This window comes from Bacillus sp. FSL M8-0350, assembly GCF_038593345.1.
Classification (GTDB): Bacteria; Bacillota; Bacilli; order Bacillales; family Bacillaceae; genus Bacillus; species Bacillus safensis.
On the sequence record NZ_CP151985.1, the window covers coordinates 228,288 to 343,630 of the forward strand.

The following is a 115,343-nucleotide window of genomic DNA, read 5'->3' on the forward strand; positions in this document are numbered from 1 at the left end:
TTGAAAAAAAGGGGGTTTTTGCATGAGTTATCGTCAATTAGCAGAAGACATTATCAAACACATTGGTACAGAGAAAAACGTTCATTCATTGGTGCATTGCGCCACAAGGCTTCGTTTCACCTTAAATGACAGATCAAAAGCAGATAAAGCGGCCATTGAAAAATTAAATGGCGTCGTTACCGTTATGGAAAGCGGCGGCCAATTTCAAGTGGTCATTGGCAATACCGTACCAGAGGTTTATCGAGAAATTGGAGAGTTTACGAATCTATTAGAGGATTCCGCTGCTTCATCTGCAAAATCAGGTGAAGAGAGCACAAGCCTTTTCGGGAAATTCGTCGACATTGTATCGGGGATTTTCACACCACTTCTCGGTGTCATGGCGGGTGCAGGTATTTTAAAAGGTCTCTTAGGCATCTGTATCAACGCAAAATGGTTATCTCCTGAAGATACGTCGTATCAAATTTTATTTGCTGCATCTGACAGCTTGTTCTACTTCCTGCCATTATTGCTCGCATTCACTTCTGCTAGGAAGTTTAAAGCGAATCCGTTTGTCGCTGTGACGATAGCAGGTGCACTGATTTACCCAACCATTCAAGAATTGTCAAAAGGCGGCGGAGATGTGTCATTCTTCGGGATTCCAGTCGTCTTAATGTCTTATACATCTACGGTCATCCCAATCATTTTGGCAGTGTTTGTCATGGGATATATCGAACGTTTCTTTAACAAAGTCATTCATGAAAGTGTCAAAAACTTTATTACTCCACTGATTTTGCTTGTCACGGTTGTTCCGCTGACACTCATCGTATTTGGACCATTTGGTGTGTATGCAGGGAATGGCATTGCAGCTGTTTTGCTGAAAGTATTCTCCTTTAGTCCTACACTTGCAGGTGCTTTAATTGCGATGGCTTGGCAGATTCTTGTCATCTTCGGTATCCATTGGGGACTTGTGCCAGTGATTTTAAATAATATCGCAGTCCATGGGAAAGATCATATCAAGCCGGCCACTGCGCCAGCTGTATTCTCACAAGCCGGTGCTTCAATCGGTGTTATGCTGAAAACAAAGAATAAAAAACTGAAATCACTGGCTGGATCGACAGCAGTTTCTGCTGTGTTTGGGATCACAGAGCCAGCTGTATACGGGGTCACACTTCGTTTGAAAAAACCATTTATTGCAGCTGTTATCTCTGCTGGGGTCGGCGGTGCGATTATCGGTTATTCACAAAGTATTGCAATTGCGTCAGGCCTTCCAAGTTTACTGACACTGCCGATTTTCTACGGTCAAGGATTTACAGGGTTCATCATCGGTATCTCGGTCTCGTTCGTCCTTTCGATCATCTTAACTTATTTGATTGGATTTAAAGATCCAGTAGATGAAGATGAAACGCCGGCCGCTTCTGCACCGGTAATTGAAAACGAACATGGGGTCAAAGCAGCTCATGTGAAAAGTCCTTTAAAGGGCGAGGTCATCAAGCTGGAGGAAGTGCAGGATAAAGCATTCTCATCTGGTGCATTAGGAAAGGGCGCAGCCATCATTCCATCAGAAGGAAAGCTGTTTGCACCAGTATCAGGAGTTGTGACAACGGTGTTCCCAACAGGCCATGCGTATGGTCTAACTTCTGAAAGCGGAGCAGAAGTACTCATTCACATTGGACTGGATACCGTACAATTAGGTGGAAAGCATTTTACCCCGAAGGTTGTTCAGGGGCAAACCATCACAGAAGGCGAACTGCTTGCTGAGTTTGACATAGAAGCCATCCAAGCTTCAGGCCTGTCAGTCACAACACCCGTTATTATTACCAATTCAGGTGAGTTTAGCGATATTATTGAAACAGAAGAGAAACAAATCACACCAGGGCAATCATTTTTACATCTAGTTTAATCAAAAGGAGGAAGAAATCATGAGATATTCAACACTAGCATCATTTCCAAAAGACTTTTTCTGGGGCGGATCTACTTCCGCCTATCAGGTAGAAGGTGCGTGGAATGAGGATGGCAAGGGGCCTTCTGTCATTGACATGAGAGCAAGTTATCCTGAAGGGACAACGGATTTTAAAGTCGCAAGCGATCACTATCACCGTTATAAAGAGGATGTGAAGATGTTTGCGGAAATGGGCTTGAAGGCTTATCGCTTTTCCATTGCGTGGACACGGATCATTCCAGATGGAGATGGGGAGATCAATCAAAAGGGGATTGAATTCTATCATTCACTCATCGATGAATTGCGCCGCTATGGCATTGAACCAATCGTGACAATGTATCATTTTGATCTGCCTCATGCGCTTCAAGTAAAGGGCGGGTGGTCTAACCGCGGGACAGTGGATGCGTTTGAACGCTATGCAGAGGTGCTATTCAAGGAGTATGGTCAGAAGGTAAAAAATTGGCTGACCATTAATGAACAAAACATGATGATCTTACATGGATCAGCGCTCGGTACACTTGATCCAAATTTAGAAAATCCGAAAAAAGAACTGTATCAGCAGAATCATCATATGCTCGTTGCACAGGCAAAAGCCATGACGCTTTGTCATCAAATGCTGCCTGAAGCGAAAATTGGTCCAGCGCCAAACATTGCGCTCATTTATCCGGCTTCTCCAAAGCCTGAAGATGTGCTTGCTGCGGCGAATTACAATGCGATCCGCAACTGGCTTTATCTTGATATGGCGGTGTTCGGCCGTTATAACAACCTGGCTTGGGCGTACATGAAAGAAAAAGACATTCTTCCTGTCATTGAAGAGGGAGATATGGATATTTTGAAAAGCGCGAAGCCAGACTTCATTGCCTTTAACTACTACACCTCACAAACAGTTGAAGCGAGTAAAGGAGATGGCAACGACGAATTTGCACGCGGCGGAGATCAGCATTTGAAATCAGGTGAAGATGGCGTCTACAAAGGCGGCAACAACCCATTCTTAAGTAAAAATGCGTTTGGCTGGGAGATTGACCCTGTCGGCTTCCGTTCAACGATGCGGGAGATTTATGACCGCTATCAGCTGCCGCTTATTATCACGGAAAATGGATTGGGTGCATTCGACAAGTTAGAAGAAGATGGATCAATTCAGGATGATTATCGAATTGATTATCTAGAAAAACATATCGAGCAAATCAAATGGGCGATCACAGACGGCGTCGAGGTATTCGGATACTGCCCGTGGTCAGCCATCGACTTAATCAGCACACACCAAGGATGCTCCAAGCGCTACGGGTTCATCTACGTCAATCGCGACGAATTTGACCTAAAAGATCTCAAAAGAATTCGCAAAAAGAGCTCTTATTGGTATGAAACATTGATTCAGCAAAATGGAGAGAACATCGGGAAGTAAATGATGAAAAAGCCAATCACCTTATGCGGGTGGTTGGCTTTTTTTCTTCGTTCACTTTATTGGCAAGATCATATTGTTCGAGTTGTTCTAACATGATAGTCTGATGATATATTGTAAAAATTGGATAAAAATCCATTATCAGAAAGGGGTTGTTTATATGATGACGATTTTTTTTATGTTCTTCACATTGTTTTTGATTTTTTATGGTTTGAATTATATAGGACAGAAATTAATTGCGAAGGAATATCCAATGAACCATGGATTGATTGTGACGCTGTCAGCTGTGGAAGGTATTCTTGTTTTCGTCATTGTTGGTGTGAATGCGAAATTTCCGTTTTTATTTACAGTACTTATGTCTGTTCACATCTAACTCTCTACTATCATTATACCCCGAATTTAATCTCATTTATAGACTGTTTCTCGCCCAGATCAGGCCGTATACTGTTATACGCAAGTCAAAAACGATAAGGGGTGTGGCTGTATGAATGACAAGCAAAAGGTGTTAGATCCCGGGCCGTTTTTTCATGGGACAAAAGCGGAATTGAAGATTGGAGATCTGCTTGAATCGCTTTATTTATCCAATTATCAGGATAAAAAATCGAACCATATCTATTTCACCGGAACACTAAACGCGGCCAAATGGGGTGCTGAATTAGCTAGGTCTGATGCGAAAGAAAGAATTTATATTGTAGAACCGTTAGGCGATTTTGAAAATGATCCAAATGTGACTGACAAAAGATTTCCCGGCAACCCAACACGTTCTTATCGATCGAAATCTCCGTTGAAAATAGTCGCAGAATTAGGTTCATGGGAAAGACATTCCGATGAAGAAATCAATCATATGCTGAGCTCCTTAAAAAAATTAAGTGAAGAAGGAAAAAATGTCATCTACGATTGATGACGTTTATCTCAATAACACAAAGGCCGCCTCATGAACTGGGCGGCCTTTTGTTTGATCTTATTGAAATAGCGCATCCATCAGCTCATTAAATGTTTTGGCTTGCTTGAGGGAGTGAATGCGGTCTGGATTGTCTAGTAAATCGACGGCCTGTTCAAAGAATTGGTTCATGCAGGCAGCGTCATCTTTATGAATCGCTAATAAAAAGACAAGTGATACTTGGTCTCCCTGCCAGTCAATTGGCTGTTTTAAGTGTGCGATGGCTACAGAGGAGGTGCCTTCATTTGTGATAAGCGGATGCGGCATTGCAATACCGCTGCCAAGATAGGTAGACGACATTTGCTCACGCTCAAACACCGAGGACCGAAAAGAAGACGATACTAGCTGATGCGCCTCTAAACGGCTGCATAATATATCTAATACCTCATCCTTGCTGCTTAGATCAGTATTCATGAAAGTCAATCGCTCTTGAAAAAACGCCATCAGCTCTTTTGAGGGTGCCCCGTGCCCATTTAATAAATGAATGACTTCATTCACACGCTGTATATCATGATGTTCAAAAAAGGCGCTGACCTGAATGACTGGTTTCCCCTTTGATGTGAGTGGAACGGTTGTGATGATGACGTCACACGGCAAAGAGGTGCTCATGAGATAATCCTGATAGGAATAGAGCTCAACGATGTCAAGCTCGTGCTGAAAGGCTGCCTTCAATTTAATTTCAAGCAGTCTGGCCGTCCCTAAACCAGATCCGCACACGATAATCGCTTTCTTTTTTTGCGAGGTATCGAGCTGACTTCTTTCAAATGAAGCAGCGATATGCAGGGCAACATATGCCGCTTCATCTTCATTTGGCGTCCGCACCAGCCGTAAGGCATTCAGCCCGCTGACAGCCAAATCAAACGGGTATGGATAGGACATTTTGATCTCATGCAAAAGCGGATTTTGTAATGATACGCCATATTGGATGCGATTTAATAACGGCTTCATATGAAGCATCAAGTCTTGCTGCAGGATGCTGTCATCAGCAAAACGATGGCCGCTTGTTTTTTCAATGTGCTGTAGAAAGACTGTAACCGCCTGTTGAACTTCCACTGTCGTCTGATGCTGGGCGGCTTCTTTCCACGTTTGGTTCGCCAATAGATGCATGACTAAGTAATCTGTTTCATCCTCTGATAAGGTCACATAAAAAGTGTCACTCACCTGCTGTATGATTTTTTGTGCAATTCTCATCAAAACGGGTGATCTTTGTGTGCGGACGCTACTGGCGGATATCCGCTGGTTTTTTCGTGTTTGCTGAATCGCAATGGCTAAGTGAATGACTAAATTTTTTAAGGCAATGTCTTTAATGAGCAATGACTCTTGATGCAGGTTCGTCAACACAATAGATCGAATGGTTTCAAGAGATATATCAGGAAAATGGAGCTGCTCCCGCTCGGTGATATGAGAGAGAGCAGGCTCTTCTTCAAGAAGTAAGTCTGCATAGCACGTTCTTTTTTGCAGCTCATCTCCTTCAATCTTTAAGCCAAATCCAGGCTTTGACACAAGGGTCATGCCGTAACGGGCTAACATCTCTCGTCCTTTTTTTAAATCACTGCTGACCGTCATGCGGCTGATAAACAGTTCTTCAGCCAGCTGGTCAATTTTTAAGTAATCTGATTGAAGCAGCAGCTTTCTCATCATAAATCGTACACGCTCTTCTGGCATGACGGGGACAAGAGAACGGGCAGGAAGCTTTTGCTGATGAAGCCAAAGTAAGAAAGCGTCTTGATCACTCGTTAAAAGAGTATATCCCTTTCCTCGGATCGTTTTAATCATAGCCCCGGCTTCCTTTAAATACTCATTTGCTTCCTTGATTAAATTGCGGATAGAGCGGTCAGATAAGCGAAAAGAGGCAGTGAGCTCCTCCAGCTTCACGAACCCCTTCGTTTCAAAAAGCCGCTGAATCAGCTGATAGGTTCGAGGATCTGCCGTCATCATCATTGCGCGGCTCCTTGCGCCTGTAAGGCATCAGTTCCAAGAGCGATGGCGCCCATTAAACCAGATAATCCATCAAAGGATGGTTTTGTGATAATTTCATGTAAAGGCTTTGGCAGCTGCAAATAGCCGCGAAGCCGTTTGTCTGTTTCATCAAGAATAAGCGGCAGCATAGCCGGCTGTTTCATCACACCTCCACCTAGAATGATGCGTTCTGGTGAAAGGGTGAGCAGCAGGTTAGCAGTCATTTGCCCGAGATAGTAAGCATGAAGTGACCAAGCAGGATGATCCTCTGGCAGCATGGGTGCCAGTGTATGATAGCGTCCTTCTATGGCAGGTCCAGATGCCAGTCCCTCTAAACAGTCATGATGTATAGGGCAGCAGCCTCCGTAAGTGTCATGAGGATGCCGCTGAACGGTGATATGACCCATTTCTGGATGCAGCAATCCGTGAATCAGGCGATGTTCAATATAGGCACCGCCGCCTATTCCAGTCCCAACAGTAATATAGACCAAGGAGGCAGGCTTTTCTGCTTCAGTTGAAAAACGGGCTTCTCCGAGTGCTGCACAGTTTACATCGGTATCAAGCTTCATCGGGAGCCCGAGGGCTTGTTTTAAGGTAGAGAGGAAAGGGAATTGGCGCCAGGCTGTTTTTGGTGTGTCTAAAATCGTCCCGTAGCTTGGGCTTTGCTCTTTCACATCGACAGGCCCGAATGCCCCAATTCCAATGGCATCGACACGATGCTTTGTAAAGTAATCGATCACTTGCCGGCATGTTTCATCTGGATTCCCTGTTGCAAAGGAAGTCATGTGTTCAATCGTTCCGTCTGTAGTTCCGTAGCCGCAGACAAATTTCGTTCCGCCTGCTTCAATGCCTCCAATTCGCATGATCAATGCCCTCCATTAAAGAGGGGCGGAATCCATTGGATCCCGCCCCTACATGTTCATTTTTTCTTTACAATGTAGGTTTGTACCTGACAAGGTGTAAGCGGTTCAATGTGTAATGATCCATGTTGTGCTTTGAGTATATGTCCTTCAGGTGTTTCTCCTAAATTCGCTGTTTCTCCGTGTTGTAGAGATGAACTATTGATTGAAGCGGCTGTTTGACGCGTTAAATATGGATTGAAGAGACGAATGACAATGCCTGTTCCGTGCTCTTCTTTTTTCAGAGCGCTTAGAATGGCTCCATCTGTCTCGATGTCAAGCAGGCTATAAGTAGATTGTAAGTCTTCTTTTTCATCTCGGAAAGAGAAAATTAAACGACCGTTTAAAAAGTCTGCCCGCTCGTAGCATTGAACAGGTGTGGTATACCGTTTGGCAAGCTGCGCTAGGTGTCCCTCGCTGACTGCATCCTTGCTATAGTGCATACCAAATGTGAATGACAGTGCACCTTGCAGCTGAGCGTCAGGCGTATCCACAATTTTTTCCCCAGATGCGCGTCCTGGACGGTAAAGAAGGTTTTCTTTCCCCATTTTCCCGAAACAGCGGAAGAGCGTATATGCAATCGTTGTATAGCCTTCTCCTGTGATCTGATATTCTCTCACGCAGTCGGTCAACAGAGCGGCACCATATGCTTCATCACGAAGTGCGACAAAGGATTGCATCGGTTCAATGGTGATCGGTTTTTCTTCCCAATGTTCATTGTTCCACCATTCAAGCTCTTGTGTCAGCTCTGTTGGGCGTTCGATTGTACCAAACTGTTGATCGCTTAGTGATACGTTTGATGCGATGCCTGTATCAAAAAGAACGCGCAGGCGATGATCTAACGCATGGTTGTCCACATCTACATGAAAACGGATGACAGCATCGTCTTTGTTTAATGCCACCTTCGCTGTGATCTGAAGTGAAGTCCCAGCCAATTGCTTAGAGCGCTCCTCTAGGTCGTAAGGGACAGTGAGCTGAAGCTTGATGGTCAGCTCTTGCTGCAGGCCGCTTTTAGCCACTGAGATGTCTGCTGATGAAAGATCCTTGGATGACACATACAGGTCCTCACGAGGGGGTGAATAGTTGTAGGAATCCCCATCATCTCCGTTGTCTTCAAAGATCATTTGCTCAGAGAATGTCCGGCCAGTTTGCTTATCTGTGATGTCCAGTGATCCGTTGTCATTTGCCGCAATGCGGTAATACGTATTTTCAATCACTCGTCCTTCAGTTTGTTCCCATGCCGATTCGCTTGATTCATCGAAGACCATGCTGACCTGTGTATAACCAACTGACGGTAAGTTGATGGCTTCAATCAGCAGAACGGCTTTCCATACTTGCTTTGGCATGTACACTTTTTTACTTGGGTTAAGAGAAATTTGCTGTGCCAGCACATAATCTGTGACATCGGTTTTGCTTTTCACTGTGTACTGAAGCGTTCGTCCATTTGCATCCTTTAGCGTAAATGGACGTTCCGTGATAAAGGTTTCGACTTCAATGACTTCAGAACGTTTTGAAGGCAGTGTATTGAACAACGTGAATGTGATTTCTTGCTCTGTTTGCAGTCGAATAGCGATGAGACGCATGTGCAAGTCCACAAGATTCTCGGCGATTTCCTTTGCCTGCTTGTAGCGGAAGAAGACGTCTTGATTCGTCGTGTCACTATTACAGCCGCCAATGCTGTCATGCGCTGCATTTTCAAACATGAGGTACCAAATATCACGAACCGTATCATGCGGATAGTCGTGTCCAAGCGAATAGCTGATCGTGAGGATGGGCTCCATCACATTCACGAGATAGTTTTCAATTTGGTTGTTTAAGATTTTTAAATCCGCTCGTGTTGAAAAGATAGATTTATGAATCCGCATATGCTTCGCATGAATGAGCTCTCCGTGTAATGTCTCGAAAGATGTCCGCTCTTTTTTTACTGCTGCAATATAATCTTCTAAGCTGCTGATTTGATAGTGGCGCTTGTCAAGTTCATTGGCTTTTTCTAATAAGTCAGGCAGGTTTTTACGGATGGGTGCTTGGTCAAAACCGTTCGGGAAATAGACATTCTTTGTGGTTGCCTTTGCTTGCAGCGCACCAATCTTTTCAGATAAAAAGGCTTGTAAGTCCTCATCCTTCTCAGGGATATTTCCACCGTAGTAGTAGCCGAATGGCAGATTCACAGCAAAGACTTCACTGCCGTCAGCACCGCGCCAATTGAATTCAGTATGGTTCGTCATATGGTCAGAAACGCCGCGCCAAAATGCCGTATCGACAATGCCGAAGCCGCGATAAATTTGAGGCATTTGTGCGGATTGACCGAAGGAATCAGGGACATATCCGACTTTCATCACGTGGCCGAACTGCTGACAGCGTTCAATCCCATATTGCAGGTTCCGCACAATCGATTCACCTGAAATGACGAGCTGGTCGGTTTGGGTATACCATGGGCCGATGATGAGACGTTTCGCTGTGACAAGCTTTTTGATTCGATTCTCATCCTCTGGACGCCATTTCAAATAATCATCTAGTAAGGAAGCCTGGGCATCGAGCATGAAGTAATGGAACCTTTCATCTGTTTCAAGGGTATCTAAGATGTCCATTACGCTTTTCATTAAGTAAATACGGGAGCGGGAGGTGGTGAAATACCATTCCCGGTCCCAGTGAGTATGTGGAATCACATGTACATTGACAGTCATTGATCAACGACACCTTTCTTCGTTCAAATTATCCTTCTAGCACAAGGTCAAAATCGTCTTCTTCTTTCTGCTTCTGATCATGTTCCGGCGTTTTTGGCTCTTTTTTCTCAGAGAAATTCACAAGCAGGTTGGCGCCAATACCGATGACAAGTGCGCCAGTAAGGGCTCCGATTAAATAAGCCCACCAGTTTCCGACTGAGAAGAAGCCGTATAGCCCGCCAATTGGCGGCATGATGTCATGAACTCCTAATAATGCAGCGACCCCGCTTCCAGCAGCACATGCGACAACATTGAGCGGAATCAATTTCAAAGGATTGACGAGGGTAAAAGGGATCGCCCCTTCCGTAATACCGATAATCCCCATGACAAGGCCGCCTCGTCCGGCTTCTCTAAAGGTTGGGGAGAAGTTGCGTTTTCGAATCAATGTCGCAAGCCCGTATCCAAGCGGTGGAATGACAATCGCAATATTGACGAGAATGGCAGGGAGGTAGACACCTGATAGGAAGAGGGCGTTACCAGCCATCCACGCTGATTTATTCACCGGTCCGCCAAGATCGAATCCAATCATCGCCCCTAAAATGAGAGCGAGCGCGAGTGTGCTTGTTCCATCAGCGACCATACCTTTAATCCATTCAATTAATGCCGTGTTCAAAGCGCCTAATGGTCCGCCCAGCAGAACTGACATAAGAAGTCCGGTTAAGCCAACGGTAATGAGCGGCAGGATGAGCAGAGGGACGAGCCCGGCTGCGGAGCCTTGAATTTGAATTTTTCTTTTTACAAAAAGAGCAACATATCCTGCGAAGAAGCCTGCAATGACGGCACCAATAAATCCAGCATTGGTTGAGCTGGCGAGGGCACCGCCGATAAAACCGGCTGCAAGGCCTGATTTATCCGCTAGGGAATAGGCGATAAATCCAGCAAGCAGGACGTTCATTAAGCCAATACCTGTCCAGCCGACCTGCTCCATTAAATAGGCGCCGTGCAGTATGCCGCCAGCATCCTTATAGGGGTTTAAATCTGAAACGCCAAACCCTAATCCGACCAGTTTTGCTAAACCAACGATTAGTGAGGCGCCGATGATTACAGGAAGAATATAAGAAATACCGGTCATAAGATGGCCTTCAATGACTTTTAATTTTGCTTTCATTTTCTTTGCTCCTTTCTATATGGCATTGCTCATGTTTATTGAGATTCAGACTTTTTCTTTTCAACAAGTTCTACAGCTTTGGTGATAATTTGCTCAGCATTTTTTAAGGCACGTCCGATCTCGACACGTACAGTGGGTATGCCTGAGAAGCGTTCCGCATCGTTGATATGCTGATTTGAGGCAATGATGCAGAGGTCTGCCTGCTGCGCTTCCTCTGCTGTAATGCCGTTCACCTGTCCCATAATCCCCTGCTGTTCGATTTTGATCTCGTGTCCGAGCTGTTTACCTGCATTTTCTAACGCTTTGGCTGCCATTGGAGTATGAGCTAACCCTGCTGGACATGAAGTGACACCGACAATTTTCATTGTGTAATCCCCTCTTTCAATTGTTGTTCAATGACGTCGTAATAGTAATCAGCTGTTTGACCTGGTTGAATCTTCTCGATAAAAGCAGGTTCCATTAGACTGGTCGCAATACCTGACAGTAATTTCAGATGTGTGACATTAGCTTCTTCTAGTGGAACGAGCAGTGTAAATAAATAGCTTGTGGGCAAATCGTCGAAGCTTCCCCATTCAATGGGTTGTTCAAGTTCTAAAAAAAGAAGTGAAGCCGTTTGTACAGCGGAGCTTTTTGTATGTGGAATGGCGAAGCCTTGCTGAAGTCCTGTTGAGACTTCGTCTTCGCGTGTCAACAAATCTGCTAATAGCCCCGCCTGATCGTTTGTAATCTGAAGGTCTTCAGCTTTCTCGGAAATGTATTGTAAAATCTCATTCTTTGATCGTCCGTTTACTTGTGTGAAAACATGATCTTTTTGGAACAAGCTGATCCCTTCTCTCTTGTTTGTTAAGCGCTTACAAGTTGATTGTAATGTACTTTTCCGCATGGTTAAATAGCATCATTTTCCGTTTGAAATGGCAAAAAGTTTATGAAGCTATCCGTCTTGCTGACTGAATATCTCAAATCCTAGCTTAAAACGAGTTTAATTATGTAAAAAACAGATTCTACTAAATGTATTTCTGTGATATTCTTCCAAGGTATCATAAAAGATAAGGGGGTCTTTTCATGTTCAAAAAGCAGGTCAAATCCTGTGTGATCGTACTCATGGCCATCATTCTATGTATGGCAGCATTACCTGGATACGAGGCAGCAGCTGCAACTCATGGAACAAGTGTCAATGAAGCCATTGGGTTAAAAAATGGTGAAGTCATCTCAGGTACATTACAGAATGAAAAGGAAGAGTCGTGGTATCAAATCACGCCATCTGCACAAGAGGTGGCAAAACATACCCACATGCAAATTTCTGTGAAAAGTAAACAAGTGCTTTCCGTATCGGTCTATCCAAGTAAGGACAGAGCGATGAAGGATGACACCTATTCAAGGTATCGCGTGGACACAGCAAGCGGAGAAACAGAGATCAACTTCCCGCATGCATGGTCAGGTCCCTATTATGTCAAAGTGCTCTACTTAGGGTCGGAGGAAGACAGCCGTGATGAGGAAGAGGATGCGGCATATACAATCGGATATAAAGGAGCTAACCTTCCGCCTTCTGAACCTGTTTTTCCTGAAGAAGATGAGCCTGAAATCATCATTATTGAGAAAAAATACGGGCGTGAAATTCTTCAATCGATTCGTACAATTGAAGATAAACGATTCAATGAAACGGCAGAAGGTCAAAAGCTTTCGCGTCTGCTCCAAAAGACAAAGCCGTTTCTCAAATCAAAGCTCATCAAACATCAAAAAGAGCAGCAAAAGGTATACAACCATCTGCTCACATTAAAAACACTGCTAAGTGACGTAGAGAAAAATGGTGCATTTAGCGGTCATATCGTAACAGAAAAAGAACAACAGGCGATCGGGTCCCTTTTTGATATGCTCAAAGAAGCAAGTCCGGCATATTTAAAAAAGGAATTAGAAGCCGTCAGTCAAAAAATGGGCATCGATCAGCTTGAAGGAAAGTCAGTTGGTTATGTATTAGAGAAACAAAAGCTTGTAAAAGAAGAGAAGGTTAAAACGAATAAGATCATTTTTAAATTAAAGGATGGCCAAACACTTCAATCTGCGAAAAAGAAAATGAAAAGCTACGGCATCCAAGAAAACCGTGTGACCTCACAGTCAGTTAGTCCTTTATTCAAAGGAATGTATGTCTATGATGTGCCAGCAGGGCAAGAATCAGCTGGAAAGACACTAAAAGCAGGCAAAGCGGTCATCAAAAGCACGGCAAGAAAGCTTTCCAGCATGCCGAATGTTGAATTTGCAGAGCCTGTTCAAACCTATCGTGCGCTAAGCAGCGACGCGCAGTATGGTTATCAGTGGCCGTTGAAAAACAGTGCGCAAAACAGCGGGAAAAAAGGCGCTGACGTCAAATTTGAACAAATGAATACACTGATTGGCACAAGCAAAATGAAGCAGACATTAATTGCTGTTGTGGATACAGGTGTAGACAGCCGTTTGACAGATTTAAACGGGACTGTTCGTACAGACTTAGGTGCGAATCTCATTGGACGAAACAAAGATGCGATTGACGACAATGGACACGGTACGCATGTGGCAGGCATCATTGCCGCAAAATCCGATAATCATTACTCAATGGCAGGCCTTAACCAACATACGGGCATCATTCCGGTGAAGGTGCTGGATGCCTATGGCTTTGGCGATACAGAGCATATTGCACTTGGTATCAAACATGCAGTGGACAAAGGCGCAAAGGTGATCAACATGAGCCTTGGCGGCTATTACAGCAGAGTGATTGAATATGCAATGAAGTATGCTGCACAAAGAAATGTACTAGTGGTCGTGGCAAGTGGAAATGATGGCGTACCAGAAATGGGCTACCCTGCGACGTCAAAATACGCAATGGCGGTTGGCGCAAGCAACCGTATGGATATTGCCGCTGAGTTTTCAAGCTATGGCAAAGGACTGAGCATGTCAGCACCAGGGTCGGATATTCCGAGCCTCATGCCTGATGGGAATGTCTCATACCTTAGCGGGACATCAATGGCGACACCATATGTGGCAGCAGCAGCAGGGTTACTGCTTTCTAAAAATCCATCTTTAAAGCCAAATCAAGTTAGAAATCTTTTGCAAAGTACAGCAGATGACATCTCATTTAAATCGATTGATGGAAAAGACGACGTTTTCTATGATGAAAACGAGGAGCCAATTGTCGATCCGAAAATCCCAGGAATTGATTGGATGACAGGACATGGCAGACTGAATGCATTTGCTGCATTAAGTGCTGTCGAATTGAATGCATCAGTGAACAAAGTGGAAGATCAGCATCAAAAGGTGACAGGTAAAGCAAAAGCCGGTGCTGCTATTTCTGTGTATAGAGGCAAAACGCTGCTTGGAAAAGGCACAGCAGGCAAAAAAGGAACCTTTAGTGTGAAGATTAAGCATCAGAACAAAAACAAGGTCCTTCACATTAAAATGTCAAAAGGAAAGGCCGCTACGACGCTCAAAACCGTCGTAAAAAAAGGCAAAGCACCAGCTAAGCCGAAAGTGAGCAAAGTAACCATTAAAAGTAAAGCGGTCAAAGGGACTGCGGGTGCAGGCTTGACCATTAAAGTGAAAAACAAATCAAAGAAAGTCATCAAAACAGTCAAAACCAATAGCAAGGGCGCATTTACTGCCCAAATAAAACCACAAAAAGCCAAAACGGTTTTATATGTGACCGCATCAGATGTGAGAAAAAGAGAAAGCAAAGCGGTAAAAGTGGTTGTGAAAAAATAAAAAAAGGACTTCCCTTTCTAAAAAAAGGGAAGTTTTTTGTTTTTAACTGGAAAAATACCAATTCCTGTCGATAGTAAAATAGTAGGAAAAAAAAGGAGGATTTATCGATGAAAAAAATCATGTTTGCTTTCGTTCTATCATTGCTTCTCGTATTCCCAAGCTTTGCACATGCTGAAGAAACAGGTGCAGTACCAGCATCAGTAGAAGTAACAAGTGTCACAGCAGCCGATAGTGGAATAGTGAATTACGGCTATGGCAGTAAATATCGCGTGGGTTCTTATTATCCAGCTACGTTTAAAGGGACACTAAAAGATGCAAGCGGAAACCTCATGCCTAATCAGCCGATCAAGCTTTATTTTGAAGCAGCCATCAAATCATATGCTCAAACAGCGACAGGCACAACAGATGAGAATGGACAGTTTTCGCTGACGTTTCAAGTTCCTGCAGGTGCAGGCTACCAATCATACAATAATGCAGGCTGGTCAACACATTACTACGATATCGTTCCAGTGACGTTCACGTCAAACGACATCAAACTATCTTCAAATGTCACAAGTGTGTACCATTTGGCGTATACATCACGTTATTAATTTTATAGAAAAAAAGGATGTCATCAGGTGACATCCTTCAGCGTGTAGACAAACCCTCGCATTCTGTGTCAGGTCTGCGCTCTGGTACTCACGAATGTCAAATTCGCTCCGTTCCAGTGCTCGTCCTTCTTAGACTGCAAAGGTTTTCTATCACGCTGAAAAAAAACAAAGGGCTAAAATGAAAATCATTTTAGCCCTTTGTTTTTTGTTAGCAAACCTGCTGGGCGGCAACCGAAAGAGTCGATAAACAAACACTCATTAGCCGTTCTTCCCAGATTCGATCGAGCGTTTACCTTTTAATCTTGAGCTTTGATAGATAAGAACTTTCACACTTGAACTTTGATCCTTGAACGTTCAGCTTTGAGCTTTTATCAAGGATCATCCTAAGATGATCATCAGATGAGGAGGGAATGACCTTTCCCTCGGAGGTGTTTAGTCCTATCGATTTTCGGCTCACTAACAAAATCAATTAATCAATCTGTATTTTCGTTAGTGTATTGCTTTCAGACAAGGAAAAATCAACTTCCATTTGGAAATCTTCAATTTCTTTCGAAAGCTGTTCAATTTTCACTCGAAGGCGAAGCGGATCGATGATCACCGCCTCATTTTCAGCTAGAAAAGACTTCACGATCTCTTGGTTGGCGGCCGCTTGTGTCTTTCCATCTTTCCCAAACAAGGTCTCTAAATGCTGATCAAGTCTCATTTTCACATCTTCATTCGTTTGTTCAGCTTTGTCGACCAGCTCTTTGTACACCTGTTTCATTTTCCGTAAATAACGAATATCGTAGTCTATCGACGTCTTTCGTTCAATCGCTTCTGCCACCGTCATACGGACACCCGCCACATCAATCATTGTGGTTGCATTTGATACAACGATGGCTGATTTGATGGCATTCCGGCGTTTGATTAAAGCTCGAATCGATTGATCATCAGCCTTTGCCTTTTTTTCAATCTCTTCTTGATTCTGAAATCCGTGCTGTATATGTTTCCCGATCATCAATCCACCGAGTACGGCTTCATCAACGGTTCGGTTGATTCTTTTATCTAACATTTTCAGTTCACTTAATGCTCTTGTAATGGTCATTTCCATATTCACGACAACTCCCTTGGTTCATCCTGAAATCATAGATTCCTATCATATACCAAAGTGTGCTTCTTTTACTAGCAATATCCTTTTTTGTCAGATGAAAAAACCCTGATGTTTATACACCAGGTTTTTCTCGTTTTTTCTGAATCCGAGCTGTCACGTAATAGGCAGCATAGCAGAGCGCAATGAAAGGAATGCCGCAGATGAGGGCAATCCGCTGATTTGGATCAAAGGCAATGCCGATGACAGATGCAAGACATAGGAGGAAGGCTGCAATCGGAACTACTGGATAGAGCGGTGTTCGAAAGGATAAATCATGAAGCTGTCCGCCTTCCTGTAAAAATCTTTTCCGGAACATAAACTGTGAGGCAGCAATCCCCATCCATACAACCACAACGGCCAGTCCAGAGATTGACACAAGGACAAGGTATACCGTTTCTGGTGCGATCACGCTCGATAGCAAAGAAAGAATACCACCGATCATACTTAAAATGAGTGCATTCAAAGGAATGCCTTTTGACGTCAGCTTCGCCAGTTTTTTAGGAAGTGTCCGTTCCTCAGAAAGCGACCAAAGCATACGAGATGATGCGTATAATCCTGAGTTTGCGGCAGATAAGATCGCGGTCAGGATGACAAAATTCATGAAATCTGCGGCATAAGGAATCCCGATACGATCAAATACCACGACAAATGGGCTTTTGATCACCCCGGCTTCTTCTACTGGAATCAAGCCAGCCAACACAACAATCGTTCCAACGAAAAACAGGACGAGACGCAGGACGGTTGTGCGAATTGCTCTTGGAATGGTCTCGTCAGGATTGACGCTTTCACCCGCAGCAATCCCAATCAACTCCGTACCTGAAAAAGCAAAGTTGACCGCAAGCATCGTCATTAAAATTGGTAAAAAGCCGTTTGGGAAAAGTCCGCCTTCGCCAGTGAAATTAGAAAAGAACGGAGCGGCCTCACCGCCCTTTAATGGGATCAAACCAAACATGGCAGCTCCGCCAAGAATAATAAAGAGAATAATAGCCATCACTTTAATACTGGAAAACCAAAACTCTGATTCTGCAAAAAACTTGACTGTAAATGCATTCAGTAAAAAGATGAGAAGAGCAAAAACACCACTCCACATCCAAACTGAAGTGTCTGGAAACCAGCGCTGCATTAATAGTCCTGCGGCTGTAAATTCCGAACCGAGTGCCACTGTCCATGTCAGCCAGTATAGCCAAGCAACCGTATAGCCTGTACCAGGTCCAATGTATTTTGTTGCATACGTATGAAAAGCCCCTGTGACCGGCATTGCGACAGACAGCTCACCTAAACAAAGCATCACGAGGTAGACAATTAAAGCCCCGACAAGATAGGCAAGAATGGTCCCCGCAGGTCCGGCCTGATTGATGGTATACCCAGAGCTTAAAAAGAGCCCTGTTCCAATGACGCCGCCTAGAGAAAGCATGAACAGGTGCCGGCTCGTCATTTTTCGTTGATATTGTTGTGACTGATCTTTTGCTTGTTCCATGTCTTCCCGCCCTTTTGCTTAGAAGTATGTGTGATGATTCATGATGCTACGATGTGGTTCGTTTTAAGATGTCATTGATATCTTCTGGGGTCGTCCGGCAGCAGCCGCCGATGATATGCGCGCCGTCTTTGTACCATTGATGCGCACATTCCCCAAAAGTAAGATGAGACGTATCTCCGTTCCATACTTTTTCTTCAGGATCATATATTTCACCTGAGTTTGGATATACCACAATCGGTTTGCTCGTTCCCTTTTTCATTTCTTGAATAAGAGAAGTAATAAATTGCGGCGGCGTACAGTTCACGCCGACGGCAGCGATTTGTTCATAAGGCTCAAGCGCCTGTACACATTCTCGAATGGAATCACCTTCACTAATGTGCAGGCCATCCTTTGCGCTGAATGTGATCCAAGCAGATACACCGCTGAATTCATCCTGCAGCAGCTTTGCGATGGCAGTTGCTTCAATCAGACAAGGAATCGTTTCGCATGCAAGAATATCTGCACCCGCTTCTACTAATGCCTGAATTCTTGGTCTGTGAAAATCAATAAGAGCCTGCTCTGAGAGTCCATAATTTCCTTTATATTCTGAACCATCAGATAAATAAGCGCCGAATGGCCCCACAGATCCAGCGACAAATGGTTTTGTCCGTCCTTCACGACGCGCTTCATCCTGCCAAAAAAGATCGCGTGCCTCTTTCGCAAGAGTGACAGAGCGTTTCATGAGTTCAATCGCTTCTTCTTTTGTATAGCCTTTTTCAGCAAAGCCTTCAATCGTTGTTTGGTAGCTGGCGGTTGTTGCGCAGTCAGCACCTGCTAGGAAGTAGTCCAAGTGTACTTGCTGAATCAATTGTGGCTGTTCAATAAGTATTTTGGCTGACCATAAACGATCGTTTAAGTTACAGCCCTTTCGTTCAAGCTCTGTTGCTAATGCACCGTCTAAAATCAAAGGTGCGTGAGCCTGTAAACGGCTTTGAATAGGATTCATCGGAATCAAACAGCCTCCTTTTTAGATCGGAAATGATGGATATGATATGAGGCAGTAGTTTAAATGACTAAAGTGTTTTTGTCAAGGAGAGGAAAAAGCATCATAGGGCGGAAAAACCCTGAAAACATGCGGGTTTTGATGCATAAAAATGCAGTCAAAATAATAGAAAACCAAGTCATTGACAGCCTCTGAAAAGAGATATATATTATGGAAAGATTGATTTCAGAAAGCTTCATCAAAAGGCGCCGTCTTTTGATTTTTATGTTGTCCAACGACTGTCTTCTTTCGTGCAGAAAGAGGGTTTTTTATATGCTTAAAAAAGGAGGAAAGAAGAAATTGAAAAAATGTGTAAAAGATATAGCGATGATTCTAGTTGGTTCTTTTTTATTTGCCGCAGCAGTGAACATGTTTGTCATTCCGCTTGAATTTGGTGAAGGCGGCGTAACAGGGCTGTCCATTATTTTTTATTATTTGTTTGAGATTGCACCGTGGCTGACGAACCTCGTGTTTAATGCCATCTTACTGCTTGTCGGCTATAAGTATTTAGACAAGAAGACCACGATTTATACTGTGGTTGCCGTCGCAAGTAACTCTCTATTTTTGCACCTGACCACAACATGGGTCGTGAATGTTCATGAATTGATCATTGGAGCGATTTTTGCAGGAATTATCATCGGAATTGGGATTGGTCTTGTGCTCAGAGCAGGTGGAACAACGGCGGGTTCTGCCATTCTCGGAAGAATTGCCAACAAGTATTTAGACTGGAACGTGAGCTATGCCATTTTGTTCTTTGATCTGATCGTTGTATTTGCTTCCTATTTTATTATTGGTGCGGAAAAATTAATGTTTACCATTGTGATGCTGTACGTGGCGACAAAGGTGATGGACTTCGTGATAGAAGGACTTAACACGAAAAAGGCAGTGACGATTATTTCTTCATGCAAAGATGATATTGCGGAAGAAATCAATCACACCTTAGATCGAGGCGTAACGATTTTAAACGGACGCGGTCATTATTCAAAGGAATCGAAGGAAATTCTTTACGCGGTCATTCAAAAGCAGGAGCTCATGCGCCTTAAGAAAATTATTAAGAAAATAGATCGAGACGCATTCGTTGTTGTCCATGACGTACGCGATGTGTTCGGAGAAGGATTTGTGAATATATAAAAATGAAAAGACCCGAAAAAGGGTCTTTTTTTATTCTCTATACCTCTTGTCACACAATACTATGTAATGTATAGTATAAAGAGTTAGGAGTTGTAAACATGAATGCACAATTAAAAAAAGGATTACTGGAATTTTGTGTACTGGCGGTATTAAAGAAAGGCGATTCCTATGGTTATCAAATCATTAAAGATATGTCCCATTGTATTGAGATTTCAGAATCGACATTGTATCCGATTTTAAAGCGTTTAGAGCAAAACAATTATGTGGAGACCTATTCCCAGGAACATAACAGTCGATTAAGAAAATACTACCGCATGACAGAAAGCGGGCGGGAGCATATGGCGCAGTTTTTAGAGGAATGGGATCAGGTGATGGCGATTTACGACTTTATTTCTGGAGGACAGGGCAATGAATAAAAAAGAATTTTTGAGCAGCCTAAAGAAGCATCTGCATCTTCTAGGCGACAAAGATAGTGATCGGTTTATCGAATACTACGATGAAATGATTGAGGATTATCAGGAAGATGGCTACAGTGAAGAGGAAGCGGTTCATCAAGTCGGGCAGCCTGCTATGATCGCTGAAGGGATTATGAAGGAACAAGGAATAAAAACCGTTCAGGTGCCGACGTTTGGAGAAAAAGCGACGAGACTCTCCATTCTCATTTTAGGCTTTCCGTTATGGGGCAGTATTCTAGCAACAGTCTTCCTGCTGATTCTTTCTGTGTATATGGTGATTTGGTGCATTCCACTCGTGACAGGTGCATTGACGCTTACTGGTCTGCTCGGCGGTTTTTGGAGCATCATTGGTTCTCCATTTATTTTTCAGGACGGTTTGCATGTGGTGGTGACGCAGGTTGGCGTTGGTATTCTTCTATTAGGTGTCGGATTATTAAGCGGCATAGCCACAGCGTATTTGACAAAGCTATTTGTGCAAATGACTATTCAAACCACTAAGGCATTCATGGGAATGTTTAAAAAGAAGGTCGTGAGAGTATGAACGTGAATGATTTAAAAAAGCAATGTATCAAATGGGGGATCATCTTCACCGTTGCCGGAGGAATTGTCATGGCAATTGGTTTTGGACTATCAGGCTTTGATTTAGATGCATATCACAACAATGACGAGAGTAACGTGTTCCGCACCATTAATTGGAGCAAGCCATAATAAATGAAAAAACCCGCTTATGCGGGTCTTTTTTTCGCTCGGGCCACAAAGAAGAAATAACAGCAAAGTGCGCCTAGATCACAAAGCATAATGATTAGACCCATTGGAAAAGCTGTTTGGCTTCCGGCTAGTCCGACAAGAGGGGTCATGCAAGCGCCTAGCAGCATTTGTGCCACACCGATCAGTGCAGCTGCACTTCCTGCATGCGCTCCGTGATGCTGCATCGCAAGAGACGGCGCAGATGTGCCGACAATTCCAACGCTTGAGACAACAAAAAACAGCGGAATCAGAATACCGTACAATCCTGCATCAATTGAGATCATGAAAAATAAAGTGACTCCCCCTAATGCAGCTATCAGCAATCCAATGCGAAGAACTTTCTCTTCACCGATTTTCGCAGCGACTCGGGCAAATACTTGTCCAGCCGTGATAATCCCAAGACTATTTACCGCAAAGGCCGCACTAAATCCTTGTGGAGAAAGGTTAAAAATCTCCTGAAGCACAAACGGTGAACCTGAAATATAGGCAAACATTGCTGCGAAGACAAGACCTTGTGATAGGGCATATCCAACAAAGAGACGATCGCTCGCTAGAATTTTCATCGCACCTAGGATCTGTTTGAAGCCCCCAGTCTGTCTGCGTTCCGCAGGTAAGCTTTCTTTCAATGAAAACATTGATCTTAGGAGCATTAGCGCTCCGAGGATTCCTAGAAGAACAAACACACCCTGCCACGTCGTGAACCGTAACATTTGTCCGCCCACGATAGGTGCCGCTGCCGGAGCAACCCCGTTGACTAACATCAGCAGTGCAAAGAATTTCGTCATTTCTGATCCTTCATAATGATCTCGGACAATGGCTCGTGCAATGACAATGCCAGCTGAACCAGCAAGTCCTTGAATCAATCTAAGAAGAATGAACGTCCAAATCGATGTGACCACTGTACAAAGAAGGGATGCTGCAATAAAAATGATCAATCCAATCATGAGCGGCTTTCTTCTGCCGACTGTATCACTGATTGGACCTGCAATCAGCTGTCCAAGAGCAAGTCCAATCAAACAAGCCATGAGACTTAACTGAGACAGCGCCGTGCTTGCTTCAAAGTCACGGGCGATATTAGGTAAAGCAGGTAAATACATATCCATTGCCAGCGGAGCAAGGGCGGTTAAAGATCCGAGCAATGCGGCAAGGAGAAATCGATTTTTTTTCGATTCTTGGGGATAAGATAAAGAACTCATATGATGACAACACTCCTCGTATACTTCCTCAACACAGCATAATGAATCAAGCGTTCCTTTTCAATGAAAATTTTTCAAAGATGATTTCGTGCAAAATGATTGATCTTTCGAATGAGACTCTTTACATTGAATGAGTAGAGAAAAGAGTAAGGTGATCGCATGCAGTGATTGCATGATACGTATATCCATTAATAGAGAGCAGGAGGTGCTGACATGAAGCAGCAAGAGCTGATCATTCGTCAAGCAGTCAAAGAAGATCATGAGGCTATCACACGCGTGCTGATCAAATCCTATGCACAGTATGAGCCTCAATTTACAGAGGAAGGCTGGCAAAATTATTCTGCCGCGCTTGCAGCAGCTGTAGATAATCCGAACATGGAGCTGATGCTTGTGGCGGAGCTTGGCGGCAAAGTCGTAGGGACGCTTCAAATGTTCCGCTCATCAGAGCAAGCGTATGACAAACCCGAAATGGGCATTACATCAGCCATCGTCCGGTTTTTAGGAGTAGATCCCGATGTGAGGGGAAAAGGCATTGCAGAATCATTGTTGCGTAAAAGTATTGAACTGACGCAATCATGGGGCGAAAATGTCCTGTATCTTCATACATCTGATAAAATGCAGGCTGCCATTCGCCTATATGAAAGAATGGGCTTTGAGCGTGCGCTTGATAAAGAATTTGTGAACCAAAATGGGACACATGTCAAGAGCTATCAATATGTGATCAAGAAAGAACAGCCGGCAGGTTCATCAAATCACGCGTAATAAAAGGAAGAGCAAGTCCTGCACGGGCAGCTCTTCCTTTTTTCAATTTACGCCCACAGTGCCAGCGCCCAATATGATACCCCCCAGGATATTAAACCGAACATGACAAAGAATTTTAACATGCGCTCGTAAGGAGACAGCTTTCGTTCTCTCTTCGTTTTCACCAGCTGCCAATAAAGGACATAGCCGCAAATCATGAGGATGATTTGTCCAAGCTGTGTAAAGTTTTCAAGAATCGTGATTCCGTTCATTTCTTTCACCTCATCATAGGGCTTCCATAAGTAAATGAGGCAATCCTTTATTTCTTCAGAAAAAATCGGTGTATACTGGAAAGAAACGAGATGTTTAGAGGGAGTTGTGACATGTTGTTTTCGCTGCATGCGAATCGTTGGGATGAAGTCATCGAGAGAAAAATCAAATACGATCAGAAAGTTGTGGAACATACCTGTCAGCTGTTAGATGCACAGGGACAGCAGGCTGTGCTGTTTCACAAGATTGAAGACCCATTTACGATGAGGGCAGGTGCTGGTTTTCTGACCATTCCAAAAGGGAGCTATACGACCGCCTATTATTGGAAGGATCGTCCTTATAACATATATTTCTGGAGAGATGATCAAGGAAAGGAACTAGGATCTTATTTGAATATGGTGGGAGATACACAGTTCAACGGGCAGCTGGTCATGTTTGAAGACCTCATTATTGATCTTCTCGTTCTTCCGAATGGTGATGTCTTTGTGCTGGATGAAGATGAATTGCCGGAGAGTTTAGCGGATTTTGAACACGGTACAGTGCGGCGGGCATTAGAGAGCGTGACAGCTTCGTTAGAAAGCATTCTCGATCAAGTGAGGGCAGATGCCGAAGGGAAATATCATCACAGCTTGTTTGAGCCGATGTTGAGATAGAAAAAAACGATTCCTCGCTGAAAGGAATCGTTTTTTCTGTTAGACCTTAATACGGTTTAATCGTTTTTGTAAATTGGTTTTTGTTTTGGAGGCTTTTAGCTGTTTGACAGCGCTTTGAGCCGCTGCTTTTGTTTTCTTTGTTCGTTTGGCTTCCGCTTTTTTGACCTTTTGTTTAGCATCTGTCACTTTCTTTTGATAAGCGACTTGTTTTTTGACTTTGTCAAGCCGGTTTTGCAGGCTTGTTTTTTCTTTGCCTTTGTTTAGTTTTTTGATGGCCGTTTGAGCACTTTTAATAGCGCTCTGTGTTTTGTTCTTTTCGGCTGCTTTGACCTTTGCACGTGCCGAGCGGATATCAATGGCTGCTTGGACTTTCTTCACCCGTTCTGTGAGTGCTGTTTTTTGCTTGCTTGCAGTGAGCCGGCCAATTCTCGTTTTGGCTTGATTGACATCTGCCTGCTTTTTAGATGTTTCGGCTTTTTTGACAGCACTTGCCGCAGCCTTTAAAAAGGTGGATTGCGGCACATATTGCACGCGGCCATAGCCGAATTGCGGATCCTTCCCTTTTGCACCAAGATCCACTGTATAGCTGCGCAATAAAGTGCGAAGCTGTGCATTTGTTTTCTTCGGATGAAGCTGCTTTAACAGTGCCAGCATTCCTGTGACATGCGGTGCAGCTTGTGATGTCCCCGTTGCATACCAATATTCATTTTTTAAATAAGTGCTGATGACGTTCTCGCCAGGGGCAGAAAATTCAATCCCTTTCCCTGTATTCGAGATAGACGCAAGTTTGTCTTTGTCAGTCGTTGCAGAAACGGCAATGACACTATTGTAAGCGGCAGGGTAGCTAATATGATTCTTTTTTCCATCATTTCCGCTTGCAGCAACCACGAGCAGTCCTTTTTTATAGGCTTCATCTACTGCTGAACGCAAGATGGGGATATTGTCTTCAAAGCCTAAACTTAAATTAATAATGTCCATCTTGTTGGTAATCGCCCAATCGATGCCTCGAAGCAGACTATACAGGTCGCCTTCTCCCTTTTTATCTAACACTTTCACAGCATACAGCTTCACACCAGAAGCAACGCCGACTGTTCCATAATCGTTATTAAGCGCACCAATCGTGCCGGCGACATGTGTGCCATGTCCTTCATCATCTTTATAAGAGGATGTGTAGTTCACGAATGATTTACCGCCGGATACCTTTAAATCCTCGTGTGAGAAAATGCCAGTATCTAAAACGGCTACTTTTACATTTTTACCAGTGACGCCTTCTTTTATTGCTTGCTTGATATTTAGTTTTTGCAGATTGTAAGATTTTTGTACCAATGCATCCTGATTAGTAGCAGCGGCTGTTTTCTTCACAGTAGAAGCCGCGAGTTTAACCTTTACGTTTTTTGAGACGTAAGCGATGTTTGGGTCTTTTTTGAGTGAGGTGACCGCTTGTTCATCTGCTGTCACAGCGACAGCGGGAAGATGTATGTACTGTGCGTTCACTTTCTCACTTTCCTCAATCGCTGTTTGTTTTCCTTTTTGATTTTTATAGACGATGATGACATCTGTTTCTTTTGGCGGTGCAGCTGCCTGCGAATGGAAGGGCAAAGCAGTTGTCAACGCAAGAAGAAACGCAATGACGATAAGTAATTTCCTTTTCAATGCGTGGCTCCTCTCATCCGATGATCTCGGTCTTTTTTTCTCTATTATATCGGAGAAAGCAGAGGGATGGGATAGTAGAATTGTCGTCTTGTTCAGAAAGTTATTTTTACAAGTAACCTGAAATTGAAATTCATAGAATTCTAGTAGACAATAGAGACATCATGATAAGAGAAAGAAGGACATGCTGATGAACGTAAAAGAGTATATGACGTATGATGCGGCTGGCTTGGCAGCACTTGTGCAGAATAAGCAGGTAAAGCCCGAGGAGCTTATGCAGGCTGCATTTGATAGATTGAATGAGGTCAATCCAGAACTAAACGCTGTGATACGGACGAGACAAGAACAAGTTTTAAAAGACATCAAGGAGTTACATGAGTATCAGCCATTTGCTGGTGTTCCGTTTGTGCTGAAAAATATATCGCAAGGGATTAAAAATGAATCGCTGACAGCAGGAGCTTTGCTGTTAAAGGATGTAAAAGCAAATTCGGATTCGCACTTTGTTGATCGGTTGAAGCAGGCTGGTTTTCTCATGATCGGACATACAAATACACCGGAATTCGGTTTAAGAAATGTGACAGAGCCTGCTTTACATGGTCCAACGAGAAATCCTTGGAATACGGACTATTCTCCGGGCGGCTCAAGCGGCGGGACAGCAGCAGCTGTTGCAAGCGGCATTGTACCTGCTGGCGGAGCAAGTGATGGCGGTGGTTCCATCCGGATCCCAGCATCCTTTACCGGTTTGTTCGGCCTTAAGCCCACGCGGGGAAGAACGCCGGTAGGCCCAGGCGCAGGAAGGCAGTGGCAAGGGGCTTCCATCGACTTTACACTCACAAAAACAGTACGGGACAGTGCAGCCCTTCTTGATCTACTTCAAGTCATTCAACCTGAAGCTGCTTTCCAAACTCCGTTATACGATGGCAGTTACCAAGAGGATCTGGCGAAACGTACATCTTCTATGCGAATTGCTTACAGCGTAGAATCTCCAGTTGGCACGAAGGTCAGTGAGGAGGCGAAGCGGGCGGTTCAGCAGACAGTGAAATGGTTGAGTGAGCAGGGTCATCAAGTAGAAGAAGCCAAGCCAGAAATTGATGGGGTTCATCTCATGCAGCAATATTACGTGATGAACAGCGGAGAAATGTCTGCGTTATTCACTTCCTTGGCTCGTTCGTTAGGGCGTCCAGTAAAGCCGGAGGAAACGGACATCGTGGCATGGGTGCTGGCGGAGGCTGGCAAGAATGTGACCGCTGCTGCTTATACAGAAAGTCTTGATGCGTGGGATCGGGCTGCTGCACAAATGGCATCATTTCATCAAACCTACGATCTCTATGTGACACCAGCTACTGCCTATTCAGCTCCAAAGGTAGGTGAGCTTATGCATTCAGATCAGGAAACAGCCGCACTTTTACGTGTGTCATCCCTTTCAATGCAAGCACAGCAGGATCTTATTTATGACATGTTCCTCAAGAGCTTGACCTACACCCCATTTACACAGCTTGCCAACTTAACAGGTCAGCCATCAATGAGTGTTCCTGTTCATCTGACTAGCGCGGGCATGCCTTTAGGGGTACAGGTGACAGCACCTAAAGGAAAAGAGGACTGGCTGCTCAGGCTTGCGGCGGAAATGGAGACATCCTCGATTTGGAAAGGAACTAGTCAATTAAATCGATAACGCATGATAAGCGACTTTGGTCTATGGAGGGAAAAGAGTGTCACACGTGAGTACGAAGGACAAAATCATTCAAACGGCAGCACTTCTTTTACGTAAACAGGGATACCATGCGACAGGATTGAATCAAATTATCAGAGAGAGCGGCACACCTAAAGGCTCTCTTTATTATTACTTTCCAAATGGAAAAGAAGAGCTGGCTATTGCATCTGTTGAACACATTAGTCAAAAGGTCATTAATCAAATTGAAGAAGGCTTTGCCTATTCGGATGACCCATATATCGCCATCGATCGTTTTATGACAAAGATCATTCGAGGATTTATGGAGAACGAAAGTGAAAGAGGGATTCCAATTGTCTTGCTGGCGGCAGAGTCCAAGCCTGAAAACGCGCAGCTTCATGCTGCATGCAAACAAGAAATGATCCGCTGGCAGGAGCTTGTAAAAGAAAAGCTAATGAACAGCGGGTATGAAGAAAACAAAGCGGATGAGCTGGCTTCTCTCCTTCACTCAATGGTCATCGGGGGTTTATCGATGACCACTGCACTCAAACAAACGACCCCTTTAGAACACGTAAAAAGGTACCTTAGACATTTATTTATGCGAGAAGAGTAAAATCTCTCGCATATTCTCTATCTATTATATCAATTGGTCTATATAATATAGATAGTCAATTTGTCATGAGGAGTGATGGGATGTCGGAGCAACCGCAATCGATGAAGCAATCCGAAGGTACCTCTTTTTATACCGTGTCTGGTTCCGGAAAGCTGTATGGGCTGGAGAATCAGCTTGTTCATATGCTGGCAGAAGCAAATCAAACGAATCAGCTGTTTGAGCTTGCCTTAATCACAGGGGGGAAAGGAGCTTATTTCCCGCTGCACTGTCATGAGCACTTATTTGAAACTATTTTTGTGCTGGAAGGAAAGCTTGAAGTGATGCTGGACGGTAAAAAATACATGGCCACAGCCTTTGATTATATTCATATCCCGCCCAAAACGATTCATGGCTACAGAATGCATAGTCATAAAACAAGATTTATTTCATATACGCTGGGCGGAAAAATGACAGATGTCTATCAGCAAATTGGAAAGAGGCTTTTTCAGAATGAATGGTCTATGACTCATCATGCTTTCGATGCAGCCAGTTTTCAGCAGGCTGAAAAAGAAAGCGATATCATCCTGATGCATGGAATCAGAGAACTGTCTAATACAACGAGGCCCTCCGTTTTATTTCATAGTCAGCTTCCTCACGAGGTACAGCCTTATGTATTAGAGGCTGGTGAAGGGAAGCAATACATCATTGATGGCCAGATTCATGAGCTGATTGCAACAGTAGAAACAACAGGAGGCGGATTCAGTCATTTTGTGGTTGAAGGAGCGAAGGAGAAATATTTCCCGCCGCATTATCATCAAGTTCATACAGAAGCAATCTATTGTGTTGAAGGGAAGATGAACCTTCATTTGAACGGAGAGGATATTTGCTTGATGCCGGGTGACTTTGCCTATATCCCGCCGGATACGATTCACTCTTATGAATTTGTGTCTCATTCAAATAAAATGTTGGTTTTGCTGCTTCCAGGAGAAATTGAGCAGGTGTATGAACAGTTTGAAGAATCTCCAAGCCCAAGTATATGTCCTTATTTTATTCAAGAAGGGAACTTCATGTTCGATCGGGAGACTTCAACTCAATATGATTTGTTTTTTGTCGAAAAAGATTAACTGTGTAACGCGTTACACAACATCATGAGTCTGTCGAAACAATCGACAGGCTTTTTTTGTTTTTTGCCTCCTCCACATAAATTGCTCATTTGATGAATGAACCATTCATTCAAGGTGAAGCTATGTAAAGATGATTTGAGCTAAAGGAGGAAGTGCATGTGAGAGCTGTTACTTATCAAGGGAAAAATAGCATTGCAGTGAAGAAAGTAGATGCACCGTCGATTCAAGATCGAGAAGATGTGATCATACGTATTACATCAACAGCAATTTGTGGATCAGATTTACATTTGTATCAGGGGAATTTCCCGCTTCCAATCGGCTATGTAATTGGGCATGAACCAATGGGGATTGTGGAGGAAGTTGGCCCGGATGTCACAGCCGTAAAAAAGGGAGACCGTGTCGTCATTCCATTTACAGTTGCATGTGGTAAATGCCAATATTGCGATCATCACTTAGAAAGCCAATGTGACAACTCAAACCCGCACTACGATTCGGGTGGGCTTTTTGGCTATAGTGAGAAATATGGGAACTATCCCGGAGGACAGGCAGAGTATTTACGTGTACCTTTTGGCAACTACACCCCGTTTAAGATTCCAGAGGATTGTGAACTGGAGGATGAACAATTGCTCTTCTTATCAGATGTCCTGCCAACCGCCTATTGGAGCGTAGAGCACGCAGGTGTGAAAAAAGGCGATACGGTCATCGTGCTAGGCTGTGGTCCTGTTGGGTTAATGGCGCAGCAATTTGCTTGGCAAAAAGGGGCAGAACGTGTGATTGCCGTCGATTACATTGATTACCGCCTGCGGCATGCAAAACGAATGAGCGGCGTGGAGGTCTTTGATTTTACAGAAGATCCCGACATGGGAGAAACGTTAAAGGAGCTCACCAAGGGCGGAGCCGATGTTGTGATTGATTGTGTGGGAATGGACGGAAAGAAGTCGCCGCTTGAAAAAATTGAGCAAAAACTCAAGCTGCAAGGCGGAACGATCGGACCCATTCAAATTGCCACAAAAGCCGTTCGCAAATGTGGAACAGTGCAGATGACGGGTGTGTACGGCGGCCTGTACAACATGTTTCCATTAGGCGCTTTTTTCGCAAGAAACGTCACCCTGAAAATGGGCCAAGCCCCGGCGAGAGGATACATGTCAAAGCTCTATCAAAAAGTGACAAGCGGTGAAATTGATCCTAGAGCGATTATTACTCACAAATTGCCATTAGATGAAGCTGCTCATGCGTACCACATCTTCAATGACAAACAGGATGATTGTATAAAGGTCGTTTTAAAGCCATAAAAAAAGAAGGCTTAGGAGTATTCCTAAGCCTTTAATGTGTGCTCGTCCATCATTTTTTCGATTAATTCAAAAAATGTTTTTTTATCTTCCTCTGAAAGGTGGTTGAACAATTGATTCACAAGCAGCTGGCGATTGTCGATCATTTGTTTAGCAATTTGTTCACCCGATTCAGAGAGTTCAATCCACACAGTACGGCGGTCATTATTATTTCGAGAGCGGATGATCAGTCCTTCGTCTTCTAAGTGATTGAGAGCGGTTGTTGTTGCAGAGGGAGATAATGAAACTTCCTGCAGAATATTTTTCACAGTACATGATTGATGGCGGTAGATGATACGTAAAATAAACCCTTTAACATTCGTGACGTTTTTCGGAATATTTTCTTCATCTATTTGTTTCGTCGCTTTTAAATACTTTGTCAGTGCATGGTCTAACAAACTTGCCTCTAGCTCGAAATGTTGCATTCTCCATACCTCTTTTCCTATTGCATTCGCATTTCCGATCAATTACTAGGTCTATCTTATCATAATAATCATCATGATTTAAACCAAAATGGAAGACGGCTATAAAATTACCTATATTATCAATTAATATAAAGAACAATTCCAAAATGAAATGATTTTACTTTCAGCTGTTTTTATTTTAGAATGTGAATGAGATAAAATCTGCCAACCCAATTCGCTGGAAATTGGCTATTGGAAATCAAACGTTTGGAGATGAAGATATTGAATACTTTACAGGCATTACTCAACGACAGAATGGAACGCTCTTCACAAATTGAGGCGGTAACTGGCGGAGGGGTGTCATATACATTTGAAGAATATGCAAAACGCATCGACCAGCTTGCTCATTACTTACATCAAAAAGGGATTCGAAAAGGTGACCGCGTTTGCTTTATTTGTCAAAACCATCATCACTTTTCAACGATTATGCTGGCAGCCATTAAAGCAGGTGCAGTCGCAGTTCCGCTTAGCTGGCAGCTTACTTCTTTTGAGCTGGAAGGTATTTTGAAAAAAGCAGAGCCAAAGGCTTTATTTTTTGACCGAGAATTCCGTGACATGATTGCTGCGGTGAATGTGTCTTTAGACAACTGTCTCATGGTGGAATCTGGTGTAAATGCGAAAACAACGCAGCTGTTTGAAGACATATTGGCTTCAAATGATGGCAGTGATCTTGCGGAAGAGGTAACAGAAGAGGATCTAGCGATGATCTTATTTACCTCTGGGACAACGGGGAATCCAAAAGGCTGTATGGTCGGACATGGACGAATCTATCAATTTTTAACAAGACGCGGGAATCGAGGATTTGACTTGAAAGGGAAACGGTACTTGGCGAGTCACCCTCTCTATCATATGAGTTCAATTAATCATCTGATCGCCGCTGCCATTGAGGGGTATACGCTAGTTTTCTTACATGATGCAACACCGAAGCGCATTTTAGAAACGATCGAAAAAGAAAGAATAACGTTCATGATGGCTTTCCCATCAGCTTATACGTACATGCTGGAAGAAATGAAACGCGGTTCGTATGACCTTTCATCCTTTGAAATTGCGATTTCTGGCGGTACGAAGGTGCCGGTCCGTTTGATTAAGGACTACAAAGAAGCAGGCATTCAGATGATGCATGGCTACGGAAGCACGGAAGCATGGGTTGTCAGTGCGTGGCACCCTGCGATGGGCGAGGATAAAATGGGCTCTGCTGGTAAAGTGGATCCAGATGTAGAAGTGAAAATCGTTCATCCTGAGACTGAGGAAACACTGCCAGCTGGAGAAATTGGCGAAGTCGTCATGAGAAGCCCATTTTATTTCTTAGGCTATTATCATCAGCCTGATGCTACTGCGAAGGTGCTCAAAGATGGCTGGTTCCATATGGGAGATGCAGGCTATCTAGATAAAGACGGGTTTCTATTTATCACAGGCAGATACAAAGATGTGATTTTATACGGTGGAGATAATATCTATCCTGATCAAGTAGAAGAAGTCATTGAACAAATTCCAGGTGTGATTGAATCAGCTGTCATCGGGGTGCCGGACGAATTGTATGGTGAAGTGCCAAGTGCATATATCGTAAAAGACGAATCCGCCGATTTCTGCGAAGAAGATGTGGTGAACTATTGTCAGGAACGTTTGGCAGATTACAAAGTGCCATCCATTCATTTCATCAGTGAGCTGCCAAAAAACAAGCTTGGTAAAATCATGAAGAAAGATTTACGTGAATTGGTTGTGAATGCTTAGTACCTATTCTGCTATAATGAAATTTGAATGATTTTTTGTTTTTCTAACGTTTTGGAGGGAAAGGGTTTGCGACATATTCTTCGTAAGAAACACATTCACGATTTGTTGGAACAGAGCAGACAGCAAAAGGTAAAGAAAACGCTGGGCGGGCTCGATCTCACGCTTCTTGGTATAGGGGCAGTGATTGGTACAGGGGTTATGGTGTTAACTGGTATTACAGCGGCTAAAGATGCAGGACCGGCTGTCATTTTCTCCTTTGCGATTGCAGCCATTGTGTGCAGTTTGGCAGCACTTTGTTATGCAGAAATGGCTTCAGCGCTTCCTGTATTCGGCAGTGCATACATTTATTCATATACGACCATGGGCGAGCTTGTAGGCCATTTGATGGGCTGGACCTTATTATCTGTCTATATGCTGACTGCTTCAGCTGTTGCCAGCGGCTGGTCGAGTTATTTCAACAGCCTGCTCGAGGGATTTGGAATTTCGATTCCGCATCAATTTTTAGCGGGGCCGGAGCAAGGCGGATATATGAATCTGCCGGCGATTATCATTGCTTTACTGATTGCGTGGATCTTATCTAGAGGAACGAAGGAAAGTAAAAAATTTAATAATATCATGGTGTTTGTGAAACTCGGTATTATTGTTCTTTTCATTGTAGTAGGCGGCTTTTATGTACAGCCATCCAATTGGCAGCCGTTTATGCCGTTTGGCGCAGAAGGTGTCATTGCCGGTGCTGCTGCTGTGTTTTTTGCCTTTTTAGGGTTTGATGCAATTTCTGCTTCAGCAGAAGAGGTGAAAAATCCGCAGCGGAACCTGCCAATTGGGATCATAGGTTCATTACTTATTTGTACGATCATTTACATTGTCGTTTGTTTGGTCATGACAGGCATGGTGCACTATACACAGCTGAATGTCACAGAGGCTATGTCATATGTTCTGCAAAGTGTACATCAAAATAGTGTGGCTGGTATTATTTCGGTTGGTGCGGTCATTGGATTGATGGCTGTGATTTTCGCCAATAATTATGCGGCAACTCGAATTGCCTATGCGATGGGCCGAGACGGACTTTTGCCTAAAGTGTTTTCAAAAACAAACAAAAGTGATACGCCTGTTGCTAGCATATGGATGATTGGCGGAATGACAGCTGTTATTTCAGGCTTTATTGATTTGAAGGATCTGTCCAACTTAGCGAATATCGGTGCGTTATTAACGTTTGCCATGGTCAGTTTATCTGTGCTTATTTTGAGAAAGACACATCAGCAGCTTGAGAGGGGCTTCAGGGTTCCTTTTGTGCCGGTTTTGCCGATTATATCAATGGGCTGCTGCTTGTTCCTTATGCTCAACTTACCAGGCCGGACATGGCTTTACTTTGGGGTTTGGCTGTTAATCGGTGTCGTCATGTATGCAGCGTATTCAAACAAACACAGTGAATTAGCGAAATCTTCATGAGAAAAAGGTGCAAATCCGTTGACGATTTGTGCCTTTTTTCATACGATTTGGGATAAGCTATAAAAGAGATGATGGACGGAACAAGAGGAGGATGAGGGATATGATAAGTGTTAGTCCTTATATTGTTGTAGAAGATGTGAAAGAATCTCTTCAATATTATCAAGGGATTTTTGGTGGGGATATTCAGATCTTAAATGAACACCAGGACCGTGTCTTGCATGCTGAATTGCATCTTGGGGAATCACTGCTTCATTTTTCAGATACATTTGGACGCACGCCAAAGCCAGAGAATCTCAGATTGATCATGCAGTTCGACAATGAAGAAGAACTAAAGGCTGTCTATGAAGCGCTGGAAGCTGATGGAGATGTACTGGTCGAATTACAGGATACCTTCTTTGGCGCACTTCACGGACAAGTACAGGACCGGAAAAATGGGTTGATCTGGGTTCTGAATTATATGAAATAGACGAAGACCTTCACGAGTGTGAAGTTTCAGCGTGTAGACAAACCCTCGCATTCGGTGTCAGGTCTGCGCTCCGGTGCTCACGAATGTCCAATTCGCTCCGCTCCGGTACTCGCCCTTCCTAGACTGCAAAGGTTTTCTATCACGCTGAAAAGAAGACAAAGGGCTAAAATCAAGATCATTTTAGCCCTTTGTCAACAATCTGTACCTTCACGAGTGTGAAGGTTTTTTTGTGAGTGTTTTTATTTTCTGAAAAATGGAAAATATGCTATGTTGGAAGAATAAAAGGACAAGGAGAAGGGTGGCAAAGGAATGGAACAAATTGAGTTTCAATCAATCCAAACAAATGGTGTAACACTTCATACAGCAATGGCTGGACCGGAAAATGGCCCGCTGCTTGTGCTGCTCCACGGGTTTCCTGAGTTTTGGTACGGCTGGAAAAATCAAATCATCCCCTTGGCTGAGGCAGGCTATCGTGTTGTTGTTCCTGATCAAAGAGGCTACCATCTAAGTGACAAGCCAGAAGGAGTCGAATCCTACGTATTAGATAAACTGAGAGATGATATTGTGGGTTTGATCAAGACGCTGAGCCCGAACCAAAAGGCGATTGTCGGCGGACATGACTGGGGCGGAGCTGTTGCTTGGCATTTGGCTTCAACCCGTTCTCAATATGTCGAGAAATTAATCATTGTCAATATGCCGCATCCGCGGGTGATGATGAGGGTTCTTCCTTTTTATCCGCCGCAGTGGAAGAAAAGCTCCTATATCGCTTTTTTTCAGCTTCCGAATGTACCAGAGGCAGCACTTCAAGAAAATCACTTTCAAAAGCTGGATGAAGCCATTGGGCTGACGGCAAGACCACATTTGTTCACGAAGGAAGATGTCTCAAGCTACAAGCTCGCTTGGACGCAGCCAGGCGCCTTGACCTCAATGCTGAATTGGTATCGAGCCATCAAAAAAGGCGGCTTTGAAAAGCCGATTTCCAAACGAATTCTCGTTCCTGTTCGCATGATCTGGGGGATGGAGGACAAATTTTTAAGCAGAAAGCTGGCGAAGGAAACGATCAAGATCTGTCCAAATGGCCAGCTGATCTTTGTTGATGATGCTTCTCATTGGATCAATCATGAGAAACCAGAGGTCGTCAACAAACTTATACTTGAATTTTTGACATAAAGAAACAAAGCTCTGATCAGTTGACCAGAGCTTTTTTGATTTATCCGATTTGATTCTTTTTCAATGCCGCAGGTTCATCGTCCCAGCATTCAATTTTCTCATTGTTTGGAACGGCATTTTTATAGAAAACAGGATCTTTGCCTTCTTTTTTCTGTCTCGTGTAGTCCTTCAGTGCTGCGAAGGCGACCTTAGACAGCATGGTAATGGCGATGAGGTTGACGATGACCATGAGTCCCATGAAGAGATCGGCTAGACCCCAAACGAGAGGAACAGTGGCAACCGCACCGAACAGCACCATTCCAATAACGGCAATTCGATAGATGTTCAGCCAAATTTTATTCGCTCCAAGGAATTCAATGTTCGTTTCCCCATAGTAATAGTTACCGATTAATGTACTGAACGCGAATAGGAAAATCATGATGGCAAGGAAGCCGGAGGCCCATGGTCCAATGTGCTGACTAAGAGAAGCCTGCGTTAATTCAATTCCTTGCAGGTTTGTTGTTTTATACGCATCAGAAAACAGAACAAGGAAGGCAGTGCTTGTACAAATAATTAACGTATCTGTTAACACGCCGAATGCTTGGATTAATCCTTGTTTAACAGGGTGGCTGGTGACAGCTGTTGCTGCTGCGTTAGGTGCACTACCCATACCGGCTTCATTTGAGAAAAGACCGCGTTTAATTCCTTGTAATAAGGCACCGCCTAGCGTACCGCCAGCGAACTGTTCAAACCCGAAGGCGTGTTTCACAATCGTGCTGATGACACCAGGAAGTTCCGTGATATTTGTGACAATGACAAAGAACGCAATTCCGATATAAGCTACCGCAAGCACAACGACAATGTATTCAGAAGCCTTTGCGATCGCTTGGATTCCTTTGAAAATGATCGCTGCAAAAATGACAGCCATCACAATACCGACGGTTAAACGGTCTAAACCAAAGGAGTTTTTAAAAGCGACAGTGATCGTATTTGATTGAACCGCATTAAAGACGATTCCAAAAGAAATCGTAATCAGGATCGCAAATAAAATCCCCATCCAGCGCTTGTTTAATCCTTTTTCCATGTAATAAGCAGGTCCACCGCGGAAGCCTGTTTTGTCTTTTACTTTATATACTTGAGCTAGTGTACTTTCAACGAAACTTGAGGCAGATCCAATAATGGCTACGATCCACATCCAAAAAATTGCGCCAGGGCCGCCAATGGCAATAGCGATAGCAATCCCTGTGATATTCCCTGTTCCTACACGTGCTGCCATACTGATGGCAAATGCTTGGAACGGTGATATTCCCTCTTTTTCTTTTCTTCCTTCCTTCAGGACACGCAACATTTCTTTGATCATTCTCACTTGCAGGAAGCGTGTTCTATATGTGAAGTACACCCCAACACCAAGTAACAGAGCAATCACAATATAAGTCCAAATAAAATCATTTGTATGTGTTAAATAAGATAGCAAAGCTTTTTCGTTCATAACATCACCTCTTCGAATTCATCACTGTTCTTTTTAAAAAATACTGAGATCCCACTCTTTGGCGAGCTTTTTCAGCATCATGACACCGGTAATACTATTTCCGCAATCGTCAATGGCGGGACCGTAAATGCCAATTCCACAGCCTGTCTGAAACGGGAACTCTCTTCTTGCGCTTGGCGGAACGCAAGCCATAATGCCTCCAGACACACCACTTTTGGCTGGAACGCCTACGAAAGCAGCAAAATTCCCAGACGCATTATACATGCCGCATGTCAGCATCAATGCCTTTGTTAGTCTGGCGATATCCTTTGGGATGACTTGGACTTGTTTAAAGGGATGGTAGCCATCACTTGATATAATCAGTCCAATCAAGGCGATGTCCTCTGTTGTGACCTCGATGGAACATTGCTTTAAATACACTTCTAACGTGTCCTCGACATCCGATTCTAAATAATTGGTTTCCTTTAAATAATAAGCAAGTGCCCGATTTCGATGTGCAGTTGCCCATTCTGATTGATAAACCTCTTCATTAACAGAAGGACGCTTACCTATTAAGTTTTCGATTAAATCGAAAATATATGCTAGCTTTTCTGTAGAAGTCTTTCCGGGAAGGATGGAGGATACGGTAATAGCTCCAGCATTAATCATTGGATTAAAGGGCTTCCCTGGTTTGTGCATCTCAAGACGGTAGATGGAATTAAATGCATCACCAGTTGGCTCTACATCTACCCGATCCAAGACGTAAGGTACGCCTCTTCCTAAACAGGCAGCTATAAAGCTGATGACTTTTGAGATACTTTGCAGGGTAAAGGGAACGTCCCAATCACCATATCGTACAGATGATCCATCTGGGCCTATCACGCTGATACCAAGTTGAGAGGAATTCACTTTTCCAAGTGCTGGAATGTAGCCAGCATTCTGCCCGTTTGTGTAATACGGACGTATTTCTTCTGCCCATTGATCAACAGAAGACTGGCATGCGTGTTGTGTATTTTTAGAAATTGCTGTTTTCATACGATTCCTCCAATCAAAAATCAAAAAGTACCCTATTGAATTGGCGGATGACAAAAAATGCGATCAAATAGGCACGAAAACATGTTACACATCTTCAAAGAACTTGTCATGCGCTGCTTGCACCACTCCTTTACACCTAAATATATGTACAAATGAAGGCATTGTCGGCGGAAAAACAAAAAGGGTTTTTAGTGAAAATTCAGAAAACGCTTACATATAGTTTCACTAAAATTGTTCATTCAATTTATCTTGGAAACTACACAATCTGACGTAAATCTACAGAAAAACTTACAAATAAAAATCAGTCTGTCGATTATTGTCGTCAATGCTCAAAACACTGAATAGCTGAAAGGTCACCTTGCTGCCCCGGAGAATAGTCATAAAAAAGGGTTTTGAGGATAAAAGGAGCAGTGAAAATTATTTTTTTGTACATTGTGGAGAAAAGAGACTCCTTGTATACTGTGGCTATGCAAACAGGGGAAGGGATGTCAGTCATTTGAGTTTAAATCAGCTTGTCAAAAAGGACGCATTCATTTTAATTTTTATGATGGTCATTGTGCCGCTTGCAGGAGAGCTGAAGTTTTATCCTGTGAATGAGACGTTTCGCATCAGCTTTGGCGCACCTGCGTTTTTCTTTTGCTTATTACTCTTAAGAAAATCTAGACCGCTATTGCCGGGATTTTTAACAGGCACAGCTATTGTACTTTTTCGGGTAGGCTTAGATTTGATTCAGCAGAATGCTGATCTAGCTTCTTCATTTTATCAGCAATTCCCAAGCTTCTTTTTCTATTTCACTTATGCTTTCCTGTTTTTTGCCGTCCGTACGGGACGCTTTAAACAGCGCTCTATTTTCATTGGGATCATCGGCCTGATGATTGAATTAGTTGCTGATTTTGTCGAGCTGTTTGTACAATTTTTAGTGTTTGATACAACGATGACCTTATCAAAGCTGAGCGATATGTTCCTCATTGCGTTTGCTCACAGCTTTGTGGTGATCAGTTTTTTTAATATGATGAAGCTGTATGAGGCGCAATCAAGAGAAAAGCAGATCATGAAACAAAATGAGCATATGATGATGGTCATATCGAATTTATACGAAGAAACGGTGCATTTAAAGAAAACGTTAAAACATACAGAGCATATTACACAGGAATCATACCGGCTTTACCGTCTGCTGCATGAACACGAAGCAGGGAAAAAATTGAGTCAGGAGCTGTTAAAGCTTGCAGGAGAAATTCATGAAGTGAAAAAGGATAATCAGCGTATTTATGCTGGGCTTTCAAAGCTGATTTCGAAGGAAAATATGCAAGACTATATGAAGGCGGAAGAGCTCGTTCAAATTGTGATCCGCATTCAAGAGAAGTATGCTCTATCTCTTGGGAAAAACATCTCCTTTACATCTGATATAAAGGGCATTCATCTGCATGATTATCATGTGTTTATTTTCTTATCGCTGATTAATAATTTAATGGCCAATGCAGTCGAAGCAATAAAAGATACCGGGATGATCTCACTCGAATTGAAAGGAAGTCATGATAAAATAGAGATTCGGATTGAAGATGATGGACCAGGGATTCCTAAAAAAATGAGAGAGATTGTGTTTGATCCAGGGTATACCTCCAAATTTGATGCATTTGGAACACCGTCTACTGGGATTGGCTTATCCTATGTGAGAGAGCTGGTACAAGAGCTTGGCGGTCATATTCAAATCGAACCAAAAGAAACAAAAGGTACAGCATTTCTGCTTGTCCTTCCTATACAAAATTTAATACAGAGAGGGTGAGTGTATGCGATTCTTCATTGCAGATGATGATCGTGCAATACGCTCGATTTTAGGTCAAATCATTGAGGATGAGGATTTGGGAGAGGTCGTAGATGAAGCGGGTGACGGAGTTGGATTAGAGGCACATTCACTGAACCTCAAGAAAGTAGACATCCTTTTGATTGATCTTTTAATGCCTGCTAGAGATGGCATTCAAACCATCCGCCATATCCACCCTGAATTCAAAGGCAAGGTCATTATGATTTCCCAAGTAGAGGCGAAAGAGATGATGGCAGAAGCCTATGAACTAGGGATTGAATATTATATCCATAAGCCTGTCAATCGCATTGAAATCGTCAGTGTGATTCGAAAAGTCATGGAGCGTATCAAGCTGGAAAAATCGATTTACGATATACAAGCCTCTCTTCGCCACGTGCTGCCATTAGAGCCTGTGATTTCTCAAGGTGCGGGCGCTGAGGCGAAGAGAAGGACGATGAAAGAAGCTGGGGAGTTCCTCTTATCTGAGCTGGGAATTGTCGGCGAGAGCGGCTCTAAAGATTTACTGGAGATACTCATCTACTTACATGAAACACAGTCAGCCAATTCTCATGAGGTCAATTTCCCGCCGCTAAAGCAGCTGTTTATCAAAACAGCAGAAAGAAAACTGGCTCATGATGCAACCGATGTAGAGGTGATGCGGGAAGTGAAAGCGGCGGAGCAGCGGATTAGACGAGCTATTCATCATTCCTTGAATCATTTTGCCTCACTAGGATTAACAGATTTCTCAAATCCTAAGTTTGAGCACTACGCGTCGAAGTTTTTCGATTTTACCGATGTCAGCCAAAGAATGAAAGAAATGCAGAAGACATCTTCTCCCGCAGGATCGACGGGCAGAGTCAATACAAAGAAATTCGTACAAATCTTTTATTTTGAGGCAAAGCAGTTATTAGAAGGAATGAGCTGAGGAAAATCTGTTGGTATGATTGGAGAAAATAAACAGAGGAAGTCTGTCTTTCCTATGATCTATCGTGATCTTCAGGTGTTTTTATAATTTAACTGATCATTCTGATTTTTCTTTTTTCTTGAAAATGAAACCCTCCTGTGCAATCGTTTGTTAAAATAGTGAGGTTAGACTAGAATGTCGGAGGTTTTATTTTGGGAAAAATTAAACGAAATGCGCTCTGCCCTTGCGGAAGCGGAAAAAAATATAAACATTGCTGTGGTCAAAAATCAGGCGGAGAACAAACGTCTGAGCTTGTGTTTAAGGAAGCTGTACAAGTCCAAAAGGATTTAATGAATTATGCTTTTTCTAAGCATCAAAGAGCGATCAATCAATTCATTAATGAGTTTTCTTTCCTTGCAGATATGGATAAAGAAACGCAACAAATCTCAGTTTTCCATTTGAGTGTATGGGGCATCTTCTTCCGTCCATTAACTGATCAGAAAGAGACCATTTTCCAAGAATTCCTGACGAAGAAGGCAGAGGATATTACCCGTCCGAAAACAAGACAAGTGGTCCAGTCTTGGACAGACATGGAGCCATCATTGCTTTTATTAAATGAAAAAACGGACGAGTCTCTTTACTTTGAGAATATGATAACAGCGGAGAAGGTTGAAGTAGATGTAAAACCTGATCAAACGGTACTGCCTGAAAAGGGAAGTCTCGTGCTCGGTTTTCCTGTTCAATTTGAAGAAAAGGCAGAGTTTTTCATTCAATATACGATGTTTGCGAAAGAGTTTACAGATACTCTTCTTCTTCAGGTCCGCCAGCTTGTTGACGCATATGAAGCAAATGGAGGAGCGCGCAGCACATTTATGAGAGAATCATTTCCTGATGTGCTGAAGTGTATGTTTGCGAAGCAAGAAGTAGAAGAATCAGAGACACCTGCTCAAACAGAAGGCGATGCAGGTCTATCAGCAGATCGTATGGACTGGGCAAGTGACGTCCAGCTGGAAACTGCTAAGCTGATTGAAGACGGAATGAAGGAGCACGGTGACCAAAGCCTGACAGATGGTGCTTTAACGGTTTGGAAAGCCTACTGTGATCAGAAATCACCTGTGATCCGTAAAGCAGCGTCATTTGCTGCCGGAATCGAATACTACATTCATTCACTTGCAAGCGATGCCCCGCTATCTCAAGCACAAGTAGCGAAAAAGTATGGTATTAGTGCGTCGACTGTATCGAGCCGTTTTAAAGATATCGAAAAAGCGGTGAAAGAAGAGCAAGAGGCGACAGTATAATATAAAAAAGACGCGGCACCTTCAGAGGCCAGCGTCTTTTTTTAGATTATCTCGTTTTAATAAAACCACTCATGTACTGCTCTGTATTATAATCGTTGAGGTCAATTTTCCATTGACCATCCCCATTACGTTTCATTTTCACTTCATATTCAGCTGGGCTGGAAACGGGAGGAAGTTTTTCGAATTCAGATGCGTACATGTTTAAGCTTTTTTTATACAATTCTTCTTTTGAACGGATTTTTCCGTTGTAAAACTCGTCTCTTTGCTTGTCTAGCTTGTCTTTTAAGTTAGAAGCATCAATGCCTGTTACTTGAGCGACAACTTTTGCTTCGTCATCAGAGATGGTTTTCACACTTGTTTCTACTTTGGCTTTATCCTTCATGGTGTTTTGAATGCGTTTGTACATCGACAGAATATCTCGGTCACTCACTTCATTTCCGTATATTCCTGCACTTCTTTTGAAGTCTTTTACAAACATCTCATGGTATTTATTGACGACATCCGATTGGTTGTCACCTGTTAAATCTGCGAATTCATCGTTCTTTTTATCAAAAACAATAATATCGGTATAAGCGGATAACGCTTTTGCTGGGTTATCCAGCTTTTTTGCTGAATCTAGTATTTTGTTTCCATCTAGGTCGATTTGGATGGAATCACTGTTTTTCTTGATGCTGTCCTGATAAACAAACTGATATTTTTTCCCTTTGTCTACTAGGAAATAAAGTGCTCCTGAAAGTGACTTGCCTTTGTTCAATGAACCAAGGTCAAGACGGTCTTTGCTGCCGTAGAATTTTAAATCAGATACTTTGGCATCGTCCTGATAAAGGGAGAAGTCAGAGTTATATAATGAAAGGGCTTTGTCACCTTTATTTGTGATCGTCAGATTGACTTTTAGTACCAATTCATTGTCTCTCAGGGTAGTTGTTGAGTCTTCTGGTAACGTATATTCGTAGCTATTAACTTTTACCTCTGCTGTTTTCGTTGACTTTTGATCAGCGTCGGTTGATTTGGCTGAGCTCTGGCAGGCTGCAGAGATGATCATCACGAATGAAATCATGAGGAGTGCACTTATTTTTTTAAGATTCACAGTTGATGCTCCTTTGCTTTTCTTTCGTCATTTCATTCCCGCTATCTGACTAAGAAAAAAGAAACAGATAGAATGGTATATTCGGGTGTTAAAGGGGAAAATATCCTAATGACGATTTGCACTATTCATTCTATCGAAATTCATTCATGATGAGGAATAGGTTTTAGTCCCTATTTTTGATCATTTTTAACACAATCATCTATAAAATAAGGAATTAAATAAGCACAATATACTAGTTAATAAGTATTGATTTATAGATTTATTTTAGGTTTTAAATGTTTTTTGTATAAAAATCTTGAAGTGAAGGTAGTTTTTATTTCACGAGGCGGTGCCGGATGGCGAAGACGACAGCCTGTGTACGGTCTTGTGCATTGAGCTTTTGTAAAATACGGTGCACATGCGTTTTTACCGTACTTTTGCTGATAAATAATTGATCAGCAATGTCTTCATTCTTTAAGCCATAGGCCATTTGCTGTAATACATCGCGTTCACGTTCTGTGAATGATTCGTGAAGCAGATGAGTGTGATGTGTATCATTTGCCTGCTGAAGAGCTCGTGCCATCATGTGCTCAGAGGCTGCCGTTCGAAAGACAGATTCACCAGCAAAGGCGGTGCGGATGGCCTCAATTAATTCCTCAGGCATTGTATCCTTCAGCAAATAACCGACTGCCCCTGCACGAATTCCGTCAAAGACGTATTCTTCCGTATCAAAGGTCGTGAGAATCACAACTTTTACATCTGGAAGCTTTTTTAAAATGTGCTCTGTTGCTGTGATGCCATCCATTCCAGGCATTTGTACATCCATCAGCAGTACGTCTGGAGTGTTGGTCGAGCAAAGCGTAACCGCCTCCTGACCGTCTGACGCCTCCCATATGACGTTAATATCCTCTTGAGCGCTTGCAATATAACGAAATCCTTGGCGGATCAGCGGCTGATCATCAATAATGCCAATCTTAATAGGGTTTGTCATGCCTTGGAGTCCTCCTTGATAGGAATTTGAATATGAATACAGAAGCCGTGCGGCTCGCGTATGGACGTCTTGAGGGAACCGCCTGCTGCGTCACACCGTGCCTTCATGCCTGACAGCCCAAAGCCAAATGAAAGATCTTTTTCGCTGGTCAAATATCCATCGTCTTCAATGTTCATCATCAGCTCATGCTGGTGGTTATATAGCGTAATGGTCATCGCGGTCGCCTTGGCATGGCGAATTGTATTGGTGATGGCTTCTTGTAAAATGCGGTAAAGCAGTTCAGAAACGGAGAGCGGCCATTTTTTATACGTAAGCTGCTCTGTATGAAAGTGAATGTCAAGCTCACCCGATATCTCTCCTTGCTTGATGAGGCTGCGAAGTCCGGCAAGTCCGAGACCTGCATCATCTGACGCCATATGATGAACCACAGAACGAACTTCGGTGAGACAATTTTTAGAAATATGGATCAGCTCCTGAAACGTCTGCTCCATCTGCTCTGGTTCTTCCTGCTTTAAACGGTAGGGCAAAGACTGCAGCTGGACAATCATCGAGGTTAATTGGTGTCCGATGCTGTCATGCAGGTCACGTGCAATTCTGCTTCGCTCCTCCAGCACTGCAAATTGGAGAGATTGAACGGTCGCTTCTTCAAGCTCCATATGCGCCTTTTTCAATTGTTCATGGGCTTCTGATAATTCCTTGTGAACCAATTGCAATTCTCCGAAGTGTTCTTCCTTTAATTCCTGTTCACGCCGCCGCATTCTAGAAATCAAAACAAGTGTATACACAAGCAGCTGGAATAGCGGGAGAGTGATCACCATGTTCCAAGAAAAATCGTTTACATAATAGCTGAGCCCACTAGTGAAAAAGATGATAGCAAATAGATAGGGGTGATGCGCCTCTGAAAAACGAAAAGCGATAAAGCCAATCATAAAAAAGGTCAGCCCAATACTGTCTTGAATCTGACCTGTTACCAGCCACAAGAGATGTGTCAGAATCCACATTAAGAAGAGCATAGAAAATTGCTTTTTAGGTGACAGCTTGCTTTTTGGAAAAAGACAAAGGAGAAACACCAAATAGACGAAGGTTCGAAACACCAATTCGCCTATTGAAAGGGGCTCATACATTTGAATATACATATAGATCAATACAAGGCCTAATACAAATTTTCGCCTTATTTGACCTAAAAGCTTGAGTGGCTGCTGAAGGTTCATATCAAAAACTCCTGTCTGTCAGTTAATAGCAGCAGATGCCTTGATGTTCATATATTTTTTTAAAAGAATAAAACGTAATCCGATCATACTGCCGATTGGAAGGAATGTCAGGCCATTTGCGAAAATAATCAGGGAATGACCGCCATCCTGTACAATTGAACCTACTGTCATCCGGATAAGGATGATTCCAATGAAAAAAAGTGTTCCATAGAGTGAGCTGGCGGCGGTGATACGCCCCGACTGTTGATCATATGTTACTTTGTATAGTTTACCTCTCCATAGCCCGATTGCAAAACCTGTGAGTGCAAAGACAATCATTGCAAGCAGGCTCATCGCCGTAATTTCAATATGCTGGGTAAAGGAATAAGAGAGTGTGCCTAATAAAATGAGCGGTCCTATGAGAAGCCTGATGGGGCGGATTTCTTTTTCCTTGCCTGTTCTTAAAAGCAGAATAATCATAATGATGACAATTTGAATGGTCATGAGAAGATCTCCTTTTCGTTTTAGTCTATCTTCATCATACGCATCTTCTATTTTCGCAGCGTCCACCTGCAGGTTGATTTTTAGAGAGCGGTATACTTGAATGTTGGAAATGATTCGTGGGAAAATAAGGATGATTATGTAGATAAGGGAGATGAGCTTTTGAAAAAGGTAACGCTTGGACGAACTGATTTGCAGGTAAATCCGATAGGGCTTGGTACGAATGCAGTAGGCGGACATAATTTATTCCCGAATCTAAGTGAGGATGCTGGACGGGAGCTTGTGGAGACGGCTCTTGATCAAGGTGTCAATTTCCTAGATTCTGCTTTTATTTATGGGCTGGGCCGTTCAGAGGAATTAATCGGTGAGATCATTGCCAAAAGAGGCGGCAGAGAAAAGCTTGTCCTTGCGACAAAAGGGGCTCATAAGGAAGTAAACGGCCAAATTGAACTTGATAACAGCCGAGATTTCTTAAGAGGGCAGGTCGAAAATAGCCTGAAACGGCTGCAAACTGATTATATTGACTTGTACTATATGCATTTCCCGGATGGACGCACGCCGCTCGAAGAAGTAGCAGGCACATTAAAGGAATTGAAGGATGAAGGAAAAATCAGGGCAATCGGTGCATCAAACCTTGATTTTGAACAGCTTCAAGCCTTTAATCGAGATGGCTACTTAGACGTGCTTCAATCGGAGTATTCTCTGCTGAAACGTCAGGCAGAGCAGGATCTTCTTCCATACTGCGTCGAGCATGGGATCTCCTTTATTCCTTATTTCCCATTGGCATCAGGCTTGTTGACCGGGAAATTTACAAAGGATGCGACATTTGATGATATTCGAGCAAAGGACCCGCTTTTCCAAGGCGATGCATTCCTTTCAAATCTCGAAAAAGTAGACAAGCTAAAAGCCATTGCTCAATCAAAGAATGCAGAAACAGCACACGTCGCACTCGCTTGGCTCTTAGCGCAGGATGGCATTGATGCTATTATTCCAGGGGCAAAACGAGCAGACCAAGTGCTGCAAAACCTAAAAACAAACGATGTTCAATTAACAGAAGAGGAAATCAATCAAATTGATAAAATCTTCTCTTAACACTAAAAAAAGGTGCAGCTATGCACCTTTTTTTTATGACATGGTGAGAGGGATTTTGATGACGAGCCGCAAATTTGGAGAACGGTAAGTGAAATCAAGTGTACCGTCTGCCTTTTCAACAAGCTGTTGAATGATATACGTCCCCATGCCTTGATGATCGCCGCCTTTTGTCGAACGGCCAAAAGTTTTGAATAAATGATCTAGCACGTGTTTTTTCATACCTTTTGTGCTGTTTTCACAATGGATTAAAAATAATCCGCTCCGAATAGAGGTCGTGACCGAGATGCTGCCCTCTTTTCCGGCTTGCTTCGCTTCAATCGCTGCATCTAGGGCATTATCAAGCAGGTTGCCAGTAAAACTAACCTGATCCGCCTTTGAAAAGGGAAGCGATGAAAAGGGTGCTTGAAGGTCTAGTGAAAGTGCAATGTCCTCTTTCTCAGCCCGCTCCAAAAAGGAGTGTAGGGTAGAGGCCAAATAAGCATTTTCGCCTTTCATCCATGGGAAATGTTTGACGTATTGCTGAATCAAATCTTTGATCTCACGCTCGTCGTTCGACGAGGAAAAGGCATTTAAATGTCTGGCTGTTTCATGATGTTTACTGCGCATCTCAAGAAGTAATTCGTTGGTTCTTGATTCTGCTTTTATGAGCTCTTGAAGCCGTCCATTTAACTGTTTTTCTGTCTGCATCACCTTCAATGAGAGGATATCAACTGTCACCATCATGATGAGCGCCAAAAGATAGGTCAGCCCATTCGGTTGCGTTACAAACAGCAAAAGACCTGCGCAGGTGATGAGTAGAAAAGTGCCTAATATCACATCACCACTCGTATGAGGCAAAAATCTTTTGTACATGAAAAATGTATAAACACACATCGCGCAAAAGGTAAGAAGCCACAACATAATGGATGGTAACGGCAGAAAGGCTTCAGCAGCTGCATGAAACGCAAGACCTAACCATATGAGGGCATAAATGCGAAATCCAAGATAGAAAGCGTTCACGTTCGTTCTCCTTAAAAATAGTATTTCTTAAAGAATTCTAATTGCTGCTTGGTCATCATGGCTTTTTTATCTGTACCTTCAAAAGACACGATATACGAATTTTTAGCATACGCCGAGAAATTCTTAATGTAATGAATATTGATGATAAACGATCGGTGGGAGCGGATAAAATCCTTTTCAGCCAGATCGCCCTTTAGCTCATTTAATGTCTGATAGGTCTGAATATCTCCTGTCGTTGTCACGATAGTTGTTGAGCGGCCCGTTCGTTCAACAAAAATGACATCTTTTTTCTGCAGCACATGAATATCTGACTGCTGTTTAATGAGAAGCCGTCCATGAATGCTTTTCTCCTGCTTGGTGGACATATAACGCTCTAAGCATTTCGCAATTCGATCAGCATGGTAGGGCTTCATAATATAATCATGTACATTCAAATCAAACGCATGGACCGCATATCCACTGTTTCCTGTCACAAAGACCACATCGACATTCAGTGCGTGAGAGTGAATGAGGTCCGCTAGTTCATAGCCGGACATTCCAGGCATTTCAATGTCAGCGAACAACAGATCAATGTCTCCTTTTTTGACCTTCTCATATGCATCCTCTGCTGACTGCGTGACAAAGACAATGTCCACAGCCTCCATCCTGCCTACAATGGCGTGCAGCTTTTCTAAATCTACTCGGTAATCATCGACGAGACCTACTTTTATCATAAAAATCACCTATGACTATTCTTATTATTTGTCTATTTTACCATTTGTTTTTTTGAAATAGATCATTTCAAGACAGAAAAAGGACGTTTCGCGACATTTTTATATCAGGCAGGCATTATTTTTTCTATCATAGACTTAGAAAGTAAAGTTGAAAGGGGCGAACCAAATGATTACTCTCAGCGATTGCAGCTGCTGGTTTAAAGATAAGAAAAAAGTCGTGAAAGCGATGAAACATATGACGTTCTCCGTGAAGGAAGGGGAAGTCGTTGGTATCTTAGGAGAAAATGGTGCAGGAAAAACGACATTATTGCGCGCCGTAGCCACATTATTAGAGCCTACACACGGATCAGTCACTGTCGCAGGCTTTGATACAGTGAAAGAAGCAACAGAAGTGAAAAAACGAATTGGTGTTTTGTTTGGCGGAGAGACGGGACTTTACGACCGTTTGACGGCAAGAGAAAATCTTGAATACTTTGGCAAATTATATGGCTTAGATCAGCATGAAATCAAAGCAAGAATAGAGGATTTGGCAAAGCGTTTTGGAATGAGACAATATATGGATCGCAAGGTGAAAGGATTCTCAAGAGGGATGAAACAAAAGGTGGCGATTGCCAGAACCTTAATTCATGATCCTGACATTATCTTATTTGATGAGCCGACAACAGGCTTAGATATCACGTCGAGTAATATTTTCAGAGATTTTATTCATCAGCTCAAGCAGCAAAATAAAACGATCCTCTTTTCAAGCCACATCATGGAAGAAGTCAGCCAGCTTTGTGACAGTGTCATGATGATTCATCAAGGAGAGCTTGTGTACAAAGGGACACTTCCAGAATTATATGCACAGGAACAAAGTGAAGACTTGAACTATATCTTTATGTCGAAGCTAGCTAGGGGGATTTCATAATGTGGAAAACCGTCTTTTTGAAAGAAATGACAGATGCGCTAAGGGATCGAAAAACGTTGCTCTTAACCGTACTGATTCCTCTTTTGACCATGCTTGGACTGGTGTTCTTTTATGAAAGCATGATTGCAGATCCAGGGGATAAAGCCTATACAGTCGCCATCAATGAACAGCTTCCAGCCGAAATGAACCAAATGATCAAAGAGGTCAAAAACCTAAACCTTGAAACATTTGATGATCCGCAGCAAGCCGTCAAGGATGGGGAGGCAAATGCTTACCTAGAAATGCCGAAAGAGGCAGGCGATATGCTCAAGCATCAAAAGCCATTCGCCATTAAAATTCATGGATATACGACAGATGATGATTCAGTGATCACCGTTCAAATGCTGCAATCATTGCTGGAGCAGTATCAAAACCAGGTGGTCGAGAAGCGCTTAGCAGCGGATCAAATCGATACGTCCGTTATTCATCCGTTTGAAGTGCAGTCCGTTGATGTAGAAGAAGGTGATGAAGGGGAAAACGGAGTGACCGCTATGCTGTTGTCGATTCTCCTTCCAATGATTTTGGTGACCTCCGTGATCTCAGGTGCTTTGCCGGCAGCGCTTGATATTGTAGCAGGTGAAAAAGACCGAAAATCCATTGAAGCGTTGTTTCTGACGCCGGCCAGCAGACTCCAGATTCTCATCGGAAAATGGCTCGCTGTCTCTATGTTCGGTATTTTAAGTGGGATTGTGGCGATCGGCATGTTGCTTCTATCTACTTTGCTCTTTACAGAAAAGCTGAAGCAAGCTCTGAACTTTGGTGATCAAATGTGGAGCATTATCGGCGTTATGTTTGCGGCGCTTATCATCTTCTCCTTCATGGTATCCATGATTGAATTGCTGCTCAGTGTGATGTCGGGTTCAGTCAAAGAAGCGCAATCGTACATGTCCATGATCATTACACTAGGTGTGCTCCCAATGTTCTTTACCATGAGAGCAGGTGCTACGCAGCTAGATACGTATTACTTTGCCATCCCATTCCTCAATATTCATGCGCTGTGTAAGCAATTGATGTTTGGTATCATCGATCCAATGTCCATCGCCCTGACACTCGGCTCCTCAGCCTTGGCAGTCGTCATCCTGTTTGTCATCGTCAGAAGCTTGTTTATGAAAGAGAAATGGATGCTTGCAAAATAAAGAAACGCCCTCTTTGATAGAGGGCGTTTTCAGGTGAATGCCGAACATCGTATTTTTCAGTTTAAGAAACCGAATTGATCCAAGTTCTCTAAATAAAATTGAAAATACTCGTCATGAATATCAACTGGATAATCTTCTAACCCATTTTCAATAATTGCACCTACAATTAAAGCATTTAAATACCTATCAAGCTTTTCGCAACTAGCTCTTACTTGAGATTCTGAAATATATAACCCATCTTTACTTTCTAAAATGATATCAATTCTTCTACCTTCTTGTTCATCAAGCAATAAGTGATTATACTCCCATTCTTTGACTCTCTTGGGGTTTAAGGGATGTTCACGATTATCAAGTATTTCTTCACGATGATTCTTTTTTTCCTCATCTGAAAACAATTGAATCAATAGACTCGGATCATCAATGACAAAACATTTATATATCTTAGTATATTCAAAGTGATCATCATTCACTAAATCTAAAATCTTTGTTTTTGAAAATTCTCTGGCTTTAAATTTAGACGTTATAATCTCAGCAACTCGTTCTTTAGTAAAAATCAATTGATCTTTTTTATATAAATACTGTTTATATAGCTTTTCGTAATTATACATGATTCACCTCTATTAATTATTTAACAGGACCTCCGTAGAATGAATGAGCTTTTGGAGTTCTTTTATAGGGATGCCAGTGATAATAATGCCCTTTCTTGGGCTTATTTTTGTATTTATCTACTTCATTTATTGGTTTACCACTTCGATTAGCTCCAGCTGCAACACCTTTTGCCTGATTAGAAGAAATAGACCAAATATCCTTTTTTGACTTCATTCTAGCGATTGCTTTCGATTTACTTAGTCCTTTTCCAACATATACTCCGCCGTTTTTGATAACAGCTTGAAAATGATTATATTTTTTTTTGTTTTTAGACCTGTGCTTGTTGGCTTGTGTAGCAATTACATAACCAGTCCCTGCAACAACAATCACCGCACCAGTATGAAATAAAGCAGTCATAACTGCAGGTGATATTGCTATTCCCACTGGTATTAAAAAGGCGAATGAAGCTGTACCTTCCTCTGAATTATAGGTGAAAATTTCCTCTGTTTCAACATCTTCAAAAGTCGCTTCAAACTCATCGTCTTTAAATTGGTTAATTTTTATTTCATATTCCTTTGATATTTCTTCACCAACTTCATTGAATTCTCTTGTAGTTAAATTAAAACTATCTGCACCAGGTTCTACATTGAGAGTAGCTTCAACCTTATTTCCTTCCGCGTCATTCATTGAAGTATCTAAAACCAATTCATCATTTGATATTTCAAAATTATCAACAGAAATATTTTCTTCAGATAAACTATCTTCTAACATCTCTGAAACAACTTCTTCATCAACAATCATATTATTATCAATTTCTTCTGCCTTGGTATGATTGTTTGGAAATAGACTAGCAACTAAGAAAAACACCAGTAATATTATAATTTTACTTTTAACTTTTAACCACATATAACAATTCCTCCGTTATTTTTTAAAATTGAAATCCTGAATAATCTTACTTTTATTATCCAGCATTTCCGTAGATGAACTCTCCAGATAGGTATAAACCTGTGAAAAGCTCTTTTCATCTTTATTAATTTTCTCTTTATAAAGATAATCGGCAATTACGCCCGTTATGTAAGCTGTCGAATAAGAAGATCCTGTATAAACAGAATTTCCTCCTTTATTATTTAACGATAAAACATTAACACCGGGGGCAAAAAAATCAACTTTTCCTATAGCAGAGAATTGTGGTACTTTATTCTTTGAATCAATTGCCCCGACAGAAATAACATTATCGTAGCGAGCTGGAAATTGACTATTTAAACCATAAGTATTACCACTAGCAGCAACAATAATAATTCCTTTTTTTACGGCATCGTCCACTAACTCCCTTAATTCGGGGAAATCCTTTTGAAAACCTAAACTTAAATTAATAATATCTACATTTTGAGATATAGCCCACTTAAAACCATCTATAAAACCCTGTCTTTCAATCTTTCCATCATTTTTGATCACTTTAACAGAATATAGTTCGACATTTTGTGTAACGCCAGTAACTTCACTGTTAGTGTTGTTTGCTGTAATTATTCCTGCGATTGATGTACCATGACTTAATTTATTTTCAGACTCAATGGATGAATCTATCGGATTAAATTCTTTTACAATCTTACCTTTTAAATCTTTATGATTCTTATTTATTCCACTATCTAAAACCGCGACTTTAATTTTTTCATTTAATTCTCTCGTACTAATAGTTTCATTTTTTAAATTATCTTTTAGCAAAAAACTAAACACTCCAAAGAATAAAATCACCATTATAAAAACAAATAAAATCAACCATTTCTTTAACTTTAGAATTTTATCAATCATATCTTCTCACTCTTTCAATAATCATTTCCTCCTAGCCTTTTTTAATAATCGATCGTACCCCCAATAAGTCTTGGTATGTTTCTGAATTTTCATGAAAGATATCACTAATGTATCTCTAAATAAGATTTTTTCGACAACATCAGATAACTCTTTTTGTAAATCGAGTATTTGATAACATAACTTTTTTCTCTTTTGTCAACTAACTTCTAGTAGTCTAATAATATTTTGAGATTTGAATTGTTGGATAAACAATATTATTGAGTTCACATTAGTATCTATACATTCGAAGGTTTCAGAAGCTAAGACATTTTATTAGACAAGATCATTTTCCATGGTAAATTTTCTCTTTGATGTGGTTACTAATTCTAGCATAATAATAATGATAAAAAGTTTAAAATTACCTTAAAAATGAGTATAAAGAACCTTTTTTTGAATACATTATAAAAATGAAATTATTTATATCTCGAAGAGTTTTATTAAGGAATAACTTAAATAGAAAAAGAGTGGGTGAATGAAAATGATGGTTTACTTTTATAATGAGTGGCTAGATTTATAATATAGTTCAATAGAAATAAAGAGTGAGGAGAACCTTTTTTTATTTTGAGTTTACATGTCATATTTAACACAAATAAGCAGAAAAAAATCTTAAGTACAAAAAAGAATAATCAGGATTGTATATCTCATAGTGACAAGCTAAAGAAATGGAACACTGATTATAGAAAGAAATGTTGTCAAGGGTAAGATAACTTGACTATATTCTGGTTTTTGATGATAGAGGGGGTTCACGATCACCAAACCAGGTGATAAATCATAACAAAAAACCCCCGGAATCGGGGGTTTTCCTTTAGTTCTTGATGAATTTCTCAACTAATGAGCTTGTTTTGTAATCGTTCAAATCAAGTTTCCATTGGTCGATATCATTTTTCTTCATGTTGACTTCTACTGTTTCTTCAGAAGATGATGGTCCTAATTTTTTAAACTCATCTGGGTAAATCGAAAGTAAGTATTTTTGCGCTTCATCGTAAGAAGCTGAACGGTTTTTGCTGTAGAACTCAGTTGCTTTCTCTTTCAAACGATCGACAAGCGGACTTGCATCGATTGGTGTCAGAGTCACAGTCACGACAGCTTTATCACCACTGATGGATTTTGTTTTTGTTGATACTTTTGATTTTTCAGCTAATGTTTCTTTCACTGCTTTTAAAAGCTTATCAAGGTTTTCGTCCTTCGCTGAGCTAGAAGAAATACCAGAAGAAGTGATATAGCCTTGCTTGAATGATTTATCAAATTCGTTCACAACAGTTGATTTGTTATCACCTGTTAGTTTTTCGAAATCGTCGTTTTTCTTACCAAAAATCATTACATCAATATAAGAAGAAAGAGCTTTTGCAGATGCTTGAAGTGTATCTGCTTTTTTCATTAAGTCTTTACCTTTAATATCGAACTCTAGTGTTTTGTCATCTTTTTTAGAACCACTGCCTGGCTCTGTGTACACAAGCTGATAGTCTTTTTCTTTATCAACAACAAAGAAAAGACCGCCTTTTGTGACTTTGTCTGCATTTAAAGAGCTTGAAGATAATACTTCGTTGTAGTCATCTGGAGAGATCGTAGATACCTGTGCGTCATCTTGGTAAAGCGTGAAGTTGCTTTTATCAACATTGAGAGGCTCTTTGCTGATATTTTTTACAGATACATTCACTTTTAGTACATACTGATCATCCTGTACAGATGTATCGTATTGAGGTGGTAATGTGTACTCAGCACTTTCTACCTTTACCTCTGCTGCATCAAGAGATTTTTTGGTATCGTTTTCTTTCGCAGCTGTTTTGTCTTTTCCACCACTACAAGCAGCAGCGACAACAGTTACACACAAGATCAGAAGAAACAGGGATAATTTCTTTTTAAACATGGCGTGTTTTCCTCCTCGGGTTTATGATGAATTTCATTGAAAAGCTGTAGTTCATATCGTTCTTTTTGCACAAAAAGAAAAATACTGTATGTTTTTTACTGTAGAATGAAGCGAAAGTACTGTCAATACCTCAGTGCGTTTCTGAGGTTGATTGGCTTCAAGTAGTAAAAATGACACTAAGTTGAGAGGAGAAACTTGTAATTTATTATTTGATATCTCCTGTAGAAACTCAACATTTTATATTTTAAGGTTTTGAGTCGGATTATTGAATAGGTTCAAATGACTGTTTTTGAAGATGATGTCGCAATTAGAAGGATTTTTATGACTTGTAAATGAGTATATAGTAATGAATATTTCTTCCTGTTATGTATATGGTCACTTGGTTTGAGTGTTGTTGGCAGCGAGACACATGTCCAGCAAATTTAGACAGGCTGCCGACACTGAACATGCTTTTTCATGTAAAAATGGCAGTCATCTACACAGAAACACTACATAAAATAAAAGAGAAACGAACTGGAGGTGGATATATGGCAGTGGTAAGAGCGACAAGCTCTGATATTGATTTAATGGCCAGACTGCTGAGAGCAGAGGCAGAAGGTGAAGGGAGGCGAGGGATGCTGCTCGTAGGAAACGTGGGCATCAATCGTTTGCGTGCCAACTGCTCTGACTTTAAAGGGCTGCGTACGATTCCACAAATGATTTATCAGGAGCATGCATTCGAAGCGGTCACGCATGGTTACTTTTATCAACGAGCACGAGAAACGGAAAAAACACTTGCGCGGAGAAATATTAACGGAGAACGTTTTTGGCCGGCAAAATTCAGCCTTTGGTATTTTAAACCGCCTGGCGATTGTCCGGCGACTTGGTACAATCAGCCGTTTGTGGCAAGGTATAAGTCGCATTGCTTTTATCAGCCAACCGCCGAAACGTGTGAAAATGTCTATAACACCTTTTAGCTTGATGAAACGCACAATCCTCTTAGAGTACGAATACAGAGGGTTGTGTTTTTGTTTTTTCCAAAATGGGTAACCATTGTGTATCAACAAGATGAAGCACGTGAATGGAGGAAATAAAGATGTATCAAGATTTAAAAGGGAAAACAGCCATTGTCACAGGCTCTTCAAAAGGAATTGGACAAGCGATCGCATTGCGGTTTGGACAAGAGGAAATGAATGTGGTTGTGAACTATAAAGGCGATGAAGATGGAGCTGAAGAGACCGTACAAGCCATTCAGAAGCACGGAGGTGGGGCGGTGAAAGTACACGCAGATGTCTCCAAAGAGGAAGGCATCCAAGCCATCATGGATACAGCACTGGAGCATTTCGGTACAGTAGATGTATTCGTCAATAATTCAGGCTTCAACGGCGAAGAAGCGCTGCCGCATGAGATGACGCTGGAGCAATGGCAAAACGTCATCGATGTGAATATCACAGGTGCATTTTTAGGCGCAAAGGCTGCGCTCGCCTATATGATGGAGCATGACATCAAAGGGTCCATTTTAAACATTTCCAGTGTCCATCAGGAAATTCCGCGCCCGTTCAATGTTCATTATTCCACTTCAAAGGGCGGAATGAATATGATGACGAAGACGCTGGCTCTTGATTATGCCGAAGCGGGTATTCGAATCAACGCGATTGCGCCGGGTACCATGGCAACCGAATCGAATGATGATTTACAGGATGAATTGAAAAAACAAAAGCAGCTTGAGAAAATTCCGATGAGAACCTTTGGTGAACCGAAGGAGATTGGGTCCGCTGCTGCATTCCTCGTTTCTAAGGAAGCGGCATATATCACAGGCACCACCTTATTTGTGGATGGCGGAATGACACTTTATCCCTCTCAAATTAATGATTAATCCAAAAAACATCCGCCTGTTCATCCGGCGGATGTTTTTTGTTCGTAGCGTTGTGCCGCTTTGGCTGTTTTGCCGAGCAGCATCGGATACTTGCTCAGGAAGGAGATACATGGCACCATGAGCAGCAATGTGCCGATCGTATAAAAAAGTGTCCAAGAGAGCTGTGCTGTATCAGCAATATTGATACCAAGTCCATAAAAAACAAATGCTTTCATGATATCGATGCCGGCAAACTGCAAGACAAGAATGACAATAGAATTTCGCCCTAGATACGTCAAAATAGGGGAAGTTTTCAATTTAAAGCTTAAATAAATCACGGCAGCTGAACCGAGCAGAGCACATGCATAGAAAATAAAGAGATCACCGTAGTCGTTGACGCGCATATCGATCCGTGAATTAAAGCTCTGCATGTAAGCCGTCAGCACAAGCAGACCTGTACATAACAGAAGGGTTGGATCTGTTTTTAATTCCACAAACCATTGCTTTGCTAAAAATCCAATTGAATAAAACACAACAGCCGTCAAGGCGACATTGGCGTTCCAAGGAAGACTTTGATCTAAAAGCAAGGTAGAGGCATATCCAGCACTTCCGCAAAGAACAGTCAGCAAGATCACGGCAGCGGTTTTTCCTTTTGAAAGACGATGCATAAAGAAAAATAAAATTTCCACTAAAAAGAGCGTTGTTAAAAACCAAATCGCTGGATTATGTGTGAGTCTTGCTTCATCTGCATTGGATATGAAAATACCTGTAAACGGAACGAAAGGGTCAATATCCGTTTGTCCCTTGAATGCGAAGAAGCGGGTAACAGAGAACCAAAATACATACGTAATGATGGAGAAATAGAGATAGGGCAAGAGTAAGCTTTTGGCTTTTTTCTGAATAAATGACAGAGCAGGGGATGAGGATGATCGAAACATCATGCCTGATAGTAAAAAGAAAAGCGGCATATGAAAAGAGTAAATGAATTGCTTGAGCGAATCTGGAATGGGCACATGCGCCATGACCACGAGCAGAATGCCAATTCCTTTAGCTGCATCTACCCAATCGAGTCTCTTTTTCATGTCTGTCATCTCCTTCTTTCTCAGCGGCGTAAACCGGTCATTGAATATGTACCTCTACTATATAAAAGGTACACCTCTTATGCGTTTACAGTTCGCTAACGATTAGAAGACACATTTGCGATCAGATGACAGACGGAAGGATTTTGACATCTTGATGTTACATTTCCCATTTTTTATGACAATGTAAAAAAGAAGCCTGGAAAGCTGGCTTCAAAATAATTCTGCTATTCTCTTGAAGGAACGTTGTTTTTCAATCGGATCAAAGGAATTGTTCAGAATCATGATGTCATCCGTTTGATAGCGGTCCATCAAGATCTGTAATTGCTCTTTCACCGTTTCCTTCGAGCCGACAATCATCCGCTGGCGGTTTTGCAGCACTTTTTTCTTTTCCTGTGTGGTGTAGTGATAGGCATTTGCTTCTTCTATAGAAGGAACGCGGCTGTCCAGTCCTTTTTCAACACGCAGCAGCCATAAATCTGTACTGCTGGCGATCCTGTCTGCTTCTTCATCTGTTTCACCGCAGATGACAAAGATGGCAAACATAGATTGTGGCTGGCTGGAAAAGACAGATGGAGAAAAGTGTGATCGATAAGTCTCAAATGCTTGTGTGCCGCGTGCAGGATGGATAAAGTGGCCAAAAATATAGTTGATCCCAAGCTTCGCCGCCTGCATGGCACTATTTTCTCCAAGTCCGAGCAGCCAAACCGGCGGATGAGCATCAACAAGCGGAGCAGCTTTCACGCCTGCATGCGGATGGCCAGAAGGCAGGCTGTCTGATAAGTAAAAAAGAAGGTCCTTCAGCTGGCGGTCAAACTGAGACAGGTCTTTATGCACGCCGTCCGTCAAAGCGAGTCTCGTCCTTTCAATCCCGCCCGGAGATTTGCCGACTCCGATCTCAATCCGTCCAGGATAAAGGGCTTCAAGCTGCCGCGTGACCTCTGCTACTTTAAAAGGACTGTACTGAGGAAGTAAAATGCCGCCAGATCCGGTACGCAAGGTCGATGTATGAGCCGCAATATGAGCCATTAATATTTCAGGCGCTGTACTAGCGAGCCCTCTTGTGCTGTGGTGTTCAGCGAACCAATAGCGCTCATATCCAAGCGTTTCAGCCAGCTGAGCCAGCTGCGTTGTGTGAATCAATGTCTCCTGCGCTGTCTGACCTTTAGGAATGGCGACTTGATCTAATATATGAAGTGATGGCATCATCAACATCCTTTCATCAACATGCTGAATATAAGTATAAAGAAATCCATAGGTGGAAGGAAACGAAAGGGTTTATCCTTTGATCCTTTGCTTTTATCTTTTCTATATCAACATATGAAACCACATCAATACACTCGTTATCAGCAAGAGCTGTTCATCGGGAACTTTCGACAATGTTTCACATGAAACACTTCATTAACGACATGAACCATTTCCAATGTGCATCTTTCGTTAAAAAAATATAAAGTGTTTGAAACCTATCTTGAACATAGATCGTATATACTAGTAAATAGAAAAAAGAGTAAGAGGCTCCAATGTCATTTCATGAATTTTGTCGAATTTTCATGTATGATGATTTTAATAGGGTCCATCGCTTAATAAATAGATTTTTATTATGCTGGAGGAGTGATTGATTTGGCGATTACATTAGAAAAAGGTCAACGTATTGATTTAACAAAAGGGAAAACAGGGCTAACAAATATTCTTGTTGGACTTGGCTGGGACCCTGTATCAAAAGGCGGCGGATTTTTAGGGAAGCTGTTTGGCGGTGGAGGCGGCGCTGATGTTGATTGTGATGCTTCAGTGCTCATGCTGAAAAATGATAAGTTTACGGAAAATAAAGATTTGATTTATTTTGGCAACCTAAAAAGCAAATGCGGCAGTGTGGAGCATACAGGTGACAACCTGACTGGTGAAGGAGACGGAGATGATGAACAAGTCCTCGTCAACTTGAGCAAGGTGCCGGGTAATGTGAATAAATTGGTGTTTGTCGTCAACATTTATGATGCCCTTAGAAGAAACCAACACTTTGGTATGATTCAAAATGCTTACATTCGCATCGTTGATCGTTCAAACAATCAAGAATTAGTGAAATATAATTTAAAAGATGACTATGCAGGAAAAACTTCGTTAATCGTCGGAGAACTTTATCGCCACGAGAATGAGTGGAAGTTTGCGGCGCTTGGAAATGGTACAAATGATGCGAAGCTTGCCGATATTACGAGAAACTATATTTAAACAGAAGGGAGAGGTTCCTAGTGGGAATTTCTTTAGCGAAAGGTCAAAAAATTGATTTAACAAAAACGAATCCGGGTTTAACAAAAGTAGTCGTCGGTCTTGGCTGGGACGTCAATAAGTATGACGGCGGACATGACTTTGATCTAGACGCAAGTGTATTCCTTTTAGATGCGGCAGGTAAAGCAAGCTCTCCATCTGACTTTGTCTTTTACAACCAAACAACTGGCGGAGGCGGAAGTGTCGTACATACAGGCGATAACCGCACTGGCGAAGGGGACGGAGATGACGAGCAGGTCAATGTTGACCTTGCAGCTGTACCAGCAAGTATTGAGAAGATTTCATTTGTCATTACGATTCATGATGCAGAAGCACGCAGTCAAAATTTCGGACAAGTGTCTAACGCATATGTACGTATTTTAAATGCAGCATCGAATGAAGAACTCATTCGCTACGATTTGGCAGAGGATTTCTCAATTGAGACAGCCATTATTGTAGGTGAATTATACCGTCATGGCGGGGAATGGAAATTCTCAGCTGTCGGATCAGGCTATCAAGGCGGTCTTGCCCGCATTGCAACGGACTTTGGCTTAGATATCGGATAACGCAATAGTTTCCTATTTTCAAAGACAGGAGAGATACGAATATGGCGATTCAGCTTTCAAAAGGACAACGTGTCGATTTAACCAAAACCAACCCAGGGCTGACGAAAGTGATGATCGGTCTTGGCTGGGATACGAATAAATATTCTGGCGGAGCCGAATTTGATTTGGACGCTTCGGCTTTCTTGGTGGATGCAAATAATCGTTGTCAGCAAGATACAGATTTTGTGTTCTATAATAACCTTCAGCATCCGAGCGGCAGTGTCACTCATACAGGTGATAACCGGACGGGTGAGGGAGATGGAGACGACGAGCAAATTCTCGTTGATTTCTCGAAAATTCCTGCTAACATTGATCGTATCGGAATTACAGTTACGATCCATGATGCAGAGGCGCGCAGCCAAAATTTTGGACAAGTCTCTAATGCATTTGTTCGTGTTGTAAATGAAGAGGGCGGGGAAGAATTGATTCGCTTCGATTTAGGCGAAGACTTCTCAATTGAAACAGCTGTTGTGGTATGTGAATTGTACCGACACGGAAGTGATTGGAAGTTTAACGCGATCGGAAGCGGATTCTCTGGCGGACTTGCAGCTCTTTGTCAAAATTATGGGTTAGAAGTGTAAATAAGAGAAACAAATCAATTCAAGAGGTGCTGTCAAAAGCTCATATGAGGGCCTTTCCTAAGTGAGAAAGAAACAGCGATCAAGAATAGCAGCAGGCGAAAGCCTGCTGATGCTTCTACACTTATAGGAGGAAAACCAGTTGGACATTTTGAAACATATGTTGGATACATATGCCTCGTTTTTTGATTGGCATATGTGGGCAGAGGTATTAACAGACCCTGTCTCTTGGGGGCTTATTGGGACGCTTGTCGTGCTTGAAGGATTGTTATCTGCAGATAACGCACTTGTATTAGCTGTAATGGTGAAACATTTACCAGAAAAGCAGCGTAAAAAGGCATTAACCTACGGATTAATTGGCGCTTATTTCTTCCGTTTTCTATTCATTGGCGTAGGGATGCTGCTTATTAAGTTCTGGTGGATTAAGGTCCTCGGAGCTGCTTACTTAGCATGGCTTGTTATTAAGCACTTCTGGTTAGGTGACGGCGATGATGAAGCGAAGGAACTGAAAAAAGAAGGCTGGATGGTTCGTGTCTTTGGTGTGTTCTGGGCAACCGTTATTTCTGTTGAAATTATGGACCTTGCCTTCTCGGTTGATAGTATTCTTGCAGCATTCGCTGTATCTGAGGAAGTATGGATTCTACTATTAGGCGGAATGCTTGGAATTCTCATGATGCGTACAGTCGCGCAGTTATTCCTTGTTCTCATTGACCGTATTCCAGAGCTCGAGAATACAGCGTTTATTCTCATCGGGATCATTGCGATCAAAATGGGCTTGAGTGCTGCTCACATTGAAATCCCGCATCTTGTATTCTTTGCGATTATTATCCTAGCATTTATCGGAACGTTTATTGTTCATAAAATCAATAAGAAGAAACATCAAGAAGTGACAAACGAAGCTGCGGCTTCAAAAGAAGAATAGGACGATCAAAAAGGAATGGAGTTGATTAGCGGCTCCATCCTTTTTTGAATCATCAAGTCATTTGTTCGATTTTCTCTCAACAACAGGAGGTGGCACAGCATGCGGTATTTTCAGTTTTTATCAGAGGCGAGGCAGCACGATATTTTTTTCAAACGGCCGGGGGCGATGCATTTGATGACGCCAAGGCACGTACTTGCGCATGCATTAGGTGCTACTTTGTATATGCCTGCGACAAGACAGGATATAGCAGACATGCTGCTGTCGCAGAAATATGAAGCGCTTTGCTCTGTTGTATTTTGTTTAGAGGATGCCATCGGTGATCAAGAAGTGGAAATGGCTGAACAGAATCTAGTGGTACAACTCGCCAAACTGTCGGACAAATTAACGCATACACCTGAAATGGCTGAACAAATGCCGCTTTTATTTATCCGGGTTCGTTCGCCGAAGCAGCTGCTCAAAATGGCAGCTTTGCTTGGTTCATCTCTTCGTTTATTGACGGGTTTTGTATTTCCAAAGTGTTCTATTCATAATGCGAAGGATTATTTGGACAGCTTGAAACAGGCGTCCGCACAAACGAAGACAACGCTGTACGGTATGCCCATTTTGGAAACACCCGATTTATTAGAAAAAGAAACAAGATATACGGTGCTGTCTGAGTTAAAGCAGATCATGCTGAATGATGAAGAATATATTTTGAATATTCGTATTGGGGCAACGGATCTTTGCGGCCTATATGGCATTCGCCGTGATCGCGACACCACCATTTATGAAATCAGATTGATTGCTGATTTGATCACAGATATTATCAATTATTTTGGCCGTTCCTTTGTTGTATCAGGTGCTGTATGGGAGCATTTTGGCCCTGCACGAAAGGAACAAAAACCTTTCATCCGTGCGCTCTCTAAGGGCGGTGAGCTGCCCTTATCTGAATTCGATGACGTACAAGGTTTACTCAAAGAGACAAGACTCGATGTAGCCAACGGCATACATGGAAAGACAGTGATCCATCCAACACATCTCAAGCCAGTGCAAAGCATGTACGTTGTGACAAAGGAAGAGTACTTGGATGCATTAAGCATTCTGGAACATGCTGACGGTACAGTTGGCGTGATGAAGAGTGCCTTTTCTAATAAGATGAATGAAACGAAGCCCCATTACAGGTGGGCAGAGCACATATTAATTAAGTCAGACATTTACGGGGTGTTTCATGAAAATAGAAGCTATATCGACATACTCACAGAATCAGAAGCGGCATACGCTGAACATCTTGGAACATATGGAGGTTGAGCTTGACCTCAAAGAAGGTGCGCTCCAGCTGGAAAAAGAGCATCTTTTTGAGATGGCGGCAAGGGTGAACAAAAAAAGAGCCTTTTTATTCGTTAGTAAGGTGCTTGGAAAGCATATTCCTGTTCATCCAGTAAAACCGCTTCTTGTCTCGGGTCTTTTAGCGATGGCATATGCCAAAGCGCAAACGGGAAAGACGCCCCCGCACCAAGATCATATCGTCGAGGCACTCAAGACGGATGATCACACGGTGTTAACGGCAGCCTATGAAACACTCAAAGAAGAAAAGCTTTCAGCTGGCAATGTGCCTGTCGTCATCGGCTTTGCGGAAACGGCAACAGCCCTTGGACATGGTGTGTATGATGTGATAGAAGGCGCATCATACATTCATACGACACGTGAACAGCTGCTGGGTCTTGATCCGTCATTGGTATTTGAAGAAGAACATTCGCATGCAACAGATCAGCTTTGTTATGCAGACGAAGCATTACTTCGCACAGACCGCCCCATCGTGTTAGTAGATGATGAAGTCACGACAGGCCGTACCAATATCAACATCATTCGTGACCTTCATGCAAAGTACCCGAGGCATTCTTATACCATTCTTTCCATTTTGGACTGGCGGACGGAGGAGCATGAGAAAGCCATGTGCCAGCTTGAAGAAGAGCTTGGAATTCACATTACATCATTGTCTTTATTAAAAGGGCAGATGATTTTTCGAGGCAAAACGCTCGATGAGCCAGCTTATTCGTATGAGATTGCGGAGCAAGAGAAGCAGCCAAGTCTCTCTTTTCACTCTCTTCAACCTTTCTTTAAGCAAGTGCCCTATTCACTTTCTTATGCAGAAAATTCGGCAGGTCATTCGCCATATATACATGAAACGGGCCGTTTTGGTTTAAACGCAGCAGATACGGAAGCGCTCGACCAAGCAGCTGCTGAAGCGGGATTGAGGCTGCGGCAGGAACGCAAAGGAAAACAAACACTCTGCTTAGGGACAGGTGAGCTGATGTATGTGCCGATGAGACTGTCTGCACACATGGGGGAAGGCGTTCTCTTTCATTCAACAACGAGAAGCCCTATTCACCCAGTCGAAAAGGATGGATACGCTGTCCAAAATGGGTTTACCTTTATGAATCCAGAGGATGCCCGAATTCAGCACTACGTGTACAACATTCCAAAAGGTGAATATGATGATGTATTTCTCTTTTTTGAGAAAAAGGTCTCTCAGGAGGCATTGCTTCCGCTTGTTCACTTATTTGCTGAGCGGCATGTGAAGCATGTGCATATTGTGACTTTATCAGACGAGGTGAAGGTGATTGGCTAATGTGTATACAAAGATGGGGAGCTATCCAGAGCAGGATGTAACCTTCTTACTCAAAGATTTATCCTCTATTGAGATGGAGAAAAGTACAGAGGAGCGGGAGCGTTCGATTCAGAGCGGTGCGCATTATTCAGAAATGCTGCCAATTGAGTACAAACCAACGGCATCTTATATGACTTTATTCTATCAATCTCTTGAAGAAAGTAAGGAAAAGGTAGCAGAAGCAGTAGCTGTTGTAGCAGAACAGATTGTGAAGAAACGAGGCTTCCAAACCGTGCTTTGCAGTTTGGCGCGTGCGGGGACACCGATCGGGGTGCTGATCAAACGATATATTCGAAAGACGTATGGTGTCGATCTGCCTCATTACAGCATCTCTATTATTCGCGACCGCGGAATAGACGAGAATGCACTGCATTACATGCTGAAAGAACATCCAGGTTTTGAAATTGCTTTTATCGATGGATGGACTGGAAAAGGGGCGATTTCGAAAGAGCTCCAAAAAGCTGTTCTTGATTTTGAAAAAAAGTATGGTGTACGTCTCTCGAGTGAGCTGGCTGTGCTGGCAGACCCCGGCTATTGTACACATGTATACGGAACGAGGGAGGACTTTCTCATTCCAAGTGCCTGCCTGAATTCGACAGTATCAGGGCTTGTCAGTCGTACGGTATTAAACAACCGCTGGATCAATGCCGATGATTTCCATGGGGCAAAGTATTATAAAGAGCTGCTTGATGAGGATGTGTCCAATCTATATGTGGATACAATTGAAGAAGCATTTTCAAGCCTCGGACCAAATGTACAAGAGAAAGCAGAAACCATACTCTCGCAAGGGACGCCGGCAGATTGGCGGGGAATGGCATCCATTGAAGCAATTGGTCAGGAGTTTCAAATTGAAAATACCCACTTGATTAAGCCGGGTGTTGGTGAAACGACCCGTGTGCTGCTTAGAAGAATCCCTTGGAAAATCTTGATTCAGCCTGGATCTCAGGAGAAGCTGAAGCATATCTTGCTTTTGGCAGAGGACAGAGGTGTTCCTGTCATTGAATATGCCAATATGTCTTACACGTGCTGCGGGTTAATTCGTCCGCTGGAGCAAACGTCATGAAGACATTTGCATTTGCTAGTGATTTAGACCGGACGCTGATTTACTCACATCGAGTGCTTGACCAGTATGCGTATGAAGGAGAGTATGATTTAGTTGAGGTGCTGGACGAACGGCCGCTTTCCTATATGTCTGTTAAAACGAAAAAATCTTTGCAGACGATTCATCAATCAGGCTGGTTCATTCCAGTGACGACAAGAACAACCGCACAGTATGAACGAATCACCTTCTTTGAGCAAGAGCTTAAACCGGAGTATGCTGTCACAACAAACGGGGGCTGTATTCTTCATCATGGCAAGCCGCTTGAGGATTGGCAGGCCATTGTTGATGAGAGACTTAGGGAGTGTATGCCAGTCAGAGAGATGCTGAGGGCGATCTCGGAACTTCCAGTTGCGGCATGGGTGAAGCGTACCCGTACAGCAGAGGGAAGATTTCTTTATTTGATTATGAAAGAGGAGTATCTATCTCACATTCCGCTTGCTGAATTGAAGCTGTGGGGCGAGGAGAGAGGCTGGCAGGTTTCTCTTCAGGGACGGAAGCTTTATTTTATTCCACAGCCGCTTAATAAGTGGGATGCTGTTGCTTTTCTAAAGGACAGGCTGCAGCTTGAATACGTCTATGGTGCGGGTGATTCTCTGTTAGATGCAGGGCTCATTCGTCAATCAGATATGGGCTTTGCCCCAAGACATGGAGAAGTTCTGGACTTTGACCCATCACTTGAGCCGACAGCAGCATCTGGCATGGCCGCAGCGGATGAAATCACCGCTTGTGTCATCGAGCAGATGATGAACGCAAAAAAGCCTTCGATTCGATAGCAGAAGTAGAAGGCTGAATGATATGATAGTAGTAGCTTTCGAGAAAATATAGGAGAAAGGAAGGAGCGGCGTGAGTTATAAAGAAATCAATGTCACCCATACACGGGCGGAGCAGGAAGCCTGGAAAAATGTGCTGAAAAAGCCGCTCCCTGAAAGAGACGGTTATGTAAAGGACGAGCATATGTTGTCCTTGCCGCGTCTCGCCGCCCGGGTCCTTGGAACTCCGCATGATGCAACCGATTATTTTATTTATTTACATGAATTATACGAAACAGACGGCATGCATATTTTAAGTGAAACACTCAATCGTCATATTGAGCCGGAGCATTTTCAAGCGCTGCAGCGTATTCATTTGATTAACCAAGAAGAAAAGGGATTGTCCGTGAATCGCTTTGTTGCTTTTTTAGATGGTGAACAGCTGATTGTACGCCATCCAAACCCTGTGATGAACCGGCATATCCGTCTTTCATTGATCAAGGTATTTGAGCATTTCAAGCAGCTGCACGAGGGTGGATTTCAGCATCCTGATTTCCGCCGGGTCCTGCTGGATGTCGTGAAGTTTTCAAATAACCATTTAGGTCCATGGCTGAAGGAAGTCAATATCGAAGAAAAAATGCCGGCTGTCATTTGGTATGGAGAGGCGAATAAAAGTCAGCTTTATTTTCTTTACTATGTCATGCTGATTGGCTGTGATGTTGTGCTATTTCATCCAGAAGGCGAGGATTCGTTCCGCGAATTAGATCCAGAAGAAAAGCTGACTTTTATTGATCAGTACCCGGGGACTTCAAAGCTTGAGCCGTTCCCTACTGAAAAGCCTGAGAGGAAATCAACGGTGGCGTACCGCTCGACAAGAGAGCTTGAAGAGGTGCTTCACACGGAAGATTCAATGCTGTATAAGCCGTGGCAATTCAGAGATCATACTCCTCATTCCATTACACTGAAGACCACGTATGATGAGCTGTTTTTAATTGCAAAGGAACGATCCTTTATCCGCCCGAATTTTAAAGCAGACCGGGACACGATACAGATTCCGAATCTTTTTGCGAAAATGATGGGTGTCACCCGAGACAAGCGTGAATACTGGGATCGCATTCACACGTTAATGGAGGGGAAAGAGACGAAGACCATTCGCCATTTTCCTTTTACGAAAGAAGTGACTTCGAATTATCAATTTCATTATCAGCATGCACTTTCTTCTGCTGGAGAGATTGATCCTGACTTATTAATGAAAAGCAATGTGTGGCAGTTTTCTCATCTATATGAGGGCACGCAGCGTGCGATTGCAGAGGCGATATCTCGAATCTGTCAGCATCCGAAGCTATTAAAAGAAGGCAATGAAACCGAATTAGATGTCCGTATTTATTTATTCAAGCAGGTTCTGCATTTAAGCCAGGATCTCATTGAACTGATTCAAACCTTTGATTACGCACAAACCGTACCGAAAGTGATTTTATACCATACGGAATATAATGGTGAGCTGACTCGCTCTGATGCGGCCGCCCTGATTTTCCTAAATGAAATGGGTGTGGATCTCTTCGTATATCATCCGGCGGGATATCAGTGTATCGAACGGTATATCGATGACCAATTATTTGATACCCATTGGCTTGATGAGATGGTCATGAACCAGGAGTTTAAAGAGCCGTCCATCGTTAGAAAGTTATTTCAATCCATTAAAAACCGATAAGGAGATCAAAGCTTATGACAAATACAAACGGAAATGACATCATTTCAATTGATAAAGAGGAAATCACGATTGAGAAAGCAGACGATATTCGCGTTCAGCTTCGAAATGAACCAGAAGTGCAAAATATTGCGAGACAGATCGATGCGAAAAATCAGCTTGAACTTCTTGAATACGGAAAACAGCCGGCCGTTGAAATCTCTAAGTTCTCTGATCGTATCCTTTCAATGATGCGTTCAACAAGTGTCACTGACTCAGGAACAATGCTGACGCAGCTTGGCAAGATTATGGATCGCTTTGATAAAAATGATTTTGACGAACCGAAGGGTGGTTTGTTGTCAAAAATCTTTAAGCGCGGCGGCAGCATGATCGAAAAGATTTTTAGTAAATATCAAACCCTCGGTGCAGAGATTGAAAAAATTAATGTAGAAATTAGTAAATATAAAGATGAAATGACCAAATCGACTGTGACGCTTGAAGAAATGTATGAGCATAACATTCAATACTATATGGAGCTTGAAAAGTATGTCGTAGCCGGTCAAATGAAAATCGAAGAATTAAAGCAATTGGTTCCTTCATATGAAGAAAAAGCAGCTAGTGGAAACCAGCTTGCGCAGATGGAGCTTGATACGCTTCGTAATGGCATTCAAGCGCTTGAAGAGCGTGTGTATGACCTTGATATGGCAAGAATGGTGGCGCTTCAAACAGCACCGCAAATCCGTTTGCTTCAGCGCGGGAATACGAAATTAATCGGGAAGATCAACTCTGCCTTCATCATCACGATTCCAATTTTCAAAAATGGGATCATTCAAGCTGTTACAGCGAAGAGACAAAAGCTTGTGGCTGATTCTATGAGTGAGCTGGATAGAAGAACAAATGAAATGCTGAAACGAAATGCTGAAAACATTTCAAGTCAAAGTGTGGAGATTGCCAAATTATCTGGCCGTCCAAGCATCGACATTGAAACGATCGAATCTTCCTTTAATACAATTGTACAAGGGATGAAAGAGACGAAACAGATCGAAGAAGAGAACAAGCGATTACGCGAAGATGGAACAAAACGTATGCTTGAGCTTCAAGATAATATTAAGCGGGCTGCCCTGGAGTCCTAAAAAAACAAGCTGTCTGTAACTAAAGTTGCAGGCAGTTTTTTTATGAATTTAAATAAAATTTGAGAAAAAAGGTTTTTATGTGACCATTTTCGGGTAAATCCTGTTCAGGGGAATGGTTCGCCCATGATTCAAAAAAACGCTATAACGAGGATTCGACTTATTTTTTAGTACAATTAGGAATTTCCAGTAAAATATTGTCTGATGAGAGGAAATACCCCGTAAAATATGTAGTTTATGAAGCATTCTATAGGATTTACGAGTAATACGGCGTATAAACTCTAATGACCAGACCTCTATATGGAATTCATACATATTGTGGGGAAATAAGCGAATTCTAAAGATTGTTCGCATCATAACGCTTATGTTACGGTTATAAAGATGCTAATTTGGAGGGAAAATATGAATTCTGAAGAGAGAAATATCAAAATCAAGATAAATAATGTATCTAAAATTTTCGGTAAAAATGCTAAAAAAGCATCTCAAATGCTTGAAAAAGGGAAAACAAAAAGAGAAATCCTAAAAGAGACCGGCGCAACTGTTGGTGTCAATCGAGCAAATTTTGATGTTTATGACGGCGAGATATTTGTCATCATGGGGCTATCAGGGAGCGGAAAGTCCACACTTGTGCGGATGCTAAACAGGTTAATCGAACCAACCTCCGGTGAAATATATATTGATGGGGATATGATAACAAATATGTCAAAGGATCAATTGCGTGAAGTCAGACGGAAAAAGATCAGCATGGTTTTCCAAAACTTCGCATTGTTCCCGCACCGTACAATTCTTGAGAACACAGAGTATGGTCTTGAATTGCAAGGTGTAGATAAAGAAGAGCGCAGATCAAAAGCGCTTGAATCTTTAAAGCTTGTTGGACTTGAAGGTTTTGAAGAGCAATACCCAAATCAATTAAGTGGTGGTATGCAGCAGCGTGTTGGATTGGCACGTGCTTTAGCAAATGACCCTGACATTTTATTAATGGATGAAGCATTCAGCGCACTAGATCCATTAATTCGGAAAGATATGCAGGATGAATTGCTTGAGCTTCATACATCTGTAGGAAAAACGATCATTTTCATTACCCATGATTTAGATGAGGCGCTTCGTATTGGTGACCGCATTGTACTCATGAAGGACGGAAATATCGTTCAAATCGGAACACCAGAAGAAATTCTGATGAACCCATCGAATGAATATGTTGAACGCTTCGTTGAAGATGTTGACCTTTCTAAAGTATTAACCGCTGGTCATATTATGAAACGTGCAGAAACAGTTCAGATCGATAAAGGAGCCCGTGTTGCGCTTACGCTCATGAAAAACCTTGGGATTTCGTCTATCTATGCAGTAGATAAGAAAAAGCATTTATTAGGTGTTATTTCTGCACAAGCAGCGAAAAAAGCAGCAGAAACGGGAGCGTCGCTTGAAACTGTTCTTGATAAAGAATTTACCACAGTATTGGAATCAACGTATTTAACAGAAATCTTTGATGCAGTGTCTGATGCGGCAAACATTCCAATTGCAGTTGTAGATGAGAAAAACAGAATGAAGGGCATTGTGGTCAGAGGTGCATTGATTGGTGCATTATCAGGTAATGATGAATATATCAACATGTCTTCTAACAAGCTAGAGGAAATTAAGACACAAGAGCCTTCTGCACAGGAGGTAGAATAAGATGTTTAGTATGAGTGATTTACCTAGAATTCCGTTCGCGGATTATATCGATCGATTTGTTGACTGGTTAACATTAACGTTTGGTGGTTTCTTTGATGGCATCACAAATGGATTAGCTGGAACAGTAAATGGAATTGTAGCTGCACTTGGCGTCATTCCATCCATTATTTTAACCCTTATCTTTGCCGGCATTGCTTGGTGGATCAGTACAAGAGGAGTTGCTCTTTTCACACTTATTGGATTTTTACTGATCGACTATTTAGGCTACTGGCATCCAATGCTTCAAACACTTGCGCTCGTTCTGACCGCTGTGGTCATTTCTATCGTGATCGGGGTTCCGATCGGTATTTGGGCATCACAGAAGGAAACTGTGCGTAAAATTGTGACACCTATTTTAGATTTAATGCAGACAATGCCTGCATTCGTTTATCTATTACCAGCGATCTTTTTCTTTAACATTGGGGTTGTTCCTGGGGTTGTGGCATCGGTTATTTTCTCCATGCCGCCAACGATTCGTATGACCATTCTCGGTATTAAACAAGTACCAGCGGATTTAATTGAAGCAACTGAAGCTTTTGGTTCAACGACATTCCAGCGTTTATTCAAAGTTCAGCTTCCACTTGCAACAAAAACCATCTTAGCTGGTATTAACCAAAGTATCATGCTGGCTCTATCCATGGTCGTTATTGCCGCAATGGTAGGTGCACCAGGACTTGGTTCAGAAGTATATAGTGCGGTAACGCAGCTGAAAACAGGTATTGGTTTTGAAGCAGGTATTGCCATTGTTATTGTGGCGATTACACTCGACCGTATTACACAAAATATTAAAACGAAAAAAACCAGGGGGAATGCTTAATGTGGAAAAAGTCTCTCTACATTGGGATGACCGCCCTGCTCGTCTTTTTACTAGCCGCTTGCGGTGCACAATCGGATTCAAATGCAAGTGCAGCACAGCAGGTCAATAAAACGATTATTGGGATTGATCCGGGTTCAGGTATTATGGCCCTAACCGATCAGGCCAAAAAGGATTATGGCTTAGAGGATTGGACGGTTGTGTCTGCATCAAGTGCAGCCATGACGGCAACGCTCAAAAAATCATACGACCGTAAAAAACCAATCATTATCACTGGCTGGAATCCACACTGGATGTTTTCCCGCTATGATTTAAAATATTTAGATGATCCAAAAAAATCTTACGGTGAAGCGGAAGAAATTCATACGATTTCACGTAAAGGCTTTGCGAAGGATCAGCCGGAAGCAGCTAAAATGCTTAGTCAGTTTAAATGGTCTCAAGATGACATGGGCGAAGTCATGATTGATATCCAAGATGGTGTGAAACCAAAGGATGCCGCCTTAAAATATGTGAAAAAACATAAAGACCAAGTAGCGAAATGGACAAAAGGCGTGAAAAAGTCGAATGGTGGAAAAGTGAATCTTGCCTACGTTGCATGGGATAGTGAGATTGCAAGTACCAATGTTGCAGCAGAAGTATTGCGTGAACTCGGGTTTAAAGTAACTTTGACTCAGGTTGAAGCAGGTCCGATGTGGACAGCAATTGCAACCGGAAGTGCGGATGCATCATTATCCGCTTGGCTGCCAAATACGCATAAAACGTATGCAGCGAAGTTTAAAGGAAAATATGATGACCTTGGTACAAGTATGAAAGGTCTTCGAATGGGGCTAGTTGTCCCGACATATATGAAGAACGTAAACTCCATTGAGGATTTGAAAAAATAGTCAATGATGTAGTGGTTCCCTTATAATAGAAGGGAGCATGTTGAAAAAGCAGTCTGCTCAAAAAGCGGCTGCTTTTTTCTTATATAGAAGGATGGAGTTGTCGGGCGATGGATAAGTCAATCATGATTTTTCTGCATGGTGGAGGAGTAAGCAGCTGGATGTGGCAGGAGCAGGTTGAAATATTGAAAAACACGTATGAATGCTTTGCCCCTGATCTCATTGGACACGGGACAAGAGCAAAAGAACAGATATTTTCAATGAATGAAAGCACCCAAGAAGTCATCTCATGGATTAAGGAAAACGCGAATGGCCGTCAAGTGATTCTGATTGGATTTTCTTTAGGTGCGCAGATTGCCGTTGATGTGTTATCAAGAGAACCACATATCGTAGACATAGCTGTCATCAATAGCGCCCTTGTGATGCCTTTGCCATGGCTCCACTTCATGGTGAGACCCCTCTTGCCACTGACGTACCCATTATTAAAGAAAGATTGGTTTATTCAGCTCCAAGCCGAAAAGATGGGGCTCCCACAACATATACTGCATCATTATGCGGCGGAATCGAAACATCTGCAAAAGAAAACCCTTCTTACGATGTTTCAAGAGAACCTCCATTACAAGCTCCCAGACACGTTTCAGCAAGCGAAGGCTCGCATTCTTGTCACAGTGGGAGAAAAAGAAAAAGGCATCATGAAACGGTCAGCCAAAAAAATAACGAATTCACATCCGAAGGCAACAGGGGTCATCGTTCCCGGTATTGGACATACATTTACTTTTGAGAAGAAAGAACTTTTTACAGAAATGATCAAAAGCTTTATAGAGGCACGTGCATTACCAGCCGAATTAAAGGAAATCCAGTAGCCGTCTCAATTATTAAGTGAAGACGAGCATAAAAGGGGCGGTGGTCTCTTAAAATCTATATGATATAGGTATAAAACGCTTTCAGTTTGTGTGCCCTAGAAGGAGGAGCTATGAGTAAAAACTATATCATATTCGGTGCAAGTCAAGGATTAGGAGATGCTTTTGTAAAGGGTCTTCCTTCAAGTGGAGATACAGTTTGGATTGTGTCGCGAAGTGAACCAAGCAGTTTGAACATAGATGACGGTGTACATAGAATTTGGCTGAAAATCGACTTATCAAGCCAAACGTATATCCCTTATATGCTCGAAGCACTTGAGAACAAGACGATTGATGTACTCATCTATAACGTCGGTTTATGGGAAAAACGAGGCTTTGAAGACGATTATTCCTTTGATCACGATCAGCCAGAGGATATTGCACATTTAATCAATGTGAATGTCACCTCAACCATTACGTACATCCAGGCACTGCTTCCGCACGTAAGGAAATCGGAGAATGGAAAAATCATCGTCATTGGCTCAACGGCGGGTCTCGATCATACGAACCTGCCGCAGGTCTCGTTTGTTGCATCTAAATTTGGCCTGCGCGGAATTGTGAATGCACTGAGAGAGCATGTGAGGAAAGATAAAATATCCGTCACCTGTATCAATCCAGGAGAACTTGCGGCGGAGGTTCCGTATGAAGATGGAGCCGAAAAGGCCATCACTCTTTATGATGAAACGAGAATCCCTGTTCAGGATATTGTGGAGCTTGCGAGATGTGTGATTCATTTATCAAGGGTATCTTGCGTGAAAGAAATCAACGTTCCAGCCATGGCAGATCTGAATGCGTAATATAAAGCAGACCACCCGCCCTGAAGAGAAGGCGGGTGACTTTTTCATTTATGATGTATGCTGCTGGAGTGTTTGATAGACAGCCTCGGTCAAAATCTCAATGCCAGTAAAGATAGCAGAGCGGTCGAAGGTCATATACGGATGATGAAGACCGGGCTTTAAATCACAGCCTAAACCGAGCATCGTGGATTTGATATGCGGAAGCTTTGCTGCGTAAAAGTGAAAGTCCTCTCCACCTGTTGTGACGATCGGGGGATCAAGCTGCTCTTTGCCTAAAACCTGTTCAATTGCATGAGACATGATCTGGACAGCTTCTTCATTTAAGGTGGCGGCAGGCAGACGATGGTCTGTTGAAAGTGTAATGGAAGCGCCAAAGGCATCCGCTACAGAATGAACCGCTTTTTCAATTTCTTTTTCTAGTTCATCCATCACTTCGTTTGTTTGTGCCCGTACATCTAATGTAAAAGAGGCTTTGCCTGGGATGATGTTTGAGCTGCCCCCGCCAGCATGTAAATTGGTCATTTTGACAGAATGCGCGACTCTTGGATCGACATGGATATGCGCGAGTCTCTGCACGAGGGTTGAAGCCACTTCTATGACGTTGACGCCAAGGTGTGGACGTGCACCGTGCGCTTCCTCGCCAATAATGGTGCCGACGTAATGATTACTTGATCCGTGCAATATAGCAGGAGCGCAGCGTCCGTTTAATGTTTCTTGGATTGGGCGCACATGTACGCCATATAAGTAATCGACATCTGCGAGCACACCTTTTTCAATCATTTTCAGCGCACCGCCGCCTCTTTCCTCGGCAGGCTGAAAGATGAAACGGATCGTGCCGTTCGGGCGTTCTTTTTCCTTTAATGCCATGAAGGTGCCGAGAGCCATTGTCATGTGTGCATCGTGGCCGCATGAATGATTGGCTTGAAACTCACCATCTACTTCCTGCCAAAGTGCATCAATATCGGCTCTCACAGCGACCACTGGTGCGCCTTCTCCAATTTCACCGATCACCCCTGTACAGTCGTCAAATGTTTGAGTTTTGCAGCCCAATTTTTTCAATATATCTTCAATATAAGCAGTCGTTTCTGTTTCTTCCCAGCTGATTTCTGGATGGGCATGCAAGTGTTCAAAGATGTCTGTCACGGTTTGTTTCATTTCGTTTGTCAAAGTTGTCATGAGAAGCCTCCTTGCTGACAGATAATCTGTCAAAACATTATTTTAGTGAAATAATATTGATCTTAAATATCAACAGTGTTTATAATATAACACATCATTTGATTATTCTGAAAATTAAGTGAAATTCCGATCGGGACAAAGGGGTTTTGACACATGAAAACAGCGACAGTATCAGCACCAGAGAAACAAAAACGAAAACTTCAAATGCCGGATGCGTATGTTCTCTTATTTATGATTGCACTGATTTGTACAATAGCAACGTATTTTGTACCAGCGGGTGAGTTTGACCGAAAGACATCTGGGGAGATCACGACAGCCGTTCCTGGCAGCTATCACCGTATTGATCAATCACCAGTGAGTCCAGTTGGCTTTTTCACAGCGATACAAGAAGGAATGGTAGGGTCCTCTTCTATTATTTTTCTGATTCTATTTACGGGCGGAACCATTGCCATTTTGGAGAAGACAGGTGCTATTAACGGGATGATTCACCATGTCATCAGCCGGTTTCAAACGAAGCAATTATTGTTTATTTGTATTGTTGGGGGATTATTTTCAGTCCTTGGAACGACCGGAATTGTCGTGAATTCTGTCATTGGGTTTATTCCAATCGGCATCATTGTGGCACGATCCTTGAAATGGGATGCTGTAGCAGGAGCCGCTGTCATATACATCGGCTGTTATGCAGGGTTTAACGCAACGATTTTATCTCCATCTCCATTAGGTTTATCACAAACAATTGCAGAGCTGCCGATCTTTTCCGGCATCGGCCTGCGTGTCATTATTTATCTTTGTTTTCTTATTTCTAGTATTGTGTACATCTATTTATATACAAGACGTCTGAAGAATAAAGAAAAGGGAAGCATTCTTGGCGATCAATGGTTTCCTGCTAAGGGGCTTGGCGGAGCCGATGCGGAATCTGTGGACAAGCCTGCATTTACTGGCAGACATAAGCTGATTTTAGCGGTGTGCGGATTGTCACTTGGAGGTTTCTTATATGGCGCACTTCAGCTTGGCTGGACCGATAAGGAAATGGCGGGTGTGTTCATTTTTATGGCTATCGTCGCTGGACTGCTCGGCGGATTAGCTGCCAATGATATTGCGAAAACGTTTATTATCGGATGCCAAAGCCTTGTATACGGCGCACTTATTGTTGGGATGGCACGCTGTATTTCGGTCATTTTAGAAAACGGGAAGCTGCTTGATACAGTGGTCAATGGCTTGGCGAGTATGCTGACAGGCTTTAGTCCCATCGCTGGTGCGATCGGGATGTATATTGCGAGTGCGCTTCTTCACTTTTTGATTTCATCAGGATCAGGAGAAGCCGTTGTCTTTATCCCAATTCTTGCGCCGCTCGCTGATTTAATGGGCATCACAAGACAGGTAGCTGTAGAAGCGGTAATGCTTGGTGAAGGGGTGGTCAACTGTATCAATCCGACTTCCGGTGTGTTGATGGCTGTGCTTGCTGCAAGTGGTATTCCTTATGTAAAGTGGCTGCGTTTTATGGTGCCGCTTGCCCTCATTTGGTTTGTCATCGGTCTTGTGTTTATTTGTATCGGGGTCATGATCAACTGGGGACCTTATTAATGATGTATGAAGCTGCCGACGAGTGTTTGGCAGCTTTTTTCTTGTGGAAATATGTATGGAGGCAGCGCTTTGAAAGCACAATAAATGTGTTCACAAATTCGCTACATATATTTTTTGAGCAACCCCCTTGCAAAAGTTTGTGAAATGTTGCACAATAAGAATGTGAAATACTTCACATAAGAAAAACAGCCTAGTTTTACTCAGGAGGATGAGATAAATGACAAACGAAAAAGTAAACAAAGTAGCCCTTATTGGAGCAGGTTTTGTCGGCAGCAGTTATGCCTTTACATTAATAAATCAAGCAATCACAGATGAATTGGTTGTCATCGATTTGAATCAAGACAAAGCAATGGGTGACGTGATGGATTTAAACCACGGAAAAGCATTTGCGCCGCATCCTGTGAATACATGGTATGGAGATTATGAGGATTGTAAGGATGCAGATATCGTCTGTATCTGTGCTGGTGCAAACCAAAAGCCAGGTGAAACAAGACTTGACCTTGTTGAGAAAAATTTAAATATATTTAAAGGCATTGTAGAAAACGTGATGAAAAGTGGATTCGACGGTATTTTCTTAGTGGCCACAAACCCAGTCGATATTTTGACATATGCGACTTGGAAATTCAGTGGTCTTCCAAAAGAACGAGTGATTGGCAGTGGTACGACGCTTGATACGGCAAGATTTAGATACATGCTCAGTGAGTATTTTGACGCAGCGGCACACAACGTGCATGCGTACATCATTGGCGAGCATGGAGATACAGAGCTTGCTGTTTGGAGTCATGCAAATATTGGAAGTGTACCGATTACAGAATTAATGAAGAGAAATGATCAATACAAACAAGAAGACTTAGATGAAATCATGGAAAATGTTCGTCATGCCGCTTACCAAATCATTGAGAAAAAAGGCGCCACTTATTACGGTGTAGCAATGAGTTTAGCCCGCATTACAAGAGCGATCCTGCACAATGAAAACAGCATTTTAACTGTCAGCACTTACTTAGATGGAGAGTACGGAGCAGAAGATGTCTACATTGGTGTACCTGCCCTTGTGAATCGAAATGGCGCAACAGAAGTAATGGAGCTTGCATTGAACGACACGGAGAAAGAAAAATTTGCACACAGTGTGAATGTGTTGAAAGAGATTTTGGCTCCTCATTTTTAATCAATCAAAAGCAACCTATCTGAGCAGAAAAGGATGAATCACTATGTGGCAGCAAATATATGATCCGTTTGGTAATGAATTCGTCAGTGCATTGGTGGCAATGCTCCCAATCTTGTTTTTCCTTCTTGCATTAACCGTTTTTAAGCTAAAAGGTGTTTTAGCCGCTTGTTTTACCTTAATCGTCAGTTTTGTAACAGCTGTTTTCTTCTTTCATATGCCAGTTGAAAAAGCATTATCTGCTGTGCTGCTCGGTATATCTAATGGGCTGTGGCCGATTGGATATATCGTCATCATGGCGGTATGGCTCTATAAAATTGCCGTGAAATCTGGTAAGTTCGATGTCATTCGTTCTAGTATTGCAGGAATCTCTCAAGATCAACGTCTTCAGCTCTTATTAATTGGTTTTAGCTTTAATGCATTTTTAGAAGGAGCTGCTGGGTTTGGTGTACCGATTGCGATCAGTGCTGCTCTCTTAACAGAGCTTGGGTTTAAACCGCTGAAAGCTGCGATGCTCTGCTTAATTGCCAATGCTGCGTCTGGTGCATTTGGTGCTGTAGGCATTCCAGTGATTACAGGGGCGCAAATGGGCAATATGACGCCGCTTGCGTTATCTCAAACCCTTGTATATACGATCCCGTTTATTTCATTCTGTATTCCGTTCCTCCTCATTCTGATTGTAGATGGATTCAAAGGAATCAAAGAAACGCTGCCAGCCTTGCTGGTTGTGAGTGGAACCTATGCCATTTTGCAAGCTGTCACAATGGTGACGATGGGACCTGAGCTTGCCAATATTATTTCTGCCTTGGCAAGTATGGGAGTTTTAGCTTTATTTCTTCGGAAATGGCAGCCAAAACACATTTATCGTGAAGAAGGAGCGCCAGATATTGAACAGAAACAAACGTATCGCGGCGTTGAAATACTGAAAGCATGGTCTCCGTTCTATATTTTAACTGCTGTTATTACGGTATGGAGTCTGCCGGCATTTAAAGCATTGTTTGCTGTAGGAGGACCGCTTAACTGGACGACCATTTTAGTGAAAATGCCATTTTTACATCAGCAAATTGTGAAATTACCACCAATTGCCCAAACGGAAACACCAATTGATGCGATCTTTAAAATTGATGTCATCAGTGCAACGGGTACTGCCATTCTGATTGCGGTCATGCTGACTGGACTGTTTAGCAGACATATTACATTAACAGAAGGCGCTGTCTGCTTAAAAGCAGCGGTGAAAGAGCTTTGGGTTCCTGTTCTTACTATTTGTTTTGTCATGGGCTTTGCTAACCTGGCAAACTTTGCTGGACTAAGTTCAGCCATTGGACTTGCTCTTGCCAAAACAGGCGATTTGTTCCCGCTTGTCAGCCCGGTGCTTGGCTGGATCGGCGTGTTTATTACGGGATCTGTCGTGAGTAACAACGCCTTATTCGGTAACCTTCAAGCGGTCACTGCTTCTCAAATCGGCTCACAAGCAGGTTTGTTAATTGGGGCGAATACGACCGGTGGTGTGATGGCGAAATTAATTTCTCCACAATCTATCGCTATCGCTACAGCAGCTGTTGGAGAAACAGGGAAAGAATCTGAGCTCTTCAAAAAAACCGTGAAGTACAGTTTCATTCTGCTCGGTATTGTATGTATATGGACATTCATTCTTGCTCAATTTGTATAGGTTGATAGACTAAAAAAGACTGAGAGAGATCTCAGTCTTTTTCTTTATGTAGATTCTCTTGTCACGAGCCGGGTAGGCAGCTGGATATGTTCACGCTGCAATGGTTTTTGGTCTTGCAGGAGTGCGATCATTTGCTGTACAGACCGCTGGCCAAGCTCTACGATCGGTATGTCAATCGTGGTGATCGTTGGAGCTGTCACCTCACATATGTCTTGGTTGTCATAGCCGATGACCGCTAGATCCTTGGGAATTTGATAGCCATATGAAATGGCCTGTTTAATGAGTCCTGCTGCGACTTGATCATTGCCGGTGAAAATGGCATCAGGCGCTTCCTTCATGTGATGGATGACCTCCATTAAGCGAAAGCCGTCTTCAATGGTAAAAGCCTCTCCAAACAGCCAATCGTCTTGAAGCGGCAAACCGTGAGCAGAGAGTGCATCAAGATAGCCCTGTTTCCTTTGCTTCTGCGCTTCACTGCTTTCTGTATCAAAACAAAACCCAATCGATTTTCGCCCCGACCGAATCAAATAGTCCACCGCTTTATAGGCGGCTTCCCGTTCATCGTAACCAATAATCGGGATGTTTGCTGTTTGATGATATTCATTTGCCATGACAATGGGGCCGTTTGTTAAAAATGGCTCGATCTTTTCCCACTGATTTTCTAATGCCCCCAATATGACCCCATCTACTTCTTTTCTTTTTAATAATTGAAGCCCTTCAAGCTCCAATGCTTCTTGATAAAACGTCTGAAGCACGATGGCTTTATATCCTTGATCAAGGGCTTCTTTTGAAATGCCTTTAATCAATTGTGCAAAAAAAGGATGATCCACAGCTGGAACAGACACAGCAATGGTTTTTGTCTGATGTGACCTTAGTGTGCGGGCTGCTGAACTCGGTGTATATTCCATTTCTTTCATCACCTGTAAAATGAGCTGCCGCTTTTCTTCTGACACATATGGGTGATGGTTTAGCACTCTGGAAACGGTGGTGGTTGAAACCCCGCAGCGTTTGGCAATTTCATAAATTGTACACATATTAACAAATCCTTTACACAAAGTTATTGTTCTGAAATCGATAACATCATTTACAATGTGAAACAAGTTAAATATTAACAAAAGGAATTGATTAATTGGAGGGAATGGAATGCAAATATTGACGAAGATATCAGGTAAAAGCAAGGATTATCTTCCTTTGCTGGATATGATCAATCAAGGTGTTCAAGTAAAGGCCGATTCAGTTGAAAAGCATCTAGCAAATGAAAAGCTGGTGACGTTCCTTGAGCAAGATATAGAGCGCACAGGTTTGGAAAAAATTCTCTTCCATTATAAACAAAATAAGGAAAAAAAGATACCGTTTCTGCCAGTTGACAAACTGATTTCAGAAGATGAAATCGATGATATTATGCTGGTGCTGAAGGAAGTATTGAGCTCTGGTCGTTTTACTTCAGGGCCATATATTCCGACGTTTGAAAAGGCGATTGCAGAGTACTTAGGGAAAAAATATGTCATTGCCACGTCAAGTGGAACAGATGCATTGATGATCAGTCTCATATCAGCAGGCGTCCATCCAGGAGACGAGGTGATTTTGCCGGCCAACAGCTTTGCTGCAACAGAAAATGCAGTGCTCGCCATTGGGGCTGTTCCGGTATATGCCGATATTGATCCTGAAACCTACTGCCTCTCACCGAGCGAAATAGAGAAGCATATCACAGATAAAACGGTATGCATTCTACCGGTTCATTTATATGGAAAGCAAGCGGATATGAAGGAGATTTCGGCGATTGCGAAACAGCATGGGCTGAAAATCATTGAAGACGGATGTCAAGCGATTGGCAGCAGCGGCCTTGGCGCTTATGGAGATGGACTTGTTCTCAGCTTTAATCCATACAAAAACCTTGGGGTCTGCGGAAAGGCAGGAGCCATCGCTACAAATGATGAGGCCCTAGCGGAAAAATGCATGGAGATCAGCTATCACGGCTTTGAAGCTGGAAAGAAAAATGTCAAACGCAGTGACTACGGCTTTAATTCGAAAATTGATAATTTGCAGGCAGCGATCGGACTTGAACGAATGAAGTATTTAGGATTGCAAAACTTTAAACGTTTTTATTTAGCCAAGCGCTACATTGACCAGCTGCAACCGCTTGAGGATGAAGGATACATGAAGCTTCCGAAGCTGACGGATGATCATGTCTGGCATCTATTCCCGATCAGAGTGCTGAAGGGAGACCGCGATGAACTGGCAGCGAAATTGCTGGAAATGGGCATAGAGACAGATGTCTATTACCCGGTTCTATCGCATCAGCATCAAACAAATCTTGTTTCTCAAAAATATAGACAAACGACACTTCCACACACGGAAAAAGCAGCACAGCAATTACTTCATTTGCCGCTTTATCCAGGAATGCCGCTGCAAGATCAGGAGAAGGTCATCGAGGGGGTTCAACATGTTATCAAGTCTTCCATTCAATAAAAAACTGCTGAATCAGCCGAAGAATCCGCAGTGGATCGTCTTCTGTGACTTTGATGAAACGTATTATTCTCACGGAATGACAGAGGAGCAGAGAGAGGATATCAAGCGGCTGGAAGCCTTTGTAGCAGAAAAGAGTGAAACGGGACAGCTCTTGCTGGGCTGGGTGACGGGAAGCAGTCTCGATTCTGTCACGAGCAAAATGGAAAAAGGCGGTTTTCATCAATTCCCGCATTTCATTGCGTCGAACTTAGGGACTGAGATTGTATATACATCGGATGCTCATTTTGGACAGCCAGATGCAGAGTGGATGAAGCGGCTGGATGCGCAGGGCTTTTCAGATGAAAAAATCGAAGACATCCTAAAAACTATCCGAGAAAAGGGAATTTCCCTTAGGCCGCAAACGCAGCTGGGCAGCTCAGGGTATAAGAAGAATTTCTATTATCAGGAGCAGGATGAGCGGACGGATCTTCATCATCTATCATTTATCCAAACACTGGCTAAAGAGCGAGGCGTGGCGGTCAACATCAACAAATGCAACCCGCTTGCAGGAGATCCTGCGGATTGCTATGATGTTGATTTTTTACCAGTCGGAACAGGGAAGGATGAAATTGTACGTTTTATGCTGAACCAATATGATTTATCGAAAGATCAAGGCTTTGCCTTTGGTGATAGTGGGAACGATTTGCGGATGCTTCAATCCGTCACACACGGTTTCCTTGTCCAAAATGCGACAGCCGAAGCCAAACGGCACCATCACCAAATTTGTCATCATGGGTATGCAAAAGGAATCTATGAAACACTGAAAACAGTGATGTATAAACATGAGGAGGCACATTCATGAAGAAAATTGGAATTGTTGGAGCAGGGAATATTGCAAAAGCACATGCAAGAGCATTATCAACGATCAAAGGTGCAGAATTATCCGGTGTCTATGATTTGCATGAGACGGTCGCACAGGGATTCATTAAACAGTACGGCGGACGTGTGTATTCAAGTATCGAGACACTGGCAGATGCATCTGATGGATTGATTATTGCATCTCCTAATTTTTGTCACAAGGACCATGCCCTTCAGTCGCTAAGAGCAGGACAGCCGATTTTATGTGAAAAACCGATGGCTGTGTCGCTGAAGGAAGCGAAGGAAATGGTGGAGACAGCCAAACAGTTCCAAGTTCAAGCCAGTATGGGCTTTAACTATCGTTATTTATCCTTTGTGAATATATTGAAAAACTTGATTGCTAACGGTGAATTAGGACGCATTTTAACTGTTAGAACTCATTTTAAGAAAAACAGTGCCCTCAGAAGAAAGACATTTTCATGGAGAGACAGCGGCGAAAGTCTGCGTACGAGCGGTGCACTAGGGGATCTTGGCATTCATTTGATTGATATGCTGTGGTACTTATTTGGCAGTGAAATGAAGAAAGAATCACTTAACACCAAGATGCTGACACATGTAAAGGAAAAAGAAGAGAAAAAGGTTCAGGTGGATGATCATACCGAAATTTTCGGGCAGATGGAGAATCAAGTGTTCTTTCATTTGGTGACATCCAAAAGCACGCAGCCTGAGGAATGTGGATTTAGTGTAGAAGTCGTTGGACATGACAAGGTATTCAAATACCATACGAACATGAAAAACGAATATGAAATCAGTGATGGATTGTGTGTGGAGCGTCATCAAATGCCGCAAACTTTGCTGACAGATCCGCCAAATGAATTTTACGGATGGTCCGATACATTCCGCGATCAGCTGATGCATTGGGTGAATACTGATCCATACCCATCTCATATGAAGGTCGCTGATTTTGAAGATGGTTATCGCGCGCAGGCTGCGCTCAATACATGCTTTGAGAGGGAAGAGGCAGTCGTCTCTGCCCAGGCATATTAAAGAGGTGGAGCGGAGGATGTGATGACTCCGCTCCTTTTTAGAGGAAGTGAAAAGATGAAAAAGGTATTTTATTTTGGCTGTGTCTTTTATTTTTTTATTGGGACCATTCATGTGTTTTTTGGCAGCTTAACGCCTTATTTGCTGTCGAGTTACGATAAAGGCCCCGGGGAATTATCATCTTTAATTTTTTTTCAGTTTATTGGTTTTTTGACAGGCGTTCTGTTATCACCCATTCTAGTGAGAAAAAAAGGCTATGGCACTGTGCTGACCATGGGTCTTTTGCTGATGATCGGCTCACTTCTGCTGGGGCTATTGGTGCCGGGCTGGACAACGCTTGTGCTGGCAGGTTTTTTTCTTGGGAGCGGCGCAGGCAGTCTTGAGACAACAGCTGGTGCATATGTCATTTCGATGGCAAATAGTGCAAAGCGAATCAGTATCATGGAGGTCTTTTTTGGATTAGGTGCGCTTTTATTCCCGCTAGTGATTCTGCTGACTGTCACAGAACAGACATGGCAGTATGTGTTTTTATTTCAGGTGGGTGCGCTGACATTTTTCCTTATGCTTTGGCTTGTTTTTATGAACAAGCTGCCTCATGGGCAGATGGATGCTCCTTCCACAGGAGGGACGAGGAAACCGTCCTTGCTTGTTGATCGAAATAATCGAATGATTGTGGTGATCATGATTTGCTTTGCCTTTTTCTACGCAGGGATTGAAACGAATTTTGCGAACTTTTTGCCGTCGATTATGCTGGAAAAAGGGGGAGAAAATTGGGGCCTCTTTGCGGTCTCTACTTTCTGGACAGCGATCGTCATCGGCAGAACCGTGATTGCGAGAAAAGCCGATCAGCTGCATCCGCTGCGTTTTTTAAAGCTAAGCGCATCTCTGATGATTCTGCTGCTTGTGGTATTTGCTCTGACAACCCACATCGCTGCGCAGTTGATCCTCATCTTTTTCATCGGCCTTTGTGCAGCTGGCATGTTCCCAATCGCACTGACAGCATCTGCCTTAATGATTGAAAATGCCATCGATGAGGCGACGAGTTATTTTATTGCAGCCGCAAGCTTAGGCGGAGCCTGCTTGTCCTTTTTGATTGGATTTAGTCTAGAATGGGCAGGAGCGGCAAGTGCCGTCTTTGTATTTGCCTTCTTAGCTGTTCTTCTGTTTGCAGCTGCGATTCAAATGAATCGTTCTAAGAAAAAAGAAACAATACACGCGCAGCAGTCGGCACTGAAAGCAGACCGCTAAGCATCCGCCTGAAATGATGACAAAGGACTTGTACTAAAACGCAGAAAGTTTGAATAACATGTACAAGTCAGCATCAAAAGGAGGACGTCTATGTGGCGGTGTTTTTTGGTTATATCTTTTTAGGGTTGTCACTTTCAGCGCCTGTTGGGCCAGTCAATGCAGCCCAAATCGACAGAGGGATTAAAAGTGGATTTTGGCATGCGTGGATTTTTGGTGTAGGGGCTATGGCTGCGGATATTGTCTATATGCTTCTCATCTATTTTGGTGTCGCCCAGCTTTTGACTGCACCTCTTGTAAAAACCTTTTTGTGGCTGTTCGGCTTTTTCGTTTTGACCTATACCGGCATTGAAAGTCTGCGTAAAATCAATTTGCAGGAGAGTCCGAAAAAAGACAGCGAAAACACATCAATTGGCAAATCGTTTATGACCGGATTTTTCATTTCTCTTTCTAATCCGCTCAGTATTTTGTTTTGGCTTGGCATCTATGGCAGCATCTTAGCCAATACGATCGAAAAGTATGGAGCTTCCCAAATGCTCATGTACAGTATGGCTATTTTTATCGGCATGCTGATCTGGGATTTCAGTATGGCGCTGCTTGCTAGTTCGTTTAGGCGTTATTTAAGTGAACGTGTTTTACATGGCTTATCTGTTCTTGCAGGTCTATCTTTACTTGGTTTCGGCGCCTATTTTGGGTATCAGGGGATCATGGCGTTGATTGGGTAGAAAACAGACTGACACATTCAGTCTGTTTCAGCGTGTAGACAAACCCTCGCATTCTTTGTCAGGTCTGCGCTCCGGTGCTCACGAATGTCAAATTCGCTCTGCTCCGATGCTCGCTCTTCCTAGACTGCAAAGGTTTTCTATCACGCTGAATAGAAGACAAAGGGCTAAAATAAAGATCATTTTAGTCCTTTGTCAATAATCTGAAGCAGACTGACACATTCAGTCTGTTTTTTTGTAAGGATTGACAGACATAACACATTCTTGAATAATGGTGGAATATTAAATGGTTTGAAGGAGCTTCTGCTATGCGTATGTTTTTGCCAGTATTCAACTATGTGTGTATGCTGATTTTATCAGTCATCACAGCAACATTCGTTTATACGTTTTTATTCATGCCGCCTGAAGTGGGCTTTAGTTATGTGGAGATGACCAGCCTGTTCATTTTGTCAGCTTATGTCATTTTTGCTGCACCGATTCAGTTTGTTTTACACCGGCATCCTAAGAGGTTTCGAAGCCGTGACTTACTGATTTATTTTATTGCGGCATGGCTGGTTTGTTCGGCTTTGGCTTTATGGATTGATTATGGGCTTGTTGTGTTCATGAGCTATAAAGTCTATCTGTTTAGCTTCTGCGCAGCCCTTATTTATTGGGTGCTGGATTCCGTTTTTTTGATGAATAATCGATCGTAGGTATGGCGAAAGGCTCTCTATTAACTTACACTAGTCTGATCATACATAATAGAATTAAAGAAACAAATACCTGCTCAATTTGAATAGAAACCCCATTTTGTCATGCGCTAGGAAAGTCGTGGAAGGACAGTCACCACAGCCATTTGCACCTCATAGGCTATGGAGAAGACGCTAAAACGAGGTGTAAAGAAATGGCCCAGCTGTATGCAAAAAGTTGCCTTGATCAAAATCTACGATCACTAGAAGAATGGAAGCAGGATGCTTTCACACGATTTGGCAAGATGGTAGGAGATGAAGCCGATACATTCCCATGTGTACCCGGAAGACAGGGATTTTTTCTCGATCATTTACGCTATGGGTTTGTCGGCGACCCTAGGAAAGAGGAAGCGGTTGATGAATTAGCCCAGCTGCTGAGAGAATATCAAGGCTGTGCGAAAGAAACCGGTCAATATGCTTCATTTATCTGTTTTTTTGAAACACCGCAGGACTTACAGGAAAGTTCGCTTGAAGAGTTTGAGCAGCAGTTTTGGTCGCTGCTTCAGCGGCTGCATCATAAAGATGAAGAACCGTGGCCTGAGGAGATCCCATTAGATACTCATCATCATGAGTGGGAGTATTGCTTCCATGGTGAGGCGTATTTTATTTTGTGTTCCACACCTGCTCATAAGCTCAGAAAAAGCCGCCACTTCCCTTATCTCTTGATGGCATTTCAGCCTAGGTGGGTGTTTGAGAAAATGAATGGATCGACCAAGTTTGGACAAAAAATGAGCCAGCTCGTTCGCAAGCGGCTCAAAGCATATGATGAGGTCAGTGTTCATCCATCATTAAAATGGTACGGGGATCCGACCAATCATGAATGGAAGCAATACTTTCTCCCAGATGAAGAGGCGGAGAAACCAGCCTCCGCCAAATGTCCATTTACTGCATTAAAAAACATGATGAAATTATGATGCGGTCTGATCCTGCTTCCACTTTTTCCTCATAAATAGCACCATGATGGCAATCACTGCAATGATCCCAAGGCTGATAAAAAAGCCAGGTCGTCCGCTTGCCTCCGTTAATGTGCCTGATACAGCGGCTCCAATTAAGAGCAGCGCAAGAATCATTTCGCACGTTTGGCGGGTGGATGGCTTGGATAGCTTTTTACTTGAGAACAGAATAAAAATCCATGTGTACAGCAGGGTAAGACCGGCTGCTGTTGTGAGATGCTCGTAGATGTGTTTGGACAAAAAGAGTGCAAGCAAAATTGAGACAATTAAGCCAGCAGCAGTTAAGATAATCGAAGACCATCTCACATGCGATGGATCTTTTTGTTTAAAACAAGCAGGTGCATCCTGATGCTCTGACATTGTGCCGAGCAGCGTTGTGACCGCATAGAGAGAGGCAACCAATGTCGAAAAACCAGCAATAATGAAAATGCCATTAAAGATATGAAGAAAGATCGATAAATGAAACGGCTCTAATGAAGTAATAAATGGACTGCTGTTCTCATTAAAGGCTGTCACTGGGACAAGCAAGAGAGCAAGTCCGATTGAGACGATATAGATGACTGCTAGAATGATCAGCATGACACGTCCAGCTTTTGCCGCATCCTTCGGGTCCTTTAAATGAACCGCCATCAGCCCCATGACTTCAATTCCCCCAAATGCATAAAATGCGTAAATCAATCCATTCCAAAGACCAAGTGGACCAAGAGGCATCCATTCGTGATCCTTGTTAGGCAGATGAAGGGTCGGTTTATGTTCTGTCAAAATGCCGAATAATACAAGCACCGCAAGAATCATAAATAGAAAAATCGCCGCTGTTTTCAGTACCGCAAGAACATTTTCTGTCTTTTGAAAAGAAGAAAGCCCAATGATAATCACGAGCAGGGCAAGAGCGGAATAAATCGCAGAAAACACCCAAAGCGGAACAGAAGGAAACCAGTGGCGGGTAAACAGAGAAATGGCGGTTAACTGACTTCCTGTAATCAGCATTTCTGCAAACCAATACACCCAGCCATTGCTAAACCCTGCCCAGCGTCCGTATGCTTTACGAGCATAGGAACAAAATGACCCTTTATCAGGATTATCAGCTGTCATCGCAGCTAAATGTTTAAAGACGAGATATGTTCCGACTGCAGCAAGCAAAAAAGAGATGCAGACGGAATAACCGGATTTTGTAATGGCGATGCTGGAACCAAGGAAGAACCCAGTGCCAATTGTACAGCCGACTCCGATGAGAGAAAGCTGCCACCAAGATAAAGATTGTTCTTCTTTCAATGCAAGTGCAACACCTTTCTATTTCAATGACATTAGCTTGTGACCGCCTCTTTTTTTTATACATGATCAAGGGGACATTTTGGGCATACTGTCATGGAAAGGAGTGCATGTGATGAACGGAGAACACGTCATTTTACCAAAGGGTAGACTCGGCTTTCGTTTAGGAAAAGGCCAATGTATGCGAGTGGTTGATGTCGAAGGCCAGCAAGTAGCAGATGTGATGGCCTATCATGAAAAAGATTTTTATGAAAAATTTGACCAAGGTGCGACGATGGACAGTTTGTTCTCGTCTAAAGTGAAAAAAGGCGATAAGCTTTATTCTAATTTATATAAACCGATGTTTACGATCATTGAAGATACAGTAGAATGCCATGATTTATACATGCCCGCCTGCCGGCAAGAGATGTATCAGCTTTTATACGGCCGGACGCACTTAGAGGTCATGCATACATGCTACGACAATTTGCGGACTGCCTTTGAGCCCTTTGGGATTCCAAAGGAGGATATGTACTATCCTTTTAATGCCTTTATGAATACAGTCATTGATGAAAAAGGAAAGCTGTCTGTCGAGCTGCCAAAATCACTGCCCGGTGACTACATTCGCCTGCGGGCTGAAATGGACCTCATTGTGGCCGTGTCTGCATGTCCTGCTGATATTGGGAAGTGTAATGGATCAAGCTGTACATCCATACGGGTAGAAATCGATTAAAAAAGAAAAGGACCAGTCAAAAAAGACATGGTCTTTTTCACTTGTGAATGTTTGATTATCTAAGAAATAGGGGAACGTCTAACAAAATGTTCTTGATGAAAACATGGTATAATGAAGATTCAAAAAACGTTATTAAATCAATGAATTGTGAGTAAAACCTGTTCTCTTCATGTAGAGGATGCTTAGGAGGAAAAGTGTATGAGTTTGCAGAAAAAGATCAGCCAAGAGTTGCATGTGCAGCCCTCAATTGACCCAAAGCAGGAGATCGAAAAACGGGTTGGATTTCTAAAAGAGTACTTGAAAAAAACTGGGGCAAAAGGATTTGTTCTCGGTATTAGCGGCGGGCAGGATTCAACGCTTGCCGGACGTCTTGCACAGCTTGCTGTCAGTGAGCTTCGTCAAGAAGGAAAAGAGGATGCGGTCTTTATTGCGGTACGCCTTCCGCATGGTGTGCAGCAGGATGAAGATGATGCACAGCTCGCCCTATCATTTATTCAGCCAGACAAGTCGTGGAAATATGATATTGCACCTGCCGTGTCAGCATTCAGTGATCAATATCAAAAGGAAACGAACGGCCCATTGTCTGACTTTAATAAAGGAAATGTCAAAGCTCGCATGAGAATGATCGCGCAATATGCTGTCGGTGGTGAGGAAGGATTGCTTGTCATCGGTACAGATCATGCAGCTGAAGCAGTAACCGGCTTCTTCACGAAGTATGGTGATGGCGGTGCAGATGTTCTCCCGCTCACAGGTTTGACAAAACGCCAAGGCCGGGCGCTACTCGAAGCGCTAGAAGCACCGGAGCGCCTGTATTTAAAGAAACCAACAGCCGATCTGCTGGATGATAAACCTCAGCAAACGGATGAAACAGAACTCGGCATTACGTACAATGAAATTGATGATTACTTAGAAGGAAAACCAGTCTCAGATCAAGCAGCAGAAGCGATTGAAAAGCGTTATGTTCAATCAGAGCATAAACGCCAAGTACCCGCTTCCATGTTTGATGACTGGTGGAAATAAAAAGAAACCTCTCCGATGATGGAGAGGTTTTTTTATGTCGAATTTCAAGTGGATTTGACAAAATAACCAAAAATTCATTAAATTAGTAGAACGATATACTTAAGTCCATTTAACTAAATATCGATTTTTTTGATCAAAAAAAGCAAACATAATTAGTTCGATTCACTTAATTTCACTTCTATTGACAGTATTTTCAGAAAAAATAATTGACGAACAAAAAGAATGCGCTTACAATGAAACTACATTCCGAAAAGTGAAATTAGATTCCACTGAATGGAATAAAGGGGTGATTCACCTCCAAATAAGAAGCTAAAGGAATGATTCACACAATGAAAAATCGAAGTGCACTGGAAATTTACAAAGAGGGAGGCGCATGGTGGGAGACTGAGATTAGTCATATTCAAAAAAATTCAATTGAACTACGAGGGTATCCGATTGAAGAACTGATTGGTGAATTGTCGTATCCACAAATGCTCTATTTACTGCTTGTTGGTGAATTATTGGATGATTCAAAAGCAGCTCTTTTTGAAAGTGTTCTTGTCGCAGGTGCGGACCATGGACCAAGAGCGCCATCTATTGCAGCAGCTAGAATGGCGGTGACTTGCGGCATTTCGTTTAATTCCTCTGTTGCAACAGGGGTGAATCTATTAGGTGACATTCATGGCGGAGCCGGAGAGAAGGCCATGCGTATGTTATACGAGGCCAAAGCGGTCTACGATGATCAAAAGGATATACAGGCTGCGGCAAAGCAAGTGTGTCAAACATGGTTAAATCGCAAGGAAAAAATCCCGGGAATCGGCCATCAGCTTCATGATGATGATCCGAGGGTGAGACGTCTATATGAGCTGAGTCACACACATGTCCAGCAAGGTCTTATCAGTGGCACATATTTAAGGTTAGCCGAAGCGATTAGACATGAGCTTGAACAACTGAAAGGGAAGAAAATCACGATGAATATAGATGGTGTATCTGCTGCCATCCAATGTGAATTAAACATTCCAGCAGAAGCAGCAAAAGGCATTTTTTCCTTATCCAGAGGAATGGGCATCGTGGCGCATGCATATGAGGAGCTCACAAAGGGAGCCCTCGTGAAAGGACCTTGTCCGAATGAAGAAAGATTGGTTCGTTATGCAGGACATGGAACGCGGCACTTGAAGGAGGGAGAAAAAATTTGAGTGGTTTAAAAGCGTTGTCATATATAAACGGCGAGTGGCTGGATACCGGTCGTGTGAAAACAGATATCATCAATCCTTACTCAGGAGAAAGGATCGGTACATCTTATCTCGCCTCATCAGAGGACATAGAACAGGCACTTTCTATTGCGCAGCAGGCTAAAAAACAAATAGCGGAAATATCGGCAATCGAACGCTCAAAGCTTCTAACAAAAGCAGCCACCTTGCTTGAAGAACAAAAAGACCATTTTGCAAAACTGATTTCGCTGGAATTAGGCAAACCGCTTAAAAATACAAGAGATGAAGTATCGCGATCAATTGAGACGCTGGCGCAGTCTGCGGAAGAAGCGAATCGATTAATAGGTGAGACCATTCCTGGCAATGTATCATCACGTGGACAGGGAGCAATGGCCATGACATTTAAAGTACCAGTCGGAGTTGTGCTGGCGATTACCCCTTTTAATGCACCGCTCAACTTAATTTGTCACAAAGTCGGTCCGGCCTTTGCGGGAGGGAATGTCATCATTTTGAAGCCCGCACCGCAAACATCAGCTGTTGCCACAGCATTTGTCAAACTCCTTCTCGAAGCAGGATTTCCTGAGGCTGGTTTGCAGCTTGTGATTGGCGGGGTCGAGGCCGGGAAACAGTTAGTCACTGATGAAAGAACGAATCTCATCTCTTTTACCGGCGGGGCTGCCGGAGGCGAACACATTACAACCTCTGCGGGATTGAAAAAGGTACTGCTCGAACTCGGAGGGAATGGCGCGACGATTGTTCATCACGATGCAGATATTGAACAAGCCGCATCCATGTGTGCCAAAACCGGCTTTAGTAATTCCGGTCAAAGCTGTATTTCTGTTCAAAGAATTTATGTCCATCAGGAAATGATGCCGTCGTTTACTGAGGTATTAAAACAAAAAGTAGAGCAGCTTGTCGTTGGAGATCCGCTGTCCAGTGAGAGTGATATCGGCTGTATGGTCGATGTACAGGCCGCGCAGCGTGTTGAGGCATGGATACAAGAGGCAGAGAGCATGGGTGCCCACCTTTTATGCGGGGGGAAAAGAAATGGAGCGAGCATCACACCGGCTATTTTGCTAAACCCTCCGAAACAGGCCAAGGTCGTCTGTGAGGAAGTGTTCGGCCCAGTTGTCAGCATTCTCCCTTATGAGGAGCTGGAGGAGGCAATTAAAGAAGCAAATGATAGCCGATATGGTTTGCAGGCAGGGATCTTTACGAATCAGCTGGATGTGGCATTACACGCAGCAAAAGAGCTTGAAACTGGCGGGGTTGTCATCAATGGGACATCGAATTTTAGACTGGATCATTGGCCTTATGGCGGGATTAAGCGAAGTGGCCTTGGAAGAGAAGGTCCGCGTTTCGCCATTGAGGAGATGACCGAAACCAAAATGGTCGTGCTTCCACAGGGTCTGTGAAAGGGGCGTTTGGATGTGAATGCATTTCAGCAAAAGGTAAAAAGTGTGCAGGCAGGCGGTCAGCCAATGATTTGTACGCCGCTCATCGGACAAACAAAGGAAGAATTATTTCATGAGGTCGAGGTGTTAACTGAGAAAAATCCTGATGTGATAGAGTGGCGGGCGGATTTTTTTCATCACCTTCATGACAAGGAACAAGTGATAGAAACTCTTAAGGGAATGGTAGAAAAGGCAAAGGGTATCCCATTTTTATTCACGATTCGCTCTGAAAAGGAGGGCGGCGAAAGTATATCACTCTCAGAATCTGAGAAGGTTTCTCTGCTTGCCGAGCTTTGTTCCACTCAGCTTGTGGACGCCGTTGATTATGAATTGATGCATGATGTGACACATATACAGCAAGTCAGTCAGGCGGCTAAAAGAAATGGGATCACCTTGATTGTGTCGTATCACGATTTCCAGCGTACCCCTGAGGTAGATCGTCTCGTGCAGCTATTCGTCAATGCAGAATCAGTCGGCGCCGACATCGCAAAGATCGCAGTGATGCCGCATTCCTATGACGATGCATTAACACTGCTCTCGGCGACCAGCCATGCGAAAAAGCAGCTGTCAATTCCCGTTATTTCAATGGCAATGGGAGCATACGGGGCTTTTACAAGAATGATTGGCGGGCTTTTTGGATCTGTCATGACCTTTGCTGTAGGGAAAGAAAGCTCAGCTCCCGGGCAAGTGGCGATACAGGATTTGAACAATGTTCTATCTATTGTGTTTTCAAAGAATAAGTGAGTAGCAGATTCATAGCTGCACCGTGAGAGGAGAGAAACATGAAGAAGAATATTTCTACACAGGTTATTCAGTACTTAGAAAATCGGGGAGTCGAGCATATTTTCGGTCTCTGCGGTCATACGAATATTGCTTTTTTATCAGCGCTTGAAAAAAGCTCGATTCAATTTGTAAACGTCAGGCATGAACAGATAGCGGCACATGCAGCTGATGGTTATGCGCGGGCAAAGAAACAGACGGCTGTTGTTCTCAGTCATCTAGGACCCGGACTCACTAATGCGGCAACAGGGGTAGCGAATGCAGCACTTGATTCCATTCCAATGGTTGTCATTGCAGGAGATGTCCCAAGTCATTATTACGGAAAGCACCCACATCAAGAGATCAATCTTCATTCCGATGCCTCTCAATACGAAATTTACCGGCCGTTTGTGAAAAGAGCATGGCGAGTCGATATTCCAGAATTATTTCCAGAGATTTTATCAAAAGCATTTCAGTTAGCTGAAAGCGGCCGTCCTGGCCCGGTGCTTATTTCTGTTCCAATGGATGTGTTCTCAAAGGACCTAGATGTGTCCTTGTTTGAACAAATCAACCATCATACACACACCATTGAAAAACCTTCTATTGATGATCAAACGGCCAATCGGATATTGGATCGACTGCTGCAGGCAGAAAGACCGCTCTTATATGTAGGGGGAGGCATTATATTAGCTGATGCAGCTGAAGAATTAAAGGCATTTTCTGACCATCTGAGTATCCCTGTCGCCCATTCTTTGATGGGGAAAGGAGCCATGCCGGATGATCATCCAATGACTCTTGGAATGACAGGGTTTTGGGGGACAAAATTTATCAATGATCAGTGCAAAGAAGCAGATTATATATTGGCTTTAGGCACGCGTTTTGCTGAAGCTGATGCGAGCTCGTGGGAATCAGATTATACGTTCCGCTTCCCATCAACCAAGCTCATTCATATTGACATTGACCAGAATGAAATTGGACGTAACTATCCTGTTGAAATTGGAGCAGTAGCCGATCTTAAGCAAGCCTTGACTGTACTCAATCGAGTTGCGAGAGAGAGACTGCCAAAAGGGCTGGATCGTCCTGAATTGAAAAAGGAAATTGCGTTATATCGTAAGGATTTTCAGGCTAGCAATCTGACGAATGTTCAAGATGAATCCTTCCCAATGAAGCCGCAGCGTATTTTGCAGGAAGTACGGGAAGTATTGCCGCCAGATGCCTTTATTACAACGGATGTTGGCTGGAACAAAAATGGGGTCGGACAGCAATTTCCTGTGCTCACGCCAGGTACCATTTTAACGCCAGGCGGCTTTGCAACGATGGGATTTGGAGCACCTGCCGCACTTGGGGCAAAGATTGCCCAGCCTGACCGTGTTGTTGTGTCACTCGTTGGAGACGGCGGCTTCGGTCAAAATCCATCCGTTCTTGCAACAGCAGTTGAAGAGAACATTCCTGTTGTGTGGATTGTGATGAATAACAGTGCATTTGGAACAATAGCCGGTTTGCAAATGGCGCACTATGAAACGACGTACGGCACTGTTTTCAGAAAAGGTGGAGAAAGCTATTCACCGGATTTTGCTGCCGTTGCGAGAGGTTATGGGATGAAGGGGATTAAAATCACCTCTGCTTCTGAATTCAAAGAAGCTTTAGCTGAAGCCATTGCTTCTCAGGAGCCTTGCGTTATTGATGTAGCGATGAAAAATGATCCTGTTCCTACGGATGGACATTGGAATATTAATGACATTTATTCACCAAATTCAAAGCGCTCACATGTCAGCGTGAATTAAACAGAACGAGGGAGGAATTAACAATGAAAATTAAAGTATTGAATCCGTTTCAAGATGGGAACCCATTATGGTTAGGCTTAGATCGTCCAGAGGAGCAAATGATTCGAAAGGTATTTCAAACCATTACACCAGATACTGTTGGATCAGAGCATATGATGGCGGGTCTCACCATTTTTGAACCGGGGGAAGCAAGTTCAGTGCACAATCACCCGGGTTCAGAGGAATTTGATTATGTGATTAAAGGATCTGGCGAAGTCATTTGTGATGGAGAAAGGCAGTCCTTTAAACAAAATGATTTCATGTTCATTCCAGACGGTGTTCCGCACCAGCATGTCAATACAGGAGATGAACCTTTATGGCTCATTTGGCTCTACACACCGCAAGGGCAGCTTCCAAAGGATTAAAAACCTGCACCGGTAAGCTCTCCTTTTGAATCATCAGGGCTTTCCGGGTCAATCAGAAAGATGAAAAGGGCTAAAATTAGGAATGATTTTAGCCCTTCATCACTTGAATGAAAGGGAGTCAAGCAATGAATATGAATACACCGCTCGAAGGAATAAAAATATTAGACGTCTCTACGATGATTGCTGCACCCTATGGCGCGGTGCTTCTAGGGGATTTTGGCGCAGAGGTCATCAAAGTCGAGATTCCTGGCAAAGGCGATACGCTGCGGCATGTCGGCCCTTTTGCAGATGGAGAACCACTTAGATGGTCAGGTCTCTCGCGGAATAAGAAATCCCTTACACTGGATCTGCACAAAGACGAAGCAAAGGACATTTTTAAAAAACTTGCTGGTCAGGTCGATGTGCTGATTGAAAATTTCCGCCCTGGAACACTTGAAAAATGGGGCGTTGGGTACGATGTATTAAAAGAAATCAACCCTCGGTTAATCATGATTCGTGTATCGGGTTATGGACAAACGGGTCCGTTTAAGGACAAGGCCGGATTTGGAACACCGGCAACGGCGTTTAGCGGCTTTACATATATTCAAGGGTTTCCAGACCGGCATCCAGTCAGCCCTTCCTTTTCTCTCACTGATTATATTGCTGGTATCTATGTGGCCTTTGCTACTGTGACAGCGATGTATTACAGGGATACACATCCAGAAGGAACTGGGCAAATGGTGGATTTGGCCCTCTACGAATCTGTGTTTCGTATGTTAGAGTTTTTGGTTGCAGAATATGACAAGCTTGGGAAGGTGCGTGAGCGTTCACCGGGGCTAAGCGGTCATTCAAGCCCTGCCGGTACCTATGAGACAAAAGATGGGCATTATTTGGTTCTTGTGACGAGTACAGATTCGACCTTCAATCGATTGGCAGAGGCAATGAATCGTTTAGATTTACTAGAGAATGAAAAATTTGCGGTCAATGCATCCAGGCTGAAGCATAACAAAGAAATGGATGCGATCGTTTCTCAATGGATCGCGTCAAAAACAAGGGATGACGTATTAGAAATTTTAGATACACATGGCGTACCTGTGAGCCCAATCTTAAGTATTCGGGATATTTTTGAGCATCCGCAATTTAAAGCAAGAGAGAATATCGTTGAGGTGCATCACCCTCGTCTCGGAAAAGTGAAGGTGCCTGGGATCATTCCGAAGTTTGAAAAAACACCTGGAAGTATCCGTCACATTGCCCCTGATTTAGGCGAACATAATTATGAGATTTTAACAAATATGCTTGGCTTAACAGAAGAAGAGTGTAAGCAGTTAGAAGAAAAAGGGGTTATTTAATAAGCTCAACCGAACCGCACGCTGCGGAAACAAAGGAGGATGGTTATGAAAGTGCATTCAGAACTGAAGGGGAATGAATTGCAGCCCGCATATGTGAAACCAACGAAAGCCCGTTTTGGCATATTGATTCTGTTGTTTTTTATTACCGCTATTAATTATATTGATCGAGCCAGTGTGTCCATTGTTGCTCCTGCGATTCAATCTTCATTGCAATTAAATCCTGCCTTATTAGGCCTGATTTTTTCGGCATTTAGCTGGACATATACAGCAATGCAAATACCAGGCGGTTTTATTCTCGATAAATTTGGCTCAAAGGTAACGTATGGGATATCACTCGTTACTTGGTCTATTTTCACAGGCTTACAGGCGTTTGCGAACAGCTTTGCCTTTTTATTCGGCTGCCGTTTGTTTATTGGGATTACAGAATCTCCCGCATTTCCTGCAAATAACCGTATTGTCACCACATGGTTTCCGAGGCGGGAACGGGCTTTTGCAACAGGAGTATACACAGCTGGAGAGTATGTGGGTCTTGCCTTTGCGACACCTCTTCTTTTTTGGATCATGACGACTTTCGATTGGAGAACCGTCTTTATTACGGCAGGTGCGCTCGGTATCATATTTGCTTTCTTTTGGTACAAGTATTATCACGAACCGAAAGAGCATCCGAAGGTCAATGAAAATGAGTTAGATTTAATCCGGCAAGGTGAAGGACTGACAGTCGCATCACAGGAGAAGCTGAAATGGGCAGACTTTGCCGCCCTTCTAAAATATCGTAAATTAATCGGGCTTTATATTGGCCAATTCTCTGTTGCGTCTACCCTTTTTTTCTTTTTAACGTGGTTTCCGACCTATTTGGCAGAGGCGAAAAATATGGCGTTTCTCAAGGTAGGTTTTGCTGCTTCTCTTCCTTATATTGCTGCATTCTTTGGGGTCTTGTTTGGAGGTTATGTGTCTGATTGGCTGCTCAAAAAGGGCGTATCAGTGAATGTAGCGAGAAAGCTGCCAGTAGTGGTTGGCTTGCTGATGACGAGTACCATTGTTTTAGCAAACTTTACAACAAATATCCCGCTTGTGCTGACCATTTTATCCATCGCTTCATTTGCGCAAGGACTGTCTAATATCTCTTGGACGATGCTGTCTGAGGTGGCACCGCGGGAAATGGTTGGGCTGGCTGGCGGCGTATTTAACTTTTTTGCTAATTTAGCTGGGATCATCACTCCGCTGATTATCGGATTCATCGTGTCGGCGACAGGCTCCTACAATGGAGGAATTTTATTCGTCAGTTTAGTCGCTTTAGGCGGGGCATTGTCGTACATTTTTATTGTAGGTAAAATTGAACGAATTCAATTGAAACCATAGTGAGAAAGCAAAAGAGAACTCATACCAAGGTGAGTTCTCTTTTTTATGTATAAAAGATAACGGTGATGATCGCTGCACATGCGATGCCCATGCTGATATAAAGGCTGGCAAACCATATATTCCAGCGAGTGATACGGTAAGGGTTGACCTTCATCAAATCAGCCAATAAGGAGACAGAAACATTAAAAGGGCTAAACATAACAGTTGATGTGCCAGCAACGATCAGCATGATTGCGATCGGAAGAGCAGGCAGTTCATGGATGACTGGTGCCATCATGCTGACTAACAAAGCAAGCGAGACAAGCGGGTGAAAACCGCAAAGGGCGGTGATCAGAAAATACAACCCAATGACACAATAAACCCAAATGGCATGGTCTGATATACTGACAATAAATGCTTGAATCGGCTGCATACTGTTTGTCGCAAGGAGCATATCGACAAAGAAGCCTGCACTTAAAAATAGACACATATAGTTGGAGAGCTGACGGGTTCTTTCTTTCCAATGAGGCACAGAGACAGCGATATATTGTTTTCTTTTTTTGATAATAGAAGAGAATAATAGAGCAAATGGAATAATCGTCAGTACTACAGCGAATAAATAGCCTTTCCCAATCCATGCATCGACAAGTGAGACGACTGTCATAAAACCTAGCAGCATGAAAGCGAGCTGAAGGGTTTTTCGCTTAATTCGATGAGGATTGGCGTTTGTTTCTGAAGACTGAATGATGTTTGGTAATCGTTTGCTTTGACGAGAAAAAAGCATCCAATCTATCGCCAGCACGACGACCATTAAACCAAAAGTAATAGGTGCAATTTGATAATATTTTAGTTTGGTTGCATCAATGGTGACGCTTACCAGCACTTCAACAGGACTCCAGCTTAAACACAATGCATATGACCTTAAGAGGTTGCGTGTATACAGATGTTGTTTCACTTGTTCTTTTAGAGATTCGAGCGACGGTTTGAGCGATGTATATAGTAAAGGAATCGTCGCGATATTTAAAAACATGCCGAGAATATGCGTGACAAATGAACTCTTGCGATAAAGCTGGTTTGAGCTCGTTGTATGCAGTGTGAGCAGTTTATTTAATTGTGTATCGAAATGTCCAACATGTATGAGAGAATGAATAAAAGGCAGCATGAAAAAGAGAGAAAGCAAGCCCAGCATGGAATGAAAGTGAAGAAAAAACGTATGTAATGACTGGCCGGATAAGAAGAATAAGAACAACCCAATGATGAGAAATACAGCACCTGTTTTCAAATAAAGCCCATTTGCTTTCTTAAAAGAAATGGTGAGCGAGGCAGCGGCCAGCAGACCAACAAAATAGGAGAGTATAGGAGCAGGAAATAGTTGATGAACAATATATAGACTGATAAGAAGTGTAAAAACGAGCAGGTACATTCAAATATCTCCTCCATCAAATATCTTCAATTGATTTTATTCCGTCTGGTGGAATTTGTTTTCTTTTAATGGAACGTTTAAAATGGATTATAGCAAAATCGATCGTTGATGTCGATAAGAAATCAAAGGGGAAAAGGAGAAAGTGAATATGGCTGATAAAAAGTCAAAAGAAGAATCAGGACTGCGTACAGTTCAGCGTGCTTTGGATATTCTGTATTGTTTTAGTGAAGAACGTCAAGAGCTGACGCTAACGGATATTTCAAAAGAGATGAATTTAGCAATGTCTACGACAACGAGACTGCTCAAGGCGCTTGAAATGAATCATTTTGTGGAGAAGAATCAAGAAACAATGAAATACCGATTGGGTCAAAGGCTTTATCTCCTTGGATACATTGCAGGAAAGTCCATTAAATTGAGGGAACTGGCTAAGCCACTCATGTACTCACTTCGTGATGAAACAAAGGAAACCGTCAACCTGTATGTACTGGATTCAACAAGCAGGGTTTGTATCGAACAAGCGGAAGGGCTGCAATCGATTCGCCATCTTGTCAAGATTGGTGAGAAGCTGCCATTGTACGCAGGTGCAGGCGGAAAGGTATTATTGGCTTTTCAAAGTGAAGAATTTCAACAAAAAGTATTAGCGTCTGAGGCTGATCATGTGAAGAGAGATGACTGGCAAGAGGAACGTAAACATATTCTTGACACGTATACTTCTTGCAGTATCGATGAACGAGAGGTAGGATCTGCGGCAGTAGCGGCACCAGTCTTTAACATTCATGGAGAAGTGAAGGCTTGTTTATCCATATCTGGTCCAACCCATCGGTTTACTGAAGAAGTCATTCCTAAGCTGCAGCAAAAAGTGAAAGAACAGGCACAGAGGCTTTCTGAACAGCTCGGCTACGTCGTCAAACACAATTTTTAAGATTGCCTATCTTTTCGCGCTCCATTTATCATATAATAGAAACATTATATAGCATTCCTTGTCGTAGGGAGGACGTGTCACGACCATGAAAATCAATAGAGAAATTCCTGTAAGACAGCGGAATATTGTCCTCATTGGCTTTATGGGTGTTGGGAAAACAACCATTGGGCAGCTGGTTGCCAAAAAGCTATATAGAGATTTTATTGATGTCGATCAGGAGATTGAGAAAAAGTACAACATGACGATTCCAGAGATGTTTCAGCAAAAAGGAGAAGCATTCTTCAGGCAGGCTGAAAAGGATTATATCGTCGATTTATGTGAACATACACAGCTCAAGATCGTTTCCCTTGGAGGGGGTGCATTCAAACAGGAAGAAATCAAACGCGCCTGCTTGAAGCATTGTACCGTTCTTTTCCTTGATCTATCGTGGGAGAATTGGAAGCAGCGGCTTGATATTTTAATCGAAAACCGCCCTGTTCTTCACAACCGGACGCTTGATGAGATGAAAGAGCTGTTTGAAGAGCGCCGGGAGATTTATTCTCTTCATAACTCAAGAGTGGAAACAGATCATTTAGAGGCTGAGGAAGTCGCCAATTATATTGTGGACACACTCAAGCTTGGCTGGGATTTATATTCGAAATAAAAAAAGTCTACCGACGATGGTAGACTTTTTCTATCTGTTTAATGCTTGATTCCTTGAAGCAGTGCAGCTTTTAAACAGAAGGAAATGGGCTGATGCTGTGCATCGAATTGAATCTGAAACAGCTGCTTTGTGTCAGAGTCTGCGGCTTGAAGGTGGGATACGATCTCCTTTTGAACATTCTCTGGTGTGCGTCCACGTATAATCCAGTCCTGATAATCAATATGCAGATCCCAGTAACGAATATCTTCTTTCGTCAAATGGTTGTCAGCGAAGAGCTGTTTCCATTCTGATAACGAGCTTTCCCGCACATGAGAAGGGTCTCTCAGTCTATTTAAGTGATTAATAAATGAATCCTGTGCAGGGTTTTCAGGTGCATAATGATCGACGAGCAGAAATTGGCCGCCTTTTTTTAAGACTCGACTGATTTCCGACATGGCTGCCGGAAGGTTTGGAAAGTGATGAGCAGCAAACCGGCACGTCACGACCTCAAATGATTCATTAGAGAAGGGCAATGCTTCTGCGGCTGCCTGCTCAAAAGTAATATGTTGTAGATGGCGTTCTTCCGCGAGTGCTGCTGCAACCTCGATCATTTTTTGTGTGACATCAATACCGACACCTTTAGAGATAACGTCTGAAAAGGAAAAAACGGTATGTCCTGCCGCACAGCCAATATCAAGTAAATGCTCATGACCCTTCGCATTTGCTGCTATTTTCATCCATTCCAGCTCTTCTCCGGCTGCAAATATAGGTGAATCTCGATAGTTCTCGGCATTTTGTGAGAATTGGTTCTCGGCTTTAGCATATGGATTCATTTCTTTTCCCCCTTTGTGGTCTCTTTATCGTAGAATTCCTTCTGTTATTTGTCTAAGACATAAAAGATATGACATGAATAGTTAAAACCTATGAGGTGATGAAAGTGGATATACGAATGATGGAATATGTCATTGAAGTGTACCGGCAGCAAAGTTTTACAAAAGCAGCGGATCAACTTCATATTGCACAGCCTTCTTTAAGCCAGCAAATGAAGAAGCTGGAAGAGGAATTAGACACACCGCTATTTATTCGAAAGTATGGACAAGTAACGCCCACACCTCAAGGGAGACGATTCATTAAAAGGGCTGAGAATATTTTGAAGGAAAGAGATGATTTGCTGCGTGAAATGGGAGAAGCAGCTTATGAAATCGGGAGAGAGCTGAACATTGGAGCGCCAGCAGTCACAGGGGGATATGTCTTGCCCGGCTTATTAAAAACCTTTTGTCAAACATATCCTCATGTGCACGTTCAACTGATAGAAGATTCACCTCGTGAGCTCGAAAAACTTCTACTCGCTGGAAAACTGGATTTGGCTATTTTATCTATGCCTGTCGAGTATGAATCATTGAAAACGAGACAAATGCTGACAGAGCCGCTCCTTCTTGCAGTTCCGCAAGCTGCTCAGCCTTGGTTATCAGAGGAATTGAACGAGATCATCAAGCAAGCAGGGCAAAAAGAAATGGTGCCCTTTCAAATTCTTGAAGGTATCCCATTTATTATGCTGAAAGAGGGATACGGTTTTCGGCACGTGGTCATGGAACTGTGCCGTCATCACGGTTTTCAGCCAAAGGTGGCTTTTGAAACAAGTCATATTCAAACAGCACAGGCATTGGTTAAAAACGAACTAGGTGTGACCGTTGTGCCGAAAATGGTGGCACAAGAGGATAGGAACGGGGTCACTTATTTAAATATTGATTCATACCCAACCCGCACACTTGTGTTTGCATATGTGGAAGAAAGGTATTTAACGAAAGCCGCTCAAGCCTTCATGGACCTTTATCAGAATCAAGGGAAAGCTTAAACAAACGTTTAATTAAACGCAAAAAGCAGGGGAGTACCCTGCTTTTTATCTTATTTCTCAGCGTGATAGAAATTCTTTGGAGTCTAGGAAGGACGAGTACCGACGCGGAGCGAATTCTAATATTTGTGAGCAACCTGCTTTCTAATAGACATCCAGACGCTGATCCGTCATCACCGGAATTTGCTGTCTGACTTCATCCACTAGCTGAAGGTCAATTTCCGCATAATAAATGTCTTCGTCATCGTTTGTTTCAAGCAGGATGCGGCCGAGTGGATCAATCACCATAGAGTGTCCAGGGAATTCCGTGTCCCTGCTTGTGCCTGTTCTGTTAACAGCAATCATAAATGACTGGTTTTCAATCGCTCTTGCGATGAGCAGGCTGCGCCAATGGTCCACTCTTGCTGACGGCCATTGCGCCGTATTGACGAGCACCTTCGCTCCTTTGTTCACAAGTGTTCTGGAAAGCTGCGGGAAGCGGAGGTCATAGCAGATCATCGCACCAATCGTTACATCTTCACCATAGTCAAATAAACCAAGCTGATCACCAGCGGTTAAATAGTTATGCTCATCCATTAAGCGGAATAAATGAATTTTATCATAATCTAACAGTAGCTCACCTTGGCGGTTAAAGACATACATTGTATTGGTGATGTTTTCATCTTCTGTCCGCTTATTTAACACACTGCCTGCGATGAGATACACTTGGTGCTTGCGGGCAAAGGAGGAGAAGAGCTGTTTTGTGCGTTCACCGTTTACATCCGCAAGCTGATCGGCTTGTTCAAGGGCGTAGCCGGTATTCCACATTTCGGGTAAAATGATCAGATCAGGCTGCTCGCGGACTGCTTCTTCTAAAAACGCTTCTGCTTTTTTAAAATTTACTTCAGGTTCTCCAATTTGTACGTCCATTTGGACAAGGGCGATTTTCATAAGGGTTCCTCCTTTATTCGCTATATGACATGTGAAAATCATGAATGTATGTCATGGTTTATTCTAGTCTTCAAGGTCAGTTTCTTTATCATAAAGGTTTCCATCATCTTTGCCAATAGAAATGTCAGAAGGTTTTGTTAAATGACTTTCTCAATCAAGAAATGAGTGGTATGATACTCATAACTAATAAAACAAAGGGGAATAGTATGATATGCAATTGTTTGATTTATCACTAGAAGAGCTAAAAAAATATAAACCAAAGAAAACAGCACGTCCTGATTTCTCAGACTTTTGGAAGAAATCACTCGAAGAACTGCGCCAAGTGGAGGCAAAGCCAACACTTGAACCTTATGACTATCCAGTGAAAGGCGTCAAGGTGTACCGCCTGACGTATCAAAGCTTTGATCATTCTCGTATTGAAGGCTGGTACGCGGTACCAGATCAATCGGGTCCGCATCCAGCGCTCGTTCGTTATCATGGCTATAATGCCAGCTATGACGGCGGCATTCACGACATCGTCAACTGGGCGCTGCACGGCTATGCAACATTTGGTATGCTCGTCCGCGGTCAAGGCGGCAGTGAAGATCAGGCAGTGACACCAGGCGGTCACGCTTTGGGGTGGATGACAAAAGGCATTTTATCAAAGGAGACCTACTATTATCGCGGTGTTTATTTAGATGCGGTTCGTGCACTCGAAGTCATTCAGTCCTTCCCGGAAGTGGATGAACACCGGATCGGCGTGATTGGTGGGAGCCAGGGAGGCGCATTAGCGGTTGCAGCTGCAGCTCTTTCAGACATTCCGAAGGCCGTCGTGGCAGATTATCCTTACTTATCAAACTTCGAGCGTGCCGTGGACGTTGCATTGGAGCAGCCTTATTTAGAAATCAATTCATACTTTCGAAGAAACAGTGATCCGGAAGTGGAGGAAAAGGCATTTGAGACATTAAGCTATTTTGATTTAATCAATTTAGCTGGTTGGGTGAAACAGCCAACATTGATGGCGATCGGTCTGATTGACAAAATAACCCCGCCATCTACTGTGTTTGCGGCATACAACCATTTAGAAACAGATAAAGACCTGAAAGTATATCGCTATTTTGGACACGAGTTTATCCCGGCTTTTCAAACAGAGAAGCTCTCCTTCTTACAAAAGCATTTACTCAAATAAAAGAAAAGAAAAAGAGGCCGCTCTAGGAGGGCCTCTTTTCAGATTTTTGACAAAGGGATAAAATGATTTTTATTTTAGCCCTTTGTCTTCTTTTCAGCGTGATAGAAAACCTTTGAAGTCGAGTACCGGAGCGGAGCGAATTTGTCATTCGTGAGCACCGGCACGCAGACCTGACAAAGAATGCGAGGGTTTGTCTACACGCTGAGAGGCCGCTCTAGGAGGGCCTCTTTTTTAATAACTCGTATTCTGTCTCGTTTTTTCATCAGGCACTAACGCTGTGATAATAAGGGCAAGAGCTGTGATGATATGCAGGATGAATCCAAGTATCGGAATCCAGGCAAGGCACGATGTGATAATTCCAATGATACTGCCAATCATTGGTCCTTGGTCTCGCTTCGATAAGACGAGTGTGATAATATGCAGAATAAGCATGACCATGAGCGGTGTATAGCCATTGCTGATCACAAATAGTCCTCCAATGACAGGGATGGCAAGGCAGGCTTCAAAAATCCCGGTGATCCATTTCATGATGCGAGATATAGACATGAGATCCAACTCCTTTTTCATATATGTCTTATTCGTATTTTCCCAAAACGTGAAGAAGTCATGCAGAATTCTGTAGAAAGAGTTGATGGATGATGAGAGAGAGAATCAAGGAAGAGCTGAAAATCATCGAAGAAACGTACGACGTAAAGATTTGCCTCGCGGTTGAATCAGGCAGCAGAGCTTGGGGATTCCCTTCGACTGATAGTGATTACGATGTTCGTTTTTTATATGTTCCTCGAAAAGAATGGTATTGGGCGATGGAAGAACATCGTGATGTCATTGAACGGCCGATTGATGATGTGCTTGATATCAGCGGCTGGGAGCTTAGAAAGGCACTTCGCTTATTTAATAAATCGAATCCGTCCATCATGGAATGGCTGTCTTCTGACATTATCTATGCTGAATCTTTCTCTTTGGCAAAGCAGCTAAGAGAATTAAAGGATCGAGCGTTTTATCCCGCAGCATTGATGTATCATTACCTCAATATGGCGAAGCGGAATGAAAGCGGGTATTTACGAGGAGAGCAGGTGCGAATCAAGAAGTATTTTTATGTACTTCGTCCGCTGCTTGCTTGTCAGTGGATTGAACGCTACCGGACGGTTCCGCCGATGGACTTTCATGAACTGCTCGAGGAACTAGTGGAGGAAGGCCCGCTTTTAGCGGAAATCCATGAGCTGCTCAAACGTAAAATGGACGGCGAAGAAATGGATGTAGAGAACCGCCTCGCTCATGTCCATCCATTTATCGACAAAGAGCTCGCGCGATTTGATGAATTGGTGAAAAGCTACAATCAGCCGAAAGACAATCTGATGCAAGAATTAAATGAGCTGCTGCAGTCTACCCTTGATGAGGTGTGGGCGTAAGCAGGGAAGAGCCAGCCGGATCGCGGCAGGCTCTTTTTTATCTCTTATTGTGATAAAACCACAAAAAAAGTCAGAATTTTTGTCATCTTCAAATATTGTAGCGGACAGCTTATGAGCTTTACAATAAAGACATAGCTTACAAAGAGTGGGAGGTGCCCTTTATGGAGTCGGTCACAAGAAATTTCTTCTTGTTTTTGTCAAAGAGCAGTCTCTTGAACCATATTGCTCGTAATTGGGGAAGTGCTGTTGCATCTAAGAAAATCATCGGAGGGAAGGATTTTGAGAGTGCCATCCCTGTCATCAAACGATTAAATGAACAAGGAATGGCCGTGACAGTTGATCACCTTGGTGAGTTTGTCACAAAGGCAGAGATTGCAAATGAGCGGACGACTGAGTGTATTCAAACCATTCAGCGGATTGCAGAGGCGGGACTCAATTCCCACGTATCACTCAAAATGACATCACTTGGCCTGGATATTGACGATGACCTTGTGTATCGCAATATGAAACGTATTTTAGATACGGCAGAGAAGCACCGTATCATGGTGACAATCGATATGGAGGATGAACAGCGCTGTCAAAAAACGCTGGACATTTTTAAAGAGATGAAATCTCAATACGAGTATGTCAGTACGGTCTTGCAGGCGTATTTGTACAGAACAGAAAAGGATCTTGATGACCTAAATGAGCTGCAACCATTTTTAAGACTTGTAAAGGGTGCCTATAAGGAATCTGCCGAAGTGGCGTATCCAAACAAAAAAGACGTCGATCAGAATTATCAAAAGCTGATCGAAAAGCAATTGCTCTCAGGGAATTATACAGCCATTGCGACACATGACGATCAAATGATCGAGTTCACGAAAAATATTGTGAAAAAACACAATATACAAACAAGTCAGTTCGAATTTCAAATGCTGTATGGCATGAGATCAGAAACGCAGCAGGCACTTGTAAAAGAAGGCTATCAAATGAGGGTCTATACTCCGTATGGACGAGAGTGGTATGGCTACTACATGAGACGTCTTGCAGAACGGCCGGCAAACATTGCCTTTGCTTTAAAAGGGATGACGAGAAAATAATTTGAAACGGGAGCGTGACAAACATGACAACACCTTACAAGCATGAACCATTCACGGATTTTAGCCAGGAAGAAAACCGCAAAGCGTTTGAACAAGCATTAGCTAAAGTAACAGAATCACTTGGTCAAACCTATCCGCTCGTGATTAATGGAGAAAGAATCGAAACGAAAGACAAGATTGTTTCGATCAATCCAGCGAAAAAGGATGAAGTGGTTGGAACCGTATCAAAGGCCGGGAAGGAAGAGGCAGAACAAGCGGTTCAAGCAGCAGCGAAAGCATTTGAAACATGGCGCTATACGTCTCCAGAAGAAAGAGCTGGCGTATTATTCCGAGCTGCGGCAAGCATTCGCCGTAAAAAGCATGAGTATTCAGCCCTTCTTGTAAAAGAAGCAGGTAAGCCTTGGAATGAAGCGGATGCAGATACAGCAGAAGCGATTGACTTTCTAGAGTATTATGCCCGTCAAATGCTGGAGCTGGCGAAAGGCAAACCAGTGAACAGCCGCGAAGGGGAACGCAATCAATATGTTTACACACCAACTGGCGTGACGCTCGTGATTCCGCCGTGGAACTTCTTGTTTGCGATCATGGCTGGAACAACAGTAGCGCCAATCGTCACTGGGAATACGGTTGTTTTAAAACCAGCGAGTGCGACGCCTGTCATTGCAGCCCGTTTTGTGGAGGAGCTTGAGCAAGCCGGTCTGCCAAAGGGTGTTGTCAACTTTGTACCAGGAAGCGGAGCAGAGGTTGGGGATTACTTAGTAGATCATCCGAAAACAAGTCTGATTACATTCACTGGATCAAGAGAAGTAGGGACACGTATCTTTGAACGCGCGGCAAAAGTGCAGCCAGGACAGCAGCATTTAAAACGTGTCATTGCTGAAATGGGCGGTAAGGATACCGTGGTTGTTGATGAGGATGCAGATGTTGAATTAGCGGCTAATGCCATTTTCACATCAGCCTTCGGGTTTTCAGGTCAGAAATGTTCAGCTGGATCTCGGGCTGTCGTCCACGAGAAGCTGTATGACCAAGTGGTTGAGCGAGTGAAGGAAATCACAGAAACGAAAACAACAGCCAATCCACTTTCTGCGGATGTCTACATGGGACCTGTCATTGATCAAGCGTCCTTTGACAAGATTACGGATTATATCGAGGTTGGCAAACAGGAAGGCCGCTTAGTCACTGGCGGAACGAGTGATGATTCGGAAGGATACTTCATCCACCCGACCATTTTTGCAGATCTTGAGCCTACTTCCCGCTTAATGCAAGAAGAAATCTTTGGACCAGTCTTAGCTTTCTCGAAAGTGTCTAGCTTTGATGAAGCACTTGAGGTAGCCAACAACACAGAATACGGTTTAACAGGTGCTGTCATTACGAATAATCGTGATCACATCAACCGTGCGAAGCAGGAGTTCCATGTGGGGAACCTTTACTTTAACCGTAACTGCACAGGTGCCATCGTTGGTTACCACCCATTCGGCGGCTTCAAAATGTCAGGAACGGATTCAAAAGCAGGGGGTCCAGATTACCTAGCTCTGCACATGCAGGCAAAAACGATTAGTGAAATGTTTTAATATGGAAAAGCATGAACCTGCACTGACGGGTTCATGCTTTTTTTGCCTGCCTGCGACTTGTTTCTATACAAATCTGACTGGAAAGAAGTATGATAAATGTATCACTTAATCAGGGAGCAATCGGGATGGAAGAGATATTAGAAAAGCTTCATACATTTTTTGATGTCGATAAATTAATTGCATTTATTAGCGGCTATTTAAAAAAACCAGTCATTTTAGAAAGCACAGAGTGTCAGCTCCTTGCTTATAATTCTTACAGCATTCAGCAGTTTGACCCAGTCAATCAGCAAACGATTTTCTCAAAGGAATGTCCGGGGTCTGTAGTCGATTGGTTAAAGAAAACAGGGGTAATCGAGCGGCTTCACAAGGAGTCAAAGCCTTTTTATGTGAGCGGTTATGACGAGCTCGGTTTTAATCGGCGGGTAGCTGTGAGCGCCAAGCATAAACAAGAGGTAGTAGGCTTTATTTGGGTGCAGGACATTGAGGACTCCCTCTCTCAGGAGGAGCTGCAATTTTTACACGAAGCTTCCTTTCAGGTTGGAAAAGTGATTTATAAGAATAAGAAACAGCTTGAGAAAAAGGAAGGCAAGATTGAAGAGTTTTTCAAAAAGGTCATGGATGATCATTTTTATACTGAAGAAGAGCTGAAATGGGAGGCTGAGAACTTAAGCATTCCACTGCCAGCCGTATTTACCGTTATGGTCGTGCACGCTGCCGATAACAAAAGTGAGACGGCAGAAGATGTGAAGGATGTCATTCGAACGTATTTGCAGCTAGAGGATAAAGTAAATCACGTCTATTCGGTTCAAGCAGATATTGTCGTTATATTAGGCAGCCTGTCAGACCGGCACTCACCGAAAGCGACTGCCGCTGATGTCATCGCACATCTGCAATCAAAAACGAATGCCCATCCTTCCCCTTTGTATATTGGGATGGGAAGAGAGTACCGTGATGTCATGAAAATGAGTACAAGTCGATTTGAAGCGATAGAGGTCGTCAAGGCAGTAAAAATTGTCGGAGGGCAAGAACTGATTCCATATGATTATGAGAATTTAGGGGTCTTCCGGTTTTTAGACTCTATTTACAGCCATCAAAAAAAGAAAAACGACTTCAATCCAGATTTGTTACGCTTGAAGGAAAAAGACCGCGAGAGTCAAACCTCGTTTTTAAAAACGCTGGAAGTCTACTTATTGAATAACTGCAAGCTAAAGCCAGCAGCGGAGCAGTTGTTTATTCATCAAAATACATTAAACTATCGAATGAAACAAATTTTTGACATGACTTCGATCGACTTAAGTCATTTTAGCCAGAGATGTGAGTTATTTATTGAATTGATGCTGATGAAAAAAGATCAATAATCATGATGGAATCCGCAGGTGCACAGGATCACCTGCGGGTTTTCATGTGACATGCGAAAATGGCATACAACTGATGCATTTCGTTGTATGATAGATAAAGATTTTATGAGAAAAGTGAAAGGGGGGCCACCTTTGGGATCAGTCACCTTAGCCATTTTGATTTTCATCATGACCCTCGTCCTTGTCATTTGGCAGCCAGGACGTGTCACCATAGGATGGTCAGCGTGTGGAGGCGCCATTCTTGCACTTGCCTTTGGTGTCGTTCATCTAGGCGATGTGTGGGAAGTCACGCAAATTGTATGGAACGCGACCTTTGCCTTTATTGGCATTATTATCATTTCGTTAATTTTAGATGAGATCGGTTTTTTTGAATGGGCTGCACTGCATATGGCAAAAGCCGCAAGAGGCAACGGTGTCCGCATGTTTATTTACTTAACATTGCTCGGCGCTGTTGTGGCTGCTTTTTTTGCCAACGATGGAGCGGCACTGATCTTGACCCCAATCGTTTTATCTGTGGTGAGAGCGTTGAAGCTGGATGAGCGCATGGTGCTGCCTTTTGTGATGGCAAGCGGTTTTATTGCAGACACAACCTCCTTGCCATTTGTCATTAGTAACCTGGTCAATATCGTATCAGCCGACTATTTTCATATTGGTTTTCTAGAATATACAGCGAATATGTTCGTGCCAAACCTTGTGTCGCTTGGAGCGAGCATGCTGGTTCTGTATGTATTTTACCGAAAGCTTATCCCAAAAACCTACGATCTGTCACAGGCAAAGGAACCGGCGTCAGCTATTCGAGATATCCGTATGTTCCGTTTGTCTTGGTATGTGCTCGGCTGTCTGTTTGTGGGTTATTTTGCGGGGGAACTGATCGGTATTCCAGTGTCCATCATCGTAGGCGGGATTGCTCTTGCTTTCTTGTGGCTGGCGAGAAGAAGTCCGCAAGTAGCGACAAAGCGAGTGGTCAAAGAAGCGCCGTGGTCCATTGTGTTTTTCTCAATCGGTATGTATGTCGTCGTATATGGACTGAAAAATGTCGGTCTTACAGAAATATTGGCGGCATGGATCCAGCAAGGGGCTTCACATGGCTTGCTTGCAGGAACGATGTTTATGGGGGTGCTTGCCGCAGTGCTGTCCTCTGTGATGAACAATCTGCCGACCGTTTTAATTGATGCGATTGCCATTGGACATACAGATACAGCAGGTGTCATGAGAGACGGACTGATTTATGCCAATGTCATCGGCTCCAACCTTGGACCGAAAATGACCCCAATCGGCTCATTGGCGACATTGCTGTGGCTTCATGTCTTAAAGAAAAAAGGCGTCCATATCTCTTGGGGGGCGTACATGAAAGCCGGGATCATTCTGACCATCCCAACCTTGATTCTCACATTACTCGGGTTATATGTATGGTTATGGCTTATTCATTAATTATCGTGTAGACAAATCCTCGCATTCGCCCGCAGGTCTGCGCTCCGGTGCTTAGGGCTGCAAAGGTTTTCTATCACGCTGAAAAAGAGCAGATCCATGAGATCTGCTCTTTTTTTGCTACAGATATTTCGCATAGCGTTTTTCTAAAAAGTCCTGAAGCAATGAGACGACACTGCAAATGCCCCAGTAAATGAGTGCGACCAAAATATACATGGTCATATAATCGAATTCTCGTCCGCCTACAATTTTTGCTTGCTGGAAGAGCTCTGGTACAGTAATCATTGCTGCCAGTGAGGAAGCTTTGATTAAATCGAGCATGACATTGGTCAATGGCGGCAGGGCGATGCGGACGGATTGAGGCAAAATGACACCACGCATCGTTTGCCAATAGCTGAGACCTAATGATTTAGCAGCTTCCACCTGTCCACTTGGAACAGAGGAGAGGGCCGCTCGGTTAATTTCTGCAATATAGGCAGCACTATTAAAGCTGAACCCAATAATGGCGGCAGTGACCGCTGTGAACTCAATGCCGATATAGGGGAATCCAAAATAGAGAATAAACAAAATCACTAGAATGGGCACGCCTCGCATGAATGAGATATACAGTCGTGCAGGCAGCCGAAGAATCCATGAATTCGCCATCCTGGCAAGAGCGATAAAAAAGCCAAGAATGGTACCAAAAAACATGCTCACAAAGGAAATGAGCAGCGTCAGCCAGATGCCTTTCATAACAAACGGAAATGACGCCTTTGCCAGTGCAGGATTAAATATATATTCTAAATGAATATCTCCCACGATTGCGGCTCCTTATTTGGAAATGTCGACATCTTCGACATCAGCATCAATTTTCTTAGAGACGTCTGCATGATTAAAGAATTTCTCAGAAATCTTTTTCATTGTTCCGTCTTTTTTCATGTCGCCTAATACACGATTTAATTCTTTTTGAAGCTCTTTGTTGTCCTTCTTCATAACAAAACCTTGTTCATTCGGCATGTACTTCAAGTCAGGGTGAATTGTAATATTTAGTTTAGGAAATGCAGCAAGAGCCAGTGTCTGCAAGTAATAATCATTTAGAATGACATCTGTACGGCCGTTTGCAACATCCTTTAGGTATTGCTCGTTTGTCGCATTATCATAAATGACTTCCTTTGCACCGTACTTACGAGCAACATCCATATAAATCGTTGTGGCAGCCCCTGCTGCTTTCTTTCCTTTTAAATCTTTTAAAGTTTTAATGCCAGATAAATCATCTTTCCGAACGATAGCCGTTCCGTAGGAATATTTATAAGGGGTTGAAAAGGCAAACTTGTCTTTTCTGTCATCTGTGATGTCGATATCATTTGCAGCGGCATCCACTTGACCAGAATTAATGGCGCTCAGCATCCCATCATAGCCCATTTCTTTAAATTCTACTTTCACATCAAGACGTTTAAACGCTTCTTTGACGACTTCTACTTCATAGCCAGTTAATTGATCCTTGCCATTAGAAGTATCATGATAAGAAGTTGGATAAAGGGTGCCTGAAGTTGCAACCACGATTTTCCCTTTCTTTTTAATCTGATCCCACTTTGTGTCTTCAGATTGAGATGAGCCTGATTGACTGCAAGCAGACATAATAAGGATGAAAGCAGATACAACAAGCATGATCCATATAGGTTTTTTATGATAAAAACGACTCATTTAAGAATCCTCCTCTATTTTTTATACAAAACAAAACATAGCACGCTTTCTCTATAAGGACAACGTTTTCAGAAGAAAAGTGAAAAAGTAAGAATATTATAAGCAATTTGCGTGTTAGAAATAATGTATAAAAAAGGAAAGCGAGCGCAAAATAAAGGCGAATAAAGGAGGGAACAACAATGATGAAAAAAATAAGTAGTTTGATCAT

At 42.8% G+C, this 115,343-nt stretch carries 108 protein-coding genes (1 of these 108 only partly in view); 72 read left to right on the forward strand and 36 right to left on the reverse strand.

All coding sequences use genetic code 11. The features are described 5' to 3' along the window. Window positions 1-22: 22 nt before the first annotated feature. The 4 genes from NSS80_RS01305 to arr all read left to right on the forward strand — a co-directional run bounded on the left by NSS80_RS01305 (window position 23) and on the right by arr (window position 4,218). Complete coding sequence (locus tag NSS80_RS01305; protein ID WP_098677752.1) at window positions 23-1,879, forward strand: beta-glucoside-specific PTS transporter subunit IIABC; 1,857 nt, start codon at window positions 23-25, stop codon at window positions 1,877-1,879. A 19-nt stretch (window positions 1,880-1,898) separates the two neighbouring features. Next, the gene (locus NSS80_RS01310) at window positions 1,899-3,320 is read left to right on the forward strand and encodes a glycoside hydrolase family 1 protein (protein ID WP_065215394.1); all 1,422 of its coding nucleotides are present in this window, start codon (window positions 1,899-1,901) and stop codon (window positions 3,318-3,320) included. Between the two features lie 157 nt (window positions 3,321-3,477). After that, window positions 3,478-3,690 carry a hypothetical protein gene (locus NSS80_RS01315; RefSeq protein ID WP_024427440.1) on the forward strand — a complete coding sequence of 71 codons (213 nt, stop codon included), beginning with the start codon at window positions 3,478-3,480 and terminating at the stop codon, window positions 3,688-3,690. Between the two features lie 111 nt (window positions 3,691-3,801). Then, window positions 3,802-4,218 carry an NAD(+)--rifampin ADP-ribosyltransferase gene (arr, locus tag NSS80_RS01320; RefSeq protein ID WP_317222253.1) on the forward strand — a complete coding sequence of 139 codons (417 nt, stop codon included), beginning with the start codon at window positions 3,802-3,804 and terminating at the stop codon, window positions 4,216-4,218. A 60-nt stretch (window positions 4,219-4,278) separates the two neighbouring features. Here arr and NSS80_RS01325 read toward each other — a convergent pair whose 3' ends face one another. From NSS80_RS01325 to NSS80_RS01350, 6 genes are read right to left on the reverse strand one after another with little or no spacing between them, the layout of a single operon-like run. Beyond that, window positions 4,279-6,198, reverse strand: a complete 1,920-nt coding sequence (locus NSS80_RS01325; RefSeq protein WP_065215393.1) for a PTS sugar transporter subunit IIA — start codon at window positions 6,196-6,198, stop codon at window positions 4,279-4,281. Then, a complete protein-coding gene (locus NSS80_RS01330; protein ID WP_065215392.1) occupies window positions 6,195-7,079 on the reverse strand; it encodes an ROK family protein in 885 nt (294 codons plus the stop codon). Before NSS80_RS01330 ends, NSS80_RS01325 begins: the two co-directional genes overlap by 4 nt. 56 nt (window positions 7,080-7,135) lie before the next feature. Beyond that, a complete protein-coding gene (gene mngB, locus NSS80_RS01335) occupies window positions 7,136-9,799 on the reverse strand; it encodes a mannosylglycerate hydrolase (protein WP_317222251.1) in 2,664 nt (887 codons plus the stop codon). A 28-nt stretch (window positions 9,800-9,827) separates the two neighbouring features. After that, window positions 9,828-10,946, reverse strand: a complete 1,119-nt coding sequence (locus NSS80_RS01340; protein WP_041116501.1) for a PTS fructose transporter subunit IIC — start codon at window positions 10,944-10,946, stop codon at window positions 9,828-9,830. Between the two features lie 35 nt (window positions 10,947-10,981). After that, entirely contained in the window at window positions 10,982-11,311 is a 330-nt protein-coding gene (locus NSS80_RS01345; RefSeq protein ID WP_041116503.1) for a fructose PTS transporter subunit IIB, read from the reverse strand. Then, window positions 11,308-11,766: a PTS sugar transporter subunit IIA gene (locus NSS80_RS01350; RefSeq protein WP_041116505.1), complete on the reverse strand. Its 459-nt coding sequence runs from the start codon at window positions 11,764-11,766 to the stop codon at window positions 11,308-11,310. The genes NSS80_RS01345 and NSS80_RS01350 overlap by 4 nt, the downstream gene beginning before the upstream one ends. Before the next feature lie 242 nt (window positions 11,767-12,008). On the opposite strand from NSS80_RS01350, the gene NSS80_RS01355 reads away from it, so the two are divergent. Then, on the forward strand, window positions 12,009-14,675 hold the full coding sequence (locus NSS80_RS01355) for a S8 family peptidase (protein ID WP_041116507.1): 2,667 nt from the start codon (window positions 12,009-12,011) through the stop codon (window positions 14,673-14,675). Between the two features lie 107 nt (window positions 14,676-14,782). Beyond that, window positions 14,783-15,265 carry an Ig-like domain-containing protein gene (locus tag NSS80_RS01360; protein ID WP_024427435.1) on the forward strand — a complete coding sequence of 161 codons (483 nt, stop codon included), beginning with the start codon at window positions 14,783-14,785 and terminating at the stop codon, window positions 15,263-15,265. A gap of 469 nt (window positions 15,266-15,734) precedes the next feature. Here NSS80_RS01360 and NSS80_RS01365 read toward each other — a convergent pair whose 3' ends face one another. The 3 genes from NSS80_RS01365 to mmuM all read right to left on the reverse strand — a co-directional run bounded on the left by NSS80_RS01365 (window position 15,735) and on the right by mmuM (window position 18,856). Further along, a complete protein-coding gene (locus NSS80_RS01365; protein ID WP_024427434.1) occupies window positions 15,735-16,355 on the reverse strand; it encodes a hypothetical protein in 621 nt (206 codons plus the stop codon). A 112-nt stretch (window positions 16,356-16,467) separates the two neighbouring features. Then, window positions 16,468-17,871 (reverse strand): S-methylmethionine permease, encoded by a 1,404-nt coding sequence (mmuP, locus tag NSS80_RS01370; RefSeq protein ID WP_041116510.1) that lies wholly within the window; start codon window positions 17,869-17,871, stop codon window positions 16,468-16,470. Between the two features lie 46 nt (window positions 17,872-17,917). Then, window positions 17,918-18,856 (reverse strand): homocysteine S-methyltransferase, encoded by a 939-nt coding sequence (gene mmuM, locus NSS80_RS01375; RefSeq protein ID WP_041116822.1) that lies wholly within the window; start codon window positions 18,854-18,856, stop codon window positions 17,918-17,920. Window positions 18,857-19,192: 336 nt separating this feature from the next. Here mmuM and NSS80_RS01380 point away from each other — a divergent pair, with 336 nt between their 5' ends. From NSS80_RS01380 to NSS80_RS01395, 4 genes are all read left to right on the forward strand, one after another. Further along, a complete protein-coding gene (locus tag NSS80_RS01380) occupies window positions 19,193-20,023 on the forward strand; it encodes a YitT family protein (protein WP_034283328.1) in 831 nt (276 codons plus the stop codon). Between the two features lie 98 nt (window positions 20,024-20,121). Then, window positions 20,122-20,439, forward strand: a complete 318-nt coding sequence (locus NSS80_RS01385) for a PadR family transcriptional regulator (protein ID WP_024424392.1) — start codon at window positions 20,122-20,124, stop codon at window positions 20,437-20,439. Continuing rightward, window positions 20,432-21,019, forward strand: coding sequence for a DUF1700 domain-containing protein (locus NSS80_RS01390; RefSeq protein ID WP_041106184.1), 588 nt, complete (start codon window positions 20,432-20,434; stop codon window positions 21,017-21,019). The genes NSS80_RS01385 and NSS80_RS01390 overlap by 8 nt, the downstream gene beginning before the upstream one ends. Further along, window positions 21,016-21,186: a hypothetical protein gene (locus tag NSS80_RS01395; RefSeq protein ID WP_176967360.1), complete on the forward strand. Its 171-nt coding sequence runs from the start codon at window positions 21,016-21,018 to the stop codon at window positions 21,184-21,186. The genes NSS80_RS01390 and NSS80_RS01395 overlap by 4 nt, the downstream gene beginning before the upstream one ends. Before the next feature lie 17 nt (window positions 21,187-21,203). On the opposite strand, the gene NSS80_RS01400 is transcribed toward NSS80_RS01395, so the two are convergent. Next, a complete protein-coding gene (locus NSS80_RS01400) occupies window positions 21,204-22,421 on the reverse strand; it encodes a multidrug effflux MFS transporter (RefSeq protein WP_087976296.1) in 1,218 nt (405 codons plus the stop codon). Between the two features lie 213 nt (window positions 22,422-22,634). On the opposite strand from NSS80_RS01400, the gene NSS80_RS01405 reads away from it, so the two are divergent. After that, the gene (locus NSS80_RS01405; RefSeq protein ID WP_034283161.1) at window positions 22,635-23,183 is read left to right on the forward strand and encodes a GNAT family N-acetyltransferase; all 549 of its coding nucleotides are present in this window, start codon (window positions 22,635-22,637) and stop codon (window positions 23,181-23,183) included. Window positions 23,184-23,230: 47 nt separating this feature from the next. On the opposite strand, the gene NSS80_RS01410 is transcribed toward NSS80_RS01405, so the two are convergent. Continuing rightward, window positions 23,231-23,434, reverse strand: a complete 204-nt coding sequence (locus NSS80_RS01410) for a hypothetical protein (protein WP_041116516.1) — start codon at window positions 23,432-23,434, stop codon at window positions 23,231-23,233. Window positions 23,435-23,545: 111 nt separating this feature from the next. On the opposite strand from NSS80_RS01410, the gene NSS80_RS01415 reads away from it, so the two are divergent. Next, the gene (locus tag NSS80_RS01415; protein ID WP_198527497.1) at window positions 23,546-24,085 is read left to right on the forward strand and encodes a DUF402 domain-containing protein; all 540 of its coding nucleotides are present in this window, start codon (window positions 23,546-23,548) and stop codon (window positions 24,083-24,085) included. A gap of 39 nt (window positions 24,086-24,124) precedes the next feature. Here NSS80_RS01415 and NSS80_RS01420 read toward each other — a convergent pair whose 3' ends face one another. Further along, on the reverse strand, window positions 24,125-25,738 hold the full coding sequence (locus NSS80_RS01420) for a S8 family peptidase (RefSeq protein WP_061110432.1): 1,614 nt from the start codon (window positions 25,736-25,738) through the stop codon (window positions 24,125-24,127). Window positions 25,739-25,925: 187 nt separating this feature from the next. On the opposite strand from NSS80_RS01420, the gene NSS80_RS01425 reads away from it, so the two are divergent. The 4 genes from NSS80_RS01425 to NSS80_RS01440 all read left to right on the forward strand — a co-directional run bounded on the left by NSS80_RS01425 (window position 25,926) and on the right by NSS80_RS01440 (window position 30,412). Continuing rightward, a complete protein-coding gene (locus tag NSS80_RS01425; protein ID WP_070326736.1) occupies window positions 25,926-27,407 on the forward strand; it encodes an amidase in 1,482 nt (493 codons plus the stop codon). Window positions 27,408-27,444: 37 nt separating this feature from the next. Then, window positions 27,445-28,017: a TetR/AcrR family transcriptional regulator gene (locus tag NSS80_RS01430; protein ID WP_231293947.1), complete on the forward strand. Its 573-nt coding sequence runs from the start codon at window positions 27,445-27,447 to the stop codon at window positions 28,015-28,017. 80 nt (window positions 28,018-28,097) lie between these two features. Further along, window positions 28,098-29,120 carry a quercetin 2,3-dioxygenase gene (locus NSS80_RS01435; protein ID WP_034283168.1) on the forward strand — a complete coding sequence of 341 codons (1,023 nt, stop codon included), beginning with the start codon at window positions 28,098-28,100 and terminating at the stop codon, window positions 29,118-29,120. A 158-nt stretch (window positions 29,121-29,278) separates the two neighbouring features. Beyond that, window positions 29,279-30,412 carry a zinc-dependent alcohol dehydrogenase gene (locus tag NSS80_RS01440; RefSeq protein WP_024424382.1) on the forward strand — a complete coding sequence of 378 codons (1,134 nt, stop codon included), beginning with the start codon at window positions 29,279-29,281 and terminating at the stop codon, window positions 30,410-30,412. A 23-nt stretch (window positions 30,413-30,435) separates the two neighbouring features. Here NSS80_RS01440 and NSS80_RS01445 read toward each other — a convergent pair whose 3' ends face one another. After that, a complete protein-coding gene (locus NSS80_RS01445) occupies window positions 30,436-30,873 on the reverse strand; it encodes a MarR family transcriptional regulator (protein WP_012008812.1) in 438 nt (145 codons plus the stop codon). A gap of 261 nt (window positions 30,874-31,134) precedes the next feature. Between NSS80_RS01445 and NSS80_RS01450 the strand changes: the two genes are divergently transcribed. The 4 genes from NSS80_RS01450 to NSS80_RS01465 all read left to right on the forward strand — a co-directional run bounded on the left by NSS80_RS01450 (window position 31,135) and on the right by NSS80_RS01465 (window position 35,728). After that, complete coding sequence (locus NSS80_RS01450) at window positions 31,135-32,643, forward strand: AMP-binding protein (protein ID WP_041116520.1); 1,509 nt, start codon at window positions 31,135-31,137, stop codon at window positions 32,641-32,643. A gap of 66 nt (window positions 32,644-32,709) precedes the next feature. Then, entirely contained in the window at window positions 32,710-34,092 is a 1,383-nt protein-coding gene (locus NSS80_RS01455) for an amino acid permease (RefSeq protein WP_034283178.1), read from the forward strand. A 100-nt stretch (window positions 34,093-34,192) separates the two neighbouring features. Then, window positions 34,193-34,558 carry a VOC family protein gene (locus NSS80_RS01460; RefSeq protein ID WP_025092526.1) on the forward strand — a complete coding sequence of 122 codons (366 nt, stop codon included), beginning with the start codon at window positions 34,193-34,195 and terminating at the stop codon, window positions 34,556-34,558. A 309-nt stretch (window positions 34,559-34,867) separates the two neighbouring features. Beyond that, the gene (locus NSS80_RS01465; RefSeq protein WP_041116522.1) at window positions 34,868-35,728 is read left to right on the forward strand and encodes an alpha/beta hydrolase; all 861 of its coding nucleotides are present in this window, start codon (window positions 34,868-34,870) and stop codon (window positions 35,726-35,728) included. A 40-nt stretch (window positions 35,729-35,768) separates the two neighbouring features. On the opposite strand, the gene NSS80_RS01470 is transcribed toward NSS80_RS01465, so the two are convergent. Both NSS80_RS01470 and NSS80_RS01475 read right to left on the reverse strand, forming a co-directional pair. Further along, a complete protein-coding gene (locus NSS80_RS01470) occupies window positions 35,769-37,196 on the reverse strand; it encodes an alanine/glycine:cation symporter family protein (RefSeq protein WP_024427211.1) in 1,428 nt (475 codons plus the stop codon). A 33-nt stretch (window positions 37,197-37,229) separates the two neighbouring features. Beyond that, the gene (locus NSS80_RS01475) at window positions 37,230-38,210 is read right to left on the reverse strand and encodes a glutaminase (protein WP_024427212.1); all 981 of its coding nucleotides are present in this window, start codon (window positions 38,208-38,210) and stop codon (window positions 37,230-37,232) included. A gap of 496 nt (window positions 38,211-38,706) precedes the next feature. On the opposite strand from NSS80_RS01475, the gene NSS80_RS01480 reads away from it, so the two are divergent. The 3 genes from NSS80_RS01480 to NSS80_RS01490 all read left to right on the forward strand — a co-directional run bounded on the left by NSS80_RS01480 (window position 38,707) and on the right by NSS80_RS01490 (window position 42,213). After that, on the forward strand, window positions 38,707-39,993 hold the full coding sequence (locus NSS80_RS01480; protein ID WP_041116524.1) for a sensor histidine kinase: 1,287 nt from the start codon (window positions 38,707-38,709) through the stop codon (window positions 39,991-39,993). Window positions 39,994-39,997: 4 nt separating this feature from the next. Beyond that, window positions 39,998-40,936, forward strand: coding sequence for a response regulator (locus NSS80_RS01485; protein WP_252050041.1), 939 nt, complete (start codon window positions 39,998-40,000; stop codon window positions 40,934-40,936). 191 nt (window positions 40,937-41,127) lie between these two features. Continuing rightward, a complete protein-coding gene (locus NSS80_RS01490) occupies window positions 41,128-42,213 on the forward strand; it encodes an SEC-C metal-binding domain-containing protein (protein WP_034283189.1) in 1,086 nt (361 codons plus the stop codon). Between the two features lie 46 nt (window positions 42,214-42,259). Here NSS80_RS01490 and NSS80_RS01495 read toward each other — a convergent pair whose 3' ends face one another. From NSS80_RS01495 to NSS80_RS01510, 4 genes are all read right to left on the reverse strand, one after another. Continuing rightward, a complete protein-coding gene (locus tag NSS80_RS01495; protein WP_056764972.1) occupies window positions 42,260-43,300 on the reverse strand; it encodes a DUF4352 domain-containing protein in 1,041 nt (346 codons plus the stop codon). Window positions 43,301-43,613: 313 nt separating this feature from the next. Continuing rightward, window positions 43,614-44,270 (reverse strand): response regulator transcription factor, encoded by a 657-nt coding sequence (locus NSS80_RS01500; RefSeq protein WP_034283194.1) that lies wholly within the window; start codon window positions 44,268-44,270, stop codon window positions 43,614-43,616. Beyond that, window positions 44,267-45,481 (reverse strand): sensor histidine kinase, encoded by a 1,215-nt coding sequence (locus NSS80_RS01505; protein WP_041116527.1) that lies wholly within the window; start codon window positions 45,479-45,481, stop codon window positions 44,267-44,269. Before NSS80_RS01505 ends, NSS80_RS01500 begins: the two co-directional genes overlap by 4 nt. A gap of 18 nt (window positions 45,482-45,499) precedes the next feature. Continuing rightward, a complete protein-coding gene (locus NSS80_RS01510; protein ID WP_231293948.1) occupies window positions 45,500-45,964 on the reverse strand; it encodes a DUF1453 domain-containing protein in 465 nt (154 codons plus the stop codon). Window positions 45,965-46,123: 159 nt separating this feature from the next. Here NSS80_RS01510 and NSS80_RS01515 point away from each other — a divergent pair, with 159 nt between their 5' ends. Next, window positions 46,124-47,053 carry an aldo/keto reductase gene (locus NSS80_RS01515; protein ID WP_034283198.1) on the forward strand — a complete coding sequence of 310 codons (930 nt, stop codon included), beginning with the start codon at window positions 46,124-46,126 and terminating at the stop codon, window positions 47,051-47,053. A 33-nt stretch (window positions 47,054-47,086) separates the two neighbouring features. On the opposite strand, the gene NSS80_RS01520 is transcribed toward NSS80_RS01515, so the two are convergent. Together NSS80_RS01520 and NSS80_RS01525 are read right to left on the reverse strand one after the other, a co-directional pair. Continuing rightward, window positions 47,087-48,052 (reverse strand): GHKL domain-containing protein, encoded by a 966-nt coding sequence (locus tag NSS80_RS01520; RefSeq protein ID WP_317222250.1) that lies wholly within the window; start codon window positions 48,050-48,052, stop codon window positions 47,087-47,089. 11 nt (window positions 48,053-48,063) lie between these two features. Next, complete coding sequence (locus NSS80_RS01525) at window positions 48,064-48,765, reverse strand: LytTR family DNA-binding domain-containing protein (protein WP_041116531.1); 702 nt, start codon at window positions 48,763-48,765, stop codon at window positions 48,064-48,066. A gap of 166 nt (window positions 48,766-48,931) precedes the next feature. Here NSS80_RS01525 and NSS80_RS01530 point away from each other — a divergent pair, with 166 nt between their 5' ends. Both NSS80_RS01530 and NSS80_RS01535 read left to right on the forward strand, forming a co-directional pair. Further along, window positions 48,932-49,672, forward strand: a complete 741-nt coding sequence (locus NSS80_RS01530) for an ATP-binding cassette domain-containing protein (protein ID WP_041116533.1) — start codon at window positions 48,932-48,934, stop codon at window positions 49,670-49,672. Then, window positions 49,672-50,847 (forward strand): ABC transporter permease, encoded by a 1,176-nt coding sequence (locus NSS80_RS01535; protein ID WP_024424364.1) that lies wholly within the window; start codon window positions 49,672-49,674, stop codon window positions 50,845-50,847. The genes NSS80_RS01530 and NSS80_RS01535 overlap by 1 nt, the downstream gene beginning before the upstream one ends. 56 nt (window positions 50,848-50,903) lie before the next feature. On the opposite strand, the gene NSS80_RS01540 is transcribed toward NSS80_RS01535, so the two are convergent. From NSS80_RS01540 to NSS80_RS01555, 4 genes are all read right to left on the reverse strand, one after another. Beyond that, on the reverse strand, window positions 50,904-51,455 hold the full coding sequence (locus NSS80_RS01540; RefSeq protein ID WP_041116537.1) for a hypothetical protein: 552 nt from the start codon (window positions 51,453-51,455) through the stop codon (window positions 50,904-50,906). Between the two features lie 16 nt (window positions 51,456-51,471). Continuing rightward, window positions 51,472-52,341 (reverse strand): SAR2788 family putative toxin, encoded by an 870-nt coding sequence (locus tag NSS80_RS01545; protein WP_317222249.1) that lies wholly within the window; start codon window positions 52,339-52,341, stop codon window positions 51,472-51,474. A 15-nt stretch (window positions 52,342-52,356) separates the two neighbouring features. Next, complete coding sequence (locus tag NSS80_RS01550; protein WP_052470340.1) at window positions 52,357-53,244, reverse strand: S8 family serine peptidase; 888 nt, start codon at window positions 53,242-53,244, stop codon at window positions 52,357-52,359. A gap of 844 nt (window positions 53,245-54,088) precedes the next feature. After that, complete coding sequence (locus tag NSS80_RS01555) at window positions 54,089-55,150, reverse strand: DUF4352 domain-containing protein (protein WP_041116540.1); 1,062 nt, start codon at window positions 55,148-55,150, stop codon at window positions 54,089-54,091. 527 nt (window positions 55,151-55,677) lie between these two features. On the opposite strand from NSS80_RS01555, the gene NSS80_RS01560 reads away from it, so the two are divergent. Both NSS80_RS01560 and NSS80_RS01565 read left to right on the forward strand, forming a co-directional pair. Next, a complete protein-coding gene (locus NSS80_RS01560) occupies window positions 55,678-56,106 on the forward strand; it encodes a cell wall hydrolase (RefSeq protein WP_024424361.1) in 429 nt (142 codons plus the stop codon). Between the two features lie 119 nt (window positions 56,107-56,225). After that, the gene (locus NSS80_RS01565) at window positions 56,226-57,005 is read left to right on the forward strand and encodes a glucose 1-dehydrogenase (protein WP_034283207.1); all 780 of its coding nucleotides are present in this window, start codon (window positions 56,226-56,228) and stop codon (window positions 57,003-57,005) included. Between the two features lie 20 nt (window positions 57,006-57,025). Here the strand turns inward: NSS80_RS01565 and NSS80_RS01570 are convergent, their stop codons facing one another. Together NSS80_RS01570 and NSS80_RS01575 are read right to left on the reverse strand one after the other, a co-directional pair. Then, window positions 57,026-58,066 carry an acyltransferase family protein gene (locus NSS80_RS01570; RefSeq protein WP_317222248.1) on the reverse strand — a complete coding sequence of 347 codons (1,041 nt, stop codon included), beginning with the start codon at window positions 58,064-58,066 and terminating at the stop codon, window positions 57,026-57,028. A gap of 210 nt (window positions 58,067-58,276) precedes the next feature. Next, entirely contained in the window at window positions 58,277-59,269 is a 993-nt protein-coding gene (locus NSS80_RS01575; protein ID WP_317222247.1) for an LLM class flavin-dependent oxidoreductase, read from the reverse strand. Window positions 59,270-59,683: 414 nt separating this feature from the next. Here NSS80_RS01575 and NSS80_RS01580 point away from each other — a divergent pair, with 414 nt between their 5' ends. From NSS80_RS01580 to NSS80_RS01650, 15 genes are all read left to right on the forward strand, one after another. Continuing rightward, complete coding sequence (locus NSS80_RS01580; protein WP_034283211.1) at window positions 59,684-60,286, forward strand: TerD family protein; 603 nt, start codon at window positions 59,684-59,686, stop codon at window positions 60,284-60,286. Between the two features lie 20 nt (window positions 60,287-60,306). Next, window positions 60,307-60,888 (forward strand): TerD family protein, encoded by a 582-nt coding sequence (locus tag NSS80_RS01585; RefSeq protein WP_039176267.1) that lies wholly within the window; start codon window positions 60,307-60,309, stop codon window positions 60,886-60,888. A 41-nt stretch (window positions 60,889-60,929) separates the two neighbouring features. Further along, window positions 60,930-61,508, forward strand: coding sequence for a TerD family protein (locus tag NSS80_RS01590; RefSeq protein WP_007498343.1), 579 nt, complete (start codon window positions 60,930-60,932; stop codon window positions 61,506-61,508). 139 nt (window positions 61,509-61,647) lie between these two features. Then, the gene (locus NSS80_RS01595) at window positions 61,648-62,427 is read left to right on the forward strand and encodes a TerC family protein (protein ID WP_034283214.1); all 780 of its coding nucleotides are present in this window, start codon (window positions 61,648-61,650) and stop codon (window positions 62,425-62,427) included. Window positions 62,428-62,526: 99 nt separating this feature from the next. Then, window positions 62,527-63,714 carry an HpcH/HpaI aldolase/citrate lyase family protein gene (locus NSS80_RS01600; RefSeq protein ID WP_041116545.1) on the forward strand — a complete coding sequence of 396 codons (1,188 nt, stop codon included), beginning with the start codon at window positions 62,527-62,529 and terminating at the stop codon, window positions 63,712-63,714. Further along, a complete protein-coding gene (locus tag NSS80_RS01605) occupies window positions 63,704-65,035 on the forward strand; it encodes a phosphoribosyltransferase family protein (RefSeq protein ID WP_317222589.1) in 1,332 nt (443 codons plus the stop codon). Before NSS80_RS01600 ends, NSS80_RS01605 begins: the two co-directional genes overlap by 11 nt. After that, entirely contained in the window at window positions 65,028-66,137 is a 1,110-nt protein-coding gene (locus NSS80_RS01610) for a cysteine protease StiP family protein (protein WP_024424352.1), read from the forward strand. Before NSS80_RS01605 ends, NSS80_RS01610 begins: the two co-directional genes overlap by 8 nt. After that, the gene (locus NSS80_RS01615) at window positions 66,134-66,949 is read left to right on the forward strand and encodes an HAD family hydrolase (protein ID WP_125587130.1); all 816 of its coding nucleotides are present in this window, start codon (window positions 66,134-66,136) and stop codon (window positions 66,947-66,949) included. The genes NSS80_RS01610 and NSS80_RS01615 overlap by 4 nt, the downstream gene beginning before the upstream one ends. Window positions 66,950-67,019: 70 nt before the next feature. Further along, window positions 67,020-68,636: a YceG family protein gene (locus NSS80_RS01620; RefSeq protein WP_317222246.1), complete on the forward strand. Its 1,617-nt coding sequence runs from the start codon at window positions 67,020-67,022 to the stop codon at window positions 68,634-68,636. 14 nt (window positions 68,637-68,650) lie between these two features. Beyond that, window positions 68,651-69,745: a toxic anion resistance protein gene (locus NSS80_RS01625; RefSeq protein WP_034283225.1), complete on the forward strand. Its 1,095-nt coding sequence runs from the start codon at window positions 68,651-68,653 to the stop codon at window positions 69,743-69,745. Window positions 69,746-70,144: 399 nt separating this feature from the next. Next, on the forward strand, window positions 70,145-71,413 hold the full coding sequence (opuAA, locus tag NSS80_RS01630) for a glycine/proline betaine ABC transporter ATP-binding protein OpuAA (RefSeq protein ID WP_034283228.1): 1,269 nt from the start codon (window positions 70,145-70,147) through the stop codon (window positions 71,411-71,413). Window positions 71,414-71,423: 10 nt separating this feature from the next. Continuing rightward, window positions 71,424-72,269, forward strand: a complete 846-nt coding sequence (gene opuAB / locus NSS80_RS01635; protein ID WP_034283343.1) for a glycine/proline betaine ABC transporter permease subunit OpuAB — start codon at window positions 71,424-71,426, stop codon at window positions 72,267-72,269. After that, the gene (locus NSS80_RS01640; RefSeq protein WP_034283229.1) at window positions 72,269-73,150 is read left to right on the forward strand and encodes a glycine betaine ABC transporter substrate-binding protein; all 882 of its coding nucleotides are present in this window, start codon (window positions 72,269-72,271) and stop codon (window positions 73,148-73,150) included. The genes opuAB and NSS80_RS01640 overlap by 1 nt, the downstream gene beginning before the upstream one ends. 107 nt (window positions 73,151-73,257) lie before the next feature. Beyond that, window positions 73,258-74,010 carry an alpha/beta hydrolase gene (locus tag NSS80_RS01645; protein WP_041116554.1) on the forward strand — a complete coding sequence of 251 codons (753 nt, stop codon included), beginning with the start codon at window positions 73,258-73,260 and terminating at the stop codon, window positions 74,008-74,010. Window positions 74,011-74,120: 110 nt separating this feature from the next. After that, entirely contained in the window at window positions 74,121-74,843 is a 723-nt protein-coding gene (locus tag NSS80_RS01650; RefSeq protein ID WP_041116555.1) for an SDR family oxidoreductase, read from the forward strand. Between the two features lie 48 nt (window positions 74,844-74,891). On the opposite strand, the gene NSS80_RS01655 is transcribed toward NSS80_RS01650, so the two are convergent. Then, window positions 74,892-76,019 carry a M20 peptidase aminoacylase family protein gene (locus NSS80_RS01655; protein ID WP_041116557.1) on the reverse strand — a complete coding sequence of 376 codons (1,128 nt, stop codon included), beginning with the start codon at window positions 76,017-76,019 and terminating at the stop codon, window positions 74,892-74,894. Window positions 76,020-76,172: 153 nt separating this feature from the next. On the opposite strand from NSS80_RS01655, the gene NSS80_RS01660 reads away from it, so the two are divergent. From NSS80_RS01660 to NSS80_RS01670, 3 genes are all read left to right on the forward strand, one after another. After that, window positions 76,173-77,603, forward strand: a complete 1,431-nt coding sequence (locus NSS80_RS01660; RefSeq protein ID WP_034283233.1) for a YfcC family protein — start codon at window positions 76,173-76,175, stop codon at window positions 77,601-77,603. A 217-nt stretch (window positions 77,604-77,820) separates the two neighbouring features. Further along, window positions 77,821-78,768, forward strand: a complete 948-nt coding sequence (locus tag NSS80_RS01665; protein ID WP_034283234.1) for an L-lactate dehydrogenase — start codon at window positions 77,821-77,823, stop codon at window positions 78,766-78,768. A 43-nt stretch (window positions 78,769-78,811) separates the two neighbouring features. Next, window positions 78,812-80,434: an L-lactate permease gene (locus tag NSS80_RS01670; RefSeq protein ID WP_041116558.1), complete on the forward strand. Its 1,623-nt coding sequence runs from the start codon at window positions 78,812-78,814 to the stop codon at window positions 80,432-80,434. Between the two features lie 44 nt (window positions 80,435-80,478). Here NSS80_RS01670 and NSS80_RS01675 read toward each other — a convergent pair whose 3' ends face one another. Beyond that, window positions 80,479-81,468, reverse strand: a complete 990-nt coding sequence (locus tag NSS80_RS01675; protein WP_034283236.1) for a LacI family DNA-binding transcriptional regulator — start codon at window positions 81,466-81,468, stop codon at window positions 80,479-80,481. A gap of 109 nt (window positions 81,469-81,577) precedes the next feature. Here NSS80_RS01675 and NSS80_RS01680 point away from each other — a divergent pair, with 109 nt between their 5' ends. The 7 genes from NSS80_RS01680 (at window position 81,578) to NSS80_RS01710 (ending at window position 88,393) form a co-directional block, all read left to right on the forward strand. Further along, window positions 81,578-82,903: a DegT/DnrJ/EryC1/StrS family aminotransferase gene (locus tag NSS80_RS01680; protein ID WP_034283237.1), complete on the forward strand. Its 1,326-nt coding sequence runs from the start codon at window positions 81,578-81,580 to the stop codon at window positions 82,901-82,903. Next, window positions 82,878-83,744 carry an HAD-IIB family hydrolase gene (locus NSS80_RS01685; RefSeq protein ID WP_211043915.1) on the forward strand — a complete coding sequence of 289 codons (867 nt, stop codon included), beginning with the start codon at window positions 82,878-82,880 and terminating at the stop codon, window positions 83,742-83,744. The genes NSS80_RS01680 and NSS80_RS01685 overlap by 26 nt, the downstream gene beginning before the upstream one ends. Continuing rightward, on the forward strand, window positions 83,741-84,787 hold the full coding sequence (locus NSS80_RS01690) for a Gfo/Idh/MocA family oxidoreductase (protein WP_041116562.1): 1,047 nt from the start codon (window positions 83,741-83,743) through the stop codon (window positions 84,785-84,787). Before NSS80_RS01685 ends, NSS80_RS01690 begins: the two co-directional genes overlap by 4 nt. A 54-nt stretch (window positions 84,788-84,841) precedes the next feature. Continuing rightward, entirely contained in the window at window positions 84,842-86,032 is a 1,191-nt protein-coding gene (locus NSS80_RS01695) for an MFS transporter (protein WP_342498395.1), read from the forward strand. 92 nt (window positions 86,033-86,124) lie between these two features. Further along, window positions 86,125-86,754 (forward strand): LysE family translocator, encoded by a 630-nt coding sequence (locus NSS80_RS01700; RefSeq protein WP_024424337.1) that lies wholly within the window; start codon window positions 86,125-86,127, stop codon window positions 86,752-86,754. A gap of 305 nt (window positions 86,755-87,059) precedes the next feature. After that, window positions 87,060-87,443: a UPF0715 family protein gene (locus NSS80_RS01705; protein ID WP_034283242.1), complete on the forward strand. Its 384-nt coding sequence runs from the start codon at window positions 87,060-87,062 to the stop codon at window positions 87,441-87,443. Window positions 87,444-87,634: 191 nt separating this feature from the next. Beyond that, on the forward strand, window positions 87,635-88,393 hold the full coding sequence (locus NSS80_RS01710; protein WP_034283243.1) for a YqcI/YcgG family protein: 759 nt from the start codon (window positions 87,635-87,637) through the stop codon (window positions 88,391-88,393). Here the strand turns inward: NSS80_RS01710 and NSS80_RS01715 are convergent. Continuing rightward, on the reverse strand, window positions 88,388-89,704 hold the full coding sequence (locus tag NSS80_RS01715; RefSeq protein ID WP_034283246.1) for an amino acid permease: 1,317 nt from the start codon (window positions 89,702-89,704) through the stop codon (window positions 88,388-88,390). The genes NSS80_RS01710 and NSS80_RS01715 overlap by 6 nt on opposite strands. Window positions 89,705-89,816: 112 nt before the next feature. Here NSS80_RS01715 and NSS80_RS01720 point away from each other — a divergent pair, with 112 nt between their 5' ends. From NSS80_RS01720 to NSS80_RS01760, 9 genes are all read left to right on the forward strand, one after another. Continuing rightward, complete coding sequence (locus tag NSS80_RS01720; RefSeq protein WP_034283248.1) at window positions 89,817-90,413, forward strand: urea carboxylase-associated family protein; 597 nt, start codon at window positions 89,817-89,819, stop codon at window positions 90,411-90,413. A gap of 198 nt (window positions 90,414-90,611) precedes the next feature. After that, window positions 90,612-91,433, forward strand: coding sequence for an ammonia-dependent NAD(+) synthetase (gene nadE, locus NSS80_RS01725; protein WP_034283250.1), 822 nt, complete (start codon window positions 90,612-90,614; stop codon window positions 91,431-91,433). A gap of 317 nt (window positions 91,434-91,750) precedes the next feature. Beyond that, window positions 91,751-92,608, forward strand: a complete 858-nt coding sequence (locus NSS80_RS01730) for a citryl-CoA lyase (protein WP_080769807.1) — start codon at window positions 91,751-91,753, stop codon at window positions 92,606-92,608. Continuing rightward, window positions 92,605-94,038: an aldehyde dehydrogenase family protein gene (locus NSS80_RS01735; protein ID WP_041116568.1), complete on the forward strand. Its 1,434-nt coding sequence runs from the start codon at window positions 92,605-92,607 to the stop codon at window positions 94,036-94,038. The genes NSS80_RS01730 and NSS80_RS01735 overlap by 4 nt, the downstream gene beginning before the upstream one ends. A gap of 9 nt (window positions 94,039-94,047) precedes the next feature. After that, entirely contained in the window at window positions 94,048-94,821 is a 774-nt protein-coding gene (gene aroD / locus NSS80_RS01740) for a type I 3-dehydroquinate dehydratase (protein ID WP_041116571.1), read from the forward strand. Between the two features lie 38 nt (window positions 94,822-94,859). Continuing rightward, on the forward strand, window positions 94,860-96,620 hold the full coding sequence (locus NSS80_RS01745; protein WP_041116573.1) for a thiamine pyrophosphate-binding protein: 1,761 nt from the start codon (window positions 94,860-94,862) through the stop codon (window positions 96,618-96,620). Window positions 96,621-96,643: 23 nt separating this feature from the next. Then, window positions 96,644-97,024, forward strand: coding sequence for a cupin domain-containing protein (locus tag NSS80_RS01750; protein ID WP_041116575.1), 381 nt, complete (start codon window positions 96,644-96,646; stop codon window positions 97,022-97,024). A 125-nt stretch (window positions 97,025-97,149) separates the two neighbouring features. Next, window positions 97,150-98,352 (forward strand): CoA transferase, encoded by a 1,203-nt coding sequence (locus tag NSS80_RS01755; RefSeq protein WP_080701232.1) that lies wholly within the window; start codon window positions 97,150-97,152, stop codon window positions 98,350-98,352. Between the two features lie 45 nt (window positions 98,353-98,397). Beyond that, on the forward strand, window positions 98,398-99,711 hold the full coding sequence (locus NSS80_RS01760) for an MFS transporter (protein ID WP_041116578.1): 1,314 nt from the start codon (window positions 98,398-98,400) through the stop codon (window positions 99,709-99,711). A 43-nt stretch (window positions 99,712-99,754) separates the two neighbouring features. Here NSS80_RS01760 and NSS80_RS01765 read toward each other — a convergent pair whose 3' ends face one another. Then, the gene (locus NSS80_RS01765) at window positions 99,755-101,113 is read right to left on the reverse strand and encodes a hypothetical protein (RefSeq protein WP_211043905.1); all 1,359 of its coding nucleotides are present in this window, start codon (window positions 101,111-101,113) and stop codon (window positions 99,755-99,757) included. Window positions 101,114-101,261: 148 nt separating this feature from the next. Here NSS80_RS01765 and NSS80_RS01770 point away from each other — a divergent pair, with 148 nt between their 5' ends. Further along, the gene (locus tag NSS80_RS01770; RefSeq protein ID WP_034283265.1) at window positions 101,262-102,035 is read left to right on the forward strand and encodes an IclR family transcriptional regulator; all 774 of its coding nucleotides are present in this window, start codon (window positions 101,262-101,264) and stop codon (window positions 102,033-102,035) included. A gap of 85 nt (window positions 102,036-102,120) precedes the next feature. Next, the gene (locus NSS80_RS01775; protein WP_003214270.1) at window positions 102,121-102,678 is read left to right on the forward strand and encodes a shikimate kinase; all 558 of its coding nucleotides are present in this window, start codon (window positions 102,121-102,123) and stop codon (window positions 102,676-102,678) included. A gap of 38 nt (window positions 102,679-102,716) precedes the next feature. On the opposite strand, the gene NSS80_RS01780 is transcribed toward NSS80_RS01775, so the two are convergent. Continuing rightward, a complete protein-coding gene (locus tag NSS80_RS01780; protein WP_317222240.1) occupies window positions 102,717-103,490 on the reverse strand; it encodes a class I SAM-dependent methyltransferase in 774 nt (257 codons plus the stop codon). A gap of 116 nt (window positions 103,491-103,606) precedes the next feature. On the opposite strand from NSS80_RS01780, the gene NSS80_RS01785 reads away from it, so the two are divergent. Beyond that, window positions 103,607-104,512: a LysR substrate-binding domain-containing protein gene (locus NSS80_RS01785; protein WP_317222587.1), complete on the forward strand. Its 906-nt coding sequence runs from the start codon at window positions 103,607-103,609 to the stop codon at window positions 104,510-104,512. Between the two features lie 141 nt (window positions 104,513-104,653). Here NSS80_RS01785 and NSS80_RS01790 read toward each other — a convergent pair whose 3' ends face one another. After that, window positions 104,654-105,439, reverse strand: coding sequence for a carbon-nitrogen family hydrolase (locus NSS80_RS01790; protein ID WP_317222239.1), 786 nt, complete (start codon window positions 105,437-105,439; stop codon window positions 104,654-104,656). A gap of 211 nt (window positions 105,440-105,650) precedes the next feature. Here NSS80_RS01790 and NSS80_RS01795 point away from each other — a divergent pair, with 211 nt between their 5' ends. Then, window positions 105,651-106,607: an acetylxylan esterase gene (locus tag NSS80_RS01795; protein WP_317222238.1), complete on the forward strand. Its 957-nt coding sequence runs from the start codon at window positions 105,651-105,653 to the stop codon at window positions 106,605-106,607. A gap of 231 nt (window positions 106,608-106,838) precedes the next feature. Here the strand turns inward: NSS80_RS01795 and NSS80_RS01800 are convergent, their stop codons facing one another. Then, on the reverse strand, window positions 106,839-107,153 hold the full coding sequence (locus NSS80_RS01800; RefSeq protein ID WP_041088984.1) for a hypothetical protein: 315 nt from the start codon (window positions 107,151-107,153) through the stop codon (window positions 106,839-106,841). A gap of 92 nt (window positions 107,154-107,245) precedes the next feature. On the opposite strand from NSS80_RS01800, the gene NSS80_RS01805 reads away from it, so the two are divergent. The 5 genes from NSS80_RS01805 (at window position 107,246) to NSS80_RS01825 (ending at window position 113,455) form a co-directional block, all read left to right on the forward strand. Then, a complete protein-coding gene (locus NSS80_RS01805) occupies window positions 107,246-108,016 on the forward strand; it encodes a nucleotidyltransferase domain-containing protein (protein WP_317222237.1) in 771 nt (256 codons plus the stop codon). Between the two features lie 161 nt (window positions 108,017-108,177). Then, window positions 108,178-109,095, forward strand: coding sequence for a proline dehydrogenase (locus NSS80_RS01810; protein WP_251216848.1), 918 nt, complete (start codon window positions 108,178-108,180; stop codon window positions 109,093-109,095). Between the two features lie 23 nt (window positions 109,096-109,118). Next, complete coding sequence (gene pruA / locus NSS80_RS01815) at window positions 109,119-110,666, forward strand: L-glutamate gamma-semialdehyde dehydrogenase (protein WP_024424316.1); 1,548 nt, start codon at window positions 109,119-109,121, stop codon at window positions 110,664-110,666. A 125-nt stretch (window positions 110,667-110,791) separates the two neighbouring features. Beyond that, entirely contained in the window at window positions 110,792-112,024 is a 1,233-nt protein-coding gene (locus NSS80_RS01820) for a helix-turn-helix domain-containing protein (RefSeq protein ID WP_317222236.1), read from the forward strand. Between the two features lie 132 nt (window positions 112,025-112,156). Further along, window positions 112,157-113,455 (forward strand): arsenic transporter, encoded by a 1,299-nt coding sequence (locus NSS80_RS01825; RefSeq protein ID WP_317222235.1) that lies wholly within the window; start codon window positions 112,157-112,159, stop codon window positions 113,453-113,455. A gap of 117 nt (window positions 113,456-113,572) precedes the next feature. On the opposite strand, the gene NSS80_RS01830 is transcribed toward NSS80_RS01825, so the two are convergent. Both NSS80_RS01830 and NSS80_RS01835 read right to left on the reverse strand, forming a co-directional pair. Beyond that, window positions 113,573-114,250, reverse strand: coding sequence for an amino acid ABC transporter permease (locus NSS80_RS01830; protein ID WP_034283291.1), 678 nt, complete (start codon window positions 114,248-114,250; stop codon window positions 113,573-113,575). 12 nt (window positions 114,251-114,262) lie between these two features. Continuing rightward, window positions 114,263-115,135 (reverse strand): transporter substrate-binding domain-containing protein, encoded by an 873-nt coding sequence (locus NSS80_RS01835; protein WP_024424312.1) that lies wholly within the window; start codon window positions 115,133-115,135, stop codon window positions 114,263-114,265. A gap of 182 nt (window positions 115,136-115,317) precedes the next feature. Here NSS80_RS01835 and NSS80_RS01840 point away from each other — a divergent pair, with 182 nt between their 5' ends. Beyond that, a protein-coding gene (locus NSS80_RS01840; RefSeq protein ID WP_317222586.1) for a YckD family protein crosses the window boundary here: on the forward strand, window positions 115,318-115,343 show its 5' end (the start). It continues 304 nt past the right edge of the window; only the first 26 of its 330 coding nucleotides appear in the window; the start codon lies at window positions 115,318-115,320; the stop codon falls past the right edge of the window.

Coding starts and splice junctions, on each gene's coding strand:
- NSS80_RS01305 (WP_098677752.1), top strand. CDS start 23: ATGAGTTATCGTCAATTAGCAGAAGACATTATCAAACACATTGGTACA.
- NSS80_RS01565 (WP_034283207.1), top strand. CDS start 56,226: ATGTATCAAGATTTAAAAGGGAAAACAGCCATTGTCACAGGCTCTTCA.
- NSS80_RS01790 (WP_317222239.1), bottom strand. CDS start 105,439: ATGAAAATCGCCCTTGTCCAAATGGACGTACAAATTGGAGAACCTGAA.
- NSS80_RS01555 (WP_041116540.1), bottom strand. CDS start 55,150: ATGTTTAAAAAGAAATTATCCCTGTTTCTTCTGATCTTGTGTGTAACT.
- NSS80_RS01805 (WP_317222237.1), top strand. CDS start 107,246: ATGAGAGAGAGAATCAAGGAAGAGCTGAAAATCATCGAAGAAACGTAC.
- NSS80_RS01485 (WP_252050041.1), top strand. CDS start 39,998: ATGCGATTCTTCATTGCAGATGATGATCGTGCAATACGCTCGATTTTA.
- NSS80_RS01415 (WP_198527497.1), top strand. CDS start 23,546: ATGTTGTTTTCGCTGCATGCGAATCGTTGGGATGAAGTCATCGAGAGA.
- NSS80_RS01685 (WP_211043915.1), top strand. CDS start 82,878: ATGTTATCAAGTCTTCCATTCAATAAAAAACTGCTGAATCAGCCGAAG.
- NSS80_RS01780 (WP_317222240.1), bottom strand. CDS start 103,490: ATGAATCCATATGCTAAAGCCGAGAACCAATTCTCACAAAATGCCGAG.
- NSS80_RS01755 (WP_080701232.1), top strand. CDS start 97,150: ATGAATATGAATACACCGCTCGAAGGAATAAAAATATTAGACGTCTCT.
- mmuP (WP_041116510.1), bottom strand. CDS start 17,871: ATGGAACAAGCAAAAGATCAGTCACAACAATATCAACGAAAAATGACG.
- NSS80_RS01500 (WP_034283194.1), bottom strand. CDS start 44,270: ATGACAAACCCTATTAAGATTGGCATTATTGATGATCAGCCGCTGATC.
- NSS80_RS01770 (WP_034283265.1), top strand. CDS start 101,262: ATGGCTGATAAAAAGTCAAAAGAAGAATCAGGACTGCGTACAGTTCAG.
- opuAA (WP_034283228.1), top strand. CDS start 70,145: ATGAATTCTGAAGAGAGAAATATCAAAATCAAGATAAATAATGTATCT.
- NSS80_RS01605 (WP_317222589.1), top strand. CDS start 63,704: ATGGAGGTTGAGCTTGACCTCAAAGAAGGTGCGCTCCAGCTGGAAAAA.
- NSS80_RS01665 (WP_034283234.1), top strand. CDS start 77,821: ATGACAAACGAAAAAGTAAACAAAGTAGCCCTTATTGGAGCAGGTTTT.
- NSS80_RS01315 (WP_024427440.1), top strand. CDS start 3,478: ATGATGACGATTTTTTTTATGTTCTTCACATTGTTTTTGATTTTTTAT.
- NSS80_RS01560 (WP_024424361.1), top strand. CDS start 55,678: ATGGCAGTGGTAAGAGCGACAAGCTCTGATATTGATTTAATGGCCAGA.
- NSS80_RS01540 (WP_041116537.1), bottom strand. CDS start 51,455: ATGTATAATTACGAAAAGCTATATAAACAGTATTTATATAAAAAAGAT.
- NSS80_RS01710 (WP_034283243.1), top strand. CDS start 87,635: ATGGCCCAGCTGTATGCAAAAAGTTGCCTTGATCAAAATCTACGATCA.
- NSS80_RS01570 (WP_317222248.1), bottom strand. CDS start 58,066: ATGAAAAAGAGACTCGATTGGGTAGATGCAGCTAAAGGAATTGGCATT.
- NSS80_RS01345 (WP_041116503.1), bottom strand. CDS start 11,311: ATGAAAATTGTCGGTGTCACTTCATGTCCAGCAGGGTTAGCTCATACT.
- NSS80_RS01410 (WP_041116516.1), bottom strand. CDS start 23,434: ATGAACGGAATCACGATTCTTGAAAACTTTACACAGCTTGGACAAATC.
- NSS80_RS01695 (WP_342498395.1), top strand. CDS start 84,842: ATGAAAAAGGTATTTTATTTTGGCTGTGTCTTTTATTTTTTTATTGGG.
- NSS80_RS01625 (WP_034283225.1), top strand. CDS start 68,651: ATGACAAATACAAACGGAAATGACATCATTTCAATTGATAAAGAGGAA.
- NSS80_RS01550 (WP_052470340.1), bottom strand. CDS start 53,244: ATGATTGATAAAATTCTAAAGTTAAAGAAATGGTTGATTTTATTTGTT.
- NSS80_RS01750 (WP_041116575.1), top strand. CDS start 96,644: ATGAAAATTAAAGTATTGAATCCGTTTCAAGATGGGAACCCATTATGG.
- NSS80_RS01785 (WP_317222587.1), top strand. CDS start 103,607: ATGATGGAATATGTCATTGAAGTGTACCGGCAGCAAAGTTTTACAAAA.
- NSS80_RS01675 (WP_034283236.1), bottom strand. CDS start 81,468: ATGTGTACAATTTATGAAATTGCCAAACGCTGCGGGGTTTCAACCACC.
- NSS80_RS01765 (WP_211043905.1), bottom strand. CDS start 101,113: ATGTACCTGCTCGTTTTTACACTTCTTATCAGTCTATATATTGTTCAT.
- NSS80_RS01650 (WP_041116555.1), top strand. CDS start 74,121: ATGAGTAAAAACTATATCATATTCGGTGCAAGTCAAGGATTAGGAGAT.
- NSS80_RS01820 (WP_317222236.1), top strand. CDS start 110,792: ATGGAAGAGATATTAGAAAAGCTTCATACATTTTTTGATGTCGATAAA.
- NSS80_RS01760 (WP_041116578.1), top strand. CDS start 98,398: ATGAAAGTGCATTCAGAACTGAAGGGGAATGAATTGCAGCCCGCATAT.
- mmuM (WP_041116822.1), bottom strand. CDS start 18,856: ATGAATCCTATTCAAAGCCGTTTACAGGCTCACGCACCTTTGATTTTA.
- NSS80_RS01720 (WP_034283248.1), top strand. CDS start 89,817: ATGAACGGAGAACACGTCATTTTACCAAAGGGTAGACTCGGCTTTCGT.
- NSS80_RS01390 (WP_041106184.1), top strand. CDS start 20,432: ATGAATAAAAAAGAATTTTTGAGCAGCCTAAAGAAGCATCTGCATCTT.
- NSS80_RS01800 (WP_041088984.1), bottom strand. CDS start 107,153: ATGTCTATATCTCGCATCATGAAATGGATCACCGGGATTTTTGAAGCC.
- NSS80_RS01680 (WP_034283237.1), top strand. CDS start 81,578: ATGCAAATATTGACGAAGATATCAGGTAAAAGCAAGGATTATCTTCCT.
- NSS80_RS01510 (WP_231293948.1), bottom strand. CDS start 45,964: ATGACCATTCAAATTGTCATCATTATGATTATTCTGCTTTTAAGAACA.
- NSS80_RS01730 (WP_080769807.1), top strand. CDS start 91,751: ATGATTCACACAATGAAAAATCGAAGTGCACTGGAAATTTACAAAGAG.
- NSS80_RS01670 (WP_041116558.1), top strand. CDS start 78,812: ATGTGGCAGCAAATATATGATCCGTTTGGTAATGAATTCGTCAGTGCA.
- NSS80_RS01400 (WP_087976296.1), bottom strand. CDS start 22,421: ATGAGTTCTTTATCTTATCCCCAAGAATCGAAAAAAAATCGATTTCTC.
- NSS80_RS01505 (WP_041116527.1), bottom strand. CDS start 45,481: ATGAACCTTCAGCAGCCACTCAAGCTTTTAGGTCAAATAAGGCGAAAA.
- NSS80_RS01310 (WP_065215394.1), top strand. CDS start 1,899: ATGAGATATTCAACACTAGCATCATTTCCAAAAGACTTTTTCTGGGGC.
- NSS80_RS01600 (WP_041116545.1), top strand. CDS start 62,527: ATGCGGTATTTTCAGTTTTTATCAGAGGCGAGGCAGCACGATATTTTT.
- opuAB (WP_034283343.1), top strand. CDS start 71,424: ATGAGTGATTTACCTAGAATTCCGTTCGCGGATTATATCGATCGATTT.
- NSS80_RS01525 (WP_041116531.1), bottom strand. CDS start 48,765: ATGATAAAAGTAGGTCTCGTCGATGATTACCGAGTAGATTTAGAAAAG.
- NSS80_RS01645 (WP_041116554.1), top strand. CDS start 73,258: ATGGATAAGTCAATCATGATTTTTCTGCATGGTGGAGGAGTAAGCAGC.
- NSS80_RS01395 (WP_176967360.1), top strand. CDS start 21,016: ATGAACGTGAATGATTTAAAAAAGCAATGTATCAAATGGGGGATCATC.
- nadE (WP_034283250.1), top strand. CDS start 90,612: ATGAGTTTGCAGAAAAAGATCAGCCAAGAGTTGCATGTGCAGCCCTCA.
- NSS80_RS01775 (WP_003214270.1), top strand. CDS start 102,121: ATGAAAATCAATAGAGAAATTCCTGTAAGACAGCGGAATATTGTCCTC.
- NSS80_RS01535 (WP_024424364.1), top strand. CDS start 49,672: ATGTGGAAAACCGTCTTTTTGAAAGAAATGACAGATGCGCTAAGGGAT.
- NSS80_RS01465 (WP_041116522.1), top strand. CDS start 34,868: ATGGAACAAATTGAGTTTCAATCAATCCAAACAAATGGTGTAACACTT.
- NSS80_RS01545 (WP_317222249.1), bottom strand. CDS start 52,341: ATGTGGTTAAAAGTTAAAAGTAAAATTATAATATTACTGGTGTTTTTC.
- NSS80_RS01835 (WP_024424312.1), bottom strand. CDS start 115,135: ATGAGTCGTTTTTATCATAAAAAACCTATATGGATCATGCTTGTTGTA.
- NSS80_RS01340 (WP_041116501.1), bottom strand. CDS start 10,946: ATGAAAGCAAAATTAAAAGTCATTGAAGGCCATCTTATGACCGGTATT.
- NSS80_RS01435 (WP_034283168.1), top strand. CDS start 28,098: ATGTCGGAGCAACCGCAATCGATGAAGCAATCCGAAGGTACCTCTTTT.
- NSS80_RS01385 (WP_024424392.1), top strand. CDS start 20,122: ATGAATGCACAATTAAAAAAAGGATTACTGGAATTTTGTGTACTGGCG.
- NSS80_RS01470 (WP_024427211.1), bottom strand. CDS start 37,196: ATGAACGAAAAAGCTTTGCTATCTTATTTAACACATACAAATGATTTT.
- NSS80_RS01690 (WP_041116562.1), top strand. CDS start 83,741: ATGAAGAAAATTGGAATTGTTGGAGCAGGGAATATTGCAAAAGCACAT.
- NSS80_RS01360 (WP_024427435.1), top strand. CDS start 14,783: ATGAAAAAAATCATGTTTGCTTTCGTTCTATCATTGCTTCTCGTATTC.
- NSS80_RS01575 (WP_317222247.1), bottom strand. CDS start 59,269: ATGCCATCACTTCATATATTAGATCAAGTCGCCATTCCTAAAGGTCAG.
- NSS80_RS01745 (WP_041116573.1), top strand. CDS start 94,860: ATGAAGAAGAATATTTCTACACAGGTTATTCAGTACTTAGAAAATCGG.
- NSS80_RS01365 (WP_024427434.1), bottom strand. CDS start 16,355: ATGGAAATGACCATTACAAGAGCATTAAGTGAACTGAAAATGTTAGAT.
- NSS80_RS01530 (WP_041116533.1), top strand. CDS start 48,932: ATGATTACTCTCAGCGATTGCAGCTGCTGGTTTAAAGATAAGAAAAAA.
- NSS80_RS01660 (WP_034283233.1), top strand. CDS start 76,173: ATGAAAACAGCGACAGTATCAGCACCAGAGAAACAAAAACGAAAACTT.
- NSS80_RS01325 (WP_065215393.1), bottom strand. CDS start 6,198: ATGATGATGACGGCAGATCCTCGAACCTATCAGCTGATTCAGCGGCTT.
- NSS80_RS01445 (WP_012008812.1), bottom strand. CDS start 30,873: ATGCAACATTTCGAGCTAGAGGCAAGTTTGTTAGACCATGCACTGACA.
- NSS80_RS01640 (WP_034283229.1), top strand. CDS start 72,269: ATGTGGAAAAAGTCTCTCTACATTGGGATGACCGCCCTGCTCGTCTTT.
- NSS80_RS01615 (WP_125587130.1), top strand. CDS start 66,134: ATGAAGACATTTGCATTTGCTAGTGATTTAGACCGGACGCTGATTTAC.
- NSS80_RS01795 (WP_317222238.1), top strand. CDS start 105,651: ATGCAATTGTTTGATTTATCACTAGAAGAGCTAAAAAAATATAAACCA.
- pruA (WP_024424316.1), top strand. CDS start 109,119: ATGACAACACCTTACAAGCATGAACCATTCACGGATTTTAGCCAGGAA.
- arr (WP_317222253.1), top strand. CDS start 3,802: ATGAATGACAAGCAAAAGGTGTTAGATCCCGGGCCGTTTTTTCATGGG.
- NSS80_RS01355 (WP_041116507.1), top strand. CDS start 12,009: ATGTTCAAAAAGCAGGTCAAATCCTGTGTGATCGTACTCATGGCCATC.
- NSS80_RS01405 (WP_034283161.1), top strand. CDS start 22,635: ATGAAGCAGCAAGAGCTGATCATTCGTCAAGCAGTCAAAGAAGATCAT.
- NSS80_RS01425 (WP_070326736.1), top strand. CDS start 25,926: ATGAACGTAAAAGAGTATATGACGTATGATGCGGCTGGCTTGGCAGCA.
- NSS80_RS01705 (WP_034283242.1), top strand. CDS start 87,060: ATGCGTATGTTTTTGCCAGTATTCAACTATGTGTGTATGCTGATTTTA.
- NSS80_RS01330 (WP_065215392.1), bottom strand. CDS start 7,079: ATGCGAATTGGAGGCATTGAAGCAGGCGGAACGAAATTTGTCTGCGGC.
- mngB (WP_317222251.1), bottom strand. CDS start 9,799: ATGACTGTCAATGTACATGTGATTCCACATACTCACTGGGACCGGGAA.
- NSS80_RS01810 (WP_251216848.1), top strand. CDS start 108,178: ATGGAGTCGGTCACAAGAAATTTCTTCTTGTTTTTGTCAAAGAGCAGT.
- NSS80_RS01475 (WP_024427212.1), bottom strand. CDS start 38,210: ATGAAAACAGCAATTTCTAAAAATACACAACACGCATGCCAGTCTTCT.
- NSS80_RS01590 (WP_007498343.1), top strand. CDS start 60,930: ATGGCGATTCAGCTTTCAAAAGGACAACGTGTCGATTTAACCAAAACC.
- NSS80_RS01655 (WP_041116557.1), bottom strand. CDS start 76,019: ATGACAACTTTGACAAACGAAATGAAACAAACCGTGACAGACATCTTT.
- NSS80_RS01460 (WP_025092526.1), top strand. CDS start 34,193: ATGATAAGTGTTAGTCCTTATATTGTTGTAGAAGATGTGAAAGAATCT.